Here is a 115,343-nt window from a genome sequence, read left to right as displayed (position 1 = left end):
TAGAAACAAATTCTCGCGGCATATGTGCAATCTTGTTTTTTTACGGCAAAAATTATTATTCACAAAATGGATAAAATCGATAATGAACATAAGCCCACCCACTTATCGCCTTGCAGCAGAATAATATTCCAACCCATCCATAGGGTACGCAATCAAACACCTAAAACCACGTGATAATAAAGAAAAATACAAACTTAACCACTTCCTTTTAGAAGCAAAATATCTTAGGTAGCTGAATGGAAGTTGAACATGAAGCACGGAATTACATTTAAAATATAACTGTGATCTAGGTATATTTTTTCAGCGCGAAATATGTGATCGGTATCCTTTCCTCCCAGTACTTGCAGGCGTATATAGACGGCGTTTACAATATTCCACCTACTCTTTCAGCTCGGTAACCCCTATGCCATACCTATGCCCTCTTTGCCACCAACCGCTTTCCCAACAGGATAAAACCTGGAAGTGCGCCAGTAACCACCAGTTTGATCAGGCCAAGGAAGGGTATGTAAACTTGATGCCGGCACATCACAAGGGATCAAAAAATCCGGGTGATAACAAAGAGATGATGCAGGCAAGACGCCTGTTCCTCGATGCCGGCCACTATGACCCAATGCGCCAGCTGGTCATTGACAAGTTAGAACAACACCTAGCAAAAGATGCCGAGCAGCTATTGGATATCGGTTGCGGCGAGGGATATTACACCTCCGGTTTTGCCACCGCACTGGCGGCTCACCCGGCATTAGAAGTACATGGCTTGGACATTTCAAAAGTGGCAGTTCGTTACGCGGCCAAACGCTACCCGACCTGTCATTTCTGTGTCGCTTCCAGCCACCGTCTGCCTTTCTCCGACCACTCTCTCGATGGCATGGTACGCATTTATGCGCCATGCAAAGACGAAGAGCTAAAGCGTACGATTAAAACTGGCGGCATTATTGTGACCGTTACGCCGGCAGCCCGTCACCTGTACCAATTAAAAGAGCTGATTTATGACGGTGTGCGGTTGCATGATATGGCAGCCGAAAATATCGATGGCTTTGAACTTATCGATCAAACCCAACTCCACTACGACATGACACTCAGCAGCGAAGAAGCTACAGCGCTGATGCAGATGACGCCATTTGCGTGGAAAACCAGTGACACAGTCTGGCTGCAACTGGCAGCAAGCGAGCAGTTCCGTTGCGAAGCCGATTTCGCGATTAGGGTTTATCAACGACAGGGGTAACGGCCAGTAGTATCCATTAAATCACCACAACCAAATAATAGTAGTTATCAATTGCAATTGATAACTACTATCAACTCATCTATCATCACAGCTTCTATACTTAATGATTTGTTTGTCGTGTATTTTTTACTCGGCTTTCCCCAACTCACTGTGATTTGATGCCCATGAAGAAATGGCTTTCCCTCGGCCTTGCTAGCTTAATGTTCGGCTGCACCTCCCATACCGATGTTACTGATATGAACGACAGCATGTCCCAGCCGCTGCCGACCATGTATGACTCGACAATCTACTCCCCACAAGGTCAGCCTATGACCCTTACCCAGCTCGCCGTTGCCCTCAAAGAGGCTGATATTGTGCTGGTTGGCGAATGGCATGGCCACCCTGGTGCGCACCTGATGCAGGCCCGCCTTTTTGCCGCCTTATACCAGCAGCATCCTGATATGGTCCTATCGATGGAGCAATTCACCCGGGATAAGCAGCATGTCGTCAATCAGTATTTGGCGGGGGAGATCGGCGAGAAAACCTTGATCAAAGATGGCAATGCCTGGCCTAACTACGGTAGCGACTACCGACCACTGGTTGAGTTTGCCAAAAGAAACCAGCTGGATGTGATCGCAGCCAACGCCCCGAGACCCATCGTTCGTTGCATCGGCCAGCAAGGCAAAGGTTATTTGGAGCGGCTACCAGCCACTGAACGCAGGTGGGTCGCCGAGCAACTCACACTGGGCGACGATGCCTACCATGATAAATTCAACGCGTCGATGCACCACGGCGATGAGGAGAAAACCAACCGCCAGTTTGCAGCCCAAACGGCGTGGGATGACACCATGGCTGAAAGTATGGTGGATTACCTAGCCCTTCACCCCAACAAGCAAATAATCCATATTGCCGGACGTTTCCATGTCGCAGAAGGATTGGGTACCGCTTCGCGGATAACCGCTCGCAATCCGGATTTGACCGTCATGATAGTGACACCGGTAACGGAAAAGGCCAACGTGGCTGAAGGTTCGCCTGATTTCACATTCAAGGTCATGCCACTCCCGACAGCCTATGTCGATGCAGACAAAATGCAGGCAGCAATGAAAGAGATTTACGGCAGGAACAAAGCATTGAAGTGCGAAGAATAACCGCGAGAAAAGTCGATAGCCGAGAAAAAAGCAGACCCCACCGGCGGCCAAGCTTGTGGGGTCATAGGGAGAGATACAGCTACTATCTCATAGCGCTTATTATCTCGTATCTGAGCTGACCCCTTACTGAACACCCATCCGCTAGGGCATAATTTGTAGCACAGTTTTTCATAGCATCATCAGCACAGAACAAGAAAACCTCTCGCCACAGGTTACAAAAATATTAATAAAGCATAATTGACCATTTATTCACCAATAGTCCAGCCAGTCAAAGAGAACAACCTCTCCAAGCAATCACTCTCACTACTTATTCATTTTGTTGCAGCATTATTGACCACCCCCGTGTTGCGCGGATGTTAATGCAGATGTGTCATTTTAATCCCTGATGCGATAAAACATTATGTTAAGACACAATTTGAACCGCGTGTGATAAACAGGGAATGTGAGAATGGATATGAAAAACAATAAACTACTAACAGCTATCTGGGTCGCTGCTTCGCTAAGCATGGTCTCTGCCTCTGCCGTGGCCGAGGTTGCCAAAGTGGCGGTCTCACAAATCGTTGAGCACCCGGCATTGGATGCGGCTCGCAATGGCTTACTCGATGGCTTAAAGCAAAAAGGTTACATCGAGGGCGAGAACCTCGAGTTCAGCTACCAAACCGCACAGGGCAACCCGGCAATTGCCGTACAGATTGCCAAGCAGTTCGTTGGCGAGCGCCCCGATGTACTGGTGGGCATTGCCACCCCTACAGCCCAGGCGCTGGCAGCTTCCACCCGCTCTATCCCCGTTGTTTTCACGGCGGTGACCGATCCAGTCGGTGCCAAACTGGTCAAGGATATGGATAAGCCAGCACGCAATGTCACCGGTTTATCCGATCTCTCGCCGGTTGCCCAGCACGTAGCACTGATGCAAGAGCTCCTGCCTGAAATGAACAGTATCGGCGTGGTCTTCAATCCGGGTGAAGCTAACGCTGTCGCCCTCGTTCAACTGCTCCGCGCCGCCGCCAAGGACAGAGGCCTCACCGTTGTTGAGGCGACCGCACTGAAAAGTGCCGATGTGCAATCCGCCGCCCAGATCGTCGCTTCCAAAGCCGACGTCATTTATGCCCCGACCGATAACACCGTGGCCAGTGCGATTGATGGGCTGGTCAATGCCGGTAACCAAGCCAATACCCCGATTGTCGGCGCCTCAACGACCTACATTGAGAACGGTGCCCTCGCGGCCCTTGGGTTCGACTACTACCAAGTCGGTGTCCAAACTGCGGATTATGTCGATGCCTTGCTCAAAGGTAAAAAAATCTCTGAGCTGCCAGTAAAAGTGGCAAAAGGCTCTGATCTTGCGCTCAACCAGAAAGCAGCCGATAAACTAGGCATCACCTTCCCTGCAGCGGTACTTGAGCGCGCAACGTCAATAGAGGAGTAAGAGGCGCAGATCATATGTTCCTAGATCCTGGTTCCTAGGTCCCTGCCTGCGGTTCTAGGTTCTAGGTTCTAGGTTCTAGGTTCTAGGTTCTGGGCAGGATGCCCATTAACAACATCATTCATAAAGACAAGGAGAATAAGGATGTCTTTCTTTGCCTTTCTCGGGACACTCGAGATCGGGTTGGTCTATGGGCTGGTTGCCCTCGGGGTCTACCTGACTTTTCGTATTCTGGATTTTCCCGATCTTTCCGTCGATGGCAGCTTTCCTATGGGGGCCGCCGTCGCGGCAACCGCCATTATTGCCGGTTTCAATCCTTGGGCAGCAACCTTACTGGCCATTGCTGCTGGCGGGCTTTGCGGGCTGGTAACTGCCTTCCTGGCGGTTCGCTGCGGGATCCTCCATCTCCTGGCCAGTATCCTGACCATGATTGCCGCCTTCTCAATCAATATCCGGATCATGGGCAGCCCCAATCTCTCCCTCTTAGGTGAAGAGACCTTGTTTACTCCGTTTGAAATGCTCGCCTTTGAATACGGGTTGGACGAAGGCATTATCCGGCTGACAATTGTACTGGCTCTGGTGGTCGCCAGCGCGTGGTTTATTACCCGCTTGCTTGCCAGCGACTTTGGTCTTGGCTTGCGCGCAACAGGAGTGAACAGTCGGATGGTCAATGCCCAAGGGGGCAATACCGCGCTGTATACCTACTTCGGTTTGGCCTTGTCCAACGGGTTTGTTGGCTTTTCCGGTGCCTTGTTTGCCCAAACCAATAGCTTTGCCGATGTCACTTCGGGGGTCGGCACCATTGTCGTCGGTCTGGCTGCGGTGATCCTCGGGCAAACTCTGCTCCCCGGTCGCAAAATATGGGTCGCGGTCATTGCGGTAATCCTCGGTTCCATTCTTTACCGTTTAGCGGTCGCCTTTGCCCTCAGCAGTGGGATGTTTGGCCTGCAAGCCTCAGATCTCAACCTGATCACCGCCCTACTGGTTGCCGTTGCCCTGATTGCCCCGCGCATGAAAGGACAACTGAGGCGCAACAAGAAGAAATCCGCAGTGACCACCAAGAAGCTAGCGTAGGACGTTGAGGTAAGCATGATTGAACTAAACGATATCCGTGTGACCTTCAACGAAGGCACCATTTTGGAAAACCAAGCGCTCAAAGGCGTATCACTCACGGTGCCGGAAAAGCAGTTTGTCACGGTGATTGGCTCGAACGGGGCTGGCAAGTCCACCCTGTTAGGGGCGGTCAGCGGCGAGACCCCGATGGTCGGGGGGCAGGTGCTGATTGACAACATCGACGTCACCGAGAAAAGTGTCCACCAGCGGGCCCTGTACGCCGCTCGGGTGTTCCAAGACCCGCTCGCGGGCACCTGTGGATCGCTTACCATCGAAGAAAATATGGCACTGGCCTATAAACGTGGTAGCCAACGCAGCTGGAAACGGGCTCTGTCGTCTAAGCGTCGCAAACTGTTTCAGGAGCGGATCAGTATTTTAGGTCTTGGCCTTGAAGATCGGTTGGGCGATAGCATCGGGCTACTATCAGGCGGGCAGCGTCAAGCCGTCAGCCTGGTAATGGCCACACTGGCAGAGAGCAAGCTGCTACTGCTCGATGAGCATACTGCCGCCTTGGATCCACGCATGGCCGCCTTTGTGCTGGCACTGACCAATAAAGTGGTTGAGGAATTCGACCTTACCGTCATGATGGTGACCCACTCGATGAAGGATGCACTGGCCTATGGTGAGCGCACCGTGATGCTGCATCAGGGAGAAGTGGTTCTTGATGTGGCAGGAGAGACTCGCAGTCATATGAGTGTAAAAGATCTGTTGGAGATGTTCAGCAAGGTCCGAGGGGAAGAATTAGCAGATGATAGCCTGCTATTAAACTAGCAAAAAAATTGCCATTCGCGACCAGCGGCAAATTAAAGTAAAATACACGTCGTGCCCAGCGTGTTCTGGGCCCTTTTTGATTTTTAGGAAAACGATGAAAAAAACATTTGCCTTAACTCACCCAAAAAAAGCGGTTCCGCGCGTTGTCGAAGCAGTCAAGCACGAGGTAAAGAAATACCTCAAGCGTGAACGTAACAAATCCCTTCCAGCTGGTGCTGATTACTGGGATTTCGACTGTAAGTTTGGTCATACCGAGCAGGAAGCAAAGGTTATCCACGTTAAAGAAATCAATAAGTGCATTGACGAAGCCGAAACACTGGCGCTAGAGTCATTCTACTTGGAAATCCTGGCCAAGCCGGGCATTCGCACTAAGCGCGAAGTTGAAGACGAAGAGTAATCACCCGTTTTCAAGACAAAGCCACCGCATACCGTGGCTTTGTCTACTTCAGCGGTTGTCAGATACAGCGCCCTCCCACTGCCCCCCGATACCTTCCCTGCTCTGACGCAGTTTCATCGCCTCGTTTAGCTCGAGTAAGCAATATCTTGCGCCTTACATACATACAGCGGTGTATGTAAAATAAACTCACTCCCTCAATCCAGAGCAAAACAATGAAACGTCGATCGCTAACCGCCAAGGCATGGCTCATCTTCCCCATCGGCTTGTTACTCCTTACTGGCTACCGTTTTTCCCAACTTGAAGATACCAACCAGTTCCCCCCCCAACCTTCCCTGCGGGTTAAGGTTCAAACGGAACAAATCGTTCCAGAGCGACTAACAGGCTGGTCATTTTCTGAGGGAACGGTACAAGCCTATCGCAAAGCCTTCCTTGATTTTGAAATGCCGGGCAAGGTCGTTACCATCGGTGAATTGGAAAATGGCACTCAACTTCGAGAAGGAGCACGCGTCTTCGGTCCGGACAAAACAATCGAGCGTGGTCAGTTATTGGCACAGATCGACAACCGTCAGAATTCAGCCTCGGTAAAGGCACTCGAAGCCCGCTTACAAGCCATGCGTGCCCAAAAGCAAGAAGCCCAAGCCCGCCTGCAGCAAGCAGAGAATGACCTGGCCCTTTCCAAACTAAACTTCGCCAGAATGGAAGAGGTGTATGAGCGTGGTGTCATTTCACAAGATGAATTCGAGCGCAATAAAACCGCCCGACTCAATGCCCAGTCTGCCGTAGCAATGCACATCAGCGGGCTGGAAGCCATCGAGTCCGAGATCCTGAGTGTTGCTGCCGATATCAACCGTGAAACAGTTAGCCTAGAGAAAACCAGTCTGTTCGCCCCCTTTAACGGCTATATCGCGGCGATGAATATCCGCGAGGATAACCACTACTACCCACCAGCAGGGATCACTTCAAACCGCGATCGCGAAGCCAGCAGTGCCATTGTGGTGGTTGATGACAGCCTATTGGAAATCCAGCTAGAGTTACCGGTTGAAGATGCCCGCCTGCTAACAGAAGGCCAGACAGTATACCTCGCAAGCGACAATGCCATTTTGTACCGCGCGGAAGAAAACCAGTTCACCGACAACAGTGTGGTCGAAGGGAAAATTTGGTCGGTGAGCCCAACGATCAACCTCCAGCGACGTTCGCAAAGCGTCAAAGTACGGGTGCATAACGAAGAACAGCGACTGATCGACGGTGAATTTGTCCGTGCCTGGATTGCAGCGACAGTGGTTGAGGATGCCGTGTCGCTACCGATCTATGCCATTTCATTTCGTGGTGGCAAGGCTTTTGCGTTTGTCGTCAATCACGATAACCAAGTCGAAGAACGCCAGCTATCCCTCGGTCTTCAGGGGCTACGTCGCATCCAGATTCTCAGCGGCCTAGATGCTGATGAGCAGGTTGTCACCCGAGGCCAGCACTTGCTGGTAAATGGAAGTCTTGTTGAGGTAGTAGGAGCAACCCAATGAGGCCTATCGCACGTAAACTGTTTGTTCAAACCCTGGTTGGCCGACTGCTATTAGGTATGGTGGTACTCGCAGGGTTGCTGTCGTACAACAACATGGTAAGAGAGAACTACCCCGATCTCGAAATCCCCCAAGCCATCGTGATGACCTTCTGGCCAGGCGCAGCACCAGAGCAAATCGAAAAAGAGATCACCAAGCACCTTGAGGATGAAATCCGCAGCTTAAAAGGACTGAAGTCATTCTCCAGTGGATCCTACAACTCCTACTCCATTGTCGCGGTCGAGTTTGATGCCGATATGCCGATGGCCGAATCGATGCAGCTACTACGGGCGGCGGTCGATAAAGCCGAAGCTGAGTTCCCCGCTGACGGCAGCATCGAAAAGCCCGATATCGAAGAGATGTCAGTCTCCAACATGCCAGTGATCAGCTGGGTACTGAGTGGTGATGTCGATGATATCTTGTTGTCAGACACCGCCAAACAATTGGAAACCCAGTTTGAAAACCTGCCATTGGTCAAAAAAGTCAACCTTAACGGTATGCGTGAAAAGAGCCTTCATGTACGCCTGAAAATGGATAGGTTGCGCGATCTGGGGATATCCCCTTTGCTGGTACGCGAGCGCTTGCAAAGTGCCAACCACGATATGGCCTGGGGGGAGTTCGAGTCCGACGAAAACACCTTTAACCTCTACTTGTCCGGCCGCTTCGTTACTGTCGAGCAGGTACGCCAACTGCCGATCACCCGCCTGAGTGATAACCGTCCCGTACGGCTGGGGGAAGTCGCCGAGGTCAGCCACCGCCTTGACCGTGAAGTCAGCCGAACTTTCTTTAGCATTAACAACCAAGCATTTGAACCGGGAATAACTCTCGATGTTCTCAAGCACCCCGGGGCCGATACCTTCGCGGTCATCGCGTCAACCCAGCATAAAGTCGACCAGCTCACCAGCCGCTCTGATTGGCCGCAAGGCTTGTCACTATCCCGGGTCAGTGACGATGGCGAGCTCATTGAACTGGCTTTCAACGACATATCCAGCTCTATGAAACAAGCGGTTATCATCGTATTTATAGTCTTGATGCTGCTACTGAGCTGGCGCGAGGCCCTGGTCGCAGGCATCGCCCTGCCGGTCACGCTGCTTGCGACCCTTGCGGTAATGGCTAGCTTTGGCTACTCCTTCAATTCGATGATCATGATCGGCATGGTACTGGCACTCGGCCTGATGGTTGATGTCTATATTCTGGTGATGGAAGGGATGCACGAAGGGCTTTACGTCAAGAAGCTTTCGTTTGCCGAAGCTGCGATCGAGACAGTTCGCCAGTTCATCCTGCCAGCTACAGCCGGGCAGCTTACCACCATCTTAGCCATGGTACCGATGATGATGGTCGGGGGCATCGACGGTAAGTTCATCCGTATTCTGCCCATTACCATTACCGTCACCCTGCTGATCAGCCTGCTCATTGCGTTCCTGATCTGTATTCCGCTGTCGCGCTATATACTGGAAAAGGCGGCTAATAACGATAAAGAGCTGCTCATCGATAAGCTTTCCAGCCGCTATCGTCACCAATTACGTCAGTGGCTTGCTACATACGTACTGAAGAACAAGCGCCGAGCCGCGATGTGGGTTGGCGCTACCCTGGTACTGTTTGTTGCCAGCATCCTGCTGGTGGGTCTAATGCCTTCAGAAATGTACCCTGAATCCGACGATCGCAAGATTGGCGTGTCGTTGGTACTTGCCCCCGACTCAACCCTTGAACAATCGCAACGTGCCGCTGATAAAGCCGGTGAATTCCTCCGCCAGCAACCTTGGATCGAAAAAGTCATTACCTATGTCGGGGCCAAAAGCCCAATGACAACCGCTTCGCTCAATGATGCCCTGCTACCCTCTCAAGAATGGAACCAAGTGGGTTTCAGCCTGACGCTCTACCCGAAAGATCAGCGCGATAAATTGTCATTCGAATACTTGGAAGAGATCCGATCGGGTATCCAGCATGCACTATATGATGAGCCGGGTATTGAAATTGCCTTGGTCCATATAGGCGGTAATCCCGATACCTCGGCACCGATCCAAATCGATTTGATTGGCTCGGATTACACCCAGCTAATTGCCAATGCTGCCGAAGTCAAAGCGGCACTGGCACAAGTACCGGGCAGCAGCGACATCAACGACAACCTTGGACCCGCCCGCCATGAGGTGCGCTTCAGCTTCAAACATGAAATGCTCAGCTTCCACCAGTTATCGGAGTCTGACGTTTCTCAACAGATCCGAGTAGCGATGGAGCAAGACGAAATCGGCCACTTCAAGATTGAAGGTATCGATGACGACGCCAAGATGCGCCTCAGCGTCTTGTGGCCAAGCCGAGGTGATAGCCTAGGCGGCCCACGTCATTTATCGGAAATGCAACTATTGCACATCATCAGTCAGGATGGCCGTGCCGTGCCATTGACCGATCTGGTGGATTACCAGATTGTCGAAACACCACGGGTTTTCGTCCACAAGGAAGGCCAGCGTGCCGTTACGGTATCGTCTCGTACCGAGGGTCGCACGGCCGGTGAGGTGATCACCATTTTGCAGCCGCAATTAGATCAACTACAAGCCCAGTGGCCAACCGGCTATTACTACCAGTTGGGTGGTGAAATGGCGAAAGCCGACGAAAGTTACAGTGCGATGGGGACAGCCTTTGTGCTGGCGATGTTCTCGATCTTTATCCTGCTGACATTGATGTTCAACTCGTTTGCCCAACCCGCCATTATCTTGCTGATTGTGCCGCTCGCCTTGATGGGGACCTTCTTCGGTTACTTCCTGTCAGGCACTGCGATGTCGTTCTCAGGCTTGATCGGGATTGTATCGCTGGCAGGGATCGCGGTGAATAACGGTATCGTCCTGGTTGATACCATGAATCGCCACCTCAGACGCGGCGAATCGGTTGCCCAGGCTGCCGCCTACGGAGCAGCCGAACGCCTGAGGCCGATCCTCAGTACCAGCTTGACCACCATCCTGAGCCTGTTGCCGTTGGCTTACAGTGATCCACAGTGGTACCCGCTCTGTATGGCGATTATCTATGGCTTGGTTGCGTCGACCATCATTGCCATTGTAATAATCCCCGCGCTGTATATCCTTTTGACCAAACCATTAGGTCGCCCAGTAACACAAAGTGCCTAATTGATTATCGGGGGTGCTTTGGCACTCCCGAATTTCGGATAAAGTAGATGGCGAGAAAAAGTAAAGAAGAAGCAGAACAGACCCGGCTATTGTTGCTTGATACCGCAATGAAAGTCTTCAGTCAAAAAGGCCTGAACAAGGCGACCCTCGCCGGTATCGCCGCCGAGGCAGGGCTCACCCGAGGGGCAATTTACTGGCATTTCAAAGACAAAGCCGATTTACTTGATGCATTATGGCAAGAGCAATCGGTCGCGGTTCAACAAGCGGCAGAAGCCGTTGCAGGTCAGACTGGCTCAGCATTACGAGAAGGACTACTCAATGTCGCCCGGGTACTCCTGACAGAAATGCGCGACACCCCTAAAATGACCATGATTGTTCAACTATCACTGCAAGGGTTTACCGATGAAGACCTGCGTCTGCGCAGTATCGAGAAGGGGCAAGAGGACAACGCAAAAGTAGAAGGAGCCATGTCGCAACTGCAGCAAGATGGCCTGTTGTTACCCCATCTCACCGCTGACATTGCTGCGGTTATCTACAGTGGCCTGCTGACAGGCATCTGTGAACAATGGACAATGTACGATCGCATTGCTAAAACCGATGAACAGATCGAGCAATATGTCCACTCCCTGTCGTTGGCACTGTTTATCCGATAATTATTTATCCGCAAGACAATCCCAATATTGCCGCCACATCGCTAAAACCAGCGCTCGAGCGATGATTTATCTAGTTGCTTAAATGCGCGATTTAGCACCTGCGCCAGCTCTTTATAGCGAGGGCGGCTTTTCAGCGGCTGCAGCGCATGCCCTTCACTGACAATCTTGTCATGGATTTCACGGTACCAACTTGCCAGCGACGGCGGTAGATCGGTCCGGCTTCGTTTACCCAGCCACCACAACCCCTGCAACGGCATACTCAAGGCAAATAGCGCCACCGTAATCGCCTGCGGCAAAGCATCGTAATTATCGAACGCCATCTGGCTCAGCACGCTCATGACAGCAACAGCAGGCATCACCCGCGTCGCAAACCGCGTGGCCTTGATATAACGCTGCTCAGGAAACAGGACAGCCAACTCTTTGCGCATTGGCCACGTAGCCATGTAATCCTGACCATAACGGAATGCTTGCCAAATCGAATGTTGTTGACTCATAAACCACCAAACTTCAAAAAAATTAGTAAAAATTCAAAACCAGCAATAACAAACTTGATTCAAATTAATTTTTTCTAAAAATACTTTTGTTATATTGCACCACAATCGCTATCCTATGCACGCCTACATTTATTGTTGCCTGTAATCATCGTTCTGGCAACTGAAGGCGCTCCCAAGGATGGCCCAGAATCTGGGTTTCACGATTCTTTTGATACGGATGTAGCACGATTTTGACCCTGATTAGACCGACTTGTTGAAAAGTCGTCTATCCTATGGGTAATTTTTATATCAGTTGAATATCAACTTTCAGACAGATTATAGGTAGTCACTCATGTCTAAGCTGGTTTTAGTTCTTAACTGCGGTAGTTCTTCTCTAAAGTTCGCTGTTGTTGACGCGGTATCAGGTGAAGAGCACCTGACAGGTCTTGCAGAATGTCTGCACCTTCCAGAAGCTCGTATCAAGTGGAAACTTGACGGTAAGCACGAAGCACAACTAGGCGAAGGCGCTGCTCACGAAGAAGCGCTAGCGTTCATGGTAGACACTATTCTTGCTTCTAAGCCAGAACTAGCAGAAAACCTACAAGCTATCGGTCACCGTGTTGTACACGGCGGCGAGAAGTTCACTAAGTCTGCACTTATCTGTGACGATGTACTTAAAGGTATCGAAGACTGTGCAACTCTTGCACCGCTTCACAACCCAGCTCACATCATCGGTATCAAGGCGGCTCAGAAGTCTTTCCCTGCACTTAAGAACGTAGCGGTATTTGACACAGCTTTCCACCAGACTATGCCTGAAGAAGCATACCTATATGCGCTTCCGTACAACCTATACAAAGAGCACGGTATCCGTCGCTACGGTATGCACGGTACTTCTCACCTATTTATCACTCGCGAAACAGCGAAGCTGCTAGGTAAGAAAGAAGAAGAGCTAAACATCATCAACTGCCACCTAGGTAACGGTGCGTCAGTTTGTGCTATCAAGAATGGTCAGTCTGTAGATACCTCTATGGGTCTAACGCCTCTTGAAGGTCTAGTAATGGGCACGCGTTGTGGTGATATCGACCCTGCGATCATCTTCCACCTGCACGACAACCTAGGTTACTCTGTTGAGAAGATCAACACGATGCTAACCAAAGAGTCTGGCCTACAGGGTCTGACTGAAGTGACTTCTGACTGTCGTTTCGTTGAAGACAACTACGGCGAGAAAGAAGAAGCAACTCGTGCAATGGACGTGTTCTGTCACCGTCTAGCTAAGTACGTTGCTGGCTACACGGCTTCTCTAGAAGGCCGTCTAGACGCAATCACTTTCACTGGTGGTATCGGTGAAAACTCTGCACCAATCCGTGAGATGGTTCTAAACCGCCTTGCAATCCTAGGTGTTGAAGTTGACAGTGAAGCTAACCTGAAAGCACGCTTCGGCGGCGAAGGCGTTATCACTACTGCAAACAGCCGTGTTCCTGCAATGGTTGTTTCAACTAACGAAGAACTCGTTATCGCTGAAGATACAGCTCGTCTAGCTGAAATCTAATCGGTCGATACTGATTGCTACGGCTGGCCTCGGCCGGCCGTTTTTTCATGACTTATGACCTTAAGTCATGCTTTTGTGTGGTGCTGTCCAATACCGGTTCACCCATCGTTATTGCACAGCACTGTCGTGTTTCAATAGTTGAGGAATCCATAGTGTCCCGTACTATTATGCTTGTTCCGGTTGGTGCCGGTGTTGGTCTTACTAGCGTAAGCCTTGGTGTGCTTCGTGCAATGGAGCGCAAAGGTGTTCGCGTTTCTTTCTTCAAGCCTATCGCCCAGCCTCGTCACGGCGGTGATCAGCCAGATCTAACAACTAACATCATCACTGCTAACAGTGATATGAAAGTGGCTGAACCTTTCTCAATGGCTAGTGCCCAAGAGCTTATCAGTAACGATAAGAGCGATGTTCTGCTAGAAGACATCGTAGCACGCTTCAAAGAATCAACAGCTGATGCTGAAGTCGCGCTAATCGAAGGTCTTGTTCCAACCCGTAAGCACCCGTTTGCTAACCAGATCAACTACGAGATTGCTAAAACTCTGGGTGCGGAAATCGTATTCGTTGTTGCTTCTGGTACTGATAACCCAGCTCAACTTAAAGAGCGTATCGAAGTAGCATGTTCTAACTTCGGTGGTATCAAGAACAAGCAAATCGCTGGTGTTATCGTTAACAAGCTAAACGCACCTGTTGACGCTGAAGGCCGTACTCGCCCAGACTTATCTGAAATCTTCGACGACGCTGAAGCCACTGTGCCTTCAAACGTTGAAGTTATGCAGGTATTTAACTCAAGCCCAATCCGTGTACTTGGCTGTGCACCTTGGAGCGCTGAGCTGATCGCGACTCGTTCAACTGACATCGCTAAGCACCTGAACGCTGAAATCATCAACGAAGGTGATATCGCGACTCGCCGTATCAAGAGCATCACTTTCTGTGCACGCTCTATCCCGCACATGGTTGAACACTTCCGTCCTGGCTCTCTGCTAGTCACTTCTGCAGACCGTCCAGACGTTATCGTTGCGGCATGTCTTGCTGCAATGAACGGCGTTGAAATCGGTGCCCTACTGCTTACTGGCGGCTACGAGCTACCTAAGCCAGTGATGGACCTATGTGAGCGCGCATTCGAAACAGGTCTACCTGTTATGACTGCACTGGGTAACACTTGGCAGACATCTCTGAACCTTCAGAGCTTCAGCCTAGAAGTTCCTGCAGACGATAAAGAGCGTGTTGAACTGGTTAACGAATACATGGCTAGCCACATTGATGGTCAGTGGATTGAATCGCTAACTGAAGGTTCAGCCAAAGAGCGTCGTCTAAGCCCACCGGCATTCCGTTACGAGCTAACTGAACTAGCACGTAAAGCGGCTAAGCGTGTTGTCCTGCCTGAAGGTGACGAACCACGTACCGTTAAAGCAGCAGCTATCTGTGCTGAGCGCGGTATTGCTGAATGTGTGCTTCTTGGTAACCCAGAAGAGATTAAGCGTGTTGCTGAGCAACAAGGCGTCACTCTAGGTGCTGGCGTCACCATCATCGATTCAGAAGCTGTTCGTGAAAACTACGTTGCTCGCTTGGTTGAGCTTCGTGGCGCGAAAGGCATGACGGATGTTGTTGCGCGTGAAAAACTTCAAGATTCTGTTTTCCTAGGCACAATGATGCTAGAAAACAATGAAGTTGACGGCCTAGTTTCTGGTGCTGTTCACACCACGGCGAACACTATCGTTCCTCCGTTCCAGATCATCAAGACTGCACCGGATGCGTCAATCGTATCTTCTGTATTCTTCATGCTACTGCCTGATCAGGTACTGGTATACGGTGACTGTGCAATCAACCCAGATCCAAACGCTGAGCAGCTAGCAGAAATCGCTATCCAGTCTGCAGACTCTGCAAAAGCCTTCGGCATCGAGCCTCGCGTTGCAATGATCTCATACTCTACCGGTACTTCTGGTAAGGGTGCAGACGTTGATAAAGTACGTGAAGCAACTCGCATTGCTCAAGAGAAGCGTCCTGATCTCGTGATCGATGGGCCTCTTCAGTACGATGCTGCGATCATGGAAAACGTTGCTGCTTCTAAAGCGCCTAACTCGCCTGTAGCGGGTAAAGCAACTGTATTCGTGTTCCCTGACCTAAACACAGGTAACACGACTTACAAAGCGGTACAGCGTTCAGCCGACCTCGTTTCTATCGGTCCAATGCTTCAGGGCATGCGTAAGCCAGTTAACGACCTTTCTCGTGGCGCACTAGTAGACGATATCGTATACACAGTGGCACTAACCGCGATTCAGGCGAAACAAGCTGAAGAAGCAAACTAGTAAGACTTTCTCGTTTGAGCGCTCTCTAGTTTGAATAAAGTTTCAATGCCCCGCACTGCGGGGCATTTTTTTATATAAAATCAATTGATTATTGGTTTCGCTGAATATTTATTCCATCCTTTTCATACAACTGACACCATATCTTGACCGGCCTCACAATTTTCACACAAAGCGTATGATTATTCGTTAACAGTATGTTTTTTCGGAATCTGTGTACCACTTTCGGTGTAGTTGATGGTTTATAAATCCAGCCAGTGAACTTAGTGCAGAAGTTCAAGTGGATTGTAACCCATATGAAACAAGGATAATGGAATAATGTTCTGGATACACCTGTTATTACTGCTAGCTGTCATATTAATCGGTATACGCCATGGCGGTATCGCTTTTGGTCTTCTCGGGGGCCTAGGTGTCTCTGTAATGACATTCGTTTTTGGTATTGCGCCGGGCTCTCCCCCTGTCGGCGTTATGCTTATCATCTTGGCGGTGGTTGCTGCCTCAGCAACCCTTGAAGCCACCGGTGGTTTGAAACTACTGGTTAAATTTGCTGAACGCCTGCTTCGCAAACATCCTGAACATATTGTTTTCTTGGGACCGATTTGTACTTATTCTCTGACAGTACTGGTTGGTACAGGTCACTCCGTGTACCCATTACTGCCTGTTATCTATGATGTTGCCTACAAAAAAGGCATCCGTCCTGAGCGCCCGATGGCAATGGCAAGTGTTGCCTCGCAAATGGGCATCACAGCCAGCCCGATTGCCGCAGCTGCTGCCGTTGTTATGGCAACAGCCATGGACAACAACCTAGATATCAATCTAGTCAATGTGTTGATGGTGACGATTCCAGCCACCTTCGGCGGCCTGCTTATTGGTTGTTTGTGGAGTTTGAAACGCGGTAAGGACTTGGATACAGATCCTGCTTTCCAAGCACGTATTCAAGATGAAGAGTTCCGTAATAGCTTGGTCGATCCCGAGCAGGAAGGCTCAGCAGAAGAAGAAGCTGAACATCAGCGTACGGCAAAGAAAGGCCTGACCGTGTTCCTGTTGGGTATTCTATCGGTGATTGGTATTGCTTTATTCAGCAAGCAGCTACTGCCTCAAGGCGTTGGTATGTCGGTGGCCATTCAGTTCCTGATGCTATCTGTCGGTGCGATTATCCTACTGACCACCAATATTTCACCTAAGCGTATCGTTAACAGCAATGTGTTCATTGCCGGTATGAGTGCCGTCATTACTATCTTCGGTATCGCTTGGTTCAGTGACACTATCATCGGTCACCACAAAGAATACCTCGTTGATCTGGTTAGCGGTATGGTCAATATCTATCCATGGTCATTCGCTTTTGCTATGTTCTTTGTGTCTGCTTTCCTGAAAAGTCAGGCTGCTGTATTGACCATTATGCTACCACTTGGTTTTGCCCTAGGTATTGACCCTGCAGTTCTGATTGGTGTGCTGCCTGCGTGTTACGCATACTTCTTCTTCCCGTTCTACCCAAGCGATCTGGCGGCTATCAGCTTCGACCGCTCAGGTACTACTGCTATCGGTAAATACGTTCTGAACCACAGCTTCATGATCCCAGGCTTCATTGGTGTCGGCTCAGCAACGATTATTGGTTACTTCATCTCGATGATGGTCAACTAATACCGCGACGGGTTACCGATAAAAAGTACCAAGCAAAAAAAGGCCGCTACATCCGTAGCGGCCAACATGTCAGACTCGAATCAACACAAGAATGAATACCAAACTGATTAATAAACTGATAGGCCAGAATATTATTCAACTTGGTATAACGACTAACTCAATACCAAGCTAGTAAAACGTAGAACACGGTACTCACTACTCACTTGTTACGTAAGTAGATAATCCAATAACCCATTCCCACGAACACACCGCCACCAATGATGTTACCCAGTGTCACCGGGATCAGGTTATTGACAACAAAATTACTCAAGGTCAAATCGGCAAAATCCGCCGGGTTCATCCCCGTCATTTGCCAGTACTCAGGGCTTGCAAGATACTTGATACCAATCGCCATCGGTACCTGGAACATATTGGCAATGCAGTGCTCAAAGCCCGATGACACAAACATCGCGACTGGCAGGACCATGACCAAGATTTTATCGGTCAGGGTACGGCCGCTGAAAGTCATCCACACCGCCACACACACCAGTACATTACACATCACACCGAGGGCAACGGCCTGGGTAAAGTCATGATGCAGCTTATGCTGGGCGATTTGCATCGCATTGATACCGACCGCACCGCCACCGGACATGTATTGTTTGGTCATCAACATGATAGCCACTAACATCAGGGCACCGATCAGGTTACCGATGTAGACAACCCCCCAGTTCAGCCACAGGCTCTTCCAGCTGATCTTACCGCTGGCACGGGCAACCAGCGTCAGCACCGAACTGGTAAACAACTCGCCACCGGTGATCACAACCAAGATCAAACCAAGGCTGAAGGCCAAACCACCGACAAAACGCGACATCCCCCATGCCATGTCACCGGTACCTGTCGTCACCGTGGTATAGAAGACAAACGCGATACCAATATGCATCCCAGCAGTGATCGCCAGCAGCAGCGACTTCATCGGATCTTTGGTGGCCTTGCTTACACCTACCTCGGCCGCTTTCTCCGCCATTTGTGGCGGTAATAACGAATCAAACTGATTCTGACACATATTGTTTGGCACCTGACACATCTTGAAACACACAAAATTAAGAAGGCGAGATAGTGACTTTTATCACACAAATATTCAAGCCATTGCCAAAACAATAATTCGAAATATACGAACGAATTGCTCGGTTATACCGAATCAACAGATACTGTAAACATTGAGCAACAAATCTATACGTCAAAGATTCGAATAGCGCTAACATGCCGTCACATTGCAACTACATTTATACCCATGCTTGTATAGGTGGAGAGCGAATAACCTTTCCTTGTGTTCCAATGACACAAAAATAAAACGCGAAGATCAAAAAAGGCGGCAATGCTGCCGCCTTTTCCTAAATCGATTAAACGTGTATCGACTACACCAATTCAACCTGGCAAATCACCTCATCATTAAAAGACAATACCTTTAAGCTATTACCCTCCAATAAGCCGTAGCTTGCCTGGTACTCGCCACGTGGAATTGTCACCGAACCCGGATTGTAGACATAAAGCGCTTCTTTCTTTGCGGCAACCGGTAGGTGGGTATGGCCTGAAACCACCACATCACCATCACGAAGGCGTGGGTGCTTGTCACCGTTGTAAAGGTGGCCATGGGTCAGGAACAGGCGGCGACCGTTTGGCAGCAGCACAAGGTTGTAGTCCGCCATCATCGGGAAATCCAGCAGCATCTGATCTACTTCGCTATCGCAATTGCCCCTGACCGCTGTGATCTTTTCTGCATACTGGTTGAGCTGCTCAGCCACTTCAATCGGCGCGTAACCGGCCGGCAACGCATTGCGTGGTCCGTGGTTTAGCACATCCCCCAGCAGAATTAGGTGCTCAGCACCCGTTTGTTCAAATTTGGCCAGGGTACGGCGAGTGCTGTCGGCACAACCGTGGATATCAGAAGCAAAAAACAATTTCATGTCAGGTGATCTTTCTTCGAAACAGGATGCTGTGATCCTACACCGAACCCCATGACAATACCATTACCCGAACGATGGCTACTCATCTCGCAGCATACCGTTGAGGACGATATTGTTATAGCTCACCATACCGATGATCTTACCGCTTTCGATGACCGGTGCCCGGCTAATACCAAAGCGTTCGAATAAGCGGGCACAGTAACGGACATCCATGGTTGCACTGACCGACAAGGCGGGCTTGGTCATGATCTCATAAATATTCGTCCGCTCCGGCGAACGATCCAACGCCAATACATTCTTGGCAATATCGTTCATCAAGACGATACCGTATTCATCGTCATCATTGCGCTTGTTAACGATCAGGGCCTTGATTTGCTTTCTCTTGGCAATACGAATAGCCTCGGCAACCGTGGTCACCCCCTCAACAATCGCGTAGGTGTTCATCATTACATCCCGAACCCGAACCACGGTGTCATTATTCATAGCTTCGCCTCAACGACTTTGGTTAGTGTTTCTACCTGATGGGCCACGCCCACCGCATCCTCAACATCAAGCTGTACCGCAATCCCCTGCCCCGACGACGAGTCAAAATCCCCGACATGCTCTATCGTTTCCAAAATGGTCCGGGCCAGATGCTCCTCGACAACAAACAAGATCACATCGCGTTGGACATCAAGCCCTAGGCCGAAAAACGTTTTCTTCTGGTACAGCCCTTCCCCACGGGCATTATTAATCACGGTCGCCCCGGTCGCACCGGCCTGGCGGGCAGCATCCAAGACGGCATCGGTTTTCGAATCTTCAATAAAGGCCAATATCAGCTTAAAGCGCATTTTCTTCTCTCCTCTTTGCCTGTCTTGCCGACAGCTGGGCATAGCCCATTACCGTGATCATCGGAAACAAACTGGCAAACGCAATTAGCCCGAACCCATCAAGCATCGGATTTCGGCCCGGTACGGTGGAAGCGAGCCCGAGGCCTAGGGCCGTCACAATCGGTACGGTTACCGTCGATGTTGTTACACCGCCGGAGTCATAGGCCAAGGGCACAATCATTTTCGGTGCAAAGTAGGTCTGCACCACAACCACACAGTAGCCCGCCAAGATGTAATAATGAAGTGGATCCCCGGCCACAATCCGGTAACTACCAAGGGCTATCCCCATCGCAACGCCCAACGCAACCGCAATACGCAACCCGTTGACACTAATCGTATCACCCGAGACTTGATTGGCTTTGAGCGCAACGGCAATAAGTGAAGGTTCGGCAATGGTGGTACTGAAACCGATGGCTGCTGCAAAGATGTAGACCCAATAATACTGGGTCCAGGGGATTTCTGCGGGGATCCCCTCTCCGCTGTCGAACAAGAAATCTAGGGCGGTCAACTGGGCCGCCATGGATTCCCCCAATGGGAACAGGGCTAGCTCGAGTCCTAACAGGAAAAATGACAACCCGACAATGACGTAGACAAACCCCAGCGCGACTCTGGGCCAATGAGTCACCGGACGACGCAGTACGGCCAGTTGAAAACCAAAAATAATCACCGCAATCGGCAGGACATCGCGTACTGTCATCAGCAGGGTGGCGAAAAAGTGGGGCACAATACCGTTCAGCTCAGTCATCCCTGCCTCCTAGTGCACCAGCATGCCATAGGCCATCACGAATATCATCGGGGTCAACGAGGCAAAGGCTATCAAGCCAAACCCGTCGACCATAGGATTGCGCCCCTTGATCGAGGACGCCAACCCGACCCCCAAAGCCGCAACCAAAGGCACGGTAATGGTAGACGTCGTCACGCCACCAGAATCGTAGGCAATGCCGACAATGGCCGCTGGCGCATACCACGTCATGATCATCACCAACAAATAACCACCAATAATCATCCATTGGATAGGCCATCCTTTAAGTATCCGTATCACCCCAAGCATAATCGCGATCCCTACCGATAGGGCGACGGTCAGGCGCAAGCCGGTCGCATAATCCACTTGGCTATTGGCATCAGGGGCGATCAACCCCCCTTCGGCGGCCACCTTGGCAGCTTCCGCCGCAACCGCGGTCAATGCCGGCTCGGCAATTGTCGTGCCGAAACCCAGGCAAAAGGCAAACAGCAACAACCACCACACACTGCCCTTGCTGGCAAAGGAGTGTGCCATCGACTCGCCGATGGGAAACAACCCCATTTCCAGCCCGAAGACAAACAGGGTCAAGCCGACAACCACAAACGCCAAGCCAACCAGTATCGGTCCTAGCTGTGGCAGAGGTTGCTGAAGGACAACCATTTGGAAGAAGCCAATAACCAAGATGATCGGCAGTAAATCACGCAGACTGGACAACAAGGATTTCAGCAGGACGAGCACAAATGACATTCCACCTCCAGGTTGTCGCACGGCCGTTGAATTAAGGATATACCTTCAAGGTACTCCTCATTAATAATTAGACACAACTTTTATGTACCAACACGAGAGCTAGCACACATAACCATATGTCATAAAGAAGATTGTTCGCGATAACAACCCTTTGCTTTGGCTATACTTATGCCCAGAATCATACCCAGATAGGTAAAGGCGTTGCCTCAGAGGAGAAGCATGAAGATATTAATGACCGGCGGGACAGGCTTTATCGGCTCGGCCTTAATCAATGCCCTGGATGAGCATGAGGTTACCGTATTGAGCCGCAATCCGGCCAAGGCCAGCCAAACCCTAGGCGGCAGGATCAATGCCGTTGCCTCCCTGGACCAGTTCGACAACCTTGATGGTTTTGATGCCGTGATTAACCTCGCTGGCGAGCCGATCATCAATAAACGCTGGAGCCAGCAGCAAAAAAAGAAAATTTGCCACAGCCGCTGGGATCTGACCACGCAATTGGTCGAGAAAATCCAAGCCGGCAGCCAGCCACCCCATACCTTTATCAGTGGGTCGGCAGTCGGGATCTATGGCAACCAGCAAGACACCGTAATCGACGAATCCTTTGCCGTCAGCAGGCAAGTTAACCACGATGACTTTGCCCACCATGTCTGTCAGCGCTGGGAGGAGATTGCCATGCAAGCTGGCAGCGAGAAAACCCGGGTTTGCCTGCTGCGAACGGGGATCGTACTGGGTAAACACGGCGGTGCGTTGGCCAAGATGCTGCCCCCCTACCAGCTGGGGCTTGGCGGGCCAATCGGCGACGGCTCCCAGTACACCCCCTGGATCCACCTGCAGGACATGGTGGCGGCGATTGTGTTTCTGCTCGAGACCCCATCGGCCGATGGCGCCTTCAACCTGACGGCTCCACAGCCCGTCACCAACAAGGTATTCAGCCAAACCTTAGCCAAGGCCCTGCGCCGGCCGCATGTCCTGTTCACCCCCGCTTTCGTGCTCAAATTGGCGCTTGGCGAAGCGTCCTCACTACTGCTGGAAGGACAGCGTGCCATTCCCCACAAGCTGGAGACACTAGGCTTTGCTTTCCGCTTCCAAAGTATTGATGTGGCACTGGAGGACATCGTTGCCGCTTAATCGTTCCACTTCTCGACTTAATCTACGTCGTCCGAAAACCGGTCCCCGTGATACCCACGGTATGGGGCCGGAGATGCATTCATCACGATCAACCTCGTACCGGTAACAGCAGGCTGTTAATCATCGAGCGGATGATCAACACCACCAATAGCAAAGATAATAAAGGAACGACCATCCACACCCCCGGGTGCCAGCTGACAGGCAGCTCAAAACCCCATTTCACCAGTGCTGCGACCACCGCCTCGGCCCCTGCTGCAGCCATCACACCGGCAAGCAAGGCCATAATACCGTATTCCCCCCATACAGTGGCCGATACCCTTTTGCGGCTGGCGCCCAAGGTTCGATACAAACGTATTTCATCGCGGCGCTGGGCCAAGCTCAAACGCAGCAGAGTCATCACCAGCAGCAAGCCGCTGACTACGCCCAAGCCTGCCAATACCGACAACGACAACGACACTTGCTGCATAATGCCCTGGATCCGGGTGGCCATTGTACGCAAATCGAGCAAGGTTACGGTTGGATAATCCCGCCCGAGCTGGTTAATGACCGCCTGCTGATCAGCCTCGATACGGAAGCTAACTAGCCAGGTGGTAGGCAACTCGGCCATCACATCTGGAGTAAAAATAAAATAGAAGTTGGGCCGCATGTTACGCCACTCGACATCACGGATACTGGTCACCTTGGCACTGAAAGGCTGGCTGTTGACGTTAAAGGCCAGCGCATCACCAACCGTGATCCCCAGTCGTTCGGCAATACCTGATTCAACCGAGACCCCACTTTCCTTGCTCCATTCGCCGGCGATTAATTCGTTGTGAACCGGCATGGCCTCACGCCAGGTAAAATTGAGCTCGCGGCGCAGTGACTCGTCACGCTCTTGGCTGCCTTGCTGGGCCCTTTCCAGCAAATCCTGCTCATTGACATGGGTTATCCGGCCACGGATCACCGGGTAACTATCGGAGCGCATCACCTGCTGCTGATCCAGAACATTCAAATATTGCTGTTGCTGCTCCGGGCTGATATTGAGGGCAAACACATTGGGCGCATCGGCGGGCAAGGTCTGCTGCCAGTCCGCCAACAAATCGGAGCGAAGCAACCAGATCACCGACAGCAACATTAGCGAGCTGGTCAAGGCCGCCAACTGGGCTCCCGTCGCCATCGGACTGCGATTTATTCGGCTTAGCGCTAAGGTAATGGCCGGTCCCCAGCGACCTCGTTTGAGGCCTCGCACAATAATGACACCCAACAAAGCCAACACAACCAAGATCAGTGCCAACCCCAGCAAGGTTAACCACATTAACCCATTACCACCCAACCAAAATAACCCAGCCACCAACGGCAACAGTGCCAGCACATAGCCCTTGTTACTGCTCTGCCAGTTTTCCTGGCGCTGGATCACCGAAATAGCAGGTGCATCGACCAGCCGCAACAGCGGAATCCCCATTCCGGGTATTGCGACCAACAAGGCAACCAACACACTCACGACCAACGGCGTAAAACCGATCCCCGGCAGGGGATCGGGCAAGACATCAACCAGCGGTACCCGCAGCAGGTATTCCAGCAACGCCCCGATGGTTATTCCAGCAACAAGAGCTAACGCAAATAGCATTGCCAACTGGCGCGCAAGCCACTGCCATAGCCACTTGCGGCTGGCACCGAGGCTTTTCATCATCGCCACCACCTCCGTTCGGGTAGAGGCGTAATGCATACAGGTCAGTACCAAGGTCGCCGTCGCCATCAATATCACGAGGATCAGGGTCAAGGAGAGATATTGGCGGGCTTTTTCAATGACATCACCGGTACGCCCCTGCGAGGTTTCGCTTAACCAGCGCTCCCCTGGCTCAAGCTCTATCTGCTGCTGCAACACCTTGAGCTGGCTATCCGCACCGGTGAAATAGGCCCGGTACTGCACCCGGCTCCCGGGCTGGATCGCACCAGTACTCTCCAAATCATCGGCGTGGATCAGCACGGCCGGCATCTGGCTAAACGGGTTAAACGACAGCTCAGGCTCTTGCACAATCGTCCCGCTGACCTTGAGCTCGGCATCACCGATAGCCAATACATCACCGGGTTTGACCTTCAATAAATCAAACAAGCGTTCAGCCAACCACAGCTCGCCGGGCTGGACCTGGTGGTGAGTGTCAGACGGGCTTTGCAATTCAAGCTCGCCCCGCAGCGGAAAGTCACTTTCAACACTTTTAACACTGACCAACTGCATCGCCTCATCACTGAAGGCCATGGTGCCAAAACGAACCTGCTGGGATACCGTCAGCCCGAGCTGCGCTGCCTTCTCCAAGATTGGTGCCTCAACAGGGTTGGCCGAGCGGAACACCAAATCAGCCGCAATCATGGATCGGCCCTGATCAACCATGATCTTCTCCACCCGAACGACCAATGCGGCCAAGGCAAACACACAGGCGATAATTAGGGTCAGGGCAACGGCCACCGGCCACAATTGGCCATGCCACAGCTCACGCCAGCTCCATTTGAGCAGCATCGAACGGTTCGTCGTTGACGTTTCAGATTGAAGTTCAGTGATTTCTGTCATGCCGCTACCAAGCTCCCACTTTCCAGCACCAAGGTCCGATCACAGCGTTGCGCCAGTTGCGGATCATGGGTCACCAGCACCAAGGTTGTACCGTGATCGCGGTTAAGGGCAAACAACAATTCAATAATGGTGGCGGCAGTATGTTGGTCGAGGTTACCGGTTGGCTCATCGGCAAACAGGACTCGAGGCCGGGTCATAAACGCCCTCGCCAGCGCAACCCGCTGCTGCTCACCACCGGATAACTGTGCCGGTAAATGCACTTCCCGCCCGGCCAACCCGACTTTCTCGAGAAGCTCACGCGCCCGCCCTTCATCGGCTTCTTCGCCTTTGATAATGGCGGGCAGCATCACGTTTTCAAGGGCCGATAGAGACGGGATTAACAAAAAGCTCTGGAACACAAAGCCAATACTGTCGCTGCGCAGTGCTGCACGCGCCTCATCATCCATCGCAGCCAATGACTTGCCCAATAGCTCGATGCTACCTTGGCTCGGGATATCAAGACCGGCCAACAAAGTCATCAGGGTGGACTTTCCGGCCCCAGACACACCAACCAAGGCAATTGCCTCGCCTTGCTCGACCTCGAGCGAAACATCCTGCAAAATGGTGAGTGACGATGATGCGGTCGTCACCTGCTTGGACACTGATACAGCTTTAATCACGGATGTAGACATGATGCGATTCCTTTCAATCATTTTTGTTCTTGCTTTCACTCAGCATGCCTTTGCGGCAACCTTAGTCGTTCTCGGTGACAGCCTCAGCGCCGGATACCAAATGCAGGCAGAGCAGAGTTGGCCAAGCCTGTTGGATACTGAGCTTGAAAAATATGGCCACGACGTCACCGTCATCAACGCCAGTATTTCCGGTGATACCACTGGCAATGGGATGGCTCGACTTCCCCGCCTGCTGGAACAGCACCACCCCGACTTTGTCTTGATTGAGCTGGGTGCCAACGACGGACTCAGAGGATTTCCTCCTACAACTATACGCAATAATCTCGGTGAGATGATCACTCAGATCGAGCAAGCAGGGGCATATCCGCTTCTTATGCAAATATTTGTACCGCCAAATTACGGCAAACGCTATAGCGATCAATTTGCAAAAGTGTATCAAGATATCAGCAGCCAACTGGACATCCCGCTGCTGCCTTTTTTCCTCGAGCACATTATTCTCAAGCAGGAGTGGATGATGGACGACGGCTTACATCCCAAACCCGACGCCCAACCCTGGATTGCCGAGTTCATGGCCAAAGAAATTGTCCCACACCTATAACAAGCACCACTCACCACAGATCCGTTTGACAAGGATACTCCCGACTATGCCTAGCAACACACTCCGTATTCTGATCACCGGCTGCAGCAGCGGCATTGGCTACCATTGCGCAAAATCACTTCACCAACAAGGCTATCAGGTGGTTGCCAGTTGTCGCCGGCAAAGCGATGTCGATAGATTAAAAGAGGAAGGCTTGCACTGTGTACTGATGGACATGGATGACGAAGCCTCCATTGAGCAAGGGTTTAGCGATATGCTTGCCATCACTGGCGGTACACTGGATGTATTATTCAATAACGCGGCCTACGGCCAACCCGGCGCCCTTGAAGATCTGCCAACCCACGCCCTGCGTCAACAGTTTGAAAGCAACCTGTTCGGATGGCACCACCTAACACGATTAGCAATTCCGGTAATGCTGGCCCAAGGTAGCGGTAAGATCGTCCAGAACAGTTCTGTTTTGGGCCTTGTCGCCATGAAATACCGAGGCGCCTACAATGCCAGCAAATTCGCCCTTGAGGGATATACCGATACCCTGCGCTTAGAGTTGGCCAATACACCAATTAAAGTCAGCTTGATTGAACCCGGTCCTATTGAGAGCCAATTCAGGGCCAATGCCAAGGCAAAGTTCGAGCAATATATCGACATGGCGGACTCCCGCCACCAGGCCCGTTACCAGAACACCCTTAACCGGCTTGGCACGTCATCACCATCGAGCAAATTCACCCTCGGCCCAGAGGCGGTACTCAAGCCGTTACTTACCATTATGTCGGCTGCAGAGCCGAAAGCCCGATACTATGTTACCCAACCGACATACATTTTCGGCTTCTTACGCCGTATTTTACCGACTCGGCTGCTGGATTCGATGTTAATAAAAAGTGATTAATACACTGAATCCCCCTACAGCCCAACGATGGCGCTGAATAATGAGGTTCAATAAACACACAATATACTTAGCGACTTACAACTAACTGAGATCAAAAAAGCACCACTGGGGAAATTCAAACCTTAGAAAACACTGAATAGCCCGGCGGAAGTAAGATTTCCGCCAATAAAAGCAAGAAATGTAATATTTGTGTCACACAGTGCGGTTAACATTATCATGTAAATTGAAGGTTACTCCCTACAGGCCTTCAACTTCCCTAGTAACCGTTCCGATACAGATAAAGAAGAAAGGTGTGACGATGACATTACGCCAAATAAATATCCTTTGTGTGTGTGTGACACTCGCATTGCTGTTAACGTTTCAATAAAAATGGAGAGCGAGGCTCTCCATTTTTATTTGATCCTGTTTCATTGGCCTCAGGCTCACGATCTCAAGCTCCACCCACGTTAATTGTGCCCCAGCCCGTTCCATCTCACGGCTCCACCTTGAAAATTCACGTCTTCCCCCCCATAACTAGTTCAACGAAGAAATTTATGGCCTACGCGCTTTTTCAGAAGTCCAGGGAGTGAAGATAAACCCATGTATGACCAACTAGCCATCGAACTGAATGAACAAAATCTTCAACAGGTGATCGAGCAATCGATGCAAACCCCTGTCGTGATCAGTTTTTGGGCTCCATCTATGCCTGAAACAGCCGAAGTTAATCAAATTTTGGAAAAGCTGGCAGCGTCTTACCAAGGCCAAGTCACCCTTGCTACCCTTAACTGCGAAGCGCAGCCAATGGTTGCAGGCCAGTTTGGTGTACGTAGCCTACCAACCGTCGCTGTGTTTAAAAATGGCCAGCCTGTTGATGGCGCTGCAGGCCCGCAAACCGAGCAAAGCCTTGCCGAGATACTAGCCAAGCATCTGCCAAGTAGGGAAGAGCTTGCCCTCAAGTCAGCCTTGGAACAAGTCGATAACCAGCAATACAACGAAGCCTTGCCGGTACTGCGTGAACTGGCAGCCAAGTTTGCTCAAAACAGTGTGATCAATTTGGCGATAGCCGAATGCCTGCTTGGCACCTCACAGTTTGATGAGGCAGAAACCTTGCTTGCTACCATCCCGATGCAAGATCAAGATGCCAAGTACAAGGGCCTGATGGCGAAACTGGAATTGCACCAGCAAGCCAGCGACTCTCCGGCGATCCGCCAGCTAGAAGAAGAACTGGCCGCTGAACCTGACAACCGAGATATCGCCTTTGAACTGGCAGTACAATATAGTCAGGTTGAACGCGCAGAAGAAGCCCTAGAATTGCTCATCAAGTTGCTTCGCAAAGACATAAACTTTGCCGATGGTGCAGCGAAGAAGAGCATGATGGATATCCTCGCCGCCCTTGGTCAAGGCAATGCGGTAGCCAGCAAATACCGCCGTCAGCTTTACTCCCTGCTTTACTAAGTCTGTAGGGACCGTTCGCAATAAATAATAACAAGGCAGGGAGCTCCCTGCCTTTTGGCATTTTCTTACCCGTTGCGGCATAAACCTTCAATAATTGGGCAGCTCGCCCCCTCGTCTCCCGGACACTGCTTAGTCAGCGTCTCCAAAGTCTGCTTCATCTCCAACAGCTCTTTGATTTTCTGGTCAATCTCGATCAGCTTTTGCTCGGCTTTGGCTTTGACGTCAGCACTGCGCCGCTGTGGATCACGGGAGAACGCCAATAACTCACGGCCTTCATCCAGGGTAAACCCCACCAAGCGCGAGCGCCGGATCAAATGCAGCTCATCGATATGTTTGGCGCTGTACTGACGATAACCATTGGTTGCCCTGCCCGGGGGGGAAATAATGCCTTTATCTTCGTAAAAGCGGATGGTCTTGGTGGTCAGTCCGGTTTGTTGGGCCACTTCACTGATATTCATACTCAACCTGACAGTTAATGGAAGGTTATGCGTATTAGTATTCGCGGTCTTAGAGCGAGTGACAAGCTGATTTTTACTTTTCTTGATAAAACTCAAAATGTATTGACCTTCCAGTTGATGGAAGCTTTAAGATTGGCTTAAGTGAATAAAACTGTATCACCAGTAAGGCTTCAATATGGTCGAGTTAACCCTGCCGCTGAGAAAGGTGCGTTGTATGAACTGCGCCAATAAAATCAAATCAGCCCTCACTGAACTACCGGGCATTGAGTCCGTTGATGTCAACACAGAGCATGCGATCTTACAGGGGACATTTGTCCCAGAAGCCGCAATTGCAATCATTACCGAGCTTGGATATGAAGCTGGTTATCAGTATCAGCTGCCGCTCGCTGGCCTGTCATGCTGCAAATGTGTCCGCAAGGTCAAGGATGCACTGGACAGCCATCCCGAGATCTTTTCTGCAGATGTCAGCAAAACTGAGCTTAGCGCAACCGGTAGCCTACCGGAGCCGCAATTAATCGAGTTAATAGAATCACTCGGCTTCAGCGTGCCGCAAGCCGAAGCAGAGCAGCCAGCCTCCCGCCACTATGAGCTGTCCTTGTCAGGACTGAGCTGCGGAAAGTGTGTCGCCAAAGTGGAGAACTTGCTTGAGCAGCACCCTGATGTAACAGAGTTTACGGTCAGTAAAACCCATGCCAGTATGCAGACAACACTGGATCAAGACGCGGCCATCACTTTGATAGAGTCAGCCGGTTTTGGCGCATCCCCTGTGGCAGAAAAGGCAAACGCTAGCGAATTGCTTGCGGATAATGCAGTGGCTGTTCAGGCGTCAGGCAAGGCCCCCGAGCGCAGCCATACCACGACTCGCAAACCACAAGATGGCGTGACCTCGCAGCAATTCATCCTATCGGGGATGACCTGTGCCAGCTGTGTCAGCTCGGTTGAGAAGGCCATTATCAGTGTCGACGGAGTCATATCCACCAGCGTCAACCTGGCCGAAAGAACGGCCTTGGTGAGCGGCCGTGCAGATAGCCACCGGATCATCCAGGCCATTGAGGATGCAGGCTACCAAGCTGAACTGTCTGAGGATGAACTAACGCGTCGCCAGCGCCAGCAAACCCAGAACGAACAGGTTTACCGCCAGCATATCAAGAATGCCTATATTGCGTTGGCTGTCGGTGGCCCGCTCATGGCGTGGGGGGTATTTGGCGGCAGCATGATGATAACCTCCCAAGCAGACCAATTAGGCTGGGGAGCCATTGGCCTTATCACCCTATTACTGCTTGCGACTGTCGGTAAGCACTTCTTTACCAATGCATGGAAAGCCTTCAAGCACCACCGTGCAACCATGGATACCCTGGTTGCCCTTGGCACCGGGGCTGCGTGGCTCTATTCGATGTTGGTTGTACTGGTACCTGACTGGTTGCCGATGCAGGCCCGCCATGTGTATTTCGAAGCCTCGGCAATGATTTTGGGGTTGATCACCTTAGGCCACGCCTTAGAAGCGCGTGCTCGCAGCCGGACCTCCAAAGCGCTTGAACAGCTAATGGATTTGCAGCCGCAGACCGCCATCATCGTAGACAATGGCGAAGAGCGGGAAGTGCCCCTTGCCGATGTCCATACCGGGATGGTCCTGCGTCTCCATCCCGGCGCCAAGGTGCCGGTCGATGGCACTATCCTTGAGGGACAAAGCTATATTGATGAGTCGATGCTGACCGGTGAACCAATCCCGGCCAACAAAAAAGCAGGCGACACCCTCCATGCAGGCACAATCAACCAGCACGGTAGCCTACTGTTTACGGCGGAAAGAATAGGCCGAGACACTATGCTGGCAAGGATCATTGACCTGGTCCGCCAAGCGCAGAGCAGCAAGCCTGCACTGGCACGGCTAGCCGACTCCATTTCCGCTATTTTCGTGCCTGCAGTCATGATCATCGCTATTGTCACGGCTATGCTCTGGTACTACTTCGGGCCTGACCCCTCATCTGTCTATATGCTGGTGACCGCGACGACCGTGCTGATCATCGCCTGCCCTTGTGCGCTGGGTCTTGCGACCCCGATGTCGGTCACAGTGGGCGTCGGCCGCGCCGCTGAATACGGGGTATTGATCCGTAATGCCGAAGCGCTGCAAATTGCAGCCGATATCGATACCGTGGTGCTGGATAAAACCGGCACCCTGACCGAAGGTAAGCCTGCGCTCGTTGACAGCGAGTGCTACAACGGCTTTAACAAGGGGCAACTGCTCACACTGGCAGCCAGTCTTGAGCAGGGCTCTGAGCATCCCCTCGCAACCGCTATCGTCAACGCCGCGAAGGCAGACGCGCTCAACCTTGAGCCACAGCAACACTTCCTGGCCCAACCAGGCTTTGGCATCAGCGGTGAAGTCTTGGGCCATAGCGTACAGCTGGGTAACCAAAAACTCATGGCCCTACACCAGATAGATCTCTTACCGGCACAACAAGCCGCGTTGCATGCCAGCGAGCAAGGTGCGACACCGATTTATGTGGCTGTCGACGGCCAACTGGCTGGCTTGCTCGCCGTTAGCGATCCGATCCGCCATGACTCGGTGGCTGCGATCAAAAGAATGAAGAGGATGGGCCTTGAGGTCATTATGCTCACCGGTGACATTCCAGCGACAGCCAATGCCATCGCCAAGCAGGCCGGTATCGAGCATGTCATAGCCGGAGTGCTGCCCGATGGCAAGGCCAGCGAAGTGGAAAAAATCCAGCAGCAAGGCAAACGAATTGCCATGGTCGGTGACGGCATCAATGATGCCCCAGCCTTGGCCCAAGCCGATATCGGTATCGCAATGGGCAGCGGTAGTGATGTCGCCATCGAGAGTGCCCAGCTCACTCTGGTGCGCCACTCTCTGCATGGTGTACCCGATGCATTGCAGCTCTCTAAAGCAACGCTCCGCAATATGAAGCAGAACCTGTTCGGTGCCTTTGTATACAACACGCTGGGCATTCCGGTGGCAGCAGGGATCCTATTCCCGTTCACAGGTGCCTTGCTCAGCCCGGTCGTAGCCGGAGCCGCGATGGCCTTGTCTTCCATTACGGTTGTCAGCAATGCCAACCGGTTACGGTTGTTCAAGCCTGATAGCAAATACAAACAAGCTACCCAGCCCCATTCACAACCAAAGACGGAGCGTTAACATGGTCGCTATTATCGGTATCCTCGCCATTGCCTTTATTGTCTGGTGGTTCTGGCTCCAGCCAAAAAAGTAGACATATATCCCCAAGTGCCTTGAAATTACTTGGAGATAGACCTATCCGGCCCTGTCATGAGCTGATATAACAAACAGATCACTGGTTATATCAGCTCACAGGATCACTATGCTGAAATCGCTCTTCACCCGCACAGCGTTACTACTGCCTTTCATCACTACCAGCGTTGTTGCCGAGCCGCTGGTTTGGCAGGCCGAAAATGCCAACCGACAATTTATCATCCTCGGCTCAATCCATGCCGGTAAAGATAACTTCTACCCTTTGCCAGCAGCATTTACTGACCATTGGGACAATGCCGATGCCCTCGTCGTTGAGGCCAACATCCTCAAACCTAGCTCGGCACAGCTCAACCCTGCAATCGCAACAACGGCCCAGATGTTGACAGACAGCGAAAGACAGTCGCTTGCAGCCACCGCTAAGCAAGCTGGCATATCGTCCTCACCACTGCTCACCTCGCCGCCTTGGCTGGCCGCTATCAGCCTGCAGATGAAGATGGCCGAGCAAGCCGGACTCAGTCCGGATAGAGGGATTGATATCACCTTGCTTAAACGCGCCCAGGCCAAGCAGATGCCTATCCTAGAGCTGGAAAGCATCGAGCAACAACTGCGCTTGATGGAGCAACTCGATGATCACGGTAAAGATCTTCTGATGACCACGATCAATGAGTGGGAAGAGATGACCAAGCAGTTATCTTGCCTGATCAGCGCCTGGCAGGCTGGTGACCAACAACAACTTGTGAGCTTATTTGAAGATAGCCAGTACACCGACCAAACCGACGCAGCCCTGATCAACGATCGCAACCACGACTGGGCGACACAGCTAACCGGCGATCCGGCGTATCAGCGCGGTAAGTTCTTGATTGTGGTCGGTGCCATGCACCTACTAGGGGAAGAGGGACTGCCAACACTACTCAAACAGCAAGGCTTTTCAATCAAACAGCTGAGCCAAAGCGAGCAGGTATCTTGCGGTTAGAAGCTATACCCAACAGCCAGAGGTGCGCGACCAAGCTGCATTATTCACCGATGAGGCTGTTTACCGATATGGGTACGCCAGAAATACAAAAAGCCCCAACTGCGCGTCCCGGTCTTTCTAACGGGGCTTTCAATAGTGGTCGGTGAAGAGGCCAAGACAAGGAAACAGGGAACCCCCGACCAAAATCGCAATATAATGCTCCGCCATACCCAACAGCCAGAGATGCGCGACCAAGCTGCATTATTCACCGATGAGGCTGTTTACCGATATGGGTACGCCAGAAATGAAAAAAGCCCCAACTGCGCGTCCCGGTCTTTCTAACGGGGCTTTCAATAGTGGTCGATGAAGAGGCCAAGACAAGGAAACAGGGAACCCCCGACCAAAATCGCAATATAATGCTCCACCATACCCAACAGCCAGAGATGCGCGACCAAGCTGCATTATTCACCGATGAGGCTGTTTACCGATATGGGTACGCCAGAAATGAAAAAAGCCCCGTCATTTCTGACGAGGCTTTCAATAGTGGTCGGTGAAGAGGGATTCGAACCCCCGACCCTCTGGTCCCAAACCAGATGCGCTACCAAGCTGCGCTATTCACCGACGATAAATAATGGCGGTATAAAATTGCCACTATTTTTAAATAGTGGTCGGTGAAGAGGGATTCGAACCCCCGACCCTCTGGTCCCAAACCAGATGCGCTACCAAGCTGCGCTATTCACCGACGATAAATAATGGCGATATAAAATTGCCACTATTTTTAAATAGTGGTCGGTGAAGAGGGATTCGAACCCCCGACCCTCTGGTCCCAAACCAGATGCGCTACCAAGCTGCGCTATTCACCGACAAGTACAAATAAAAAGTCTTGTAAACTCTCTACTTGAATCAGCTTCGTTGCTGAGGTGGGTTATATTACTCAGCAAAAGATTTTACGCAAGTAGAAAAACACATTTTTAAAAAAAACCACTATCAACTGCTCACAGAACTACCAACCCTGGCGAAAAAGTGATCGCAACCACAGCGACAAACACAAACTTAACACAACCTGTAAACCCTTGATCCAGATCATCACAGCATTTTTGCTACATTGTTTATCTTATGACCATTATTCCGCGTCCAAAGGAATGCACATGGATTTTTGGTTGGATCTCCTCTTTGGCAATGCCGTAGGCCTGTCGTCAATGATCGTTATCTTTGTCACGCTGGGATTAATGCTATTTTTTGGCGGTTACTTTGTTTACAAAGTACTGTCTGCACCCTCTCCTCACTAGAGCCATTTCGCAATGTCATCTGCTTGCGCCAGGGTCCAACTTGTCGGTTTTGGCCCTGGATTTATTTTCTCCTATCCGTCTTTCTCATCCATCACCTCACCTGTAACATATTGCAATCCATAGCAACTGAAGCCACTTGGGTATCGCAGTGGCTGGGTATATAATCGAGTTATATGTCTTCAACCCACGAACACCATGTCTGAAAACGATGAATTAGATCTCTTCCGAGAGATGATGGCTGATGTCGCTCCTATCAAGCAAGACAAAGTCGAAGTCGCCCATAAACACCAAGTCACCGAAGCCCACCTCGCAAGGCGTCTTGCGGCACAGACCTTGTCTGACAGCGACCCTGAATACCTTTCTTTAGACTACGCAAAAATGGTCAAGCCTGACGATATGTTGGAATTTAAGCGTGATGGTGTTCAAGAAGGCGTATTCCGCAAGCTTCGACTGGGTAAATACGATATCAATGCCCGACTGGATTTACACCGCAAGACCCTGAAAGAAGCGCGTGATGAAGTACTCAACTTTCTTCGCCAGTGCCAAAGAATGGATATCCGTACTGTGATGATTGTTCACGGTAAGGGAGAGAAGTCCAACCCACCGGCCCTGATGAAAAGTTATGTGGCCACCTGGCTTGAACAAATATCTGATGTGATGTGCTTCCACTCGGCCTTGCGCCAGCATGGTGGTAACGGTGCGGTCTATGTCATGCTGAAAAAAAGCGCTGAGCGCAAGCAGGAAAACCGTGAGCGTCACAGCAAGCGACAGAGTTAAACGCAAGATACACCTCGTCCAACGATAAAAAGGAGCCTAAGCTCCTTTTTATCGTTCTACTCCCCATCTGGATAAGTAGTTGATCAAGTATTGATGTAGATTGGTAAAATATATCGCTTCTACACTAGGCCTGAATAACAACTCGCATCGCCAGCAGGATCAGTACGACTCCTGATAATCTGTCGATAAGTTGCGCTTTGGTGCGAAGCTTTTCCAGCACCTTAGGGTTCGACAATACAAAGGCAATAAGGGTGTACCACAGGCCATCCACCAGCAGAGGTGTAGCGACAATAATCGCCCGGCTGCTCAATTCCGTCCCTACCGCGACAAATTGACTAAATAACGCGAGGAAGAACAGAGCCAACTTGGGATTGAGCAATGAAATCATCGCCCCATCGCGAGCGGCTTCAACCAAGCTTGTTGATTGGCCCGCAGCCAGTTTCGCAGCCACCCCGCCTTTTGAGCGCAAAGCATTTACCCCTAGGTAAGCTAAGTAGCCTGCCCCCGCATAAGTGATAACACTAAACAGCGTCGGTGACTGCTTAAGTACCACCGCTAGACCCAGCAAGGTCACCAGTGCATAAACGCCAACACCCGCAGCGTGTGCCCAGGACGTCACTACTCCATGCAGGCGACCTCCCGCCAAGCTGTGCTTGGCAACAACAGCCAAACTCGGGCCCGGTGACATTGCACCTAACATGCATACCATAAGTAACGAAAGCCAAATACTGAGTGTCATTATTGTTTTCCTGTCGGTTACTGTGTTTCCTTGATATCACACACTTTAACAACGACATGTCATGCGAGGAAATCAAAAGAAATCATCATCGTTATGATTTCAGGTAATAGTCATACACTAAGATAGATAACCACGCCCTAAGCGCTAAATCGAATACATCGAGCCTTTCATCACCATCAGTACTTGCTCGCGGAACCAGCGGTGGGCAGGGTCGCTATCATAACGGGGATGCCAAACCAGCCAATAACTATATTCAGGCTTGGGGATCGGCAGGGCTTTATAGGTAATATCAAACCAAGCCTGCATATTACGGGCTATGTGCTCGGGCAACACCATTAACATATCGGTGCGTACTAAGGTTTGAAAGGCTGCACTGAAGAAAGGTACAGAAAACTGAACATCTCGATGTAACCCCTGCGCTTTGAGTTCCCGCTCGACAAAACTATCTTTATCCCCACCCGCCGAAACCCGCATATGTGGGTAACCAGCAAGATATGCCAATGACAGCTCTGGTTCATTGGCCAGAGGATGTTGCCCACGCATCACGCATACCGGAAAATCCGATCCAATACGAGCTCCGCACAGCCCTTCAGGAACTTTCGGCAGCATGGTCGATACCAACTGGATATCCAAATCAGCTAAATTAGATAAGTACTCCGGTGACCACAAACGGTAGCTAATATTCACCTGCGGCGCCTGCTGCTGCACCCGTTCAACAATTTCAGGCAGGATATATTGGGCAACATAGTCAGAGGAGGCCAAGATCATCGGCCCAGTCCAGTGCTGAGGTGAGAATGCTGGTTCTTCAAGTAACCCTTGGCAGCTGGCAAGGATTTTGTCGACCTTGTCCTTCAGTTGTAGCGCCTTGGGAGTAGGCAACAAGCGGTTGCCTTCTCTTATCAGCAAAGGGTCACCGAACAACTCACGTAGCTGAGTCAGCTGGCGACTGACGGCTGACTGGGTCACGCACAGGCGCTCAGCCGTGCGGCTAACATGATATTCATCCAGCAGCACCTGCAAGGTTCGCAGTAAATTCAAGTTCAGACTCTGCATTGCCAGCCTTTCATTTTAGAGATATGAGTATTTGGTCCGATTACAGTTTTGCCAACGGGGCAAACTGTCCGCCCGTCAGTGCGAGCAAATCACTGGGAGCCAATTCGATTTCCAGTCCCCGCCGTCCGGCACTGACACAGATGGTTTCGTACTGCTGGGCCGAGGCATCAAGAAAGGTCGGTAGACGTTTTTTTTGCCCCAGCGGGCTGATCCCGCCGACAATGTATCCGGTCGTCTTTTCCGCTATCTGGGGATCGGCCATATCGGCCTTCTTGGCACCAGCCGCCTTCGCTGCCGCTTTCAAGTCGAGCAAACCCGCGACGGGCACAATCGCAACCGCCAGTTTTTTCGGGTCGCCGTTAAGTGCAAAAAGCAAGGTTTTGAATACCTGGTTCGGATCCTGACCCAAAACGTCTGCGGCTTCCAGACCAAAGTTGGTATTGGCCGGATCGTGCTTGTACTGATGGATGGTATGGGGGATTTTCTTTTTCTTGGCGAGGTTGATAGCAGGTGTCATAGCCGCTCCGGTTCCAATTCCATTTCCAACTAAAGGCAGTCACTATAGCCCAATGCCGTTGTTGCCAAAAGAAAAAGAAGCGTTGTTGTGCAGGCACAAAAAAGCCCTGCATCCGCAGGGCTTCACTTTTTCAGCTCAAACTAAGCCAAATTAACGGTAAACCATCTCCCCTTTTGGTGCGAATGCATTCACATCAATCGGGCTGTTTGTCTGCAGGAATTCCTTCAGCACTTCTGCATCCACAAAACCGGTGTTTACATAGCCTAAGTGATCGGTAAGCTTAGGATAACCATCACCACCCGCCGCATTGAAACTCGGCACCGTGAAGCGGTATGTTTCAGTCAGGCTCAGCGGTTTACCACCGATCGACACATTGCTGACCTTACCATTGGCAACCTTCATTGAAATACCGTAGAACTGGGCATAGGCGCCTGAGTCAACCGGCTTGGTGGCGACCACGTTAAGGTAGTCCATCACTTCGCTACCCAACATGTCGGTATAGGTAACAATGTTGCCGAACGGCTGAACAGTCAGCACATCCTTATAGGTGATGTCGCCAGCGGCAATCGAGTCACGCACACCGCCAGAGTTCATCACCGCAAAGTCCGCCTTGGCGCGCTGCATGTGAGAAGCCGCAATCAAACGTCCCAAGTTAGTCTGCTGAAAACGAACCACATTACGGTCGCCTTCAAGCTTACCGTTAGATTCGGCGATCTTGATATTGAGCTGATCCTGCCCACGCTCCTGGAATGGTTGTAGGAATGCTTTTACTTCAACGTCCTGGGCAATTTCATCCTGAATAAAGACACGCTTTTTAGACCCATCAGCCAACTTCACTTTCTTCTTGAGGTTAACTGGGATCAAATCATAGCTAACCATCTGTAGCTCGCCATTCTGGAACTCAAAATCAGCGCGGCCGACATATTTACCCCACTCGTGGGCCTGGACAATCCACGTCCCATTTTGCTGATCTGGCTGGCACTCAGCCCCCGGATTAAAGTTCTTGTTGTACATGTTAGGCCCTTCCATGCACACCGGCTCTTGGGAGTGACCACCAACAATCATATCCAGCTCGCCAGCTGGCAAGTAACGTGCAAGCGCAACATCACCCGGCGCGTTAATGCCGTTGTTCCCATTGGCGTAGTGGCCCATATGGGTTGCTGCAATGATCACATCCGGATTCTCGGTTTCCTTCAGCTCTGCGATCACCTTTTGCGCTTCTGCTTTAGGGTCGCGGAAATCAACGCCACCGATATATTCTGGGTTACCGATTTTTGCAGTATCTTCGGTGGTCAGGCCAACGACCGCGATCTTAATGCCTTGCTGCTCGAAGATCTGGTAAGGCTGGAACAGGCGCTCACCGGTTTCCTTGCCGTAAATGTTAGCAGACAGCATCGGGAATTCCGCCCACTCTTCCTGCTTGCGCAGTACTTCCAGTGGATTATCAAACTCGTGGTTGCCCAGTGCCATTGCATCGTAACCCAGCATATTCATGCCTTTGAAGTCCGGCTCGGCATCCTGTAAATCAGATTCTGGTACACCCGTGTTAATATCGCCCCCAGAAAGCAACAGCGTAGTACCGCCTTCAGCCGCCACTTCTGCTCGGATCTGATCCAGTAGCGTCTTACGTGCCGCCATACCGTACTCACCGTTGGCGTTATGCCAAAAACGACCATGGTGATCGTTGGTATGGAGAATAGTGATCTTGTACGTTTGATCAGCCTGCCAAGCTGGCGCTATTGTTTCAGATTGACTCGCACAGCCTGTCAGTGAGGCCAGAATAGCAGCCGTTAGCGCTGCCTTGGTGAAAAAGCGTTCCTTCATGGGGGGTCACCTTAATCTCGTTATATGATTGATTTGACAGCGTCAGTTTAAGTTATTTGCTGCACGCTGTTATGTGGTTTTCATCAATCTGTTGACCAGATCACTATACAAGCATCGCAATGTCATAACGCAAGGGTAACAAGCAAAAAAAAGCCTCACTGGCGTGAGGCTTCTGATACTATTTTGGGTTTTCCTAACCTAGCTGACCGCCTATCAAGCAATCGCTGGCTTACGCGCTGGATGCTTGAAGAAAACCGCAGCAACCGCGGCAAAAGCGAGGAAGAAACAGTAATAAGAGTGGCTCACCACTTCTAGCGGCGATAGGCCAAACACCGAGCCTAGCAACAGCGCCTGTGCGCCGTATGGCAAAACACCCTGCACCACACACGAAAAGATATCGAGCAAACTTGCCGAACGACGCGGCGTTACACCATTTTCTTCAGCCAACTCGCGCGCTACCCCGCCAGAGACGATAATCGCCACGGTATTGTTCGCAGTACAGCAGTTGGTTAGTCCCACCAGCCCGGCAATACCCAGTTCGCTGGCTCGCAAGTTCTGTGCTTTAGAGTGCTGCTTGCTAAAGACACGGATCACCTTACTGATCAGCTGGGTTAAGAAGGCCAAACCACCCTGGCGACGCATCAGCTCACCCATACCACCGATAAGCATCGACAATAGGAAGATTTCCTGCATATTGCCAAAACCAGCGTAGATATCTTGGCCATAAGCTGACAGGCCATAGCCAGAGGTCGCAAACAAACCAATTCCGCCCGCCAGCATAATACCGATACTCAGTACGACAAAGACGTTCAAGCCCGACACCGCCAATACCAAGATGGTGATGTACGGCAGCACTTTCAGCCACTCAACATCGGTTGTAGCGGGTACTTCCGTCGGCGTACTGCTGAACATAAACAGCAAGATCGCAGCGATAGCGGCTGGCAGTGCAATACGGATGTTCTCGCGGAACTTATCTTTCATCTGGCAACCCTGCGAACGGGTCGAGGCAATGGTGGTATCCGAAATAATCGAAAGGTTATCACCGAACATCGCACCGCTCAGCACCACACCGGCAGTCAGTGCCACATCCATACCTGCGGTTTGGGCAATACCCAACGCAACCGGTGCAACCGCAGCAATGGTCCCCATCGAGGTTCCCATCGCTGTCGCGATAAAGGCTGAAATCACAAAGATACCCGGCAGGATCATGCTCGCTGGCAGCATTGAAAGGCCAAGGTTTACCGTGGCATCGACACCGCCGGTCGCCTTCGCGACAGAAGCAAACGCTCCAGCCAAAAGGTAAATCATACACATAGCAATGATATCGCTATGACCTACCCCGCGCAGGAACTGTTCAATCGCCTTGTTGAGCTTTTCCTTGCTTAGCAAGATTGCCGCAATGACAGCAGGCAGCGCGGCTACCGGGGCTGGCAGTTGGTAAAAGGCAAAATCCACACCTTGCAAGGTCAGATACGTACCGACACCAATGAACAAGGCCAAGAAGATCCCCAAAGGGAGTAATGCCAACGCTGAAGGGGTTGGCTCAATAGAGTTGTGTTGTGTTGTGTTCGACATGATGACTACAGGACATCTATTTTAGAAATTGCGCTTAGACTAAGTGTTGTTAATGGCCGCGTCAACATCTAGACGTCTAAACATCTAAAAAAATCACTAATAGCAAAATAGTAAACCTATTAGGTATCAATGTAACAATGCGCATATTACCACCCGATAAACCGACAATTTATTGACGCATTAAAAGGTATATTCGCCAACCATAAGTCACAAAAAATCATCAATTTGGAAAATATCCGACCAAGGCTACTTTTCCGTGCAACAGGCAATAAATCGCTATAGAATTCGCCACGCAAACACCTTCCCACCCTCTGTTATTGAGATAAAGACAATGACGCTAACCTTGAAACAGAAACTCATCGGTGCCAGCCTTTTTGCTGTTGTGATTATGGCCACAGCATTGACTTGGCTTGCTGCCGACCAACTTTTTGACCAGACCCGTCAGGGCATTTACGCCCGTGCCGAGAGTATCGCCCATGCAGCCAATGAAGGAATTGGCGACTGGGTGCAAATCCGCCGTGATATTGCCCGTTCGTTCAATGATTACACCACAGAAGAAAACATGGTGCCGTATCTTCAGCTAGCCCGAAAAGCTGGCGGATTCGATGACATCTTTTTCGGTACACCGGCCGGAGAGATGTTCCGCTCCCACCCAGAGCGTAACCGTGCCGACTACGATCCCCGTACCCGCCCGTGGTATGGCGATGCAGTCAGTGCCAACCGCCAGATTGTGACCACCGCCTATCGTGACGCCATTACTGATGCGTTGCTGATCACCATTGCCGAACCGGTACGAAAAAACGGTCGCCTACAGGGCGTCGTCGGTGCCGATGTATTGATCGACCAGCTGGTAAGTGATGTGATCAACTTGGATGTCGGCAAAAATGCCTACGCCATGCTGATCAACAAACAAGACAACACCTTTCTTGCCCATCCTGACGAGTCTTTTATCCTCCAGCCAATCAATCGTTTCAGCAGCGAGCTCAACATGGCGCTTATTGACGATGCCGCCCGTAGCGGTAGCATTGAAATAGCGACAATCAAAGGTAAAGAGAAACTGTTCTACTTTGCACCGGTACCGGGTACCGACTGGGTACTGGGTCTGGAAATGGATCGTGAGACCGAAGAAGCCAGCCACACCTCTCTGCTTCGCCAGCTGATTATTGCCTCTATCGTGATCACCCTGATTGTCGTTGCGATTTCCGCCACTCTCGTCGGCTACCTGTTCCGCGACTTGGCACGAGTCTCTGAGGCACTGGCTGAGATTGCGACAGGTGAAGGTGACCTAACCCAGCGCCTAGAGCCGCGCAGCAATGATGAGGTGGGCCAGCTTGCCCATAACTTCAACCGCTTCGTCGGCAACATGCATGCGATGGTTATCAAGCTTAACGATGTATCCAACTCGCTGACCCAACAGGCGCACATTACCGCCTCGCAGGCGGAAGAACGCAGCACCCGTATCCAGCACCAGCAAGACGAAATCAATATGGTAGCGACAGCCATCAATGAAATGGCTGCAGCAACCCAGGAAATTGCCGGTAACGCCGACAACACGGCGCGTACTGCTGGTGAGACAGTGAATGTCTCTGATCACGGTGCGACCCAGGTGGGTCAGAGCCAGCACTCCATCACCAGCCTTGCCACCGAGGTCGATACGGCCACCGGTGTGATCGGCGAGCTGAATACCCATGCCCAGAGCATCAATACGATTCTATCGACTATTCAGGGTATTGCCGAGCAAACCAACCTGCTGGCACTGAATGCTGCCATTGAGGCCGCTCGCGCCGGTGAACAAGGACGGGGCTTTGCCGTCGTAGCGGATGAAGTACGGGTACTGAGTCAACGCACGCATGCGTCGACGCAGGAAATCCAGCAGATGATCGAAACCTTGCAGCAAACTACTGGCAAGGCGGTCGGGATCATGGAAGACAGCCGCAAGCTGGCAGAAACCAGTGTTGATGATGCCAACTCGGCATCGGCTAGCCTGTCGCAGATCAATAGCGCAGTGACCAATATCAATGATATGGCAACTCAAATTGCCTCGGCGGCAGAGGAGCAGTCATCAGTGACATCGGAAATCACCCGCAACACCGAAGGGATCCGCGATGTCTCCAACGAACTGGCGGTAGAAGCCAGCGAGGCTGCCAAGCAAGCCGCTGAGCTGTCGGAGCTGTCCTTCCAGCTCCAGCAGGAAATCAGCCGCTTCAAGCTCTAGGATCTAGACGCTGAAATAAAAAAGGCTTGCCATCTGGCAAGCCTTTTTCCATTTCAGGCCCCGACAATTCAGGACTAAATCAACTTGAAAACAATCGCTGAGACTGCCAACAGCCCCATCAACAAAATAAAGATTGTACTGAACCTGCCGCGATATGCTTTCAACGCATCCACCTTATAGACCGCCAGCATTGGCATCACAAACAAGATCATGGCAATGACAGGTCCAGACAACGCCTCCATCATGCCCAAGATACTTGGGTTCATGATCGCCGCAAACCAAATTGCGACAAACATAAAGGCAATCCCCAGCTTGTCTAGCTTGGCCGGAGCCATTTGGCTTTGCTTTTGCAACATACCGTTCAGACTCTCACGAGCCCCCATGAAATGCCCCAGGAAGGATGATGATATTGCGATAAAGGCAATCAACGGGCCAAGGGAAACAATAAAAGGACTATGGTGAACATTCGCTAGGTATGACAGAACAGAGACATTTTGCGCTTTCGCTTCTTGCAATTGCTCTGGGCTCAAGCTCAGAACACAAGAAAACACAAAGAAAAGGACAAACGAAATCAGCATCACCGAGGTACGCTTGAGGATTTGTTCTGATTTTGGCACCGCCTGCTGGCCATAATGGCGGCGTTGGGCATTCGCAAAACTGGAAATGGCTGCCGCATGGCTGAACGCAAAGACGGTCACGGGGATAGCTAGCCAGACCGTTATGGAAAAGCTGCCCCATTGCGGTATTGCTAACGAGGTTGGCATTTGCCAATTGGGGACCAAGTATAACGACAGGCCAGCCAATATTGCAGCTAATGGATATACAATCAGCTCAAAGGCTTTCAGCATCACTTTTTCACCGGCCATCATAATGGCAATCATGCCAAACACCAGCCCCCCAGACAGCAGCACCCGAGAAGGTTCGTCCGCTCCGAGTTGATTCACAATGAAACTGTTGACCGTATTCGTCAGTCCCACACCGTAGATCAACAAAATAGGGAAAATCGACAAGAAATACAGTATTGAAATTAGACGACCGGCACTTGTACCAAAATGCTCTTCAACCACATCGGTAAAATCCGCATTTGTTTTTGACGAGGACAGCACGAAACGCGCAAGCCCGCGATGGGCGAGAAACGTCATCGGGCCGGCAAGCAACGCCATGATCACCAACGACCAGAAACCGCCAGCTCCAATATTGATCGGTAAAAATAAAATACCAGCCCCCACTGCAGTACCGAATAAACTGAGCATCCAGCTCGTATCGTGTTTATTCCAATGGGAAACCTCCCCCTTGACATGGCTCAGAGGTATATCTTGAGATAATGACACGTAACACCCTACAGTTGCAAAATTTTACTCGGCGCAGAGTATACCTGTACAAAATAAAACACTCACAGCCAGACTGGCAAACATCTCACTCTATTTCGCGCCCACCATTAGCGACAAAGTCTTTCATTACCTCCACACACCCCCAATGACACTAAATAACGCAATGGATAAAGATTAATCCTCTGAATTTTAGCGATTTCATTTTTTTATCATAAGGTACAAACTGGGTGGTGACAGGCTGGTGAAGTGCAAGGCAAATTTAGTCTTATTCCCCGCAGGGCCAGCCCCGCGAAGTCAATAACAATAAAAAAAACGGCCCGGCAGAAAACCTGCCGGGCCGTTTCTAATCAGAACAAACAACCGCGTTATTTGATATCGATATCTTCGAAGCCTTTGACCAGATCATCAAGCTGCTTCAGCTGGCTCAGGAACGGTTCAAGCTTATCCAACGGGAACGCTGACGGACCATCACAACGCGCTTGATCCGGTGTCGGGTGCGCTTCCATGAACAAGCCTGCGATCTTCGTTGCCAGGCCAGAGCGGGCCAAGTCAACCGTCTGCTCACGACGACCACCAGAAGCGGCACCGCCTGGATCGCGGCACTGCAGGGCGTGCGTCACATCAAAGATAATCGGGCTACCGTTAGAGGCTTTCTTCATCACGTCAAAACCCAGCATATCAACAACCAGGTTGTCATAGCCGTGCAGTACACCGCGCTCACACAGGATAATATTTTCGTTGTCGCACTCAGCGAACTTCTCAACGATGTTACCGACTTGGCCTGGGCTCATAAACTGAGGTTTTTTCACATTGATCACAGCGCCGGTTTTAGCCATCACCTGAACCAAATCAGTCTGACGCGCCAAGAAGGCTGGAAGCTGGATCACATCAACCACATCGGCAACAGGCTGGGCCTGGTACTGCTCGTGGATATCCGTGATAATTTTCACGCCAAAGGTATCTTTCAGCTCTTGGAAAATCTTCAATCCTTCTTCCATACCCGGACCACGGTAGGAATGCACAGAAGAACGGTTTGCCTTGTCGAAAGAAGCCTTGAAGACATAAGGAATGCCTAGCTTGTCTGTCACTTCAACGTACTTTTCACAGATCTGCATCGCCAGATCACGTGATTCCAGTACGTTCATACCGCCGAATAGGACAAACGGCTTATCATTGGCAACATCAATATCACCAACGCGAACAACTTTCTGTTCCATCATCTTCTCTCTTAATTGTTGAACCTATGCCCGGCAAGGATCAATGCAGGGTCAACGGCTCTTTGTTGAGTTCTTTGACCTGAATTTTCAGCAGCTCTGCTGCTGGGTCTTCAGGGCATTGCTCGATAAAATATTCGTAATCCGACACCGCAGCGTGGCTGCATTCCAGTTGCTGGTAAATATAGCCGCGATCACGGATTTCGTGCGGATCCCCCGGACGGAAGGCACCGAGAGCCACATCACTGCAGCGCAACGCTTCGGCAAACAGCCCCTCGCGTAGCAGAGCACTTTTCATCACGGTTAACCAGCGAGCCAAAATATCGCCATTCTCGGCCGTGGCGAAGTATTCACTGCGCAGCTCGCTAAAGGGTCCCTTGTGCCCTTTCAGCCAAGCAGCCATCATATGCTTGCTCAGGTACTCACCATCAAACGGGTTAATGTACTGAGGCTCACTGCCATACCACTCGACCTTCAGGACAAACTGGGTAGGAAAACACACGGCACTTACCGGCAAGTCCAGACGATGCGCCAGGAAAAGGAACAGGGCACCTAGGGTGACCGGGATCCCTTTCTTACGCTCGAGCACCTTGTCGAGAAACACGTTGTCTGATGAAAAATACTGCTCGTGATCGCCAATAAAGCCCCACTCGCGGTAAAACAGTCGTAACAGGCCTTCAAGACGTAAATAACTGTCCGGCTCATCCATCAAGGCATGCTCCGCCTCTTGGGCAAGACGTGCCAGTTGGATACTGACCCAGCCTGCGGGGAAGTGCGGATCGACCGCTTCTGTCATCGCAACCGCACCATCCACCAGCGGCATCTGCTCCAGTTCTTGTTCGGTAAAGCGTAACATGGTTATCCTAGGAAAGAGGTTTTGGTCATTGCAATCTTGGCAGCGGCCATTAGCCAGCCCAGCGAGCCGAAAAAGGCAAAGGTCTTGAAGACCTTGTTAGAGCCCATTTTCAGGGTGAAGTAGCCAAGTGCAATATAAGCTAAGACACAACTGATCTTTTGCGTCATCCAGCCACCAGCTTCGGTAAACGGCACGAAACCAGTAATGAAAATCAACGTCACCCCAGTCAGCAACAACACCGTGTCCACGACATGCGGGGTGATTTTAAGGAACTTTTTCTCGTTCAGGGTGGAGTTGGCCATCATCAAGCAGTAACGCAAGATAAACAGTGTCACGCTCAAAGCGATAGCCAGCATATGTAGGTGTTTCACAGCGGTATACATAGTTATTATCTCTCTATCCTTGCCAGCAGCCCATGGTTACACGGTCCAGACCTGCATAGTCCTGCGCTGTCGATACCTGCAGGTATCCCAGCACCTCTAAAATTTCACGTACAGCCGCACCTTGCTCGTAGCCGTGCTCCATCAGCAACCAGCCACCGCTTTCCAGGTGTTGGCGGCCCTGCTCACTGATCACCTGGATATCGGCCAAGCCGTGATCTTCGGCCACCAAGGCACTCTTGGGCTCAAAGCGGACATCCCCCTGCTCAAGATGCGGGTCTTCCCCATCAATATATGGCGGGTTACTGACAATCACCGCGAAGCGTTCTTGTTCGGTCAGTGGGCTGTACCAGCTGCCTGAAAGGAAACGAGCATTGGCAATGTGCAGGTTAGCGCGGTTTTCCTCGGCCAGTGCTGCCGCTTCCGGACGCAGGTCGATACCAGTAACCACAATGTCACGCCGCTCTGAGGCCAGCGCCAAGGCAATGGCACCGGTTCCCGTCCCTAAGTCCAACACATCACAAGCGCCAGCTGGCAACTTCTCCAGTGCCAACTCGACTAACCTTTCGGTATCAGGACGCGGGATCAAGGTATGGGGTGCAACTTTCAAGGGCAACGACCAGAACTCACGCTCGCCGACAATATAGGCGACCGGCTCCCCGGTCAGGCGTCTGGCCATGACCGCCTCAAACGCAGCCAGTTGGGCGGCATCTAATTCTTTTTCAGGCCAGGTAAGCAAATAGCTGCGTGGCTTATCAAGCACATGGCACAGCAATACGGCGGCATCGATATGCGGGCTGTCAGAGCCCGCATCCATCAATGTCTTCATCGCCTGCTTGAGCTGGCCGTCTATCGACACGGTCATTAGTTTTGCTCAGCCATTGCTGCTAGCTGATCGGCCTGGTGCTCTTGCAGTACGGGCTGGATCAGGCTGTTCATGTCCCCTTCCATCACTTCGTTCAGACGGTAGATGGTCAGGTTGATACGGTGGTCAGATACACGACCCTGCGGGTAGTTGTAGGTACGGATACGGTCAGAACGGTCGCCCGAGCCCAGTAGGTTGCGGCGGGTGCTCGCTTCTTCAGCATGGCGCTTCTCTTCCTCGGCCTTGATAATACGGGCCGCCAGCACTGACATTGCCTTGGCTTTGTTCTTGTGCTGGGAACGCTCATCCTGACACTCGACAACAATACCGGTCGGCAAGTGAGTAATACGGATAGCAGAATCGGTGGTGTTAACGTGCTGACCACCGGCACCAGACGCACGGAAGGTATCGATTTTCAAATCGCCGGTATTGATTTCAGGGATTTCCGCTTCAGGGATTTCCGGCAGGATCGCAACCGTACAGGCTGAAGTATGGACACGGCCCTGAGATTCCGTCGCAGGCACACGCTGAACACGGTGACCACCTGATTCAAACTTCATCGTACCGTATACGGCTTCGCCACTGATTTTAGCGATCATTTCCTTATAACCACCTTGCTCAGAAGCGTTGGCACTCATCACTTCGATGCGCCAGCCGCGTGATTCAGCGAATTTGCTGTACATACGGAATAGATCACCGGCAAAGATACCAGCCTCATCACCACCAGCACCGGCACGGATTTCAACAAAGCAGTTACGTTCATCGTTTGGATCTTTAGGGATCAGCAGAACCTGAAGTTCGTCTTCAAGGCGGATGATTTCCGCTTTGGCTTCCTTGACCTCCTCTTGCGCCATCTCGCGCATTTCCGGATCGTCTTCGTTGGCCATCTCTTCAGCAGTTTCCAAATCTTCTTTGGCTTGCTGGTAAGCCTGGAAGCACTTGGTGACTTCCTCCAGCTGTGAATATTCACGGGAAAGCGCACGGAACTTGTCCTGATTACCAATGACCTCTGGATCACTGAGCAAATGCTGGACTTCTTCATAACGCTCAACCAGCGTTTCTAATTTCACTAAAATTGAAGGTTTCATATAGATTTCTACTGTATTCCATTAAAGGCAGGGAAGGTTCCCTGCCAGCATTAATTCTTGCCGGTATCTAAGCCGAGCGTTTCACGGATCACAGCCAGCTTTTCTGGCTCACCTTCTTTGGCCGCCTGCTGCATGGCACGGGTAGGCGCGTGGATAAGTTTGTTGGTCAGTTTGTTGCTGAGCTCCACCAGCACTTTCTGAGGATCGCTCCCATTGGCCAGAGCCTGCAAACTGCGCGTCAGCAGTTCTGATTTGAGCTCTTCAGCCTGACAACGGTACTGGCGAATACTGTCGACCGCTTCGAGTGAGCGGATCCAGCTCATGAACGCCGCGCTTTCCTCACTGACGATAGCTTCGGCCTGTATGGCCGCCACTTTACGCTGTTCACGGTTTTTCTCAACAATACTGTGCAGATCATCAACCGAGTACAGGTATGCGTCGCTAAGCTCACCCACTTCTTGCTCAATATCGCGGGGAACGGCAATATCCACCAATAACATAGGTTGATGGCGGCGAGCCTTGATGGCTTTCTCGACCATCCCCTTGCCGATGATCGGCAGCGGGCTGGCGGTTGAGCTGATCACAATATCAGCTCGGTGTAGATGCTCCGGGATCTCCGGCAGGCTGATCACCTCTGCGCCGAACTCGCGAGCAAGATTCTCTGCCCGCTCCTTGGTTCGGTTGGCAACGATCAAGCGGTTGCAGCCTTGCTCGACCAAATGCCGGGAAACAAGCTCAATGGTCTCGCCGGCGCCAACCAACAACACCGTAGCCTCTTCAAGGGACTCGAAAATCTGTTTAGCCAGAGTACAGGCAGCAAAAGCCACCGATACCGCGTTGCCGCCAATATCAGTTTCCGTACGAACCCGCTTTGCCACGGTGAACGTTTTGTGAAACAGCTTTTCCAACATCCCCTGAATAACTCGGTTATCACGGGAGTCAGAATAAGATTGTTTAACCTGACCGAGGATCTGCGGTTCACCCAAGACCAATGAATCAAGCCCGCAAGAGACCCGCATCAAATGGCGGACAGCCGCTTGCTCTTCATGAAAGTACAAGCTTGGCATCAGCTCTTCGGTGTTGATCTGGTGAAACTTACTCAGCCAGTCAATCATGAGCCCGGGGCCTTGCTGTGTCACATCGCAATACAACTCTGTACGGTTGCAGGTTGAGACGATCACCCCACTATGGATCTCTGGATGGTTTTCCAGTTGGGTCAAGGCCAGCTTCATCTTTTCAGGCGAAAACGCAACCCGTTCACGCAAGTCTACCGAGGCTGTTTTATGGTTTATTCCTAGTGCAAGCAATGTCATGGAGACGGTGTACCATTTCGCCGATGAAATATGATTTAAGGGCGGATTTTACTTGATGCCCCCGCTGAATTAAAGAACGCATATTGAATCTACGTGGCAATAATCCACATAAGTTAGCATTCAATTATTCAAAGATTAGGAAAAAAGAGTGACAGCCACAGACCTTTTCATGAGAGAAGGAGTTGGAAATATTAAGGTTTTACCGCTATTGTTTGCCAACAATACTCAATAAAAAAGTGATAACGATGATGTCATTATTGCGACCAGCCCGACATCCTTTTGCCCGCATTTCCCGAAAAGCCCCTTGGTTAACCCTCATCCTGTCGCTGCTGGCAGGCTGTGCGACCCAGCCACCGCAAACAAGCCAAACCGACTGGGAAAGCCATGAGCAAGATCTTCAGGCACTCTCCAGCTATCAGGCCAAAGGAAAGATCGGTTACAAAGGCAAGCAACGTTTCGGCGCCAATTTGGTTTGGGAAACCGCGCCCCAGCAAGATCATCTATTACTAACAAACTTCCTGGGTTCGACCCTGTTAAAGCTTGACGCGACCCCAAATCGCGTGACCTTGGTCGACAATTCAGGCAAAACCCATCAGGGCACCAATGCCAGTGAATTAGTTTCCACCCTGACGGGCATCAACTTACCGATCGAGCAAATGCGTGACTGGCTCATCGGCTTGCCGACCGCTGCCGATACCTACCAGCTCAATAATGAAAATAGGGTCAGCTACCTTGCCAAGCGTGTTGACGATAAACTGTGGCAGCTCGACTACAACGAGTACGACTATTCGGTCAGCCCAGCGCTACCCAAACGCATGGTCTTGAGCACCACCGGTGCCAGTATTACCCTGATTATCCACCAATGGTCCATCAACTAGAGAACGCTATGATCACCCGCACCACCCAATGGCCGGCACCGGCCAAACTGAATCTTTTTCTGTACATCACCGGCCGCCGTTCAGATGGCTACCATGAACTGCAAACCCTGTTTCAGTTTCTCGATCACAGCGATACCCTGACCATTACGGCCAACGACAGTGATCGCATTACCCTCTCGCCAGCCATCGATGGCGTAAAAACCGAGGACAACCTGATCTACCGCGCCGCAGATGCACTGCGCCAACGGACGGGGATCCAAGCCGGGGCCGACATCCATATCAACAAAATTCTGCCAATGGGCGGTGGCCTCGGTGGCGGATCATCCGATGCCGCCACCACTTTGGTCGCCCTTAACTACCTGTGGCAAACCAACCTGAGCACCGACGAGCTGGCCACATTGGGCTTGGCGCTGGGTGCCGATGTACCGGTATTTGTTCGTGGGATAAGTGCGTTTGCAGAGGGCGTCGGTGAGCAATTACAGCCAGCAGCGCCCGAAGAAAAGTGGTATCTGGTTGTCAAACCAGAGGTAAATATTGCTACGGTAGATATTTTCACCCATCCGGGGCTAAAAAGAGATAGCGAAAAACGGTCTTTAAATGCACTGTTAGCAGGGGTTTACGAAAACGATTGCGAAAAAATCGTCAGATCACTGCACCCCGAGGTTGATAAGGCGCTTTCGTGGCTGTTAGAATACGCGCCGTCGAGATTGACCGGCACTGGCGCTTGCGTGTTTGCTGAATTCAGCACACCAGAAGCGGCCAATGCAGCCCTGAATAAATTACCTGACTGGCTCCAAGGATTTGTCGCAAAAGGTGTCAACACATCTCCCCTTTTGACAGCCTTGTTCGCACATTCTACGGATTGTCAGTAACTACAACTTGGACGCAACCTGAGGTTTCCACCGTGCCTGATATGAAGCTGTTTGCTGGTAACGCGACACCAGAACTAGCCCAACGCATTGCTGACCGTCTTTACATTTCTCTAGGAGACGCAACAGTTAACCGTTTTTCCGACGGTGAAGTCTGTGTTCAGATTAATGAAAACGTTCGTGGTAGCGACGTATTTATCATTCAATCTACTTGTGCGCCAACCAATGACAACCTAATGGAACTGGTTGTTATGATCGATGCGCTACGCCGTGCTTCTGCAGGCCGTATCACCGCTGTAATCCCTTACTTCGGTTATGCTCGCCAAGACCGCCGCGTCCGTTCTGCCCGTGTGCCAATCACGGCTAAAGTCGTTGCCGACTTCCTGTCGAACGTAGGTGTTGACCGCGTTCTGACTGTTGACCTACACGCTGAGCAAATCCAGGGCTTCTTTGATGTTCCTGTAGATAACGTGTTCGGTAGCCCAGTACTACTAGAAGACATTCTGGCGAAGAACCTGGAAGATCCAGTTGTTGTTTCTCCAGATATCGGTGGTGTTGTCCGTGCCCGCGCTATCGCGAAGCTACTTGACGACACAGATATCGCTATCATCGACAAGCGTCGCCCACGTGCCAACGTGTCTCAGGTAATGCACCTGATCGGTGATGTTGAAGGTCGTGACTGTATTATCGTTGATGACATGATCGATACCGGTGGTACACTGTGTAAAGCAGCTGAAGCACTGAAAGATCGTGGTGCTAAGCGCGTATTCGCTTACGCAACACACCCGGTATTCTCTGGTAGCGCACCACAGAACATCCGTGAGTCTGTGATTGACGAAGTGATCGTAACTGACTCAATTCCTCTGACTCAGGAAATCATTGACACTGGCCGTGTATCGGTTCTGACGCTATCAGGCATGCTTGCTGAAGCTATCCGTCGCATCAGCAACGAAGAGTCAATCTCAGCGATGTTCCAGCACTAATTCTGGACTGCCAAAGAGATTCAACGCCCCGCCTTGTGCGGGGCGTTTTTCGTTAAGATATCAATTTTGCCTAATTTGATATAATATGGCGCGCGATTTTACAGCCCCTAAACTTGAGAGATCAGTGTGAGTAACAATATTCGCTTACTTGTTGGCCTAGCAAACCCCGGAGCCGAATATGCCAGGACCCGACACAATGCCGGCGCCTGGATCGTAGAAGAGCTGGCCCGTGTACACAATGTCAGCCTACGAGAAGAAGCCAAGTATTTTGGCCAAACCGCCCGGATCCAGACCAATGGGCAGGATCTTCGCTTGTTGATCCCGTCGACCTACATGAACCTCTCGGGTAAATCGGTTGCTGCTCTGGCGAAGTTCTTCCAGATCAAACCAGAAGAAATCTTGGTTGCCCACGATGAACTTGATCTCCCTCCGGGTGTGGCCAAGTTCAAGAAAGGTGGTGGTCACGGTGGTCATAACGGCCTGCGCGACATCATCAGCAAAATGGGTAACAACAAAGATTTCTACCGCCTGCGTGTGGGCATCGGCCACCCAGGTGATAAAAACAAGGTCGCGGGTTTTGTCCTTGGCAAGGCACCAGCCAAAGAGCAGGAAAATATTGATGCCGCCGTCGATGAAGCGGTACGCTGCATGGATATTTTGCTCAAAGATGGCTTAAACAAAGCCCAAAATCGACTACATTCATTCAAAGCTGTATAAGCCGGATACTGTAGTCACTACTGAATTTATTTTTCGGCAGCAGCTCTGCCGGACTGTTTTACCGAACAATTACCAAAAGGGTTACACACCATGGGTTTTAAATGCGGAATCGTCGGCCTGCCTAACGTAGGTAAGTCCACTCTTTTCAACGCCCTGACCAAAGCAGGGATCGAGGCAGCGAACTTCCCGTTCTGTACTATCGAACCAAACACAGGCGTTGTGCCAGTGCCGGATCTGCGTCTTGATGCCCTGGCAGCTATCGTTAACCCTGAGCGCATTCTGCCGACAACGATGGAATTCGTTGACATCGCAGGTCTGGTTGCAGGTGCATCAAAAGGTGAAGGCCTAGGAAACAAATTCCTGGCCAACATCCGCGAAACGGATGCCATCGGCCACGTTGTGCGTTGTTTCGAAAACGACAACATCATTCACGTCGCTGGTAAGATCAACCCGATCGACGATATCGAAGTGATCAACCTAGAACTTGCTCTGTCTGATCTTGATACCTGTGAGCGTGCAATCCAACGCCAGGCCAAACGTGCCAAAGGCGGTGACAAAGATGCCAAGTTCGAAATCGCTGTACTGGAAAAAATGCTGCCAACGCTAACCGAAGGCGGCATGGCACGTTCAATCGAGCTTAGCAAAGAAGAGTTCGCAGCGATCAGCTACCTGAACTTCCTAACGCTTAAGCCAACCATGTACATTGCCAACGTGAGTGAAGACGGCTTCGAAGATAACGAATACCTAGACATGGTGCGCGAACTTGCAGAGAAAGAAAATGCAGTGGTTGTGCCTGTCTGTGCTGCTATCGAATCCGAAATTGCAGAGCTTGACGATGCTGATCGCGAAGAGTTCCTGTCAGACATGGGGATCGAAGAGCCGGGCCTAAACCGCGTGATCCGTTCTGGTTACGAGCTACTGGACCTACAAACTTACTTCACCGCAGGTGTGAAGGAAGTGCGTGCATGGACTATCCCTGTCGGTGCCACCGCCCCTCAAGCAGCCGGTAAGATCCACACCGACTTCGAAAAAGGCTTTATCCGTGCAGAAGTGGTCGGTTATGACAACTTTATCGAGTTCAACGGCGAAAGCGGTGCGAAAGAAGCCGGTAAATGGCGCCTGGAAGGTAAAGACTACATCGTTAAAGACGGTGACGTTGTCCACTTCCGTTTCAATGTGTAATTAAGCCGACGCTTTTTTGCCTCACGGAAAGCCAGCCTCTGTGCTGGCTTTCTTTTATCTGCGCTCCGGCAATTGCTTCACTCGGTTTAATGTAATTACGTACCAATATTGTTTTCCACTAACAATGTTGTTTTATCGCTTTCAGACGCACTAAAACGCATAAAAGCAGTTGTTTAGCACGGCAAACATCCAGTTCGTCCAAATAACCAACGAACAAGCGAATTTTTTCAAGATATTCAAAAAAACTGTTGACGCTTTTGGCTGGTATGAGCATAATGCGCCCCGTTCCCGAGACGGCGGCCAGATAGGCGGACGGCTTGGAAAACAACAAAATGGCTACGTAGCTCAGCTGGTTAGAGCACATCACTCATAATGATGGGGTCACAGGTTCGAATCCCGTCGTAGCCACCATCTCTCTTCTCTGGAAGCGAGATACAATGTGCGGAAGTGGCGAAATTGGTAGACGCACCAGATTTAGGTTCTGGCGCCGCAAGGTGTGAGAGTTCAAGTCTCTCCTTCCGCACCATATTTTCTTAACAAGCTTTTTGCTTGGTTAGGATGAAAGTCTCTGAAAAGAGCAACTGCAGGTCTATCGCCAAGCGGTAAGGCAGCGGCTTTTGATGCCGCCATTCCCTGGTTCGAATCCAGGTAGACCTGCCAACTTTACAAGGTTGTGGATTACTAGTATAGTCGGCAACCCATGATGGCTACGTAGCTCAGCTGGTTAGAGCACATCACTCATAATGATGGGGTCACAGGTTCGAATCCCGTCGTAGCCACCATTTCTCTCCGTTAGGGTGAGACACAAAATATGCGGAAGTGGCGAAATTGGTAGACGCACCAGATTTAGGTTCTGGCGCCGCAAGGTGTGAGAGTTCAAGTCTCTCCTTCCGCACCATATTTTCTTAACAAGCTTTTTGCTTGGTTAGGAAAAACAAGTCTCTGAAAAGAGCAACTGCAGGTCTATCGCCAAGCGGTAAGGCAGCGGCTTTTGATGCCGCCATTCCCTGGTTCGAATCCAGGTAGACCTGCCAACTTTACAAGGTTGATGATTATCATGTATAGTCGGCAACCCATGATGGCTACGTAGCTCAGCTGGTTAGAGCACATCACTCATAATGATGGGGTCACAGGTTCGAATCCCGTCGTAGCCACCATTCTCTCCTTTAGGGTGAGAAACAACAATTTGTGCGGAAGTGGCGAAATTGGTAGACGCACCAGATTTAGGTTCTGGCGCCGCAAGGTGTGAGAGTTCAAGTCTCTCCTTCCGCACCATCATTCTTTGATTGAGCTTCGGCTTGATTAAGAACACCAGAGAAGCAGCTGGCAACAGCACAAAAATGCGGAAGTGGCGAAATTGGTAGACGCACCAGATTTAGGTTCTGGCGCCGCAAGGTGTGAGAGTTCAAGTCTCTCCTTCCGCACCATTCTCTCTGGTATCAAGTCTCTGAAAAGAGCAACTGCAGGTCTATCGCCAAGCGGTAAGGCAGCGGCTTTTGATGCCGCCATTCCCTGGTTCGAATCCAGGTAGACCTGCCACATTACACTCATTAGCAAATGCTGATGATACATGATGGCTACGTAGCTCAGCTGGTTAGAGCACATCACTCATAATGATGGGGTCACAGGTTCGAATCCCGTCGTAGCCACCATTCCTCGCCTATACGGTGAGACACAAAATATGCGGAAGTGGCGAAATTGGTAGACGCACCAGATTTAGGTTCTGGCGCCGCAAGGTGTGAGAGTTCAAGTCTCTCCTTCCGCACCATATTTTCTTAGCAAGTTTTTTGCTTGGTTGGGAAGATCAAGTCTCTGAAAAGAGCAACTGCAGGTCTATCGCCAAGCGGTAAGGCAGCGGCTTTTGATGCCGCCATTCCCTGGTTCGAATCCAGGTAGACCTGCCACATTACACTCATTAGCGAATGCTGATGACACATGTTGGCTACGTAGCTCAGCTGGTTAGAGCACATCACTCATAATGATGGGGTCACAGGTTCGAATCCCGTCGTAGCCACCATTCTCTCCTTTAGGGTGAGAAACAACAATTTGTGCGGAAGTGGCGAAATTGGTAGACGCACCAGATTTAGGTTCTGGCGCCGCAAGGTGTGAGAGTTCAAGTCTCTCCTTCCGCACCATCATTCTTTGATTGAGCTTCGGCTTGATTAAGAACACCAGAGAAGCAGCTGGCAACAGCACAAAAATGCGGAAGTGGCGAAATTGGTAGACGCACCAGATTTAGGTTCTGGCGCCGCAAGGTGTGAGAGTTCAAGTCTCTCCTTCCGCACCATTCTCTCTGGTATCAAGTCTCTGTAAAGAGCATCTGCAGGTCTATCGCCAAGCGGTAAGGCAGCGGCTTTTGATGCCGCCATTCCCTGGTTCGAATCCAGGTAGACCTGCCATTATTACACTTAACGAGTTTCTTCGGGACATTCGGTAAGTATGCGGAAGTGGCGAAATTGGTAGACGCACCAGATTTAGGTTCTGGCGCCGCAAGGTGTGAGAGTTCAAGTCTCTCCTTCCGCACCATATTTTCTTAACAAGCTTTTTGCTTGGTTAGGAAAAATAAGTCTCTGAAAAGAGCAACTGCAGGTCTATCGCCAAGCGGTAAGGCAGCGGCTTTTGATGCCGCCATTCCCTGGTTCGAATCCAGGTAGACCTGCCATAATTAGACTTAACGAGGTTCTTCGGAGCATTCGATAAGTATGCGGAAGTGGCGAAATTGGTAGACGCACCAGATTTAGGTTCTGGCGCCGCAAGGTGTGAGAGTTCAAGTCTCTCCTTCCGCACCATCATTCTTTGATTGAGCTTCGGCTTAATTGAGAATAACCAGAGAAGCAGCTGGCAACAGCACAAAATGCGGAAGTGGCGAAATTGGTAGACGCACCAGATTTAGGTTCTGGCGCCGCAAGGTGTGAGAGTTCAAGTCTCTCCTTCCGCACCATTCTCTCTGGTATCAAGTCTCTGTAAAGAGCATCTGCAGGTCTATCGCCAAGCGGTAAGGCAGCGGCTTTTGATGCCGCCATTCCCTGGTTCGAATCCAGGTAGACCTGCCATTATTACACTTAACGAGTTTCTTCGGAACATTCGGTAAGTATGCGGAAGTGGCGAAATTGGTAGACGCACCAGATTTAGGTTCTGGCGCCGCAAGGTGTGAGAGTTCAAGTCTCTCCTTCCGCACCATTATTTGAGTTGCCCATCATTGATGTTCAATTCAATGTAAAGTTAGAGAATAAGCTGTTTGATCAGCTACAATATATGCGGAAGTGGCGAAATTGGTAGACGCACCAGATTTAGGTTCTGGCGCCGCAAGGTGTGAGAGTTCAAGTCTCTCCTTCCGCACCATTCTCTCTAACATACTCAGCAGAGTACCTGCAGGGCTATCGCCAAGCGGTAAGGCAGCGGCTTTTGATGCCGCCATTCCCTGGTTCGAATCCAGGTAGCCCTGCCATCTTTTGCTTAACGTCTTTTGTTATTCATTGCTAAAATGGATATAGACGGTAAGTACGCGGAAGTGGCGAAATTGGTAGACGCACCAGATTTAGGTTCTGGCGCCGCAAGGTGTGAGAGTTCAAGTCTCTCCTTCCGCACCATCTTTAGAAACCCACCTTTTGGTGGGTTTTCTTATGTCTGGCATATGGTTATGTGAATACATGGCTATCTAGAAATGCTGACAGTAGATTTTACAACCAACTCAATGATCGTATCTCTCTGGTTGTTAAGCCGAATGTTTTGACAAACATTCGGCTTTTTTCTTTTTCAGGACTGATGCCGACGACCTCGCACCGAGCAATTACATCCCCATCGCATATTTCAGTACTTTTTGCTTAATCGGCCCGGCCTGCTCGGCCAACTTCAAACCGGCATTGCGTAAGAACTTCACCGGCAGTAGGTTGTTACTGAAGGTGGTATAGAAAAAGTCCATGCCGCTCTGCATCAACAGGTTATCCGGACGCCGGCGGCGCTCATAAGCTTTGAGTACCCGTACGTTAGACCAATCTTGGCCTGCTTTCTCGATTTCATGCAGCAAGACATCAACATCCTTGAAGCCAAGATTGACCCCCTGCCCCGCCAAAGGATTAATGGTATGGGCCGCATCGCCTAACAACACCACGCCAGACTTATAGTATCGCTGAGCATGGCGACGGGTTAGCGGGAATCGGCCATGGTTGAGCACCTTTATTTCACCCAGCTCTGGCGGGAAATGGGTAATGATCTGTGCTTCCAGTTGCGCTGGGGTCATCGCCGATAGCTGCTGGATCTTCGCTGGACTGTCGTACCATACCAATGAGCCCTGATGGCCCGGCAATGGCAAAAATGAACGCGGGCCATCAGGGGTAAACATCTGCCAGGTAATATCCTGCTGTGGCAAGGCGGTTTCGACATTGAGCAGCATACAGTGCTGGCGATAGTCCCATGCAGTGATCCCAATCCCCGCCTGCTGGCGAACACGAGACTGTGCGCCATCAGCTCCGACCAGCAAGGTGGCGTGCAATGGGTTACCCTGCTCGAGCGCAATCTCATAACCATTGTCGGTTTCGACTGCTGAGACCATACGGGCCGGACACTTTACCGTCAGGTTAGGGTAGAGTTCGAATTGCTGCCACAACGCCAGCTGGATCACCCGGTTTTCGACAATATAACCAAGGCGGTCAAGGTGCATGTGTTCGGCATTGAAACGGGTACGGCACTCTGGGTGCTCCCAGGTTTCCAATCGTTTATACGGGCAAAGACGCATCGCCGTCACCACCTCCCATGCTCCCAGCCGCTCCAACAATGAAACAGAATGCGGAGAAATAGCCGACACTCGCAGATCCATTGGCTGCGAGGGTTCAAACGGGGCTGGGGTGACCCCTTCCAACACTGCAACAGATAACCCCTGCTGGGCCAAACCTATTGCTGTTGCCGCCCCGACCATACCACCGCCAGCCACAACCACATCAAACTGTTCCATATTGGTTTCCATTTGTTATGCTCAAGAAAAGAGTACCGCGCCCACAGGCGCATTGCTGCCATTATTCTACCAAAATTCACAAGCGCATCAGTGATTAATACACGCTAACTGCCGCACAGAGACAAGGGTGATGACCGGATTTATCAAACGCTGGCTACTCAGGCTGCTAATGCTTGCACTTCTGTTACCGATCTTGTTGGTGTGGGCCGGGAAGTCTATCAACCCGCCAGTCTGGGGCTGGCAACTTCACCGGGAATGGTTTCCACCACCAGGCTATCCGCCACGTTCAGCCCACCTGTGGGTACCCATGGAGGCGATATCAACCAATGCCCAGCTCGCGGTAGTGGCGTCTGAAGATCAACACTTTCCCGACCATTACGGGTTTGATATCAATGCTATCCTCGCGATCCTCAAACAGACCGGCCGTGAGGGCCCCAGCCGGGGAGGTAGCACTATCACCCAGCAGACCGCCAAGAACCTGTTTCTGTTTCCGTCCCGTACCTTCCTGCGCAAAGGGGTCGAGCTCTACTTTGCGCTGTGGATGGAGTTACTCTGGGACAAATCACGGATTTTGGAGGTCTACCTCAACATCGTTGAGTTCGGCCCCGGCCTGTTCGGCGTAGAAGCAGCCAGCCAAACCTTTTTTGGTATTCCCGCTCGTCGCCTCAGCGCCCAGCAAGCCGCCCAGTTGGCAGCGGTATTGCCCAACCCCTACCGGATGCAACCTGCGCCCATGAGCCCCTATATTCAGCAGCGCAGCCAATGGATACGTCAACAAATGCGTCAATTGGGCCCTCAAACCCTCAATAAACTCAAACCGCTAGCGACAGAATGAAAAACCACAATATATTCGGGGTGGTGATGATCTAGTCAGGCACGCCTTAAAGCAGTACAATACGCGGCTTGCTACCGCAGGCGGCCTTGTTTTTGGCCGCTAAAGCGGAATGAAGCAATGTGAAATGCAATGAATAAACACTACGAGTGAAGAGTTAGACATGGCTAAGAAACTGCTTATCAAAACCTGGGGTTGCCAGATGAACGAATACGATTCATCAAAAATGGCCGATCTTCTTAATGCAGCCAATGGCTTCGAGTTAACGGAAGAACCAGAAGAAGCAGACGTTCTGCTGCTTAACACCTGCTCCATCCGTGAAAAAGCCCAGGAAAAAGTGTTCCACCAGCTTGGTCGCTGGAAAACCCTAAAAGACAAAAAACCTGAGCTAGTGATCGGCGTGGGTGGTTGTGTAGCAACCCAGGAAGGCGATTCAATCCGCAAGCGTGCACCGTATGTCGATGTCATTTTCGGCCCACAGACACTGCACCGCCTGCCTGAGATGATCAAACAATCGCAGAGCGACCATGCACCAGTCATGGATATTTCCTTCCCGGAAATCGAGAAGTTCGACCGCCTACCAGAGCCTCGTGCCGAAGGTCCATCGGCGTTCGTTTCGATTATGGAAGGCTGCTCTAAGTACTGCACCTACTGTGTGGTTCCTTACACCCGTGGTGAAGAAGTGAGCCGTCCGCTGGATGACGTGCTATTTGAAATCGCCCAGCTGGCAGAACAAGGCGTACGTGAAGTCAACCTACTTGGCCAGAACGTCAATGCTTACCGCGGTGCGACTCACGATGATGAGATCGCGACGTTCGCAGAATTGCTGCGCCTGGTTGCAGCTATCGATGGTATCGACCGTATTCGCTACACCACCAGCCACCCGATCGAGTTCACTGACGACATTGTCGAAGTGTACCTAGATACCCCTGAGGTGGTGAGCTTCCTGCATCTACCGGTGCAAAGTGGTTCAGACCGTATTCTGGCGAACATGAAGCGCCCGCACACGGCGATCGAGTACAAGTCGAAGATCCGCAAACTGCGCAAAGCACGTCCGGATATCACGATCAGCTCTGATTTCATCGTTGGTTTCCCGGGCGAATCAGATCAGGACTTCCAGGATACGATGAAACTGATCCGCGATGTGGACTTCGATATCAGCTTCAGCTTCATCTTCTCTGCCCGTCCGGGTACGCCAGCAGCCGATTACCCATGTGATCTGCCTGAAAAAGTGAAGAAAGAACGCTTGTATGAACTGCAGCAACAGATCAATACTCAGGCTATGCGCTATTCTCGTCAGATGCTAGGTACCGAGCAGCGTATCTTGATTGAAGGCCCATCAAAGAAGAACGTGATGGAATTGCGTGGCCGTACCGAGAACAACCGCGTAGTGAACTTTGAAGGTTCGCCAGAGCTGATCGGCCAGTTCGTTGACGTGAAAATCACTGACGTCTTCACCAACTCACTACGTGGTGAGCTGGTTCGCACCGAAGCGGAAATGGATCTACGTGTAGCCATGTCTCCAGCCGAAGTGATGGAAAAAACACGCAAAGAAGATGAATTGGGTGTTGGCGTATATACTCCATAGTAAGACGCCCGTCTGAACACAAGTCGGACGCGCCCTGAACCCTAGGCCACCCACACGGGTGGCCCTATTGAGAGGCAAATCTTGAGCAAAGTTATTACTATTGAATTCAATCTGGAACCCGCCAATAACCAGCGCCTTTCCAGCCTTTGTGGCCCTTTCGACGATAACATCAAACAACTTGAACGCCGTTTGGGTGTAGAAATAAACCACCGCAGCAGCAGCTTCAGCGTGGTCGGCCAACCCCACACAGCCGAAGCGACCGCCGATATCATCAAAACCCTGTATGTCGATACCGCCCCGGTACGCAACACCATTCCTGACATCGAACCTGATCAGGTTCACTTGGCGATCAAAGAATCCGGTGTCCTAGAGCAGTCGACCGAATCAAGCATTCCTTATGGCAAGGAAGTGGTGATCAAAACCAAAAAAGGGGTGATCAAACCACGTACGCCTAACCAGGCCCAATACATTGCCAACATGGTCCGCCATGACATTACCTTCGGTATTGGCCCGGCAGGTACCGGTAAGACATACCTGGCCGTCGCCGCGGCGGTTGATGCGCTAGAGCGTCAGGAAATCCGCCGTATTCTACTGACCCGCCCAGCGGTTGAAGCCGGTGAGAAACTGGGTTTCCTACCGGGTGATCTGAGCCAGAAAGTCGACCCATACCTACGCCCGCTCTATGACGCCCTGTTTGAAATGCTGGGTTTCGAGCGTGTTGAGAAGTTGATTGAACGTAACGTGATTGAAGTTGCGCCGCTCGCCTACATGCGTGGCCGTACCCTCAATGATGCCTTCATCATTCTTGATGAAAGCCAGAACACCACCGTCGAGCAAATGAAGATGTTCCTGACCCGTATCGGCTTCAACTCCCGAGCGGTGATCACCGGTGACGTAACCCAGATCGACTTGCCTCGCGGTGCCCGTTCAGGCCTGCGCCATGCGATTGAAGTCCTGTCCGATGTCGATGAGATCAGCTTCAACTTCTTCCAGGCCGACGATGTCGTCCGCCACCCAGTGGTTGCGCGAATTGTACAGGCTTACGAAGTATGGGAAAGCGCCGATCAGAAGCAGCGCAAGCTTGCCGAACAACGCCGACGTGAAGAGCAAGCCGTCATGCAAGCGGCAGCTGCCGCATCGGTTGCCGCACCAGCAGTAGAAACGGAAAAAACAAACTAATGGCGATTTATCTTGATCTCCAGGTAGCCACTGAAAACACAGACGGTATGCCTGGCGAAGCCCAATTCCAGCAGTGGCTAGATGCCACTGTCACTCCTTTTCAAGCCGATGCCGAAGTCACTATCCGATTGGTGGATGAGGAAGAGAGCCATAGCCTGAACCATGGCTACCGTGGCAAGGACAAACCCACCAATGTCCTCTCTTTTCCATTCGAGGCACCACCGGGTGTGGAGCTGGAACTGTTGGGCGATTTGATTATTTGCCGACAGGTCGTCGAAAAAGAAGCCATGGAGCAGGATAAACCTCTAAATGCCCATTGGGCGCACATGGTTGTACACGGCAGTCTTCATCTGCTAGGTTATGACCATATACAGGACGACGAAGCAGAAGAGATGGAAGGCTTGGAAACGGACATCATGCAGCAGATGGGCTATGCCGATCCGTATGCCGAAGAAAAGCAGTAAACTTTTCATGATATTGTTGTCAAACTGATACGGCACATAGAGGTGCCGTATACACCCGTGGCACAGCCACTTAACTGAGAGAAGTAATTCTTACAAACAATGAACGAAGATAACTCACAAAATTCTGAAGGTCCGAGTAGAAAGTCCTTCTTTGAACGAATTGGCCAGCTATTTCAAGGCGAGCCACAGAACCGCGAAGAGCTTGTCGAAGTCTTCCGTGATTCAGAAGAAAACGATTTGATCGACCACGACACCCGCGACATGCTCGAAGGGGTCATGGAAATTTCCGAGATGCGTGTCCGTGACATCATGATCCCGCGCTCTCAGATGGTTACAATCGAGCGTTCTCAGAAGGTAGAGGATCTAATTAATTTAATTGTTGATGCCCAGCACTCACGCTACCCGGTGATCAGTGACGATAAAGACCACGTCGAAGGGATCCTTCTGGCCAAAGATCTTTTGCGTTACCTACAACCAAACAGCGAACCGTTCGACATGGAAAAAGTACTGCGACCTGCGGTCGTTGTGCCGGAAAGCAAGCGTGTTGACCGCCTGCTCAAGGAGTTCCGTGAAGAACGTTACCACATGGCGATTGTGGTCGATGAGTTTGGTGGGGTATCCGGTGTTATCACCATTGAAGATATCCTTGAACAAATCGTTGGCGAAATCGAGGATGAATTCGACGACGAGGAAGAGCAGGATATTCGTCAGTTAAGCAAACACACATATGCGGTGAAGGCGCTGACAACCATTGAAGAGTTCAATGAAATGTTCCATACCCAATTTAGCGATGAGGAAGTCGACACCGTCGGCGGCCTGGTAATGACCAGCTTTGGTCACCTGCCAGCACGAGGCGAAATCGTTGAATTGACGGGCTACTCATTCAAGGTAACGTCAGCCGACAACCGCCGGGTTATTCAGTTGCAAGTGACCGTGCCTCACGAAGCACCTCAACCGACGACAACATCATAACGAATGACGAAAAATACCCTTAAGAAGTTGGGACAGCCATTGCTGGCTGTCCCAGCAGGTGCCTTGGCCACCTTATCCTTTGCTCCCTACCATCACTGGTACCTTGCTCCACTTTCCCTCTTTGTTTTCCTGTACCTGCTGCAGAACCAATCCGTCAAGCGCTCCGCGCTGATTGGCTTGCTCTGGGGCTTGGGCCTATTTGGCACAGGGATCAGCTGGGTACATGTCAGTATCGCCAATTTCGGCGGTATGCCTTGGTTGGCCGGTTGGGCGCTGATGGCATTGCTGATTGGCTACCTGGCCCTCTACCCCGCCGTATTCGGTGCCCTGTTCAACAAATTCAATCGTGGTCGTCCGTTCCATCAGCTGATGCTGAGCGGCCCGGTGATCTGGCTGTTGCTCGACTGGATCCGCGGCTGGCTGATGACCGGCTTCCCATGGCTGTGGTTGGGCTACGGCCAAATTGATAGCCCATATGCCGGGTTTGCCCCTATCTTGGGAGTCGAAGGGATCACCTTGGCACTGCTGCTCAGTTGCGGTGCCCTTGTCGCAGCCACTTACTACCGCAACTGGCGCCCGCTACTGGTACCGGTATGCATTTTGGCAATTGGCCTGTTTGCAGGCCAGAAACAGTGGGTCAAACCGGACATCGACAATACCCTTGATGTCGCGATGATCCAGGGTAACGTACCGCAGGAAATCAAATGGCTGCCAAGCCAGCGCTGGCCGACCCTGATGAAGTTCACCGATCTGACCCGGGAAAACTGGGGTGCCGATCTGATCATCTGGCCGGAAGCGGCGATCCCGGCGTTGGAAACCCAGGTCACCACCTTCCTGCAGAACCTCGATGCGGCAGCGCGCAATAACAACAGCACGGTGATCACCGGCGTACTGGATCAAAACGAGCAAGGGGAGTTTTACAACAACATCCTGACTCTCGGGGTCAATTCAGTCGGCCCATACCAGTACGAACAGGCAGAGCGCTATAGCAAGCACCACCTGCTACCGTTTGGTGAATTCGTGCCGTTTGGTGATATCCTGCGCCCAATCGCGCCGTTCTTCAACCTGCCGATGTCTTCGTTCAGCCGGGGGGATTACATCCAGCCGAATCTCGAGGCCAATGGCTACTCGCTGGCACCGGCATTGTGCTACGAAGTCGCATTCAGCGAACAGGTGCGTCGCAACGTCAATATCGATACCGAATTCTTGCTGACCCTGTCCAACGATACCTGGTTTGGTAAATCCATAGGCCCATTCCAGCATATGGAAATAGCCCAGATGCGCTCACTCGAACTCGGCAAGCCCCTGCTACGGGCAACCAACAGTGGCCTGACCGGTATTGTCGACCACAAGGGGAAGATCATTGAGCAAATCCCACAGTTCGAAACAGGAGTCCTCAGGGCTGAAGTGGTACCCACTATCGGTTTGACGCCGTACACCACTCTCGGAAGCTGGCCGCTGTACATCTACATCCTGTGGTCTGTCGCCCTGTCGTGGATCCTGATCCGCCGTCAGGGCGGTCGGTTCCGTGACGAGCAGCCGCAAGTGAATTACCACGACTAGCCGGCTAGCCGGCTAGCCAGCATAACGCTGAATCAACGCTGACAATTTCCCCAAAAGGCGAAGGTAACCCCTTCGCCTTTTCATTCACCTTGTTAATATGTTGGACAGATAACCAAGCGATCTGTATCGGAGTGTGCCACAGCGCGGTGTACTGACTGTACCTATCAAAAACTTGGAATAACAACACAATGTCTATTTTGGGAATGCCAATGAAATCAATCAACAAACTCTTTGCCACGCTATGCAGCGTCGCTATGCTCTGCGTGGCAACAAGCTCGATAGCAAAAGAAAGCCTTGAAACCCAAGCGGCCCTCACCCAGTTCCAGGCCGCTTCGCAAACCCAGCCCTTTTTCCACACCGCTTATGGCTATGCGGTTTTTCCTTCTATCGGTAAAGGCGGTTTCTGGCTCGGTGGTGCCTATGGCAGCGGCACAGTATTCAAAGATGGCGACATTACTGGCCAAGCCAAGTTATACCAAGTTTCTTTTGGTTTGCAGTTCGGCGGCCAATCCTACAGCGAAATTATTTTCTTCCAGGACAAGCGGGCCTATGAGCGCTTCATGGCCGGCAATTTCGAGCTAGATGCATCGGCCTCTGCGGTGGCCTTGACCGAGGGCGCCCAAGCCAATGCGGGGACATCAGGCTTCCGTGCCAGCGCCGGTGATAAATTTGTCGACGCTGACTATACCAACGGTGTGGCGGTATTCACTGCCGCCAAAGGTGGGATGATGGTGGAAGCAGCCATCGCTGGCCAAAAATTCAGTGTCGACCCAATCCAGCGTGCCTCTTACCCGTCAGCGGCCGTACCCACCCAGCTCCCAGAGCCTGCACCAACCACGGTAGTGGTAGAGACAGTAGAGCCTCTAGAGTAATACCAGACAGACTACTAGTCTGAGCCTATCAGAGTCACCGGCGACAATAAAAAACGGGCCCTTTCAGCCCGTTTTTGTTTGCTTGGTTTAGTCGGTGCAGCCTACGGCGACAGCGGCTTGCGGGTAAAGCGGTTATGACCGCATTTGAGGCAAGGCGAGATCTCTTTGACGTGGGTGATAACCTCGTCGTGGCCACACTTTTCACACACCAGATGGCCAAGGCCAACAATCTCACCGGCTTCATAGACGCCCTGGTGCTTGAGATCATCCATTACCTCGTGCCACTCAATCTGGGTTTTGTCCGTCACTTCGGCTAGTCCCTCCCAAATCGTCTCTTTTACTACCCGGTAAAATGGGCTGTCGCTGAACGGTGCCGGGCTCTCGTCAGCATTCTGGCCGAACTCCTGCACATCCCGTTTAAGGTATGCAGAAATCAATGCCAGTTCGTCTTTGGTCATGTCACTGGCCGCTTGACGGTACTTTTCCGTCACTTCTGCCCAGTGTTTTAGCTCATCAGGACTGTGCTTGAGGGTTTCCGTGACTTGCTCAAGTAGCCCCTCATAATCCGTTTTCTTTGTTGCCATAGGTCACCTCCTATCCGCTAATTCACCGGCATCCGTCTGCCTTCTGCGTCATTGGCACCATTATAGGCCAACAATTCGCCCCCGAAGTGGTTTCAGCTATTGTTGACACCTTTACCTTTAGTTATTCTATGTCGATTATATTGAATGTGTTTGTACTCAACTCACAAAATCCCGGATGTCATCGATGCAAGAACAATATCGTCCACAGGACATTGAACAGAAAGTTCAAGAACATTGGGACAACAAAAAGACCTTTGTTGTAAGTGAAGACCCTAATAAAGAAAAATTCTACTGTCTCTCCATGTTCCCGTACCCAAGTGGTCGACTTCACATGGGTCACGTGCGTAACTACACCATCGGTGATGTGATCTCTCGTTACCAGCGCCTACAAGGCAAGAACGTGATGCAGCCAATCGGTTGGGATGCATTCGGTCTACCGGCTGAAAATGCTGCGGTTAAAAACAAGACTGCGCCAGCGCCTTGGACATACGAGAACATCGAATACATGAAGAACCAGCTGAAGCTGCTGGGCTTTGGCTATGACTGGGACCGTGAATTCGCGACTTGTACGCCGGAGTACTACCGCTGGGAGCAGGAGTTCTTCACTAAACTTTACGAGAAGGGTTTGGTTTACAAGAAGACCTCTTCAGTAAACTGGTGTCCGAATGACCAAACTGTACTGGCTAACGAGCAGGTTGAAGACGGTTGCTGCTGGCGTTGTGATACGCCGGTAGAACAAAAGAAAATTCCTCAGTGGTTCATTAAGATCACTGAATACGCTCAAGAGCTGCTTGACGATCTAGACAACCTTGAAGGTTGGCCTGAAATGGTGAAAACCATGCAGCGTAACTGGATCGGCCGCTCTGAAGGTGTTGAGCTATCTTTCGCGGTTAACGGTGAAGATGCCCCTCTAGAAGTTTACACAACACGTCCTGATACACTAATGGGTGTTTCTTACGTGGGTATTGCTGCCGGTCACCCTCTTGCAGAGAAAGCCGCTCAGAATAACCCTGAGCTAGCGGCATTCGTTGAAGAGTGCCGTAACACCAAGGTTGCTGAAGCTGAACTGGCGACCATGGAAAAGAAAGGGATGGATACCGGCCTAACGGCTATCCACCCACTGAACGGCCGTGAAGTACCGGTATTTGTTGCTAACTTTGTCCTGATGGATTACGGCACAGGTGCGGTAATGGCGGTTCCAGCTCACGATCAGCGTGACTACGAATTCGCCACCAAGTACAAGTTAGACATCATTCCAGTGATCAAGCCTGAAGACGGCAGCGAGCTAGATGTCTCTGAAGCGGCTTACACAGAGAAAGGCGTTCTGTTTGATTCGGGCGAATTCGATGGCCTTGGCTTCCAAGCCGCGTTCGATGCCATTGCAGCGAAACTTGAAGCGGAAGGTAAAGGCAAGAAGACCGTAAACTTCCGTCTGCGTGACTGGGGTGTCTCTCGTCAGCGTTACTGGGGTGCACCAATCCCAATGGTAACCACCGAAGACGGTGAAGTTCACCCGGTTCCAGCTGATCAACTACCTGTCATCCTGCCGGAAGACGTGGTAATGGACGGCGTCACCAGCCCAATCAAAGCGGATAAAGAGTGGGCAAAAACCACCTTTAACGGCGAGCCAGCTCTACGTGAAACAGATACCTTCGATACGTTCATGGAATCGTCTTGGTACTACGCACGTTACTGTTCACCTCAGGCTGACGACATTCTAGACCCAGAAAAAGCGAACTACTGGCTACCCGTCGACCAGTACATTGGTGGTATCGAGCACGCTTGTATGCACCTATTGTACTCGCGCTTCTTCCACAAATTGCTACGTGACGCAGGTTACGTGACTTCTGACGAGCCGTTCAAGCAGCTGCTGTGTCAAGGTATGGTACTGGCCGATGCTTTCTACCACACCAACGACAAGGGCACCAAAGAGTGGATCGCACCAACTGACGTTGAAATCGAGCGTGACAGCAAAGGTCGCATCGAAAAAGCAACGGATGACAAAGGCCGCGATGTAACTCACTCAGGCATGATCAAAATGTCTAAGTCGAAGAACAACGGTATCGACCCGCAAGAGATGGTAGACAAATACGGTGCCGATACCGTTCGTCTATTCATGATGTTTGCATCACCTGCAGACATGACCCTTGAGTGGCAAGAGTCTGGTGTTGAAGGTGCCAACCGCTTCTTGAAACGCGTGTGGAAACTGGTTAACGAACATGCAAGCAATGGTGCAGCAGACGCTGTCGATGTTGCGGCATTATCTTCTGATCAGAAAGCCCTGCGCCGTGATGTGCACAAAACGATCGCTAAAGTGGGTGACGATATTGGCCGCCGCCAAACGTTCAACACCGCGATTGCGGCTATCATGGAACTGATGAACAAACTGGCTAAAGCCTCTCAAGAATCAGCACAAGACCGTGCCCTACTTGACGAAGCCCTGAAAGCTATCGTTCGTATGCTGTACCCAATGACACCGCATATCTGTTTCGAAATGTGGGAAACACTGGGCGAGAGCAACATCGATGACGCACAGTGGCCAGTTGCCGACGACAAAGCCATGGTTGAAGACGAAAAACTGATCATCGTACAGGTGAACGGTAAACTTCGCGCTAAACTAACGGTGGCGGCAGACTCGACCAAAGAGCAAGTCGAAGCCTTGGCGATGGCCGATGAAGGCGTGACCAAATTCACAAACGAAAAAACCATTCGTAAAGTGATTTATGTACCAGGCAAACTGCTGAACATCGTTGCAAACTAATTTCGCATCGAACTAAAGCAATTTCCTAGTGCCTAACCTGTGGCTCCAGTTTGGAGCCACAGTTTAATCCGGCTCACACACCCCAACTAGAACCATCCGCGTCAGCCGATCAGTTTTCACTTTTTTTCATGGAGCAGACTCGGTGAGAGCTTTCATTTCTCCAAAAAGCATTATCCGAACCTTCTTTGTTGTCCTCATGGCGTTGACAACTGCATCTTGCGGTTTTCACCTCCGTGGTAACTACATGTTGCCCGACGACATTGCCAAACTTTCCCTGACCAGTTTTGACCAATACGGTCAACTGCACCGTCAGGTAAAGTCACAATTCCAACTGCACGGTATCGAGTCCGTCGCGCCGTCAAGCAAAGTGCCGAACCTGCATTTAATCGGCGAATCGACCGGTGAGCGTACCCTGTCGCTGTACCAAAATGCCCGTGCCGCCGAGTACGAACTGACTTACACCGTCCGCTATAGTATTGTCGTGCCGCAAAAAGGCAGCCAGACCTTTACCACCCGCGTCAACCGTACCTTCCTTGATAACCCGCTAACGGCACTGGCAAAATCTGTCGAACGCAACATGATCGAGCAAGAAATGCGCGAACAGGCCGCCAAGCAGATCATGCGCCAGCTAGCCCGCCTGACAGCCGTCTTCAACCAGATGGAAGAAGCAGAGCTGCAAGCCCTGCTGGAGCAAAGCGCGAATGCCGACCGCAATGATGAGCAAGTTACAACCGAACTCGGCTTGGACATAAAAGCCAAAAGCGATCCTGCCAGCGACAATGCCAACCAGGCGACAATGCAAGATGTGCAGATTGAGCAGGTTGAAACGGCGCAATGAGGATTTTCCCGGAACAACTGGTGCAGCAGTTAAGTAAAGGGCTGCGCCAAGCCTATCTGTTATGCGGTAATGAACCGCTGCTCAAGCTCGAAGCCAGCGGCCACATCAAGCAGGCAGCCCAGCAAGCAGGCTTTGACGAGCGCCACAGCTTTACGGTCGACGCGCAACTGGACTGGAATACGGTTCTCGATTGCTGTCAGGCCATGAGCCTGTTTTCTGCCCGCCAGATCATTGAGCTCGAGCTACCTGAGAACGGCCTCAATGCCCAGCAGGTCAAGTCATTCCAGGAAGTCATTGACGCCCTGCATGAGGACATATTGCTCCTGCTCCAGGGGCCACGCCTCAACAAAAAACAGGAAAGTACCAAGTGGTTCAAGGCTCTGGACGCACAGGGACTGTATATTCCCTGCAATACCCCCGATGCCCGCCATCTGCCGAGGTTTATTCAGGGACGCTGCCAGCAGCTCGGGCTGAAACCGGATCATGAATCGGTACAGCTATTGGCCCAATGGCATGAGGGTAACCTGCTCGCCTTGGCCCAGAGCCTGCAAAAGCTGGTGCTGCTCTACCCCGACGGTGATCTGACCATCGTCCGCCTTGAGCAAGCACTGAGCCGCCATAACCACTACACCCCGTTCCAGCTGCTTGACGCCGTACTGGCAGGTCAGGCCAAGCGCAGCCAACGGGTATTGCGCCAATTGCAGGGCGAAGGTGTCGAGGCGGTGATCTTGCTACGTACCTTGCAACGTGAGCTGACCCAGCTGTATAAAATGCAGGAAATGGGCAGCAAGGGCACCTCGCTCAACAACATCTTCGAGAACTTCCGGATCTGGCAAAGTCGGCGGGAAGTCTACATCGGCGCACTGCACCGCTTACCGCTCCCCACTATCATCCGGCTGCTCCGACAGTTAGCTGAACTGGAGCTGCGGGTAAAAACCGACTTTGACGATCAGCCATGGGACGCCCTATCGGCCCTGTGTGCCGAGATGTGTGGCGTAACGACCGCTTTACCGGACAAGTTTTAGCCATCCGGCACAAGTTAGACGCAGGCGATGTAAAGTTACTGCCAACTTGTCATGGACAAGCTTGAGCATGGTATACTGCGCCGCTACATTGGGACCCGGTACACTCTCTGGGTCTACAGTAATGACACCCAACAAACAAAAGAGGATCCCCTTTTGCAGGTTCAAGAACTACACGATTTTATTGTTGATAAAGTAGACGACATCAAAGCACAGGACATCATTACCCTGGATGTTCGCGGTAAATCCAGCATCACTGATTTCATGGTGCTTTGCACCGGTACCTCAAACCGCCATGTCGCCTCGATTGCCGATCACGTTAACAAGGAATCGAAGCTAATTGATTACCCGCCATTTGGGATCAGCGGCGAAGAAGACGGTGAGTGGGTAATCGTTGATATGGGGAGTGTTATGCTGCACATCATGCAAGAAGATGCACGCAACCTTTATCAACTGGAGAAGCTTTGGGGCTAACCGACAATGAAGCTTCAACTTATTGCTGTCGGCACCAAGATGCCGAAATGGGTCGAGGAAGGCTACAAAGAGTATAGCCGCCGCTTCCCGAAAGACATGCCGCTCGAACTGGTTGAAATCACGGCTGGCAAGCGCGGTAAAAATGCCGATATCGCTCGCATTCTGCAAAAAGAAGGCGAGGCGATGCTGGCCGCAGTGCCAAAAGGCAACCGAATTATCACCTTGGATATCCCGGGCAAGCGCTGGGATACCGAGCAATTGGCCGATCAAATGGAAAGCTGGAAACTGGATGGCCGAGATGTGTCTATCCTGATCGGCGGTCCGGAAGGCTTGGCACCGGCTTGCAAGGCAGCGGCCGATCAAAGCTGGTCACTGTCCCCCCTGACACTACCCCATCCGTTGGTGCGTATTGTCATGGCCGAAAGCCTATACCGTGCGTGGAGCATCACCGCGAACCACCCGTACCATAGGGAATAATGGGCAATGAGACAAAAGCGAACGCAGATCCGCGACCACCGGGCTGAGTCGGCGTTATTCTTTCGCCGGGCTCTTGTCTCATTTATCGGCATCGTCGTGCTGGTCGGTATTCTGCTCACTAACCTTTATCACATCCAGATCCAAGAGCACGAAGACTATCAGACGCGCTCGAACGATAACCGGATCAAAATTGTACCTGTCGCCCCTAACCGCGGCCTGATCTATGACCGTAACGGCATTCTCCTCGCCGAGAACCGCCCGGTTTACTCGCTCGAGATCACCTCGGAAAAAGTACCTGACAGGCAAGATACCTTCGATCGCCTCAAAACCATGATGGGCGTCACTGACGAGCAGATCGAACGCTTCGAGCGCGAGCGCCGTCGCACACGACGTTTCAAGTCGGTTCCGATCCTCAACCAGCTCACCGAAGAGCAAGTCGCACTGTTTTCGGTCAACCAGCACCGTTTCCCTGGTGTCGAAGTCAAAGCCTACCTGAAACGGCATTACCCTTACGGTGAAGCCCTGACCCATGTATTGGGCTACGTGGCGAAAATCAACGACCGTGATCTCCAACGTCTTGAGCGCGATGAGAAAATAAACAACTACAAAGCCACCCGAGATATCGGCAAGCTGGGTGTAGAGCGTTATTACGAAGATATGCTGCACGGTACCTCTGGCTATCAAGAAGTCGAGGTCAACAGCCGTGGGCGGATCATCCGTACCCTAAAGTATGTCCCACCAATCCCAGGCAACGACATCAAACTCAATATCGACATCGAGCTCCAACTCTATGTCAAAGAACTACTGACTGAGCGCAAACTCGATCCAGATACCGGTGAAGAGCAGATCAAGTACAAGCGAGGCTCAGTTATTGTCATGGATCCACGTGACTCGTCAGTGCTGGCGATGGTTTCAAGCCCTAGCTACGATCCTAACCTGTTTGTCCATGGCATTTCCGGTCCCCAGTACCGCGCACTGCTGAACGATAAGAATCGTCCGCTGGTCAACCGGGTAACCCTTGGGATCTATCCACCAGCTTCGACTATTAAGCCAATGATCGCGGTTGCTGCCCTGAGCGAAGGGGTGATCACCACCCGTACTACCCGGAACGATCCGGGCTACTGGCGGATCCCTAACTCCAACAGCCGCCCATTCCGCGACTGGTTGCGCTGGGGCCACGGCAAGGTCAATATCTACAAGGCGATAGAGGAATCAGTCGATACCTTCTTCTACCAAGTGGCCTATGACATGGGCATTGACCGTCTGTCTGTCTGGATGAGCCGCTTCGGTTTCGGTGAATACACCGGTATCGACATCCATGAAGAGAGCAAAGCCAACATGCCAACCCGTGAATGGAAGCAGGCCCGTTTCCGCCAGCCTTGGTATCAGGGGGATACTATTCCGGTCGGGATCGGCCAGGGATACTGGACCGCGACACCGTTGCAGATTGCCAAAGCCACCACGGTGCTGGTCAATAACGGTCGAGTTCAAGCCCCGCACCTGCTCAAGGACATCATTGATGATGATGTCGAAAAGCCTGCGGTGTACGATGACTTCCCACCCATTGATAATGTCGAACCGGAAAATTGGCAAGTGGCCAAAGAAGGTATGTTCCGGGTACTTCATGGGGTGCGCGGTACGGCTCGTCGGGCATTTTACGGCTCTGAATACAAAGCCGGTGGTAAATCAGGTTCGGCTCAGGTCTTTGGCCTAGCCGAAGATCAGGAGTACAACGCCGAAGAGCTGGAAGAGCACTTGCGTGACCACGCGTTGTTTACGGCATTTGCACCGTTTGAAAGCCCAGAGGTCGTTGTGTCTATGGTATTGGAAAACGCTGGTGGCGGTTCTTCCAATGGTGGTCCAGTCGCTCGCCGGATTTTTGATCACATGCTGCTCAAGCCAGAAACCCCCGATCCACTGGTAGAAATAGTCGACAAGAAAATAGCCGAGGTATCCCAATGAGTATCATGGCCGCCACAGGCAACAAACGTAGCTTGAGTGACCGCTTACATCTGGACTTCCCGCTGTTGATGGGGATCCTCGCCCTAATGGGCTTTGCCCTGATGGTTATGTACAGTGCCAGCGGGCAGGAAGTCGCCATGATGGAACGCCAAGCAATGCGTATGGTGTTGTCATTGGGGATCATGTTCATCCTGGCCCAGATCTCTCCTCGTCACTATGAAGCCTGGGCCCCCTATTTATTCGGCATCGGCTTAGTTCTGCTGCTTGGCGTATTGTTCTTTGGTGAGTCATCCAAAGGTGCCCAGCGTTGGCTCAACCTGGGTTTTGTCCGCTTTCAGCCTTCGGAGCTCATCAAACTCGCGGTGCCACTGATGGTGGCACGCTTTATCGGCAACAACCCGCTACCACCAAGCTTGAAGAACATTACCATTGCCTTGGTGATGATTTTTGTTCCAACCATTTTGATTGCCAAGCAGCCCGACTTAGGCACCTCGATCCTGATCGCAGCATCTGGGGTCTTTGTCCTGTTCCTCTCCGGGATGAGCTGGAAAATCATCGGGGCGGCCGGTGTTCTGGTTGGGGCTTTCATCCCGGTGCTGTGGCTATTCCTGATGCGGGATTACCAGCGCACCCGGGTATTGACCCTGTTCAACCCTGAGTCTGATCCGCTTGGCGCCGGTTACCATATCATCCAGTCGAAAATTGCTATCGGCTCCGGCGGCCTTTCCGGTAAGGGATGGCTGCAAGGCACCCAGTCCCAACTTGAATTTCTGCCAGAACGACACACCGACTTCATCTTCGCGGTGATTGCTGAGGAGTGGGGACTGATAGGCGTCCTTTGCCTGCTGGCTATCTACCTGTTTATTATCGGCCGAGGTCTGCTGCTAGCCAGCCGGGCCCAGACTGCATTCGGCCGGATGATGGCCGGTAGTATCGTATTGAGCTTTTTTGTCTATATCTTCGTAAACATCGGGATGGTCAGCGGATTGCTGCCGGTTGTAGGGGTTCCCCTACCGCTGGTCAGCTACGGGGGAACCTCCATGGTCACCCTGATGGCTGGTTTCGGGATCCTGATGTCTATCCATACCCACAGAAAAATGTTGTCCAAGGCGACCTAAATGCGCATATCACCCTTATTCCTTGTTCTTATCCTTGCGGGATGTAGCTCGACGCCAAGCACCGAGCGCTACGATCTAGCCGACGATGTCGCGCCGGAATCGTCACCGACCCTGGATCATATTGAAGATGCCCAACCGCGCTATGAGCCCCTAAGCCTAGCCGGTAACAAGGACTACACCCTACGCGGCAAGCACTACCAAATTGTGCAGGGTGAGCAGCCATTCGTCGAACAAGGCAACGCCTCATGGTACGGCCAGAAATTCCATGGCCACAAGACCTCCAACGGTGAGATCTACGACATGTACTCGATGACGGCAGCGCATAAAACACTGCCGCTACCAAGCTATGTCAAGGTGACCAATACCAACAACGGCAAAAGCGCTATTGTAAGGGTCAATGACCGCGGCCCTTTCCACGACGGGAGAATTATCGACCTCAGTATGGCTGCAGCGGCACGGCTGGATGTGATCAAGCATGGCACCGCACCGGTCAAAGTCGAGTTGATCCGAGTGGCCAAGCCCGACAACCCGAACGAATGGCAAAGTGCCAATCCCAACTTGTATTTTGTCCAGCTAGCAGCCGTCACAGATGCTGGCAAGGCCGAGCAAATCGCCAAGCAGCTGGAGCAGGACTTCGACACTTCGGTTGATTTGAAAAAGGCGGACTCTGGAGAAATCTATCGCTTACGTCTCGGGCCTTACATCGACCGTGATGAAGCGATAAGCCTGCGTGATAAAGCCAAAACAGGACGATACCCACAAGCCTTTATCATCACATCCAAACGCGAGTTGGAACCAAAATCCTAACTCACAGTCATAATAAAATACCAGAGCGAACCACTGCTCTGGTATTTTTTTGACTTTCGCTTTTTTGACTCTAGTTATACCAAGCGGTTTCGTCGTCCCGGCGATTGTTCAGCTTGGTATCATGTCAAAATTTGCCAAGATTCGCCTTGCCGCACAACATATCCGAGTCCAGCACTGGTCTCATATTGACAATCTGATATAGTGTGTGAAGTTATTTACATTAGACAAATTAAGTTACAACCAACATGAAAAAATCTGCTGCACTTTTTCGCTCTGTTGCTATTTCAGCAACCTTGCTGGCTTCAGCATCAGCAGCGGCTGCCCCAGCTGTAGTACCTGAAGCCCCTCAGATTGCTGCCAAGGGCTATGTCCTTATGGACTATCATTCCGGTAAGATCCTGGCAGGCAATAAAGAATACGATCAAATCCCACCAGCCAGCTTGACCAAAATGATGACCAGTTATGTTATCGGTCAGGAAGTTAACCGTGGCAATATCACCATGGATGACACCGTGGTGATCAGCAAGAATGCCTGGGCCAAGAACTTCCCGGGGTCTTCTAAAATGTTCATCGAAGTCGGCAGTGAAGTCAAAGTTGCTGACCTTAACCGTGGCATCATTGTCCAATCGGGTAACGATGCCTGTGTGGCAATGGCTGAACATGTAGCGGGCTCAGAAGACTCTTTCGTCGACCTGATGAATGCCTGGGCCAAGACTCTAGGCATGGATTCTACCCATTTTGCCAATGTTCACGGTCTGGATAACCCAGATCTCTACACCACGCCATATGATATGGCGTTGCTGGCTCAGGGACTTATCCGCGATGTTCCCGATGAGTTTGCTATCTACAAAGAGAAATCTTTCACTTATAACGGCATCACCCAGTACAACCGTAACAGCTTACTGTGGGACAAAAGCCTTAACGTTGATGGCCTGAAAACCGGCCACACCAACAATGCCGGTTACAGTATGGTCAGTACCGCGACCGAAGGCCAAATGCGCCTGGTTGCCGTTGTTATGGGCACCAGCAACCCTAATGCCCGTAAGGCAGAAAGCAAAAAGCTACTGAACTACGGCTTCCGCTTCTTCGAAACCGTGTCTCCGCATAAAGCGAACGAAACATTCGTGACTGAAAAAGTATGGATGGGTGACAAAGCTGAAGTATCACTGGGTGTCAGCGAGGATACTTTCGTGACCCTGCCACGCGGTCAAACCAAGGATCTCACGGCAAGCTTCGTACTGGAAAAAGAGCTAAAAGCCCCGATCCAGCAAGGCGATGTCGTTGGTAAGCTCTACTACCGTGTCGGCGACGAAGATATTGCCGAATACCCACTGCTGGCGTTGGATAACATCAACGAAGGCAGCATGTTCAGCCGTCTGATTGATTACATTATGCTGCTGTTCAAAGGCTGGTTGAGCTAAGCTTGGTATAACTTACCGATAAATAAAGAGAAGAGGCAACCTAAGGTTGCCTCTTTTTTTTCCTGCGAATACCGAAGGCACCAGATGGCTTGTGAAAAAGCCACATACCCATTAATATGCTCGGCTAACATCGCAAAATGAATGCAAAATACTCGGAGTTCAGCATGCAGCAGCAAGAGCAGCCAAAACTAAAAGATCTTCTAGAGTTTCCTTGTAAGTTCACTTACAAGGTAATGGGTTACAACAAACCTGAGCTCCCAGATCTGGTTGTTGGCGTTATCCAGCGTCACGCACCGGGTGACTATACCCCGAACGTTAAGCCAAGTGGCAAAGGAACCTACAGTGCCGTGTCTGTTTCAATCACAGCAACCTCGATTGAGCAGGTAGAAACCCTGTACAAAGAGTTGGGTGAAATCGACATTGTCCGCGTTGTATTGTAAGCACACCCCTATTCCCCTACAAAATTGGCGGCTGTAAATTCAGCCGCCAAGTTTTATAATACCCATTGGTATTGAGCCCCATACAGGGGTATCATTTTTTCAGGCTTCGCCAAACGACTAAATGGGTGTGACATTGCAAGATAAGATTATAATTCGCAACCTCGGCCGCCAAGATTATCAACCTATCTGGCAGGCGATGCATCAATTCACCGACGAACGTAGCCCGGAAACCACGGACGAAGTCTGGCTGGTTGAACACAATCCTGTGTTTACCCAAGGCCAGGCAGGCAAAGCCGAGCACCTGCTCAACACGGGAGATATCCCGGTGGTGCAAAGCGACCGCGGAGGTCAGGTCACCTTTCATGGGCCGGGCCAGCTGGTTGCCTATATCCTTATCGACTTACGTCGAAAAAAAATGGGTGTGCGCGATCTTGTCACGCATATCGAAAATACCATCATCAAGACCCTTTCCCGTTTCGGGATTGAGTCCAATGCCCGCCCTGATGCGCCAGGTGTCTATGTCTCCGGTCAGAAGATATGTTCACTCGGATTACGGATCAGACGTGGTTGCTCTTTTCACGGTCTGGCACTCAATATCAATATGGATCTGGCACCTTTCCTACGCATCAACCCATGCGGTTATGCCGGGATGGAAATGACGCAAACCGCGTTGTTGAATGGGCCTTCTGAACTAACGGAAATTCAGCCTGTACTCGTAGAAGAGTTAGTCAACCTGCTCGATTACCAGAGCATTGAGTGGAAAACGGAAAGCAATTCATGAGTAAACCAATCAAAATTGAAAAAGGTGTCAAATACCGTGATGCCGACAAAATGGCCCTCATCCCTACTCGCAATGTCGAGGTAGAGGAAGCGCCGAAAGAAGTGCTGCGTAAGCCTGAATGGATGAAGATCAAACTTCCGTCAGACAGTAAGCGTATCCAAGATATCAAATCTGCGATGCGTAAAAACAAGCTGCACTCAGTCTGTGAAGAAGCCTCTTGCCCGAACCTAGCCGAGTGTTTCAATCACGGCACGGCAACCTTTATGATCCTAGGTGCCATTTGTACCCGTCGCTGCCCATTCTGCGATGTTGCCCATGGTCGCCCGTTGCCACCAAACGCCGAAGAACCACAGCACCTGGCTAAGACCATCGCAGACATGAAACTTCGCTATGTCGTAGTCACCTCAGTAGACCGTGATGATCTTCGAGATGGCGGTGCCCAGCATTTTGCCGATTGTACTCGTGAAATCCGTGCCCTGAATCCAGAAATCAAGATCGAGACGCTAGTCCCAGATTTCCGTGGCCGCATGGATCGTGCGCTGGATATCCTGCGTGACAGTCCGCCAGATGTATTCAACCACAACCTGGAAACAGCACCACGTCTGTACCGTAAGGCACGACCAGGCGCTAACTACCAGTGGTCGTTGGATCTGCTGAAGAAATTCAAGGAAATGCACCCTGAAGTACCTACCAAATCTGGCGTGATGATGGGTCTGGGTGAAACGAAAGAAGAGATCATCCAAGTACTGAAAGATCTGCGTGCCCATGGCGTGACCATGCTGACACTGGGCCAGTACCTGGCACCAAGCCGCCACCACCTGCCGGTTGAGCGCTATGTGCCACCTTCAGAGTTCGATGAGCTGAAAGAGATCGCCCTTGAGCTTGGCTTTACCCATGCCGCTTGTGGCCCGTTTGTACGCTCTTCTTACCATGCCGATATGCAGGCAAAAGGCGAAGAAGTGAAATAAGCTAAGGCTTTGCAAGATATAAAAAAAACGCTGCTGAGCAATCAGCAGCGTTTTTTTATTGGCTATACCGAATGGCTTAACCGTTATTGGCGCGATCAATCGCAGCGGCCATAACAGGTGCCAGGCTCTGAAGCGCTTGCTCGGTGACCGGCTTGCCGTCAGTATCGGTAATATTGATAGACGTGCGGTTGCCCAAATCACCTAGCTGTAGGTTATACGCCCGGCTATTCAGCTCAATTGGCTGGGTACCGAGATCTGCCCAAAAATCGTCATCCGGAGACTTGAACTGTACCTCAACCACACCTTGCGAACGGTTACGGCCTTCCACGGTGAAGCCCAGTTGACCCAAGACTTCAGGTAGGCGCTCCCAGAACACATTGTACGGCGCACGAGCAATGATCACCGGTAGACCACTGCGATCCTGCCCCATTGAAATCGGGATCTGCTTCACCAGCTCCTGAGCACGCAAACGCGCTTGCTCGCGATCTTGCTCATCGTAACGGGACGTCACTAAGTTGGTCATCAAAATACTGTAGCGCTCTTTGTTCTCAACGCTTACCGTTTGCTCAACACCAGCTTCACGCCAGTCAATCAGCGTGATTCGGTAACTATGACGTCCAGCATCTGACGATTTTTCGATACGGTAACGGCTACCGATCTCGGTATCTTCGTCTTCGTTGTTCCAGTTAAGCCAATCAGTTTCAATGGCATTGGCACTCTGGCTTCTCAGTCCGATATTCTGCTCGGTGATCAGCTTTTGAGTTACCGCCCAAACATCAGACAGATCTTCCTGCTTGACCAGCACCAAGGTCACACCGTCATCGTCTCGCAGCGCTCGTGCACCGGGAATCAATGACAGCACTTGCTGTGGCGGGCGGATATCCACCCCAGACCCAATCGCTCCCTGATACTCGCCAGCCGGAATCGCATAGTCACTGACCTGCGAAGACTGAGCGTCACTTGGCAACGTCCAGCTCTCCAGCGGTTGGGTATCAAGGTAGTTAAAATCCTGGTTAGCTTGACGGCGGCGCTCCGCGCCATCAGAGCAGCCAGCCAGTGTAACAACTGCAACGGCAGCCGCCACCAGCTTATACTTATAATTCATTACGCTTCTGCGCTCCTACGCTCTAGCAAATTACAGCAGTACGTTCGCATCCTTGAGTGCTTCGGCTACTACTGGTTGGGCAGATTCGCTCAGCTTAGTCAACGGTAGGCGAAGAGTGCCGTACGAGACGAGGCCAAGCTGGTGTGCCGCCCATTTTACCGGGATAGGGTTAGATTCAACAAACAATTGCTTATGAAGTGGCATCAAGCGTTGATTGATCTCATCCGCCGCTTCAAATTGGCCGGACAGGGCCAACTTGAACATTTGCGCCATATCTGCTGCTGCAATATTGGCAGTTACAGAGATCACGCCGTGGCCACCCTCGGCAACAAAATCCAACCCAGTGGCATCATCACCGCTTAGTTGGATAAACTCATCGCCACAAAGTTCCCGGGTTTTCTTTACACGAGAAAGATCTGCTGTCGCATCCTTGATACCGACGATGTTATCAATCTTCGCCAGTCGGGCCACCGTCTCCGGCAGCAGGTCAACAGCAGTTCGTCCCGGTACATTGTATAGGATCTGAGGCAACTCTGTCGCCTCGGCAATCGCTTTGAAATGCTGGTACAAACCTTCCTGCGTTGGCTTGTTGTAGTAAGGTGTTACCGTCAAGCAGCCCGCGACACCGGTACCAGAAAAGAGTTTACTAAAGGTGATGGCTTCATGAGTCGCATTGGCCCCAGTGCCAGCAATGACCGGAATACGGCCCTGTGCATATTCCAGGGTCTTCAATACCACCTTCACATGCTCATCAACGGTCAACGTGGCTGACTCGCCGGTGGTACCCACAGCAACGATTGCATCGGTGCCTGCGGCAATGTGGTATTCTACAAGTGACGCCAAACTGGCGTAATCGACTTCACCGGCTTCATCTAGTGGTGTAATTAGCGCTACCATGCTTCCTGAAAACATGTCCATCTCCCCTGAATAAATATATCCCTGGCTTCGTCATGAATTTATGCTGGTTAAGCGAATAATCAAGCGGCCAAGAAAAACCATACTACGTTTCAGTTACAGTAAACTCAAGACAGAAGTATGTAAATCAGTGAAGGTTAACTCTCTGCCAACAGCTCACTTTTACATCTACTTTTTCGCTTCCAGCAAATCCAAAACAACGCCGCAACCAAGCAACCGTTTTCCCATCTATCATAGATAAAGGAGATATTCCTTGGCGGGTCATAGGTCTGTGCTAACATGCAGAAGATATTCAAAATGTGATGGATAAATATGGAACATTATCTCGTCGTTACTGCGGTAGGCACCGACCGCCCAGGGATTTCAGATGAACTTACCCGGCTCATTACCCTTTGCAACTGCAACATTGTGGACAGCCGTCTGGCACTGTTTGGCCAAGAATTCACTCTGATTATGCTGCTTTCTGGCTCGGCCAATGCCATCTCGCGAGTGGAATCAACCTTACCGCTAAAAGCCAGCGAGCATGACCTGTTAACGGTAATGAAGCGCACGACCAAGCACGAATACCGCCACTATGCCCATACTGCTGACTTCCACATTGAGGCCAACGACAGTCCCGGCCTGATTGAGCAATTTACCGGCTTCTTCGCCTCACGCACGATCGATATCGCCTCGCTGAGCGCCCACACCCAGGAAAGTACCCACTCCGGGTCGCCCAATAGATTTCAGCTGCAAATCGGGACAAATTTACCTGAAAGCTGTAACCTAACGGCCTTACAAGAAGAATTTGAAGCACTTTGCCAAGATCTGGTGGTCAGCGGCAACGTGACTTTTGTCGGCCATAATCAATAAGGAATCCACCATGAAGACTTTGACCGCCGGTACACCTGCGCCAGCCTTCACACTACAAAACCAAAATGACGAGCCGGTAAGCCTGGCTGATTTCAAAGGCAAAAAAGTCCTCGCCTACTTCTACCCCAAAGCCATGACCCCGGGGTGCACCGTTCAGGCGTGCGGTCTGCGTGACAGTAAGGCTGAGCTCGATGCCCTCAATGTTGAAGTCCTGGGGATCAGTATCGATGCGGTCAAGCGGCTACCGAAATTTATCGAACGTGATGGCCTGAACTTCACCCTGTTGTCAGACGACGATCATGCAGTAGCCGATCAATTCGGCGTCTGGGGCGAAAAAAAGTTCATGGGCAAAGTTTATGATGGCCTGCACCGTATCAGCTTTCTAATTGATGAAAACGGTGTGATTGAGCATGTCTTCAATAAGTTCAAGACCAAGAATCACCATGAGGTAGTGCTTGCCTACCTTAACGAGAAGAGCGAATAGCGACTTTCGTACCGACGGTATAGATACCATCGATAACAAAAAGGCCGCGAATGCGGCCTTTTTGTTATTATCGCTTTTAACAGCGTCGGTTACTCTTCTTGATGCTCTTCGAGCGGAGGCTCTGTGGCTGGCAAGGCATTCCATACCGCCTTGACCAGAGTCGCCAACGGGATGGCAAAGAAGACGCCCCAAAAGCCCCACATGCCGCCGAACACCAATACAGCAACAATGATCGCCACCGGGTGAAGGTTGACCGCCTCCGAAAACAGGATCGGTACCAATACATTGCCGTCTAGGGCTTGAATAATGCCGTAAGCAACCAGCAACCACCAAAACTCAGGGCTGATCCCCCACTGGAATAACCCCACCATGGCAACCGGCAGGGTGACCGCCGCCGCACCGATATACGGGATCAATACCGAGAAGCCGACCAATACCCCGAGCAGCACGGCATAACGCAGATCCATCACTGCAAAAGTGACATAGCTGACAATACCGACAATGAAGATTTCGGTGACCTTGCCGCGAATATAGTTGGAGATCTGCTGGTTCATTTCCGCCCCCACCTTGCTGGTCAGGCGACGGTTCTTTGGTAATAACCCACTGAGCATCTCCAGCATCTCTTCCTTGTCTTTGAGCAGGAAGAACACCAACAGAGGGACCAAGATCAGGTAAACGGCCAAGGTCGCTAAGCTCACCAAGGAGGCCAGTGAACCTTTCACCACACTTTCCCCCATGCCCAACACTTTCTCACGCAAGGTGACCATGAAGGTAGAAACTTGATGCGGCTGCACAAAGTCCGGGTAGCGCTCAGGCAAACTGGAGACATACTCCTGCAGGCCATTGAACATATTCGGCACATCGGCAATCAAATTGCCGACCTGATGCCAAATGGTCGGTACTAGGCCAAAGACCGCCATGACCATCAAACCGGCAAAAATAAGTAATACCCCCATCACAGCCAGCGTCCTAGGCAACCCAAGGCGGGTCAGTTGCATCACTGGCCACTCCAGCAGGTATGCGAGAACAATGGCAACCAGCAATGGTGCAATCAGGTTTCCGAAGAAATAAATGGTCAGGAAGCCACCCAGCAGAATAGCTACCAAGCTCACGGCGTGGGGGTCGGAAAAGCGTCGCTTATACCAGCGATTCAGCATGTCCAGCATAAAATGTTTACTGCCTTTTGGTCACAATGATTTCAAGTACCAGTTGGTTGTCCAACCGTACATCAATAAAAAAGCCATGGTTTGAGAGGTAGCGGGGGATATCCTGCCTTGCCCCAGTGTCAGTGATATGAATTTCAAGCGTGTCGCCAACATCCAGCGCATGCACTGCCCTTTTGGCGATAAGCAGAGCCATTGGGCAGCGTTCCGTCGTCAAATTAAGCAATGCAGGTTCCATTCCGGTATACTGACAATTATCATCCATCGGGTTATTGTAAAGGTTATTAGAGTGACAAAAAAGAAACCTGTCAAAGGTTTCACTGTCAGACCTTAGTGAAATACAGCATTATTCAGGACTGATTTAGCCTCGCAGTAGTGCGAATGCAGGAATACGCAACAGAAGGCGGTATTAATTATTACTATGTTTCGATTTGCTAAGGCACCAGCCTATCTTCTCATCAGTGCGTTACTCGGCACTAGCCTTGCAGCTCCGGCCAATGACTTAAGCAGCCTCCCCGATATCGGGACGGCAGCGGCATCGACGCTCAGCATTGAAAAGGAAATGGAGTACGGTGACGCCTACATGCGGATAATCAGGGCCAGCATGCCGGTGATCAGCGATCCGCTGCTGTCTGAATATATCAATGATCTCGGCCACCGTCTGGTTGCCAATGCCAACGACGTCCGCACCCCGTTCAGCTTTTTCATGATCCAAAATCGAGATATCAACGCTTTCGCCTTCTTCGGTGGCCATGTTGCCATCCATTCGGGACTCTTTCTCCATGCCAACACCGAAAGTGAACTAGCCTCAGTCGTTGCCCACGAAATCGCCCACGTGACCCAGCGTCATCTGGCACGAAGCATGGAAGACCAAGCCAGGAAATCACCGGCCACCCTCGCCGCCCTTATCGGCTCGATGATGCTGGCGATAGCCTCGCCGGAAGCGGGGATCGCTGCCATTCATGCCACCACCGCCGCATCGGCCCAAGGCCAGATCAACTATACCCGTAGCAACGAAAAAGAAGCCGACCGCATCGGTATCGCCACCTTGTCCAAGTCCGGTTTTGATGTACAGGCGATGCCACGTTTCTTCGGCCGCCTCGCCGATCAATACCGCTATGTCAGCACGCCACCACCGATGCTGCTGACTCACCCCTTGCCAGAGTCGCGGATCACCGACAGCCGCAGTCGGGCCAACCAGTACCCTGCCCAACGGGTGGATACCTCCCAGCGCTACCAGTTAGCACGGGCACGTATTGTTGCCCGCTACGCCGGTATCGACAGCAACGCCGCACTGGATTGGTTCGAACGCCAAGCGAAAAGAGGTAATGCCGTAACCCTTGATGCCGTTAACTATGGCAAGGCGCTGGTGTACATCGATTCAGAGCGATACGATAAAGCCCACGCCTTACTCGATCCGCTGCTGGCCAAAGAGCCCAACAACCGCTTCTATATTGATTCGGCGACCGATCTCGACCTGCACCAAAAGCAATACGACCGCGCCATTGCGCGCCTTGAAAGCGCGCAAAAAGCCAACCCGAACAATAAGGTATTGCGCCTGAACCTTGCCAACGCCCTGCAAGAGGCCAATCGTAACAACGAAAGCATCCCGCTTCTGACCCGTTATACCTACGATAACCCAGACGATCCGAACGGCTGGCACTTACTGGCCCAAGCCCAGGCAGCTAATGGCCGCCGGGACGCTGAGCTGGCTGCTCGGGCTGAACTGATGGCCTTGCGCGGTGCGTGGGAGAAAGCGATCCAAATGTATATCCAGGCAAGCCAGATCGTCGAGGTCAACTCGCTGGATCAAGCTCGTTACGATGCCCGTATCGATCAACTTCGCCTTGCCAGACAACGCGTTGCCAATCTCTGATCGGGCTGACAAAGAACCACAGTGATAGCATTCCTTCTTGATGACAGGTGTTCTACAATGGAGCAACATCATCAAAACAATAAGTAACCGGCGTGGACGCCACGCCGGCTAACTTTCAGAAGGAAGTAACATGTCAGTCACCATCTACCACAACCCTCGTTGCTCGAAAAGCCGCCAGACCCTCGCTCTACTGGAAGAAAACGGGATCAGCCCAACCATCGTCAAATACCTTGACGACACCCCGTCTGCCGAGCAGCTACAAACCCTGCTAAACCAGCTAGGCTATGCCTCAGCCCGTGACATGATGCGGACCAAGGAAGCACTATACAAAGAGCTGGAACTGGGTGACGCAGATGTTAGCGAACAGCAACTGATCGACGCGATGGCTGCCAACCCGAAGCTCATCGAGCGCCCAATCGTCGTCAACGGTAAACGTGCAGCAATGGGCCGTCCACCCGAGCAAGTACTAGAGATCTTGTGATCAGGTTGTCTGCCCATGCATAGCATTCTCGTTCTGTATTACAGCCGCCACGGCTCGACCCGCCAACTCGCTCGGCAAATTGCCCGTGGTATCGAACAGGTTGCCGGCTGCGAGGCGGAATTGCGCACGGTCGCTGATATTAACGCTGACGGCCAGCTTCAACCCGACGCGTCAGGCGATCCACAGGTCACCAAAACAGATCTTCAGCAATGCGCTGGACTGGCACTGGGCAGCCCAGTGCGGTTTGGCAATATGGCCGCCCCGCTCAAGCATTTTATCGACTCGACCAGTGCCGAGTGGCTCAGTGGTAGTCTGATCGGCAAACCGGCCTGTGTCTTCACGGCTTCATCATCCATGCATGGTGGCCAGGAAACCACCTTGCAATCGATGATGCTGCCGCTGCTACACCATGGAATGCTGATTGTCGGGTTACCGTATTCCGAACCGGCGCTGCATACCACCAGCACCGGAGGGACCCCTTACGGCCCTTCCCACCTCAACCATGAACAATGCCGTCAACTCAGCCCCGAAGAGGGTGAATTGGCACAAGCCTGCGGCAAACGGTTGGCAGAGGTTGCCTGCAAATTACAAGGATAGAGCCATGACTGTTATGCAGAAAAAAACGCGCTTGTTGCGCTACTTCGCCGTGTCGGCCAATCTCGGCCTCTTGGCCTGGGTCATACTGTGGCAAGCGAGCCTGTCACCGCACCCGCATATTAACCCCATGGCAATGGCTGCGGTCTGGGCCCTACCGTTACTGCTTCCGCTCAAAGGCATTTTGGCTGGAAAACCGTATACCCACGCATGGGCCAACTTCATCCTGATGTTTTACTTTCTCCACGCCCTGACCATCCTGTGGGTCGACGATGGAGAGCGCTGGCTGGCATTGGTCGAGCTGGCACTGACAACCAGTGCCTTCATCGCCAATATTCTGTTTGCCCGCCACCGTGGCAGGGAACTAGGACTGAAGCTGAAAAAACTGTCTCAGGTCGAGAAGGAAGAAAAAGCCCAACACGAAGGGCGGTAATGCCTGCTATGGATACGCACAAAAACGGTGGCCCAAGCCACCGTTTTTTATTGTTCAGCCTGTATCTGTAAGTAACTACTTACAACGCTGCTGACGACGAATTAGACCAGCTGAACACTGCAGCCTGCTTCGCTGGTTTGGTTTCAACCTTAATGTCGCTGTTAAGCTGCTCTGTGTCCGAAACATCAACATCCGATGGTTGACCAAGCACAGGCTCGCCCGTCGCAGACACATCCGTTGCTCGAATCATGCCTTCTGGCTGTGGTGCCGGCTCATATTGCTCAACCACCGGCGTGGTCACGGCTGACAAGCGGCTATCTTGGCTTAGTTCACGCTGGAACACGTCCTCGGTGCTAAGCAATTGAACCGTAAACTCAACCCGGTCACCTTGAATCCGATAGGCGTTAACGGCAGCAACCGATGTCAGATCGGTGAGCATACGTTCAAGGGTAAAGAAGTCTTGCGACGATTGAATATTCTCAACCACCACGGCCAACTGGCTGCTGGTGTCTCCGCCGAGTGGCACCGCATATTTGGCCCCAAGAATATCTGCCACGCTATCAACCATCAGAGCAACCGACGTCAGTGTCTCGCCACCATTGCGGCCTTCGGATGGTGCAACCTGATTGCGGCCTAGCTGTTCGACATTGCCTGAATAAAGTTGCCAAGTCAGGGCTATTTGCCCATTGTCCTGCTGACGGGCACGCACCACCAATACCGCCTGTGGCTGGTAGCGCTGGCTAGCGGCGGCGATAGGCTGAACAAAGCCCCCCCAGATATCCGGCGTGCTGACAGCGGTTACATCTTCAAAATCACCAATTGGCATCAACACCGGAACACCACGGCGTTCACCCTCGCTCTTGATGCGACGGGCTAACTCGCTATTGGTCTGATCCCAGATAATATTACGACTGCGGTTAGCATCTTCCACCAGCCATACCAGCACACTCGGGCGCTGCTCGCTCCAGAAGGTTGAGTTGGCCTGGGTCAACAAGGTGTGGATGCGGGTACGGTCAAACGTCAGTACTAGAGTACGCTGACCTTCACGGTTGGCATAGCTGAACTGGCTGACATATTGGTTACTGCTTCCCAGCGCCTTGGCAACGATTTCGTTTTCAACGATGTTGCTCTGCCCCGATACCTTAATCAGTACCTGCTCCAGAGCCTGCTTTCTGGCTGCTTGCTCGGATTGGCGATCCGTATCAGGCAGGGCAACCTGTGCCTGATAAAGGTTGGTCACCGTGGCTGCCTTCAGCGGCAAGGCCAATAGTGCCAAGAAAAGTAATGCAATACGCAACATAAAGTACTCGTTATCACTAAAGTTAATACCCGATCATAAATTGAACATATCTCGCGGGGCAACAGCTTCCCACACAAAAAAGTCATTCAATTGTATTTTTCTGTTCCCAACTTTTTATAAGTCTTTGCCAATAGACAACATTCAACGTCAATGTTCTGCAAATTTTAATCTTATACATCACAAAATAATGCTGAGATCCCTTTTTCGACGATTTAGCCGATAACCTGTAGGTAAACGGTTGCCTCTGTGCTAACATTCCGCGATTTTTTTTACAGCTAGGGTGGAATTCAAACATGATGCAGATATTACAGGGTGCTCAAATGCTTTTCGTCGCATTTGGCGCATTGGTTCTGGTACCGCTTCTTACCGGACTGGATCCCAACGTTGCCCTCTTCGGTGCCGGTATCGGTACTCTCCTCTTTCAAGTCATCACCAAACGTTCCGTCCCTATCTTCCTCGCCTCCTCTTTTGCTTTTATTGCCCCTATCATGTACGGCGTACAAACCTGGGGGATCCCTGCGACCATGGGCGGCCTAATGATGGCCGGTGTGATCTACGTCTGCATGGGAGCGATTATCAAGGTCCGCGGTGTAGCAATCATCCACAAGCTGCTACCGCCTGTTGTTGTCGGCCCGGTGATCATGGTTATCGGCCTTGGCTTAGCACCAGCCGCTGTGAATATGGCGCTGGGTAAAACGGGTGACGGCGCGGTACAGCTCGTTAATGGCGATGCCGCCCTGTGGATTTCTGCCATCTCACTGTTGGTTACCATTGCCTTCAGCGTATTTGCCAAGGGCTTTTTCAAACTAGTACCGATTATGGCGGGTATCGTTACCGGTTATCTGGTCAGTCTTGGCTTTGGCGTTGTTGACTTCACCGCGGTTCAACAGGCGGCTTGGTTAGCACTTCCTAACTTCACCTTCCCTGAATTCAATATCAATGCGGTGCTGTTCATGATCCCGGTGGCCATTGCACCAGCCGTTGAGCACGTTGGCGATATGTTGGCCATTTCAAATGTGACGGGCAAAGACTACCTGAAAAAACCAGGTCTGCACCGTACCATGGCGGGTGACGGGGTAGCGACAATCGCTGCGTCTATGTTCGGCGCGCCACCAAATACCACTTACTCTGAAGTCACCGGTGCCGTAATGCTAACCAAAGCATTCAACCCGGTGATCATGACCTACGCTGCCGTCACCGCTCTGGTACTGGCCTTTGTCGGTAAGCTAGGCGCAATGCTGCAAACCATTCCGGTGCCGGTCATGGGCGGCATCATGATCCTGCTGTTCGGCTCCATTGCCACTGTCGGCCTCAATACCTTGATCAAAAATCAGGTTGACCTGCACAAGGCACGCAACCTAGTGATAGTCGCGGTAACACTGGTATTTGGTATCGGTGGCATGGCTTTTGGTATCGGAGAGTTCAGTCTACAGGGTGTCAGCCTGTGTGGTATCGTGGCTATTTTGCTAAATCTGATCTTGCCTGATGATTTGGGCGAGAGCCATGTGGTCGATAATGCCCAGATGGAAGAAGCATCCGACAAGTAATCGATTGAGAACTACAGGTATAAAAAAGCCGGATTATTATCCGGCTTTTTGTTTTCTACTTACTTTCTAAAAGTACAGTACGGTGCTTATTTAGTACCGAAGATCTTGTCACCCGCATCACCTAGGCCCGGTACGATGTAGCCTTTGTCGTTCAGCTTCTCATCGATTGCCGCCGTATAAAGCTCGACATCTGGGTGGGCTTTTTCAAGAGCTGCAATACCCTCAGGTGCCGCAACCAGTACCAATACCTTGAATTGCTTACAGCCTTGCTCTTTGAGAAGGTCAAGGGTCGCAATCATTGAGCCGCCAGTTGCCAGCATCGGGTCAACAACCAGTGCAATACGCTCATCGATGTTAGATGCTAGCTTGTTGAAATAAGGAACTGGCTCAAGCGTTTCTTCGTCACGGTAAATACCCACCACGCTGATACGTGCACTTGGCATATGCTCAAGCACGCCGTCCATCATACCAAGACCTGCACGCAGGATTGGCACGACTGTTACTTTTTTGCCTTTTAGCTGGTCAATTTCAACTGGACCATTCCAGCCGTCAATGGTAACTTTTTCTGTTTCGAAGTCTGAAGTCGCTTCATATGTCAACAAGCTGCCTACTTCCGTCGCTAGCTCACGGAATCGCTTAGTGCTGATGTCACCTTCGCGCATAAGACCAATCTTATGTTTTACTAGTGGGTGTTTAACCTCAACGACTTTCATCTCTGACTCCTAGGCAAATTAAATTCAAAAAATCGCACCATTATACACTAGACCATTTGTGCTCTGGTAGGGGTGCAACGGTTATTTGCTCAGGAAATACTCAGTGATAAATATTGACGCAAACGTTTTCCTTTCCGCCCTGACTGCTGTTATCATACCCCCGCTTTTTTTACTTTAATACGTTGAGGAAACTCCTGTGAGCGGCAATAACTCTTCTCTTAGCTACAAAGATGCTGGTGTTGATATCGATGCAGGTAATGCATTAGTTGATCGTATTAAAGGGGTGGTAAAACGCACCCACCGTCCTGAGGTCATGGGCGGTATTGGCGGTTTCGGCGCACTATGTAGCCTGCCGACCAAGTACAAAGAGCCAGTACTGGTATCTGGTACAGACGGTGTGGGTACAAAACTGCGCCTGGCGATGGATCTGAAAAAACACGACACTATTGGTATCGATTTGGTTGCCATGTGTGTCAACGATTTGATCGTACAAGGTGGCGAGCCACTGTTCTTCCTTGACTACTATGCAACAGGCAAGCTAGATGTAGATACCGCTGCCGATGTTGTTGCTGGTATCGGTGAAGGTTGTATCCAGTCAGGTTGTGCACTGATCGGTGGTGAAACGGCAGAAATGCCGGGCATGTACCACGGCGAAGATTACGACGTTGCCGGCTTCTGTGTTGGCGTTGTTGAAAAAGCTGACATCATTGATGGCAGCAAGGTTGCTGAAGGTGATGCCCTGATTGCTGTAGCGTCAAGCGGCCCACACTCAAATGGCTTCTCGCTGATCCGTAAAATCCTTGAGGTTTCAAATGCTGACCTTAACCAGGATCTAGAAGGCAAAGCACTTTCTGACCACCTGCTTGAACCAACCAAAATCTACGTGAAATCAACCCTTAAGATGATGGAAAGCTGTGATGTTCACGCTATCTCCCACATCACTGGCGGTGGTTTCTGGGAAAACATCCCGCGCGTTCTGCCACAGGGCACGAAAGCGGTTGTTGACGGTAACAGCTGGCAGTGGCCAACTGTATTTAACTGGCTACAAGAAGCCGGAAACGTTGATACCTACGAGATGTACCGTACCTTCAACTGTGGTGTCGGTCTGGTGATTGCCCTGCCAAAAGCACAAGCAGAGCAAGCGATCAGTATCCTCAATGCCGAAGGCGAAAGCGCATGGCTGCTGGGCCACATTGCTAACGCAAACGAAGGCGAAGAGCAGGTGGAGATCCTGTAAACCATGAAGAATATCGTTGTTCTCATCTCAGGCAACGGCTCTAATCTTCAAGCAATGATTGATGCCTGCGAGTCAGGCATCATCAAGGACGCCCGCATCAGCGCGGTTTTGTCTAACAAGGCTGACGCTTACGGATTAGAGCGTGCCCGCCAAGCCGGTCTTGATGCCCTGCACCTTTCTGCGGCTGACTATGCTGACCGAGCGGCGTTTGATCAGGCCATGGCTGAGCGAATCGATAGCTACCAACCGGATCTGGTGATCCTGGCCGGCTTCATGCGGATCCTCAGTGGTGAATTCGTTCGCCATTATGAAGGGCGGATGATCAATGTTCACCCCTCTTTGCTGCCAAAATATCCCGGGCTCAATACCCACCAGCGGGCTATCGACGCCGGTGATGACGAACACGGAACCAGTGTCCATTTCGTTACCGAACAGCTCGATGGCGGCCCGGTGATCCTCCAAGCCAAGGTACCAATCTTTGCTGGCGATAGTGCCGATGAAGTACTGGCCCGAGTACAGGAGCAAGAGCATCGTATCTACCCTATGGTCGCTAACTGGTGTCTGCAAAGCCGCGCCGTTATGACTGACGGTCACGCCGTTTTTGACGGCCATGCATTGCCAGTCACGGGATATGCAACCGACGAGTAAGCCCCCCCGGCAGCTCACGCTAGAAACAGGCATAAAAAAACGCGACCTCAGGTCGCGTTTCTTCTTTTCAGCCCCCGCTTTAGGCAAGAGAGGGGGCCTTTGCTTTGTCACCTTTGCGCCGGACATCCCCAAACCAATTGAGCAACTGTGGTAGCAGCAAGACATTAACCAGCAAGGCCATGGAGATCACTATCACTGTTACAGCCCCCATGCCTGAGTTGAAGCGGAAGTTTGAGAACAGTAACATCGAAAATCCCGCACACAGAACCAGCGTGGTTACTGTAATTGGCATCAGGACCTTCTCGTACGCATACACCAACGACTCATAACGTCCTTCACCGGCATGGCGCTTGTTGACATAACGGCTGGCAATATGCACGCAAAAATCCACAATAATACCGAAGGTCATTGAAGAAACCATGGATATTCCCATATTCACTTCGCTATCTATCAGCCCCCACACACCAAATCCTGCGGCGGCGGGAAGCACTGTTGGCACCAACAAAATAAAACTAAGCTTCCACGACCGCAGCGCTATCCCCACCAAAAAAGATATAATGATCAGTGACAAGCCGCTAGCTGCCAGCATCGATGTCATATTCGCCTCACCAACATGAGCAAACATCAGTGGACCACTGGCGATATTTACTGCATATTGCGGATAATTGTCGCTAAACCACTGTCGGCTACGCAGCTCCAGCGCAACGATCACTGTGCTGCCAACATTGTTGAATGTTCCTATGACCCGGGTCGCCGACTTATCCATATTCACCTGGTTGGTAAGATCCAAACCAAACGGCAAAGACAGCTCGTAGAGCAGCAAATACTGCGCTGCGAGTTCTCGGTCAGTCGGCAACTGATAGAACCCCTGATCATCATTATGAATATTCATATTGAGACGTTTATAAGTATCACTCAGGCTGTAAACATGATTCGTCTCCGGCTGCTGCCTTAGCCAAAGCGTAAAGTCTTCCAGCATAGTCAAAAATTCAGGGGCATTGATCCCTTCCGGCTCACCATGAATGATTGAGTACTCGATGGTGGTCAGGCCTGCTATTTTTTCCTCAAAATAGTCCGTCGTTTGCCTAAACTCGGTATGGGGTGAGAAGTAACGGACCAAATCGTTATTCACCTCGTTATTGGGCAAAGCCATCACCATAAAACCAAATGCGGTGGCCGAAACCCAGAACAACGTTTTGCCCCGCCGCATGATTGCCGGAACAACGCGTTTAACATCAAAACTGCGGATACGGTGCCGCTGGATATTGCACAGCAAATAAAGGCTAGGCAGCATAAATATTGCCACCAAACAGGCTAGCACCATCCCTATCGCCACAATATTGCCAAAGTTACGAATAGGAGGAGAGTCGGAAAAGTTAAGCGTCAGAAAGCCCACTGCCGTAGTAATACTTGTAATCACCAGCGGCATGAGATTACTTTTTATAGCATATACCATCGCCTCCTTTTTCTGCGCTCCGGCAAAATAGCGACTGTGAAACGAGCTGAGAATATGAATACAGTCAGCCACCGACAAGGTTAGGATCAACGTTGTGGTATTGGCGGTGGCGGAGTTAATTGAAATCCCTAACCAGCCAGTCACCCCCTGAACCATCAATAATGTGCAAGCCAATACTAGCATTACCAGCCCAGCCTCCTTCAGGCTGCGCAATATGTACGCCAGCATGAAGAAAATAACCAGCAACATTGCAGGTACCAAGGTGGCCATATCCATCAAGGCGCTTTCGTTGAAGCTGTGGTTCAATATCGCCATCCCCGTCAGCCCGACCTTCAGGTTGGGATAGAGCTGCTGATATTTTTCCTTCATCTCTCTGGCATGATCGGCAACCTTGGCATAAGCATATGATTGTTCGGAAAGAGGGATGGAGAGCGTAACGTTGATACTGGTGACATCCGGTGCATCACTGACCAACCGGGACATCAATGCGGGCTCAGCCTGAGCAATCTCTTTGACTCGCTGCGGCGAAAAAGTGGGCTCGCCCGGCAGATACAAGTCTGTCACGATCAGATCATCGTACTCGGCGTAACTGTACTGGTAGTTAGTGATGGAATCGACCCGAGTTGAATAGGGGATCTGCCACGCTTCATCCGTCATCTGGGCAATGATATCCAGTCCCTGCTCAGTAAAAATATTACCGCTACGATCTGTCAGCACCAGCATGACATTGTCCGACTTGCTGTAGGTCTCTTCCATCAAGTCGATCGCAGCAAGCAGTTCACTTCCCTTGTTGAACCAAATCCGGTAGTCACCCTCAAAATAGCTATCTTTCAAACCAGCCCCCAGCACCAGTGTCAGGGCTACCAGCCACCACAGGGTCCGCTTGGGCATATTTAGAGAGCTTATTAAGAGGTTTAGGAGGATACGCATACGGTACCCTCCCGGCCTGCGATTTGAATCAATGAAGACTTGATCGATAGCAGCTCCTTGTTTTTCGGGATAGGGGCAAACAGCACGCCGATACGCCTGCCGGCAATCCGCTCAGGGATCTGCGCCAGCGACTGAATGGTAACCGGTACCGCCCCGCATTCTTTGACCTGGGTGATCAGTGACTGTGTCGAGCGATCGCCAGGGCTAGAGCAAATTATCCAGACCTCCTGCAGACGATACTTGCTGCACTTTTGCTCGATCTCTTCAAACAGTCCTTGCTTGGTCCAAAGGCATAAGGTCTTTTTGTAACTGTTAAGATCATGTGCTTCATTGGGATAGGATTCGGCAAATACCAGTCCTGGAATATGAACACCATTAACATGATCCAATAGAAACTCATTATTCCCATCAAGCATTAACTCTGCGAAATATTGTGTTTTGGTTCTTTGTGACACATAATTTACTAAAATATTTTCTTCTTTTTCTTTATGGGTTGGATGCCGTCCATCTTTCATGTAGGCAGGGTTTATTATATGTGATTCCGTCAAGCTTGAAGAATTTTCACAACCCGCTAAATACTTCCTTTCATCTTCGCTGAGCCCCACTCCCGTACTGACAAAACGATCGGACTCTGTAACATCACCGATTGATATACAATGCTTCAAGCCACTAAGATTCTGAAATCTTTTTCCTATGACAATTCTGTAATCCATTTACCTACCTGAAATTATAAATAGTATTTGATACCTAGTTGGATATAACCTTCTTGCTTTAGATATAACAAGTCTGAACTTTTTTTCCTAATATCGAAATACCAAACGTCAACTTCTGCACTGAGCTTATTAGTAAATCTATGCTGGGAATTAATATAGATTGTACGATCATTGTTATCTATATCGTTTATTAATGAAAACATCACATTAGAACTGCTTTCATTATTAGAATCTAACCGCAAGCCAATCATAACGTGCTGTTTATATGGAAGAGCAACGCCTTGGCGGTTATTTGAATATAAGCCTTCAAGAAAAACACTAGCATCATAGTCGGTATCTGCAAGACCATAAAATCCATGCTCAATACCTGATACGATAGCAAACTCGTTATCCTGCGTCTCCGGCAAGCTATATATCATTTCTGCTTTTATTAAAGTGCTATCAAGCGTTATCTGAGAATCTAAAGCAAATTTATTGGTTTTGATATATCTGGTGGTCAGTGCTGTCCCGCTGGGGTTAATGAGAAATAGAGGGTTACGCTCTGTGCCATAAAAATAACTGATCCCATAGTCAACACTTTCGACAAAACCACTGAGTCTAATCGCTGCATCTTGCGACCACTGTTCGCCACCACGTTCATATTCTGGATCACCTGTAATGGGTAAATTATTCCACGGGCGGCTATTTTTCTCTGCCGACACCTGCTCTCTGAAGTAGGGGAGCCAATATAGCTCCAGACTATGATCTCCCAAATAGCGCCGGTACCCAACCATAGGTTGACCCCGTTTATGCTCGCGTGAAATATCTGCCACCAAGTTAACCTGATTGACGATATCCGTAAGATGATAACTTTCCGTCACTCCCCAAAAAACCGTCCCTATCCCGGCAAAGAATTCACTTGATGCCAACCGGTAGTGCAGAAGCAGCTGCTGAAAATCAAAATAATTCAGGGCGTCGTCCTCGGCGACAGAAACAATAGGCTCAAAAGTTAGGTCAACATGATCCCATTGCCAGCTCCACTCCCCTTTTATTTCGGCTGAAAAATAGTTCTTATCTTGAGCTGGCATACTCGGCGGTTCAAAAAAGTGTCGGTTGAAAAGCTCTACCGATACACTCGCCCAACTACGACAAGCAAAGCCTAGTAGCATCAAAAATAGCATGGCTGCTTTTTTCATTGAACAAAACTACCTTCTTAATACTGCAGGCTGAAAATCTTGCTCAGAAAGCTGACTGGTAAAAGTATACTCTTGCCATTGCATCACCGTGACTTTGCTATTCTGCTTGTTGCTCATGGTCAAGGTATGGGGCCGCCAATAGGTATCTAGATATAGCTGATAATCATCAAACACAAGTGTTTTAAGTAATTGTTTTTTCTTATCAAAAAAATCAATTTGGCTAAAAATCAGCTTATCTTGGTCGACCCAGACAACCTGCTTGCTATAACCTGAATTGCTATAGATCGGCACACGCTGGATCACCCAGTGCGCAGTACCATTGAGGCTCTCCTCACCTATATATTCATAGCTATACTTATCAACCTCTTGTGATGAAAGATCCTCATAGGCAAACTCACTGCCAACAAAAGGACCCGATTTGTTACGTGACGAAATCCGCTTAGTCCGTTTCAGCGACGGAAGGTATAACCATTGCTCATCGGAATCCAATATATGAGACCATGTTAGAAGCTTGGTGTTTTCAATATCTCTTGGTGACTTGAATACAATAATTGACTTATCACCATCACCATTAACTTCGAATGTATTAATATCTAGATTTCGCCGACTTTCTTTTCCCGCTGCATTGGTAAGGATCATTTCAGCCTGAGCAATCGTCCCTTTAAAGCCTAAATCCTGCTCCTTAACTTTCCTTGCGATATCATATCCTTTTTCAGCAAGGGACGCTGCATTTACAGAAAAGCCAAATACGAATAAAAAAAAGTATAAGACTCTTAATCCATTTTTCATTTTACCACCTGTCAGTTAATTAACTGACATAAGCGTCAGTTAATTTTGTTGCAAATATCTTTTACCTTTAAATAAAGCTCATCATCATGATATTTACGGCTTAATGGCCGCCAATTTAAGTTATCGAATGCAGCAGAGATTAATGTCGTTATTTTATTATCGGGGATAGTAGGGCATATTTTTGACTCTCTAATTTGTGCCAAAGAATCTAAATATGTTACACCGAAAGAAAATGCCCAGATAGAATAAAAGACATCATCTACCGTTCTGTTTTCACCCAACTGCAACTCTTTTTTATTTACTGCTTCTCTGATCACACCATAGACACTATCAACCAATGCTGAGTAATACTGCGAGTGTTCTTCGACCGTTTTATCTGCCGCTTTAGCATGGCAGTCTGCGGACTGAACAAATCGCAGTAACTCCAACTGACCGTGATGTCTATTGGTAATCATGCGGTTAACAAACACCATTGCAATGAGTTGCTCTCGTAGCGACAGTGCTGCATGTTTTAGCTCAGAGATACACTCCATTTGCTGGGCAAGAATACGGTTACTAACCGTCATCAATACATCCTCCCTACCGGAAAAATGCTGGTAAACCGTCCCTTTGGAGTATTCAGTAATTTGTGCCAACCTTTCCATTCGTACGGCATTCATTCCTTCACTGCGAATCAACTCTGCTGCGCTGTGAATAATTAAGTCATGCCGTATTGCCAACTCACGTTGTTTTCTTGTTTTCACTCGTTCACCACTTGATATGCACATAGTTTAACCTCCGATTCTAATTATATTCAAGCCGTCATCCTTTGACGAAGCGTCAAAATATGATAACACGTCAACTTTACCGACAAGTATCACCTTTAACCTCAACAACTTGACGGCAATAAACATTATTTTGCGATCCACTTCATGGGGAAATATCCAAAAAAAACCTCGCATACGCGAGGTTTTAACGATAATCGGCCCAATCCGTTAAGGCGTACCCTTGGCGTCAGGATGAGGCTCACCGTGACGACGGTAAATCACCTCACCCTGCTCGAAGACACAAAGCTCTCCAACCAACATCCGCGTCCAATCTTCATTATTCGTCAACGGCTGGGTAGCAATCACCGTCACCACATCATTCGGGGTTGTTTCCTGCTGAAAATCAATCGTCATATCTTCATCGATCAACGACGCTTTACCAAACGGGGCCCGCCGGGTGATCCAATACAGTTTATTGGTACAGTAGTTAGCCACCAAGTTGCCATCCGACAACAACATATTGTAAACCCCCAGCGTACGCAGTTGGTCACAGCATTCTGCCATCACATCAAACAGCGCATCCATGTTTTCTGGGCGTTCTGGAAAGCGAGCCTCTAACTGATTGAGCAACCAGCAAAAAGCGATTTCGCTGTCGGTATCACCCACCGCCTTGAATCGGCCGGTATCCAGTTTTTCATACCCGGTCAGCTGCCCGTTGTGGGCAAACGTCCAGTATTGTCCCCACAACTCCCGGGTAAACGGGTGGGTATTTTCAAGACTGACGCCTCCGCGGTTGGCCTGTCGAATATGACTGATCACCGCACAGCTCTTGATCGGGTACTCCTGTACCAGCTCAGCGATACGCGAATGGCAGCTAGGATTCGGATCCTTGAAGGTCCTAAACCCCTTGCCCTCGTAAAAGGTGATCCCCCAGCCATCTCGATGCGGGCCGGTATTGCCCCCCCGCTGCATCAGGCCGGTAAAACTAAAGCATATATCTGTCGGCACATTGGCGCTCATGCCAAGTAATTCACACATAGTCCTTTATGCCCTTCCTCTGTGTTCCAGCAAAAATTACTGGGTTATTTCGCCATTTCTTTTTCAATCAACATAATCAAAATATGAATAATCTTGATATGTACTTCCTGAATACGATCAGCATAGCCAAAATGTGGCACGCGAATTTCCACATCCGCAAGGCCCGCCATCTTGCCACCGTCTTTACCGGTCAGGGCAATGACTTTCATCCCCTTCGCCTTGGCAGCCTCGATAGCCTTCAAGATATTACCAGAATTGCCTGATGTCGATAGGCCGAACAGTACATCACCTGTTGCACCAACCGCTTCAAGGTAGCGGGAAAACACCGACTCATAACCAAAATCATTGCTGACGCAAGACAGGTGGCTAGGATCGGAAATCGCAATCCCCGGGTAACCCGGACGGTTTTCACGGTAGCGACCAGTCAGCTCTTCAGCAAAATGCATCGCATCACAGTGAGAGCCACCATTACCACAAGACAATACCTTGCCGCCTTGTTTGAACGACTCGGCCAGAAGTTTGGCAGCAGCTTCAATATCAGCAATATTCTTATCATCACTTAAGAAACGATTGAGGACTTCTGCCGCTTCCGTCAACTCGGCGCGGATGTTGTCTTGATACATAGGACCTTCTCTGACTTATCAAAATAATTATCAACTAGCAGTGTACAAAGAAACGCTTGGAAGTGTCGACTCCTTCGAATGAACATTGTGAGTGTTTACTGCCAAATGCTCACGTAATGACTCGGCACAGCTATAGCAGGCAACATTATCCAGCGAGAAAAGACCAGCCACTGCCAGCTTCTTCTCGATATGCGTAGCCACACCGAGTAAGTAAACCGGGTAGTCACGGATCCGGTCGATGGCATTTTCCAACGCGAGGATAGCCGTAATATCAACCGTCGTCACTCCGCTAAAGTCCAAGACCACCGCCCGAGTATCCGGTGCGGTATAGTCAATCACCGACAGGGCTTTTTCACTGGCGGCAAAGAACAACGGGCCATTGATGTCATACACCACGACATCGCCACCGAAGTTCTGATGCAGATGCCCACCCGTCACTTTGTCGACCGTCGTCAGCGAAGCAATACGCTGGATGAACAGCACACCAGCCAGCAGCAAGCCGACGACGACGGCCACCACCATGTCGAATACGACGGTTAAAGTAAAGCAGGCCAACAACACCGCGACATCCCGCCGAGGAGCCACTCTCAAGGTGTGCACAAAGTGCGGTGCTTCGGACATATTCCACGCTACCATAATAAGCAGCCCCGCCAGCGCGCTCATTGGCACATAGGACAGCATCGGGGCCAAGGCTATCATCGCCGCCAACACAAATAGGGCATGGACAATCGCCGATAATGGCGAGAAAGCCCCCGCCCTGATATTGGTTGCCGTACGAGCAATGGCGGCCGTCGCCGGGATCCCGCCGAAGAAAGGTACCACCATATTCGCCAGCCCCTGGCCGACTAATTCGGCATTGGGGTTATGCTTGGTTCCGGTCATGCCATCGGCAACAACAGCACACAGCAATGATTCAATACAGCCCAGCATGGCAATGGTAAATGCCGCCGGCAAAAGCTCAATCACCAGTGCCCAGGAAAAATGGCTATCCTGCCATGGCAAAACGAACTGTGGCAGTACCTGAGGGATCCCCTGCCCGATCAAATCGCCAATCTGATAATGGAATTTCTCACCCAGCAAACCAACATGGGCTGCACTGCTGTCGTTGACCAACAGCGCCACCACGGTACCGGCTAACAGCGCTACCACATGGGCTGGTACTTTGGTTTTCCGTTTGGCCCATAGAATAAAGGCCGCAATAGTCACGACACCCACCAAGGCATCAGCCATATTCAGGGTCGGCATTGCACTGGCATACGCCACCACTTTCTCGGGAAAATGAATAGGGTTAGTCGCGACACTCAGGCCGAGCAAATCTTTGAGCTGCAAGAAGGCTATCGTCAAACCGATCCCCGCGGTAAAACCCGTGGTGACCGGATACGGCACGTAGGCCACCAGTTGGCCCAAGCGCAGGACTCCCATCAGCAGCAAGATCACCCCGGACATCATGGTCGCTAGCATCAAGCCGGACAGCCCGTATTGCTGGGTGATTGGCAAAAGGATCACCACAAAAGCCGCTGTCGGGCCGGTGATATTAAAACGGGAGCCACCCAATAGCGCAGCCAGTAAACCAGCAACAATAACGGTGTAAAGACCATGCTGGGGCGGGACCCCAACAGCAATCGCCAACGCCATCCCCAACGGGATAGCAACAACACCGACGGTGACGCCGGAAACAATATCAGCGCGCAACGACGAAAGAGAAAAGCCTTCGCGCCACGCCTGTCTAAACGCATCAAATAGCAACACGGTAACCCCCTTACAAGCCAAACGGAAACGACAAGAGCCAAACACGATTGTTACCGTTTGGTGAAGATAAATTGAAGAGTAGTAAGTAGCTGTCATCCCGAGAGTGGGATCCGGCGGGCAACTGTCAGTCGGAGTTCGGGAAAGGCAACAATCCAGAAAGGCCACCTTGCGTGGCCTTGTTCACATCGTGAAAATTCGCGAAAAACCGGCTTCGACACCGTATTTTTAGCGACTCGTGAACAATACCACGGGATCTTAATTGTATGAGGAATTAACGCAAGCGCTTTTTTCCTTCCCGCTGATCTCGATCAATCCCTTATTTTACAACAAGTGACAAGACATCTTTACGTAACCGCCCGCTATCAGAATGGAAAATTATTTTACATTTCATTAAAAACAACATTACACTTAACGCAAGTGGTTAGACCTCTTACCTTGCATAAATTGTACCTAAAATATAATAAAACAACGCCCAAATAAGGAGATTGAACATGGTTACACTTGTGTACCTACTGGGGCTGGTTGGTATAACCGGTGTGCTCGCTTACCACCGGGCAAACCTTCGTACCTTCACCCTTGCCATTGCTGCTGCGCTGGCTGTGGGCACCCTGCTCGATATCACTGGCCAGTTTAGCTGGTTAGCTTTTTTGATCATCGCTATACCGCTAAATATAACGTCTCTGCGCCGCTCGTTAGTGAGCCGACGCGCACTGGAAGCGTTCAAGAAAGTCATGCCTGAAATGTCACGGACGGAAAAAGAAGCCATTGACGCTGGTACCGTCTGGTGGGAAGCCGACTTGTTCCGTGGCGCACCCGACTGGAATAAGCTACACGATATTCCGGCACCGCGCCTGAGCCCCGAAGAGAAAGCGTTCCTCGATGGCCCGGTCAATGAAGTCTGCCGCATGGTCAACGACTTCCAGGTCACCCACGAACTGGCAGACCTACCGCCGGAAGTGTGGCAATACCTCAAAGAGCACAAGTTCTTTGCCATGATCATCAAGAAGAAATATGGCGGTCTTGAGTTTTCCGCTTACGCTCAATCTCTGGTGCTACAAAAACTAACCGGTGTGTCAGCCGTACTTTCCTCGACCGTCGGGGTGCCGAATTCACTCGGTCCCGGTGAGCTGCTGCAGCATTACGGTACCAAAGATCAGAAAGACCATTACCTGCCTCGACTTGCCGAAGGCAAGGAGATCCCTTGTTTTGCCCTGACCAGCCCAGAAGCGGGTTCCGATGCCGGCTCTATCCCGGACTTCGGGATCGTCAAGAAAGGCTACTGGCAGGGAGAAGAGGTGCTCGGGATGGAGCTGACCTGGAACAAGCGCTATATCACCTTGGCGCCGATTGCCACCGTACTTGGCCTGGCTTTCAAGCTGTTTGACCCGGACCACCTATTAGGTGATGAGGAAGAGCTGGGGATCACCTGTGCCCTGATCCCAACCGACATTGATGGTGTCGTCATCGGCCGCCGTCATTTTCCGCTCAATGTCCCATTCCAAAATGGTCCAACCCAGGGTGACAAAGTCTTTGTCCCTATCGAATTTATTATTGGCGGTCAGGAAATGGCAGGCCAAGGTTGGCGTATGCTGGTTGAATGCCTATCGGTCGGCCGTGGGATCACCTTGCCATCCAACTCAACAGGCGGTCTGAAGTCTGCGGCGATGGCGACCGGTGCCTATGCCCGTATCCGTCGCCAGTTCAAACTGCCTATCGGCAAGATGGAAGGGATCGAGGAGCCATTGGCCCGTATTACCGGCAATGCCTATGTGATGGATGCAGCCAGTAACCTGACTGTGACCGGTATCGATCTGGGCGAGAAGCCATCTGTCATCTCAGCGATAGTGAAATACCATTGTACCCACCGTGGCCAACGCAGTGTTATCGACGCAATGGACATTGTCGGTGGTAAAGGGATCTGTATGGGACCAAGCAACTTCTTGGCCCGAGGCTATCAAGGGGCACCAATCGCGGTAACCGTTGAAGGTGCGAATATCCTGACCCGCTCAATGATCATCTTTGGCCAAGGGGCGATCCGCTGCCACCCTTATGTGCTTAACGAAATCAACGCCGCCTATGACGAAGATGCCGATAAAGCACTGAGAGAGTTTGACCAATCGCTGTTCGGCCATGTTGGCTTTGTGATCAGCAATATGGTGCGTTCATTCTGGTTCGGCCTGACCGATGGCCGTGGCTCTTCTGCGCCGAGAAAAGATCCCACCGCTCGCTACTACCAGCAGCTTAACCGTTACAGTGCCAACTTGGCCCTACTTGCTGATATATCAATGGCTGTTCTGGGCGGTTCACTCAAGCGAAAAGAGCGCCTGTCTGCCCGGTTGGGGGATGTGCTGAGTCAGCTCTACCTTGCCTCAGCGACACTCAAACGTTACACGGACGAAGGTGCCAAGGCTGAAGACCTACCCCTGGTTCACTGGGGACTGCAAGATGCACTCTACCAGACCCAGGAAGCCTTGGACGAGTTCTTGCGTAACTTCCCGAGCCGTCCTATCGCGGCAGTACTCCGTGCCATGGTGTTCCCGCTAGGCCTTGGACGCATACGTCCATCGGATAAGCTGGATCACAAAGTCGCTAGGATCATCCAGACACCGAGTGAAACCCGCAACCGTATTGGCCGAAACCAATACCTTGAGGCGACGCCAAACAATGCGGTCGGTATGATAGAAGAAACGCTGAAAGATATCCTTGCCGCCGAGCCAATCTACGATCGCGTCTGTAAAGCAGCAGGAAAGCGCATGCCGTTCATGCAGCTAAACAAAGTGGCAGAGAAAGGGCTTGAGCTTAATGTGATAAACCCTGAAGAAGCCGAGCTACTGTGCCGGGCAGAAGAAGGGCGACTGCGAACTATCAATGTCGATGACTTCGACTCGCAAGAGCTGGCGGCCAAGCCCTACCAACCGACACCAAAGGAAATAGCCGCGTAAATTAACCGCAACACAAAACAACAAAGGGAAGCCGGCAGGCTTCCCTTTTGCTATCTCACGACGGTCTCTCGACTCGCTTTTTACGCATTTCCAATCGGATGCTAGGCATATGGCATTAATAATCGAAGTTAGCGGCCCGGCACACTGATCTCGGAACTTTCCATCGCTTTCTTCACTTTACGTTTGCGCCACAGCACCGCTGCCACGACCACCAGCACAATCACCAACACATTCGCCAAGGCAATAATTTTCATGGCCTTAGTACGGGCGGCTTGCCGCTCTGCTTCTAGTCTCGCGAACTCAGCCTGGCGCGCCTTGGCTTCTTGCTGCTCGTGGAAGGTCGCAAGATTTCGGTCTAGCTGTAACTCAGCTTGAATCGCAAAGTGGCTTTCAGGGATTTGAAAAATAAGCTCGCGATTGCTGAAATTATCGGTGGCATAAATCCAGCCAGACCATGTATAGCGTCCCGGCAATTCACCATTGGGTAGCCACACCGTCAAGGTTTCCTCATCCGGCAGGGCTGCCTGCTGGCTGATGGTGGTTTCCCCCTCAAAACTCACTTGCTCGATATGGCCAGCCAGCGATCCTGCTTTCAAAGTGCCCTCTTCGCCGGTGACCACGATCTGGTGGGCTTCTGACTGCCCACGTCCCTGAATGAAACTGGCGTTGATAGGCGGTGGGTAGACCAGTACTTCCTGTTCAACCGTACGAAGAAAAATACCATTACCAGAGCTAATCTTCACCGTGTACTTACCCGGCTGAAGCTCCACTGGCAGGGCAACAGTAAACTCCCCATCACCAGCAACCTCATCGAACCCATAACCATCATCGGCAAAGGTCCCCATCGGTATAGGCATCGGCAACGCTTCTTTCGGAAGATCATCGGGGTTTTCGATATATTCGTAAAACACCACTGACAGATTAACGCGATCAAGAAAATCACGTAAAGCCAGAGGCTGATCCGCTTGGGTCAAACGAGCGGTAAATTTGATGGTTTCCGACTGATAGAGCCTAGCGGGCAGGTTATCGACATCGAGTTTCAAATCAGACAGGACGGTGATTTGGTTTTCCGGACTGACCTTTCCTACCGCCTGCCACGGGCCAGGCATGGGGTTTTCAATAGAAATAATGTCCATCCCCGCCTCTTCATACCAAGAGACATTGCCAGGATGGCGCCAGGCATAATATTTGTGGCCGTCTGGGCGCACCAAAACCACAGAGTTACTTTTCTGATCGCGCTTGACCATAAAAGAGACCTGCTGCACCGTCGGGTCAACCCGGAAGCGATTATCGAGCCAAGTCATTACCGTGCTGTCATCAGCCCACGATAATAGAGGCCATAACAACAGCTGCGGCCAAACTAGCATTAGCAACCATAATCGCTTCATCATACTCTTACTGACGCCACATCACGTCACCCTTCTTATCGATAATATCCAAACGCGCTTCATGCGCTTGTATTTCATCGGCAGAAGCCCGGATAACCTTTAGTGCTTTTCGCCCATAAGCTAACCGACGGATCGCATTTTCTGCACCAGCATCACTGTTTTCACTGCCGCTCAAAGCCAATGACGTCTGGCCACCGGTCATCATTAGATAGACATCAGCCAGAATCTCGGCATCGAGCAATGCCCCGTGGAGCGTTCGGTGTGAATTATCGATACCGTAACGGGAACAGAGGACATCAAGGTTATTACGTTTACCCGGAAATAGCCGCTTGGCCATCTCAAGGGTATCGGTCACCTTACAAAAATCTTCGGTCTTCCCAATCGAAGGATCGAGTTTTCTAAACTCGTAATCCATAAAGCCGGTATCGAAGGGTGCGTTGTGAGCGACCAGCTCCGCTCCACGGATGAAATCCATGAACTCCTGGTGGATTTCACCGTAAGTCGGCTTATCAACCAAGAACTCATCGGTGATACCGTGGACGTCAATCGCCTCGGCATCGATTTCGCGATCAGGCTTGATATACACATGGAAGGTATTACCCGTCAATTTACGGTTAATAATTTCCACGGCACCGATCTCGACGATGCAGTGCCCTTCATAGTGAGGGCCGGTCATATTCATACCAGTTGTTTCAGTATCGAATACGATTATGCGTTCATTTGTGGCTTTCATAGATACGATTGTGTCAGACTCAAGTTTTAACTAAGACGAATACTACCAAATATGACGAAGCAGGTAGAAATTTTCACGGACGGTTCTTGTCTCGGCAACCCGGGGCCGGGCGGCTATGGTACCGTGTTGCGCTATAAACAGCATGAAAAAGAACTCAACGAAGGCTTTTTCATGACAACCAACAACCGCATGGAACTGCTGGCTGCGATTGTCGGGTTGGCGAGCCTGAAAGAACCCTGCCAGGTCGATCTCACCACCGATAGCCAATATGTCCGTCAGGGGATCACCCAGTGGATCCATAACTGGAAAAAGCGCGGTTGGAAAACCGCCGATAAAAAGCCCGTCAAAAATGCCGACTTATGGCAGCGACTCGACAACGAAACCCAGCGTCATCAAGTTAGCTGGCACTGGGTGAAAGGCCATGCCGGCCACCCGGAAAACGAGCGCTGCGACGAATTGGCTCGTACCGCTGCAGAATCGCCAACTAAAGACGATACGGGCTATCAAGCCAGCTAGGCAGGCGACTTTAGCATTTTTGCTTACGGGACACTTTGGTGCGGCAGTTTACCCCCAGCGGCGCCAGCTGCCGCCTTAGCTTCCAGGTCGGCTTAATCGGTTTTAGCGGAACAGTGCGCTTTCTCGCCACAATTAAGTACATACTCCCCACCGACGATAAGCTGTCCGACACCATTCCTTCGACCCAAGCCGAGCATGCTTGGTGACGGGTAGCAGGCAATATCGCAAAGTTTTCGTGAAACACCACTTCGTAGTTAAGCACTCCAAGCCAGTCTTTCACCCGCATAGGCATGAACATACGGCCTTTCCACGGAAAGCGTTTGCGGTTCCATGGCAACAGCCCCCGTAGCCCCAAAGCGCTCACCGGGTTGTTGCCACTAATTAGAATATAACCATCATCAACAATCACCCGGTCAACCTCGCGCAGTAACCGGTGGGGATCACTGCAGTAGTCCAACTGGTGGGTAATAACACAGGCATCAAATGCCTTCTCGGCAAAGGGCAAAGCAAAGGGATCGGCAACAACGTTATGCAGAGGGTTGAACTTATCAATGCAAATCTGATGCTGGATGTTACAATGGCCACTGGCCAATTCGCAGCTTAGCCCACCCAGCTTTAGCATATGGTAGCCAAATAGTTTGGGCCACCATTCATCAAGCTGGGCCTGCAGTAGCTCTGCTGCCCACTCACCGTTGACGACTTGTGACCAGGTGTGTGGTGGTTCGATATGTTTTAATATGCGGGCTGGCTTCATAGAAATCCAAACTAAGTCGATGCTCAATAGCAAAAAAAGCCGGAGAAACAAAGATGCTGACCATTAAAAGCATACCTGCATTCAATGACAATTACATCTGGCTGATTCACAGTCCGGATAACCATTGTGTCGTGGTGGATCCCGGCGATGCCACCCCGGTCTTGGAGTTCCTCGAAAAGGAAGAGCTTGAGCTAGACGCCATCCTGATCACTCACCACCACAATGACCATATTGGCGGGATCAGCGAACTCAAGCGCCGCTACCCGAATATCCATATTGTCGCCCCTTCCGCCGAGCCTATTCCGGGCGTATCGCAGTCGGTCGATGATGGCGATCAGGTTGAAATATTTGGTGAGCGCTTCATGGTCCTTGGCGTACCGGGTCATACTGCTGGCCATGTTGCCTATGTCGGTGACGGCAAACTATTCTGCGGCGATACCTTGTTTTCGGCCGGTTGCGGCCGTCTATTCGAAGGCACCGCTGGGCAAATGTATGCCTCGCTGCAAAAGCTCAGTGCCTTACCCGATGAAACCGAAGTCTACTGTGCCCATGAATATACCAGCAGCAATCTGGCCTTTGCCCTTGTTGCCGAGCAAGACAACCCACACCTTCAGCGTTACCGCGAAGAGGTCGGCCGAATGAGAGCACAAGGGATCAGCACTATTCCTAGCACTTTGAAACAAGAAAAATTGATCAATCCCTTCCTGCGTTGCGACCAGCCAAGCATTAAAAAATCCGTTATAAATAAAGCAGTTAACGATAGCGACGTAGAGACCTTTGCGGCACTACGTCGTTGGAAAGACGAATTTTGACCTGAGTCACTTGTAACTAAGGTGGTTGGACAAGTATTATCTCCAACTATTTTGGCTATAGGCTGGACACATGAAAACCCGATTTTTTTTGGCGAGTGCGCTACTTCTGGCTGGTTGCCAAATTACAAAAACGACAAATACAGTAGAAGAAGAACAAACAAACACAACAAATAATAACCCTGCGGCCCACGTTGCTCCGACAGCAACCACTAAAACACCAACACCTGAGCCGCAGGTCGTTATTCCAAAGAAAATTCCAACGCCTCAGGAACAGCAGGATGTGTGGCAGCGCATCAGCATGCAATTGAAGGCTGATATCCCCAATGACCAACGGGTTATTCACTACCGTGACTGGTACCTCCGTCACCCAAGCCACCTCAATACCGTCGCCCAGCGAGCCGAACCTTTCCTCTATATGATCACCGAGGAAATCGAGAAGCGCGACCTACCGCTTGAGCTCGCTTTGCTACCGATCGTTGAAAGCTCTTTCGACCAATTTGCCTATTCACATGGCCGTGCAGCTGGCCTTTGGCAGATCACAGCCCCCACAGGCCGCAGTTTCGGCCTTGAGCAGAACTGGTGGTATGACGGTCGCCGCGACGTCGTGGAATCTACCCGCGCAGCACTGGATCTACTTGAATACCTTAACCGCAAGTTTGATGGTAACTGGCTTCACGCCCTTGCAGCCTACAACACCGGTGAAGGCCGAGTATTCCGTGCAATTCGCAATAACAAAGCGGCTGGCAAACCGACCGATTTCTGGTCGCTGGACCTACCGCGAGAAACCAGTGACTACGTGCCTAAGCTACTCGCGGTTTCTGACGTGATCCAAAACCGCGACAAATACGGCATCAGTATTCCGGCTATCGACAATGAACCGGCGGTAAAACTTGTTAAGCCTAAGACCCAGATGGATTTGGCGATGGCCGCCAAATTTGCCAATGTTTCTCTGGATGAACTTCAGCGCCTGAACCCGGGCTACAACCGCTGGGCAACCGCACCTGAAGGTCCGAGCCACCTGCTGCTACCGATCAGTAAAGTCGACAAGTTCAACAACGCCTTTGACGAAAATGGCCGCCGTGGCATGAAAGTGATCCGCTATGAGGTCAAGCCGGGCGATACCCTGAGTGTGCTTGCCCGCAAGCACAAAACAACGACCAAGCAGATCCAGCGTGCCAATAATATGAGTGGCACCAGTATCCGTGTCGGCCGCCATATTCTGATCCCTGTTGCAATGCAAGACGGCGAAACTGTTGCTACCCGTATGGCCAACAACACCCAGCAAAGCCATGGCAGCGGCTACCGCACAACGTATACAGTCCAGTCCGGCGATAGCTTATGGACCATTGCACGCAAACAAAAAGTCTCGATCGACGAGATCACCAAATGGAACGGGATCAGCAAAAATTCTCCCCTCCGCGTTGGCCAGAAACTGACTCTATGGAAGTCAAGTGAGACTGGTGGCGTGATCCGTACGGTTTACTATAAGGTTCGCTCTGGAGATAACCTAAGTACCATCGCCCAACGCTACAAGGTGAAAGTCGCCGATGTCGTGAAGTGGAACCAGATCAGTAGCCAGAAGTACCTCAAGCCGGGACAGCAATTAAAACTTTATGTTGATGTTACCAAGGTAAGTGTATGACGCCTTCCAAAAATCCGTTTATTGCGGTTCTCGATACCTTCCGCTCACCAATTGACTGCTTTGCAGCCGTTCACGAACGCCCCAAATGGGCGTTCTTACCGTACTTGATGATCATCATCGGCCCGTTCTTCTTTTGGGGAGGATACTTCAACCATGTCGATATGAACTGGTTGCAGCAAACGCTGATGATGCAACTGCCCAATGTGGATCAGCAAGTACAAGAAGCTTGGCTAACCAAAGAAGTCTTGTTGGCTGGTGAGGTATTCAGTGATTTCTTCGGCCGGACAGCCGCTATTTTTGTCTTGGCTCTTTGGCTTAACCTGTCTACCAAGAGCAGCAAATACAAGCACAGTTTCGGCAAGTGGCTTGCTGCGGCGTGCTTTATCATGTTGCCAGCGGTTATTGGTGATTTCGCCAGCTATCTCAATGCGGTATTCAACACCAGTAATTTCTTGCCTAATGCGGCTGACCTAAACAGCCTCAATGGCTTCCTGAAGCTACCGTTGAATCATCCTTGGTCTGCCTTTGCGACCACTGCACCACTTCTGGCACCGTGGTATATAGCCCTGAGCTATGCCGCCGTCGCCGCATGGACAGACTATGACAGAGCCAAATGTATCATCGTCGCGGCCTTACCTTGGCTGCTGACACTGATCGTCTGGCCAATTATGATTATTGCAGCCTAAAATTGGCAATGATCGGATTATGATCGGAGGCATCGGTTGTCGGTGCCTCTGCGCTTACCAGTTCTAACCCGCGGTAATAGACGTGATCGAGCGGCTTACCAAACACCTTCACCCGTTGATCACGACGCAATACGGCATCTGCCAAGCCAAGACTACGGGCAAAATCATCCACCACATCCAACCTCGCCTGACGCCAAGTATTGAAATCACCCGCTAAAATGACCGGGCCAATATGCTTGTCCAGTACCCGTTTTAAGGTGCGGAACTGCTCTTTGTACTCTTCCAGCCCCAGAGCAAAGTTCACCCCGTGCAGGTTGACTACCGCCAGCGTCTGACCGTTGGAAAGGTTGAATTCGGATAGCAGAGCTGATTTTGGCAAACGCAGCCAAGGCTCCATCGCCAGGTAGGCACAGGTTGTCTTGGCATTGACCGAAGACAGGTTCATCACCCCAGCAGGCGTGTTAAGGAATTTGAAGGCATTGGCCATTCTTACCTTCCACGGAGTATCATCTAAATACTCTTTCAGCTCCGTGGTCAGGCTAGCCTCTTGCAGTAGAACCAACCCGCTGTCCTGGCTGAACCTCTCTAGCTCTGTGCGCCAGTTTTCTTTCTGCTGCTTGTAGATATTCCAGACTGAAACTGAAAAATTACCGTCCTGATCCAGTGGTAGTGCAACATCGCTTTTTATACAGTTGAACGAGAACTGCGGTGCCAACACATTGGCACTGACTTCAGGCACTTCAGACACATCAAACGACAAGCCCGTGCTGATCCCCAGCGCTCCTGCGACAACCCCCAATCCAGCAACAACCTTGGTATAACGCGACATCAAACCTACCTAACCAACATGACGTAAAACAAGCTACCACAGTAAGGAAAGCGGCCTATTGGCCGCTTTCCTTATTAGTAATGACTACCGTTGTCATAATACGCTGACGGTGTCAGCGCAGAGAATATCACCGCAACATCCTGTTCTGGCTCCTCAAGTTCAGTGCGTACAGCCTCGGTGATCAACTGGGCGACTTGATCCTGAACCTCTTGGCCACGATCAAACCACAGCACTTCCACAAACGGGTAGGCATCAGATACTTCACCATCAAAAATAAAGGTGGTTGAAATATGCTCGAGGGTAAAATCCTCGCGAGGACAAACCATTAGTGGCTCCAAAACATCAACCAACTTGGTCGACAACGCCTTTACATGATCAAATTCAACAGCTCGAAAACGCAGATGCGGCATAGTGACTCCGATTTTACTCAAACTGAAAAAGCCACAAGATACCACCTAACACATCTTTTTCGCAGCTATTTTTGTTAATTTAGAGTCAAAACCACCCAGTAACTCTACCTATTTCGGTGTTTCATATTTTAAAGCGAGGTATATTTTGCTACCATGCACCCCATATAAAACACCGTTCAATTAAGTGTAGATAGCAATCGTATGTTCAAGAAATTACTTCCCATTTTAGCGCTTAGCCTCATCGCTACTTCACAAGCTAATGCAGCAAGCGGCAACACTGACCAACGCATCAGAGAGTTGGAATACCAAATCCGTTTACTGACGCAAAGGGTGGATAGCCTGGAAAGTGAATTGGAGCGAAAACACGACAACGATCGCCATGACCAAATGTACCAATGCCAGATGAGTGTCTTTGGTCAAAGATACAAAGGCCGCTCATCAAGTCGCGGCAAGGCGATCACTAAGGTGGTCAATCAGTGCAGCAGTGATCATGATGATATGTTTTGCCGCCCCGAAGCCGTTAGCTGCAAGACTTATTGATGATACCGCGCCCTCAAGAGAGTTTTTTTTGAATAAATAACAGACGTAAAAAAGCCCCAGTCTTTAGTCAGGGACGCCTAGTCTGAGGCTATTACGCAGTAACAAAAACTTAAATATGGCATATACGAAAAAGCCCCAGTCTTTCGACTGAGGCTTCGTATGTGGCAGGGGTAGAGAGATTCGAACTCCCAACACGCGGATTTGGAATCCGCTGCTCTGCCAATTGGAGCTATACCCCTGTAGTTATTTTAAAG

At 51.0% G+C, this 115,343-nt stretch carries 103 protein-coding genes and 30 tRNA genes; 86 read left to right on the top strand and 47 right to left on the bottom strand.

Annotated features, from left to right (window positions below):
• Positions 1-403: 403 nt before the first annotated feature.
• From rlmA to C9I99_RS18980, 9 genes are all read left to right on the top strand, one after another.
• Positions 404-1,222 carry a 23S rRNA (guanine(745)-N(1))-methyltransferase gene (rlmA, locus tag C9I99_RS19020; RefSeq protein WP_107350413.1) on the top strand — a complete coding sequence of 273 codons (819 nt, stop codon included), beginning with the start codon at positions 404-406 and terminating at the stop codon, positions 1,220-1,222.
• A gap of 164 nt (positions 1,223-1,386) precedes the next feature.
• Positions 1,387-2,349, top strand: coding sequence for a ChaN family lipoprotein (locus C9I99_RS19015; RefSeq protein ID WP_107350412.1), 963 nt, complete (start codon positions 1,387-1,389; stop codon positions 2,347-2,349).
• 454 nt (positions 2,350-2,803) lie between these two features.
• On the top strand, positions 2,804-3,772 hold the full coding sequence (locus tag C9I99_RS19010; RefSeq protein ID WP_107350489.1) for an ABC transporter substrate-binding protein: 969 nt from the start codon (positions 2,804-2,806) through the stop codon (positions 3,770-3,772).
• Positions 3,773-3,913: 141 nt separating this feature from the next.
• A complete protein-coding gene (locus C9I99_RS19005; protein ID WP_107350411.1) occupies positions 3,914-4,843 on the top strand; it encodes an ABC transporter permease in 930 nt (309 codons plus the stop codon).
• A gap of 15 nt (positions 4,844-4,858) precedes the next feature.
• Positions 4,859-5,653, top strand: a complete 795-nt coding sequence (locus C9I99_RS19000) for an ABC transporter ATP-binding protein (protein ID WP_107350410.1) — start codon at positions 4,859-4,861, stop codon at positions 5,651-5,653.
• A gap of 94 nt (positions 5,654-5,747) precedes the next feature.
• Positions 5,748-6,050 (top strand): DUF6172 family protein, encoded by a 303-nt coding sequence (locus C9I99_RS18995; protein ID WP_107350409.1) that lies wholly within the window; start codon positions 5,748-5,750, stop codon positions 6,048-6,050.
• A 212-nt stretch (positions 6,051-6,262) separates the two neighbouring features.
• Positions 6,263-7,567 (top strand): efflux RND transporter periplasmic adaptor subunit, encoded by a 1,305-nt coding sequence (locus tag C9I99_RS18990; protein ID WP_107350408.1) that lies wholly within the window; start codon positions 6,263-6,265, stop codon positions 7,565-7,567.
• The gene (locus C9I99_RS18985) at positions 7,564-10,719 is read left to right on the top strand and encodes an efflux RND transporter permease subunit (protein WP_107350407.1); all 3,156 of its coding nucleotides are present in this window, start codon (positions 7,564-7,566) and stop codon (positions 10,717-10,719) included. The genes C9I99_RS18990 and C9I99_RS18985 overlap by 4 nt, the downstream gene beginning before the upstream one ends.
• 47 nt (positions 10,720-10,766) lie before the next feature.
• A complete protein-coding gene (locus C9I99_RS18980; protein ID WP_107350406.1) occupies positions 10,767-11,372 on the top strand; it encodes a TetR family transcriptional regulator in 606 nt (201 codons plus the stop codon).
• Between the two features lie 41 nt (positions 11,373-11,413).
• Here the strand turns inward: C9I99_RS18980 and yfbV are convergent, their stop codons facing one another.
• A complete protein-coding gene (gene yfbV / locus C9I99_RS18975) occupies positions 11,414-11,866 on the bottom strand; it encodes a terminus macrodomain insulation protein YfbV (protein WP_107350405.1) in 453 nt (150 codons plus the stop codon).
• Positions 11,867-12,197: 331 nt separating this feature from the next.
• Here yfbV and C9I99_RS18970 point away from each other — a divergent pair, with 331 nt between their 5' ends.
• The 3 genes from C9I99_RS18970 (at position 12,198) to C9I99_RS18960 (ending at position 17,335) form a co-directional block, all read left to right on the top strand.
• Positions 12,198-13,394, top strand: coding sequence for an acetate kinase (locus C9I99_RS18970; RefSeq protein WP_107350404.1), 1,197 nt, complete (start codon positions 12,198-12,200; stop codon positions 13,392-13,394).
• Between the two features lie 167 nt (positions 13,395-13,561).
• Positions 13,562-15,697 carry a phosphate acetyltransferase gene (gene pta, locus C9I99_RS18965; protein ID WP_166645488.1) on the top strand — a complete coding sequence of 712 codons (2,136 nt, stop codon included), beginning with the start codon at positions 13,562-13,564 and terminating at the stop codon, positions 15,695-15,697.
• A 315-nt stretch (positions 15,698-16,012) separates the two neighbouring features.
• Positions 16,013-17,335 carry an anaerobic C4-dicarboxylate transporter gene (locus C9I99_RS18960; RefSeq protein ID WP_107350402.1) on the top strand — a complete coding sequence of 441 codons (1,323 nt, stop codon included), beginning with the start codon at positions 16,013-16,015 and terminating at the stop codon, positions 17,333-17,335.
• A 199-nt stretch (positions 17,336-17,534) separates the two neighbouring features.
• Here the strand turns inward: C9I99_RS18960 and focA are convergent, their stop codons facing one another.
• From focA to C9I99_RS18930, 6 genes are all read right to left on the bottom strand, one after another.
• On the bottom strand, positions 17,535-18,380 hold the full coding sequence (gene focA / locus C9I99_RS18955) for a formate transporter FocA (RefSeq protein WP_107350401.1): 846 nt from the start codon (positions 18,378-18,380) through the stop codon (positions 17,535-17,537).
• A gap of 352 nt (positions 18,381-18,732) precedes the next feature.
• Positions 18,733-19,281, bottom strand: a complete 549-nt coding sequence (gene yfcE, locus C9I99_RS18950; RefSeq protein ID WP_107350400.1) for a phosphodiesterase — start codon at positions 19,279-19,281, stop codon at positions 18,733-18,735.
• A gap of 78 nt (positions 19,282-19,359) precedes the next feature.
• Positions 19,360-19,764: a CBS domain-containing protein gene (locus C9I99_RS18945; RefSeq protein ID WP_107350399.1), complete on the bottom strand. Its 405-nt coding sequence runs from the start codon at positions 19,762-19,764 to the stop codon at positions 19,360-19,362.
• Complete coding sequence (locus C9I99_RS18940) at positions 19,761-20,111, bottom strand: P-II family nitrogen regulator (RefSeq protein WP_107350398.1); 351 nt, start codon at positions 20,109-20,111, stop codon at positions 19,761-19,763. The genes C9I99_RS18945 and C9I99_RS18940 overlap by 4 nt, the downstream gene beginning before the upstream one ends.
• Positions 20,101-20,895 (bottom strand): DUF1538 domain-containing protein, encoded by a 795-nt coding sequence (locus tag C9I99_RS18935; protein WP_107350397.1) that lies wholly within the window; start codon positions 20,893-20,895, stop codon positions 20,101-20,103. The genes C9I99_RS18940 and C9I99_RS18935 overlap by 11 nt, the downstream gene beginning before the upstream one ends.
• 9 nt (positions 20,896-20,904) lie before the next feature.
• Complete coding sequence (locus tag C9I99_RS18930; protein WP_107350396.1) at positions 20,905-21,639, bottom strand: DUF1538 domain-containing protein; 735 nt, start codon at positions 21,637-21,639, stop codon at positions 20,905-20,907.
• Between the two features lie 219 nt (positions 21,640-21,858).
• On the opposite strand from C9I99_RS18930, the gene C9I99_RS18925 reads away from it, so the two are divergent.
• Positions 21,859-22,767, top strand: coding sequence for a TIGR01777 family oxidoreductase (locus tag C9I99_RS18925; protein ID WP_107350395.1), 909 nt, complete (start codon positions 21,859-21,861; stop codon positions 22,765-22,767).
• 88 nt (positions 22,768-22,855) lie between these two features.
• On the opposite strand, the gene C9I99_RS18920 is transcribed toward C9I99_RS18925, so the two are convergent.
• Both C9I99_RS18920 and C9I99_RS18915 read right to left on the bottom strand, forming a co-directional pair.
• Positions 22,856-25,312 carry an ABC transporter permease gene (locus C9I99_RS18920; protein ID WP_107350394.1) on the bottom strand — a complete coding sequence of 819 codons (2,457 nt, stop codon included), beginning with the start codon at positions 25,310-25,312 and terminating at the stop codon, positions 22,856-22,858.
• A complete protein-coding gene (locus C9I99_RS18915; protein ID WP_107350393.1) occupies positions 25,309-25,983 on the bottom strand; it encodes an ABC transporter ATP-binding protein in 675 nt (224 codons plus the stop codon). Before C9I99_RS18915 ends, C9I99_RS18920 begins: the two co-directional genes overlap by 4 nt.
• Here C9I99_RS18915 and tesA point away from each other — a divergent pair.
• The 3 genes from tesA to C9I99_RS18900 all read left to right on the top strand — a co-directional run bounded on the left by tesA (position 25,982) and on the right by C9I99_RS18900 (position 28,898).
• Positions 25,982-26,581, top strand: a complete 600-nt coding sequence (tesA, locus tag C9I99_RS18910; RefSeq protein ID WP_107350392.1) for a multifunctional acyl-CoA thioesterase I/protease I/lysophospholipase L1 — start codon at positions 25,982-25,984, stop codon at positions 26,579-26,581. The two genes, C9I99_RS18915 and tesA, sit on opposite strands and share 2 nt — an antisense overlap.
• Before the next feature lie 46 nt (positions 26,582-26,627).
• Complete coding sequence (locus tag C9I99_RS18905) at positions 26,628-27,464, top strand: SDR family oxidoreductase (protein ID WP_107350391.1); 837 nt, start codon at positions 26,628-26,630, stop codon at positions 27,462-27,464.
• A gap of 579 nt (positions 27,465-28,043) precedes the next feature.
• Positions 28,044-28,898 (top strand): co-chaperone YbbN, encoded by an 855-nt coding sequence (locus C9I99_RS18900; RefSeq protein ID WP_107350390.1) that lies wholly within the window; start codon positions 28,044-28,046, stop codon positions 28,896-28,898.
• 65 nt (positions 28,899-28,963) lie between these two features.
• Here the strand turns inward: C9I99_RS18900 and cueR are convergent, their stop codons facing one another.
• Positions 28,964-29,356, bottom strand: a complete 393-nt coding sequence (gene cueR / locus C9I99_RS18895) for a Cu(I)-responsive transcriptional regulator (RefSeq protein ID WP_107350389.1) — start codon at positions 29,354-29,356, stop codon at positions 28,964-28,966.
• Positions 29,357-29,570: 214 nt separating this feature from the next.
• Between cueR and C9I99_RS18890 the strand changes: the two genes are divergently transcribed.
• Positions 29,571-32,507, top strand: coding sequence for a copper-translocating P-type ATPase (locus C9I99_RS18890; protein ID WP_243734671.1), 2,937 nt, complete (start codon positions 29,571-29,573; stop codon positions 32,505-32,507).
• 181 nt (positions 32,508-32,688) lie between these two features.
• Positions 32,689-33,552, top strand: coding sequence for a TraB/GumN family protein (locus tag C9I99_RS18885; RefSeq protein ID WP_107350387.1), 864 nt, complete (start codon positions 32,689-32,691; stop codon positions 33,550-33,552).
• Between the two features lie 523 nt (positions 33,553-34,075).
• Here C9I99_RS18885 and C9I99_RS18875 read toward each other — a convergent pair.
• The 3 genes from C9I99_RS18875 to C9I99_RS18865 all read right to left on the bottom strand — a co-directional run bounded on the left by C9I99_RS18875 (position 34,076) and on the right by C9I99_RS18865 (position 34,394).
• Positions 34,076-34,152, bottom strand: a tRNA-Pro gene (locus tag C9I99_RS18875).
• Between the two features lie 44 nt (positions 34,153-34,196).
• Positions 34,197-34,273 (bottom strand) — tRNA-Pro (locus C9I99_RS18870).
• 44 nt (positions 34,274-34,317) lie between these two features.
• Positions 34,318-34,394, bottom strand: a tRNA-Pro gene (locus C9I99_RS18865).
• A gap of 285 nt (positions 34,395-34,679) precedes the next feature.
• Between C9I99_RS18865 and C9I99_RS18860 the strand changes: the two genes are divergently transcribed.
• Together C9I99_RS18860 and smrA are read left to right on the top strand one after the other, a co-directional pair.
• The gene (locus C9I99_RS18860) at positions 34,680-34,820 is read left to right on the top strand and encodes a DUF3149 domain-containing protein (RefSeq protein WP_107350385.1); all 141 of its coding nucleotides are present in this window, start codon (positions 34,680-34,682) and stop codon (positions 34,818-34,820) included.
• Positions 34,821-35,015: 195 nt separating this feature from the next.
• Positions 35,016-35,597: a DNA endonuclease SmrA gene (gene smrA / locus C9I99_RS18855; RefSeq protein WP_107350384.1), complete on the top strand. Its 582-nt coding sequence runs from the start codon at positions 35,016-35,018 to the stop codon at positions 35,595-35,597.
• A gap of 124 nt (positions 35,598-35,721) precedes the next feature.
• Here the strand turns inward: smrA and C9I99_RS18850 are convergent, their stop codons facing one another.
• From C9I99_RS18850 to C9I99_RS18830, 5 genes are all read right to left on the bottom strand, one after another.
• Positions 35,722-36,336 carry a LysE family translocator gene (locus C9I99_RS18850; RefSeq protein WP_107350383.1) on the bottom strand — a complete coding sequence of 205 codons (615 nt, stop codon included), beginning with the start codon at positions 36,334-36,336 and terminating at the stop codon, positions 35,722-35,724.
• A 144-nt stretch (positions 36,337-36,480) separates the two neighbouring features.
• A complete protein-coding gene (locus tag C9I99_RS18845; protein ID WP_107350382.1) occupies positions 36,481-37,389 on the bottom strand; it encodes a LysR family transcriptional regulator in 909 nt (302 codons plus the stop codon).
• Positions 37,390-37,429: 40 nt separating this feature from the next.
• Positions 37,430-37,906 carry a Cys-tRNA(Pro) deacylase gene (gene ybaK, locus C9I99_RS18840; protein WP_107350381.1) on the bottom strand — a complete coding sequence of 159 codons (477 nt, stop codon included), beginning with the start codon at positions 37,904-37,906 and terminating at the stop codon, positions 37,430-37,432.
• A gap of 150 nt (positions 37,907-38,056) precedes the next feature.
• On the bottom strand, positions 38,057-39,730 hold the full coding sequence (ushA, locus tag C9I99_RS18835) for a bifunctional UDP-sugar hydrolase/5'-nucleotidase UshA (RefSeq protein ID WP_107350380.1): 1,674 nt from the start codon (positions 39,728-39,730) through the stop codon (positions 38,057-38,059).
• Between the two features lie 213 nt (positions 39,731-39,943).
• Entirely contained in the window at positions 39,944-41,305 is a 1,362-nt protein-coding gene (locus C9I99_RS18830; RefSeq protein WP_107350379.1) for a Na+/H+ antiporter NhaC family protein, read from the bottom strand.
• Positions 41,306-41,636: 331 nt separating this feature from the next.
• Between C9I99_RS18830 and C9I99_RS18825 the strand changes: the two genes are divergently transcribed.
• Positions 41,637-43,520 (top strand): methyl-accepting chemotaxis protein, encoded by a 1,884-nt coding sequence (locus tag C9I99_RS18825; RefSeq protein ID WP_107350378.1) that lies wholly within the window; start codon positions 41,637-41,639, stop codon positions 43,518-43,520.
• 74 nt (positions 43,521-43,594) lie between these two features.
• On the opposite strand, the gene C9I99_RS18820 is transcribed toward C9I99_RS18825, so the two are convergent.
• The 7 genes from C9I99_RS18820 to hemA form a co-directional block, all read right to left on the bottom strand.
• Positions 43,595-44,851 carry an SLC5/6 family protein gene (locus C9I99_RS18820; protein WP_107350377.1) on the bottom strand — a complete coding sequence of 419 codons (1,257 nt, stop codon included), beginning with the start codon at positions 44,849-44,851 and terminating at the stop codon, positions 43,595-43,597.
• A gap of 365 nt (positions 44,852-45,216) precedes the next feature.
• On the bottom strand, positions 45,217-46,071 hold the full coding sequence (gene kdsA / locus C9I99_RS18815; RefSeq protein ID WP_107350376.1) for a 3-deoxy-8-phosphooctulonate synthase: 855 nt from the start codon (positions 46,069-46,071) through the stop codon (positions 45,217-45,219).
• Between the two features lie 37 nt (positions 46,072-46,108).
• Positions 46,109-46,921: a SirB1 family protein gene (locus tag C9I99_RS18810; RefSeq protein ID WP_107350375.1), complete on the bottom strand. Its 813-nt coding sequence runs from the start codon at positions 46,919-46,921 to the stop codon at positions 46,109-46,111.
• 2 nt (positions 46,922-46,923) lie between these two features.
• Positions 46,924-47,304 carry a SirB2 family protein gene (locus C9I99_RS18805; protein WP_107350374.1) on the bottom strand — a complete coding sequence of 127 codons (381 nt, stop codon included), beginning with the start codon at positions 47,302-47,304 and terminating at the stop codon, positions 46,924-46,926.
• Between the two features lie 13 nt (positions 47,305-47,317).
• The gene (gene prmC, locus C9I99_RS18800) at positions 47,318-48,166 is read right to left on the bottom strand and encodes a peptide chain release factor N(5)-glutamine methyltransferase (protein WP_107350373.1); all 849 of its coding nucleotides are present in this window, start codon (positions 48,164-48,166) and stop codon (positions 47,318-47,320) included.
• On the bottom strand, positions 48,166-49,254 hold the full coding sequence (gene prfA / locus C9I99_RS18795; RefSeq protein WP_107350372.1) for a peptide chain release factor 1: 1,089 nt from the start codon (positions 49,252-49,254) through the stop codon (positions 48,166-48,168). The genes prmC and prfA overlap by 1 nt, the downstream gene beginning before the upstream one ends.
• Positions 49,255-49,304: 50 nt before the next feature.
• Positions 49,305-50,567, bottom strand: a complete 1,263-nt coding sequence (gene hemA / locus C9I99_RS18790; protein ID WP_107350371.1) for a glutamyl-tRNA reductase — start codon at positions 50,565-50,567, stop codon at positions 49,305-49,307.
• Positions 50,568-50,812: 245 nt separating this feature from the next.
• Here hemA and lolB point away from each other — a divergent pair, with 245 nt between their 5' ends.
• The 31 genes from lolB to C9I99_RS18635 all read left to right on the top strand — a co-directional run bounded on the left by lolB (position 50,813) and on the right by C9I99_RS18635 (position 58,786).
• Positions 50,813-51,445 (top strand): lipoprotein insertase outer membrane protein LolB, encoded by a 633-nt coding sequence (lolB, locus tag C9I99_RS18785; RefSeq protein ID WP_243734670.1) that lies wholly within the window; start codon positions 50,813-50,815, stop codon positions 51,443-51,445.
• 8 nt (positions 51,446-51,453) lie between these two features.
• Positions 51,454-52,317 (top strand): 4-(cytidine 5'-diphospho)-2-C-methyl-D-erythritol kinase, encoded by an 864-nt coding sequence (gene ispE, locus C9I99_RS18780; protein WP_107350370.1) that lies wholly within the window; start codon positions 51,454-51,456, stop codon positions 52,315-52,317.
• A 32-nt stretch (positions 52,318-52,349) separates the two neighbouring features.
• A complete protein-coding gene (locus C9I99_RS18775; protein ID WP_133638264.1) occupies positions 52,350-53,297 on the top strand; it encodes a ribose-phosphate pyrophosphokinase in 948 nt (315 codons plus the stop codon).
• A 126-nt stretch (positions 53,298-53,423) separates the two neighbouring features.
• Positions 53,424-54,014 carry an aminoacyl-tRNA hydrolase gene (pth, locus tag C9I99_RS18770; RefSeq protein WP_107350369.1) on the top strand — a complete coding sequence of 197 codons (591 nt, stop codon included), beginning with the start codon at positions 53,424-53,426 and terminating at the stop codon, positions 54,012-54,014.
• A gap of 90 nt (positions 54,015-54,104) precedes the next feature.
• Positions 54,105-55,196, top strand: a complete 1,092-nt coding sequence (gene ychF / locus C9I99_RS18765; RefSeq protein WP_107350368.1) for a redox-regulated ATPase YchF — start codon at positions 54,105-54,107, stop codon at positions 55,194-55,196.
• A 334-nt stretch (positions 55,197-55,530) separates the two neighbouring features.
• Positions 55,531-55,607: transfer RNA gene (locus C9I99_RS18760), tRNA-Met, on the top strand.
• Between the two features lie 30 nt (positions 55,608-55,637).
• Positions 55,638-55,722, top strand: a tRNA-Leu gene (locus C9I99_RS18755).
• A gap of 59 nt (positions 55,723-55,781) precedes the next feature.
• Positions 55,782-55,856 (top strand) — tRNA-Gln (locus C9I99_RS18750).
• A 45-nt stretch (positions 55,857-55,901) separates the two neighbouring features.
• Positions 55,902-55,978: transfer RNA gene (locus tag C9I99_RS18745), tRNA-Met, on the top strand.
• A gap of 31 nt (positions 55,979-56,009) precedes the next feature.
• Positions 56,010-56,094, top strand: a tRNA-Leu gene (locus C9I99_RS18740).
• Between the two features lie 61 nt (positions 56,095-56,155).
• Positions 56,156-56,230, top strand: a tRNA-Gln gene (locus tag C9I99_RS18735).
• 46 nt (positions 56,231-56,276) lie between these two features.
• Positions 56,277-56,353, top strand: a tRNA-Met gene (locus C9I99_RS18730).
• A 33-nt stretch (positions 56,354-56,386) separates the two neighbouring features.
• A tRNA-Leu gene (locus tag C9I99_RS18725) sits at positions 56,387-56,471 on the top strand.
• Positions 56,472-56,538: 67 nt separating this feature from the next.
• Positions 56,539-56,623 (top strand) — tRNA-Leu (locus C9I99_RS18720).
• Between the two features lie 37 nt (positions 56,624-56,660).
• Positions 56,661-56,735 (top strand) — tRNA-Gln (locus tag C9I99_RS18715).
• A gap of 36 nt (positions 56,736-56,771) precedes the next feature.
• Positions 56,772-56,848, top strand: a tRNA-Met gene (locus C9I99_RS18710).
• Between the two features lie 31 nt (positions 56,849-56,879).
• A tRNA-Leu gene (locus tag C9I99_RS18705) sits at positions 56,880-56,964 on the top strand.
• A gap of 61 nt (positions 56,965-57,025) precedes the next feature.
• Positions 57,026-57,100: transfer RNA gene (locus C9I99_RS18700), tRNA-Gln, on the top strand.
• A 36-nt stretch (positions 57,101-57,136) separates the two neighbouring features.
• Positions 57,137-57,213 (top strand) — tRNA-Met (locus C9I99_RS18695).
• Positions 57,214-57,246: 33 nt separating this feature from the next.
• Positions 57,247-57,331 (top strand) — tRNA-Leu (locus tag C9I99_RS18690).
• Positions 57,332-57,398: 67 nt separating this feature from the next.
• Positions 57,399-57,483 (top strand) — tRNA-Leu (locus C9I99_RS18685).
• 37 nt (positions 57,484-57,520) lie between these two features.
• Positions 57,521-57,595 (top strand) — tRNA-Gln (locus C9I99_RS18680).
• A 42-nt stretch (positions 57,596-57,637) separates the two neighbouring features.
• Positions 57,638-57,722, top strand: a tRNA-Leu gene (locus C9I99_RS18675).
• A 61-nt stretch (positions 57,723-57,783) separates the two neighbouring features.
• Positions 57,784-57,858, top strand: a tRNA-Gln gene (locus C9I99_RS18670).
• A gap of 42 nt (positions 57,859-57,900) precedes the next feature.
• Positions 57,901-57,985, top strand: a tRNA-Leu gene (locus C9I99_RS18665).
• A 67-nt stretch (positions 57,986-58,052) separates the two neighbouring features.
• Positions 58,053-58,137 (top strand) — tRNA-Leu (locus tag C9I99_RS18660).
• A 37-nt stretch (positions 58,138-58,174) separates the two neighbouring features.
• A tRNA-Gln gene (locus tag C9I99_RS18655) sits at positions 58,175-58,249 on the top strand.
• A 42-nt stretch (positions 58,250-58,291) separates the two neighbouring features.
• A tRNA-Leu gene (locus C9I99_RS18650) sits at positions 58,292-58,376 on the top strand.
• A gap of 77 nt (positions 58,377-58,453) precedes the next feature.
• Positions 58,454-58,538, top strand: a tRNA-Leu gene (locus C9I99_RS18645).
• 31 nt (positions 58,539-58,569) lie between these two features.
• A tRNA-Gln gene (locus C9I99_RS18640) sits at positions 58,570-58,644 on the top strand.
• A 57-nt stretch (positions 58,645-58,701) separates the two neighbouring features.
• Positions 58,702-58,786: transfer RNA gene (locus tag C9I99_RS18635), tRNA-Leu, on the top strand.
• Positions 58,787-58,986: 200 nt separating this feature from the next.
• Here C9I99_RS18635 and C9I99_RS18630 read toward each other — a convergent pair.
• Complete coding sequence (locus C9I99_RS18630; RefSeq protein WP_107350367.1) at positions 58,987-60,147, bottom strand: 2-octaprenyl-3-methyl-6-methoxy-1,4-benzoquinol hydroxylase; 1,161 nt, start codon at positions 60,145-60,147, stop codon at positions 58,987-58,989.
• A 130-nt stretch (positions 60,148-60,277) separates the two neighbouring features.
• On the opposite strand from C9I99_RS18630, the gene mtgA reads away from it, so the two are divergent.
• From mtgA to C9I99_RS18590, 7 genes are all read left to right on the top strand, one after another.
• The gene (gene mtgA / locus C9I99_RS18625; RefSeq protein ID WP_107350366.1) at positions 60,278-60,982 is read left to right on the top strand and encodes a monofunctional biosynthetic peptidoglycan transglycosylase; all 705 of its coding nucleotides are present in this window, start codon (positions 60,278-60,280) and stop codon (positions 60,980-60,982) included.
• Between the two features lie 160 nt (positions 60,983-61,142).
• On the top strand, positions 61,143-62,567 hold the full coding sequence (gene miaB / locus C9I99_RS18620; RefSeq protein ID WP_107350365.1) for a tRNA (N6-isopentenyl adenosine(37)-C2)-methylthiotransferase MiaB: 1,425 nt from the start codon (positions 61,143-61,145) through the stop codon (positions 62,565-62,567).
• An 81-nt stretch (positions 62,568-62,648) separates the two neighbouring features.
• Positions 62,649-63,746 carry a PhoH family protein gene (locus C9I99_RS18615; protein WP_166645521.1) on the top strand — a complete coding sequence of 366 codons (1,098 nt, stop codon included), beginning with the start codon at positions 62,649-62,651 and terminating at the stop codon, positions 63,744-63,746.
• Positions 63,746-64,210 (top strand): rRNA maturation RNase YbeY, encoded by a 465-nt coding sequence (ybeY, locus tag C9I99_RS18610; RefSeq protein ID WP_107350363.1) that lies wholly within the window; start codon positions 63,746-63,748, stop codon positions 64,208-64,210. Before C9I99_RS18615 ends, ybeY begins: the two co-directional genes overlap by 1 nt.
• A 99-nt stretch (positions 64,211-64,309) precedes the next feature.
• Positions 64,310-65,182, top strand: coding sequence for a CNNM family magnesium/cobalt transport protein CorC (gene corC / locus C9I99_RS18605; RefSeq protein ID WP_107350362.1), 873 nt, complete (start codon positions 64,310-64,312; stop codon positions 65,180-65,182).
• Between the two features lie 3 nt (positions 65,183-65,185).
• Positions 65,186-66,745, top strand: a complete 1,560-nt coding sequence (gene lnt, locus C9I99_RS18600; RefSeq protein ID WP_107350361.1) for an apolipoprotein N-acyltransferase — start codon at positions 65,186-65,188, stop codon at positions 66,743-66,745.
• A gap of 209 nt (positions 66,746-66,954) precedes the next feature.
• Positions 66,955-67,617 carry a lipid-binding SYLF domain-containing protein gene (locus C9I99_RS18590; RefSeq protein WP_107350359.1) on the top strand — a complete coding sequence of 221 codons (663 nt, stop codon included), beginning with the start codon at positions 66,955-66,957 and terminating at the stop codon, positions 67,615-67,617.
• Between the two features lie 101 nt (positions 67,618-67,718).
• Here C9I99_RS18590 and C9I99_RS18585 read toward each other — a convergent pair whose 3' ends face one another.
• A complete protein-coding gene (locus C9I99_RS18585; RefSeq protein WP_107350358.1) occupies positions 67,719-68,201 on the bottom strand; it encodes a zinc ribbon-containing protein in 483 nt (160 codons plus the stop codon).
• 184 nt (positions 68,202-68,385) lie between these two features.
• Here C9I99_RS18585 and leuS point away from each other — a divergent pair, with 184 nt between their 5' ends.
• The 12 genes from leuS to lipA all read left to right on the top strand — a co-directional run bounded on the left by leuS (position 68,386) and on the right by lipA (position 81,270).
• Positions 68,386-70,962 carry a leucine--tRNA ligase gene (gene leuS / locus C9I99_RS18580; protein WP_107350357.1) on the top strand — a complete coding sequence of 859 codons (2,577 nt, stop codon included), beginning with the start codon at positions 68,386-68,388 and terminating at the stop codon, positions 70,960-70,962.
• Between the two features lie 196 nt (positions 70,963-71,158).
• On the top strand, positions 71,159-71,800 hold the full coding sequence (locus tag C9I99_RS18575) for an LPS-assembly lipoprotein LptE (RefSeq protein ID WP_208113467.1): 642 nt from the start codon (positions 71,159-71,161) through the stop codon (positions 71,798-71,800).
• Positions 71,797-72,825 carry a DNA polymerase III subunit delta gene (gene holA, locus C9I99_RS18570; protein ID WP_107350355.1) on the top strand — a complete coding sequence of 343 codons (1,029 nt, stop codon included), beginning with the start codon at positions 71,797-71,799 and terminating at the stop codon, positions 72,823-72,825. Before C9I99_RS18575 ends, holA begins: the two co-directional genes overlap by 4 nt.
• A 153-nt stretch (positions 72,826-72,978) precedes the next feature.
• Positions 72,979-73,296, top strand: coding sequence for a ribosome silencing factor (gene rsfS / locus C9I99_RS18565; RefSeq protein WP_107350486.1), 318 nt, complete (start codon positions 72,979-72,981; stop codon positions 73,294-73,296).
• 6 nt (positions 73,297-73,302) lie between these two features.
• On the top strand, positions 73,303-73,773 hold the full coding sequence (rlmH, locus tag C9I99_RS18560) for a 23S rRNA (pseudouridine(1915)-N(3))-methyltransferase RlmH (protein ID WP_107350354.1): 471 nt from the start codon (positions 73,303-73,305) through the stop codon (positions 73,771-73,773).
• Positions 73,774-73,779: 6 nt separating this feature from the next.
• Positions 73,780-75,735: a penicillin-binding protein 2 gene (gene mrdA, locus C9I99_RS18555; protein ID WP_107350353.1), complete on the top strand. Its 1,956-nt coding sequence runs from the start codon at positions 73,780-73,782 to the stop codon at positions 75,733-75,735.
• Entirely contained in the window at positions 75,732-76,853 is a 1,122-nt protein-coding gene (gene mrdB / locus C9I99_RS18550) for a peptidoglycan glycosyltransferase MrdB (RefSeq protein WP_107350352.1), read from the top strand. Before mrdA ends, mrdB begins: the two co-directional genes overlap by 4 nt.
• Positions 76,854-77,660 carry a septal ring lytic transglycosylase RlpA family protein gene (locus C9I99_RS18545; RefSeq protein ID WP_107350351.1) on the top strand — a complete coding sequence of 269 codons (807 nt, stop codon included), beginning with the start codon at positions 76,854-76,856 and terminating at the stop codon, positions 77,658-77,660.
• A gap of 245 nt (positions 77,661-77,905) precedes the next feature.
• Entirely contained in the window at positions 77,906-79,081 is a 1,176-nt protein-coding gene (locus C9I99_RS18540; protein WP_107350350.1) for a serine hydrolase, read from the top strand.
• A gap of 164 nt (positions 79,082-79,245) precedes the next feature.
• Positions 79,246-79,521: a DUF493 family protein YbeD gene (gene ybeD / locus C9I99_RS18535; protein ID WP_107350349.1), complete on the top strand. Its 276-nt coding sequence runs from the start codon at positions 79,246-79,248 to the stop codon at positions 79,519-79,521.
• A 121-nt stretch (positions 79,522-79,642) separates the two neighbouring features.
• Positions 79,643-80,302, top strand: coding sequence for a lipoyl(octanoyl) transferase LipB (lipB, locus tag C9I99_RS18530; RefSeq protein WP_425320613.1), 660 nt, complete (start codon positions 79,643-79,645; stop codon positions 80,300-80,302).
• Entirely contained in the window at positions 80,299-81,270 is a 972-nt protein-coding gene (gene lipA, locus C9I99_RS18525) for a lipoyl synthase (protein WP_107350348.1), read from the top strand. Before lipB ends, lipA begins: the two co-directional genes overlap by 4 nt.
• A gap of 76 nt (positions 81,271-81,346) precedes the next feature.
• Here the strand turns inward: lipA and bamC are convergent, their stop codons facing one another.
• Entirely contained in the window at positions 81,347-82,375 is a 1,029-nt protein-coding gene (bamC, locus tag C9I99_RS18520; protein WP_107350347.1) for an outer membrane protein assembly factor BamC, read from the bottom strand.
• Positions 82,376-82,405: 30 nt separating this feature from the next.
• Positions 82,406-83,287 (bottom strand): 4-hydroxy-tetrahydrodipicolinate synthase, encoded by an 882-nt coding sequence (dapA, locus tag C9I99_RS18515; RefSeq protein ID WP_107350346.1) that lies wholly within the window; start codon positions 83,285-83,287, stop codon positions 82,406-82,408.
• Between the two features lie 315 nt (positions 83,288-83,602).
• Here dapA and C9I99_RS18510 point away from each other — a divergent pair, with 315 nt between their 5' ends.
• Positions 83,603-84,142 carry a glycine cleavage system transcriptional repressor gene (locus C9I99_RS18510; protein WP_107350345.1) on the top strand — a complete coding sequence of 180 codons (540 nt, stop codon included), beginning with the start codon at positions 83,603-83,605 and terminating at the stop codon, positions 84,140-84,142.
• A gap of 10 nt (positions 84,143-84,152) precedes the next feature.
• Positions 84,153-84,626, top strand: a complete 474-nt coding sequence (gene bcp, locus C9I99_RS18505) for a thioredoxin-dependent thiol peroxidase (RefSeq protein WP_107350344.1) — start codon at positions 84,153-84,155, stop codon at positions 84,624-84,626.
• Positions 84,627-84,715: 89 nt separating this feature from the next.
• Here bcp and C9I99_RS18500 read toward each other — a convergent pair whose 3' ends face one another.
• Together C9I99_RS18500 and C9I99_RS18495 are read right to left on the bottom strand one after the other, a co-directional pair.
• The gene (locus C9I99_RS18500) at positions 84,716-85,792 is read right to left on the bottom strand and encodes an AI-2E family transporter (protein WP_107350343.1); all 1,077 of its coding nucleotides are present in this window, start codon (positions 85,790-85,792) and stop codon (positions 84,716-84,718) included.
• 7 nt (positions 85,793-85,799) lie between these two features.
• On the bottom strand, positions 85,800-86,027 hold the full coding sequence (locus tag C9I99_RS18495) for a sulfurtransferase TusA family protein (protein WP_107350342.1): 228 nt from the start codon (positions 86,025-86,027) through the stop codon (positions 85,800-85,802).
• A 183-nt stretch (positions 86,028-86,210) separates the two neighbouring features.
• Here C9I99_RS18495 and bepA point away from each other — a divergent pair, with 183 nt between their 5' ends.
• From bepA to C9I99_RS18475, 4 genes are all read left to right on the top strand, one after another.
• The gene (gene bepA, locus C9I99_RS18490; RefSeq protein WP_107350341.1) at positions 86,211-87,665 is read left to right on the top strand and encodes a beta-barrel assembly-enhancing protease; all 1,455 of its coding nucleotides are present in this window, start codon (positions 86,211-86,213) and stop codon (positions 87,663-87,665) included.
• 130 nt (positions 87,666-87,795) lie between these two features.
• Entirely contained in the window at positions 87,796-88,146 is a 351-nt protein-coding gene (gene arsC / locus C9I99_RS18485; RefSeq protein ID WP_107350340.1) for an arsenate reductase (glutaredoxin), read from the top strand.
• Between the two features lie 15 nt (positions 88,147-88,161).
• Positions 88,162-88,743 (top strand): NAD(P)H:quinone oxidoreductase, encoded by a 582-nt coding sequence (wrbA, locus tag C9I99_RS18480; RefSeq protein WP_107350339.1) that lies wholly within the window; start codon positions 88,162-88,164, stop codon positions 88,741-88,743.
• A gap of 4 nt (positions 88,744-88,747) precedes the next feature.
• Positions 88,748-89,173, top strand: a complete 426-nt coding sequence (locus tag C9I99_RS18475) for a DUF2069 domain-containing protein (RefSeq protein WP_107350338.1) — start codon at positions 88,748-88,750, stop codon at positions 89,171-89,173.
• Positions 89,174-89,252: 79 nt separating this feature from the next.
• Here the strand turns inward: C9I99_RS18475 and C9I99_RS18470 are convergent, their stop codons facing one another.
• On the bottom strand, positions 89,253-90,473 hold the full coding sequence (locus tag C9I99_RS18470; RefSeq protein ID WP_107350337.1) for a DUF2066 domain-containing protein: 1,221 nt from the start codon (positions 90,471-90,473) through the stop codon (positions 89,253-89,255).
• A 293-nt stretch (positions 90,474-90,766) separates the two neighbouring features.
• Between C9I99_RS18470 and C9I99_RS18465 the strand changes: the two genes are divergently transcribed.
• Complete coding sequence (locus C9I99_RS18465) at positions 90,767-92,020, top strand: uracil-xanthine permease family protein (protein WP_107350336.1); 1,254 nt, start codon at positions 90,767-90,769, stop codon at positions 92,018-92,020.
• An 86-nt stretch (positions 92,021-92,106) separates the two neighbouring features.
• Here the strand turns inward: C9I99_RS18465 and upp are convergent, their stop codons facing one another.
• Complete coding sequence (gene upp / locus C9I99_RS18460) at positions 92,107-92,733, bottom strand: uracil phosphoribosyltransferase (protein ID WP_107350335.1); 627 nt, start codon at positions 92,731-92,733, stop codon at positions 92,107-92,109.
• A gap of 196 nt (positions 92,734-92,929) precedes the next feature.
• On the opposite strand from upp, the gene purM reads away from it, so the two are divergent.
• Together purM and purN are read left to right on the top strand one after the other, a co-directional pair.
• Positions 92,930-93,970 (top strand): phosphoribosylformylglycinamidine cyclo-ligase, encoded by a 1,041-nt coding sequence (gene purM, locus C9I99_RS18455; RefSeq protein ID WP_107350334.1) that lies wholly within the window; start codon positions 92,930-92,932, stop codon positions 93,968-93,970.
• Positions 93,971-93,973: 3 nt separating this feature from the next.
• Positions 93,974-94,618: a phosphoribosylglycinamide formyltransferase gene (gene purN, locus C9I99_RS18450; RefSeq protein WP_107350333.1), complete on the top strand. Its 645-nt coding sequence runs from the start codon at positions 93,974-93,976 to the stop codon at positions 94,616-94,618.
• A gap of 79 nt (positions 94,619-94,697) precedes the next feature.
• On the opposite strand, the gene C9I99_RS18445 is transcribed toward purN, so the two are convergent.
• From C9I99_RS18445 to dauA, 8 genes are all read right to left on the bottom strand, one after another.
• The gene (locus C9I99_RS18445; RefSeq protein ID WP_166645522.1) at positions 94,698-96,965 is read right to left on the bottom strand and encodes an efflux RND transporter permease subunit; all 2,268 of its coding nucleotides are present in this window, start codon (positions 96,963-96,965) and stop codon (positions 94,698-94,700) included.
• A 23-nt stretch (positions 96,966-96,988) separates the two neighbouring features.
• Positions 96,989-97,717 carry an AfsA-related hotdog domain-containing protein gene (locus tag C9I99_RS18440; protein WP_133638294.1) on the bottom strand — a complete coding sequence of 243 codons (729 nt, stop codon included), beginning with the start codon at positions 97,715-97,717 and terminating at the stop codon, positions 96,989-96,991.
• Between the two features lie 14 nt (positions 97,718-97,731).
• Entirely contained in the window at positions 97,732-98,892 is a 1,161-nt protein-coding gene (locus C9I99_RS18435; protein ID WP_107350330.1) for a hypothetical protein, read from the bottom strand.
• A 9-nt stretch (positions 98,893-98,901) separates the two neighbouring features.
• The gene (locus tag C9I99_RS18430) at positions 98,902-99,681 is read right to left on the bottom strand and encodes an outer membrane lipoprotein-sorting protein (protein ID WP_107350329.1); all 780 of its coding nucleotides are present in this window, start codon (positions 99,679-99,681) and stop codon (positions 98,902-98,904) included.
• A 35-nt stretch (positions 99,682-99,716) separates the two neighbouring features.
• Positions 99,717-100,424: a TetR/AcrR family transcriptional regulator gene (locus C9I99_RS18425; protein ID WP_166645523.1), complete on the bottom strand. Its 708-nt coding sequence runs from the start codon at positions 100,422-100,424 to the stop codon at positions 99,717-99,719.
• Between the two features lie 231 nt (positions 100,425-100,655).
• A complete protein-coding gene (locus tag C9I99_RS18420) occupies positions 100,656-101,465 on the bottom strand; it encodes a class II glutamine amidotransferase (protein ID WP_107350327.1) in 810 nt (269 codons plus the stop codon).
• Between the two features lie 44 nt (positions 101,466-101,509).
• A complete protein-coding gene (gene lpcA, locus C9I99_RS18415; protein WP_107350326.1) occupies positions 101,510-102,088 on the bottom strand; it encodes a D-sedoheptulose 7-phosphate isomerase in 579 nt (192 codons plus the stop codon).
• A gap of 30 nt (positions 102,089-102,118) precedes the next feature.
• Positions 102,119-103,837, bottom strand: coding sequence for a C4-dicarboxylic acid transporter DauA (gene dauA / locus C9I99_RS18410; protein ID WP_107350325.1), 1,719 nt, complete (start codon positions 103,835-103,837; stop codon positions 102,119-102,121).
• A gap of 491 nt (positions 103,838-104,328) precedes the next feature.
• Between dauA and fadE the strand changes: the two genes are divergently transcribed.
• Positions 104,329-106,779, top strand: a complete 2,451-nt coding sequence (gene fadE / locus C9I99_RS18405) for an acyl-CoA dehydrogenase FadE (protein ID WP_107350324.1) — start codon at positions 104,329-104,331, stop codon at positions 106,777-106,779.
• A 128-nt stretch (positions 106,780-106,907) separates the two neighbouring features.
• Here fadE and C9I99_RS18400 read toward each other — a convergent pair whose 3' ends face one another.
• Positions 106,908-108,170 (bottom strand): TIGR03503 family protein, encoded by a 1,263-nt coding sequence (locus C9I99_RS18400; RefSeq protein WP_107350323.1) that lies wholly within the window; start codon positions 108,168-108,170, stop codon positions 106,908-106,910.
• A gap of 4 nt (positions 108,171-108,174) precedes the next feature.
• Positions 108,175-108,900 carry a DNA polymerase III subunit epsilon gene (gene dnaQ, locus C9I99_RS18395; protein WP_107350322.1) on the bottom strand — a complete coding sequence of 242 codons (726 nt, stop codon included), beginning with the start codon at positions 108,898-108,900 and terminating at the stop codon, positions 108,175-108,177.
• 51 nt (positions 108,901-108,951) lie between these two features.
• On the opposite strand from dnaQ, the gene rnhA reads away from it, so the two are divergent.
• The gene (gene rnhA, locus C9I99_RS18390; protein WP_107350321.1) at positions 108,952-109,416 is read left to right on the top strand and encodes a ribonuclease HI; all 465 of its coding nucleotides are present in this window, start codon (positions 108,952-108,954) and stop codon (positions 109,414-109,416) included.
• 10 nt (positions 109,417-109,426) lie between these two features.
• On the opposite strand, the gene C9I99_RS18385 is transcribed toward rnhA, so the two are convergent.
• A complete protein-coding gene (locus tag C9I99_RS18385; RefSeq protein WP_107350320.1) occupies positions 109,427-110,170 on the bottom strand; it encodes a methyltransferase domain-containing protein in 744 nt (247 codons plus the stop codon).
• A gap of 53 nt (positions 110,171-110,223) precedes the next feature.
• On the opposite strand from C9I99_RS18385, the gene gloB reads away from it, so the two are divergent.
• From gloB to C9I99_RS18370, 3 genes are all read left to right on the top strand, one after another.
• The gene (gene gloB / locus C9I99_RS18380; RefSeq protein ID WP_107350319.1) at positions 110,224-110,982 is read left to right on the top strand and encodes a hydroxyacylglutathione hydrolase; all 759 of its coding nucleotides are present in this window, start codon (positions 110,224-110,226) and stop codon (positions 110,980-110,982) included.
• Positions 110,983-111,052: 70 nt separating this feature from the next.
• Positions 111,053-112,624, top strand: a complete 1,572-nt coding sequence (locus C9I99_RS18375) for a LysM peptidoglycan-binding domain-containing protein (protein WP_107350318.1) — start codon at positions 111,053-111,055, stop codon at positions 112,622-112,624.
• Positions 112,621-113,310, top strand: coding sequence for a Yip1 family protein (locus C9I99_RS18370; protein WP_107350317.1), 690 nt, complete (start codon positions 112,621-112,623; stop codon positions 113,308-113,310). Before C9I99_RS18375 ends, C9I99_RS18370 begins: the two co-directional genes overlap by 4 nt.
• On the opposite strand, the gene C9I99_RS18365 is transcribed toward C9I99_RS18370, so the two are convergent.
• Both C9I99_RS18365 and C9I99_RS18360 read right to left on the bottom strand, forming a co-directional pair.
• A complete protein-coding gene (locus tag C9I99_RS18365) occupies positions 113,297-114,139 on the bottom strand; it encodes an endonuclease/exonuclease/phosphatase family protein (RefSeq protein WP_107350316.1) in 843 nt (280 codons plus the stop codon). The genes C9I99_RS18370 and C9I99_RS18365 overlap by 14 nt on opposite strands.
• Positions 114,140-114,213: 74 nt before the next feature.
• Complete coding sequence (locus C9I99_RS18360; RefSeq protein WP_107350315.1) at positions 114,214-114,549, bottom strand: DUF1904 domain-containing protein; 336 nt, start codon at positions 114,547-114,549, stop codon at positions 114,214-114,216.
• A gap of 201 nt (positions 114,550-114,750) precedes the next feature.
• Between C9I99_RS18360 and C9I99_RS18355 the strand changes: the two genes are divergently transcribed.
• Complete coding sequence (locus tag C9I99_RS18355; protein ID WP_107350314.1) at positions 114,751-115,089, top strand: hypothetical protein; 339 nt, start codon at positions 114,751-114,753, stop codon at positions 115,087-115,089.
• A gap of 162 nt (positions 115,090-115,251) precedes the next feature.
• Here C9I99_RS18355 and C9I99_RS18350 read toward each other — a convergent pair.
• Positions 115,252-115,328, bottom strand: a tRNA-Trp gene (locus C9I99_RS18350).
• Positions 115,329-115,343: the final 15 nt, after the last annotated feature.

This window comes from Photobacterium lutimaris, from assembly GCF_003025555.1.
GTDB classification, from domain to species: Bacteria; Pseudomonadota; Gammaproteobacteria; order Enterobacterales; family Vibrionaceae; genus Photobacterium; species Photobacterium lutimaris.
Note: the sequence above shows the minus strand (reverse complement) of the source record. Positions and strands in the feature narration are given on the sequence as shown.

Excerpts from the sequence above, each read along its gene's own strand:
- C9I99_RS18465 (WP_107350336.1), top strand. The coding sequence starts at position 90,767 with ATGATGCAGATATTACAGGGTGCTCAAATGCTTTTCGTCGCATTTGGC.
- C9I99_RS18355 (WP_107350314.1), top strand. The coding sequence starts at position 114,751 with ATGTTCAAGAAATTACTTCCCATTTTAGCGCTTAGCCTCATCGCTACT.
- rnhA (WP_107350321.1), top strand. The coding sequence starts at position 108,952 with ATGACGAAGCAGGTAGAAATTTTCACGGACGGTTCTTGTCTCGGCAAC.
- C9I99_RS18630 (WP_107350367.1), bottom strand. The coding sequence starts at position 60,147 with ATGGAACAGTTTGATGTGGTTGTGGCTGGCGGTGGTATGGTCGGGGCG.
- bepA (WP_107350341.1), top strand. The coding sequence starts at position 86,211 with ATGTTTCGATTTGCTAAGGCACCAGCCTATCTTCTCATCAGTGCGTTA.
- cueR (WP_107350389.1), bottom strand. The coding sequence starts at position 29,356 with ATGAATATCAGTGAAGTGGCCCAACAAACCGGACTGACCACCAAGACC.
- C9I99_RS18940 (WP_107350398.1), bottom strand. The coding sequence starts at position 20,111 with ATGCGCTTTAAGCTGATATTGGCCTTTATTGAAGATTCGAAAACCGAT.
- lipA (WP_107350348.1), top strand. The coding sequence starts at position 80,299 with ATGAGTAAACCAATCAAAATTGAAAAAGGTGTCAAATACCGTGATGCC.
- hemA (WP_107350371.1), bottom strand. The coding sequence starts at position 50,567 with ATGACATTGCTTGCACTAGGAATAAACCATAAAACAGCCTCGGTAGAC.
- C9I99_RS19005 (WP_107350411.1), top strand. The coding sequence starts at position 3,914 with ATGTCTTTCTTTGCCTTTCTCGGGACACTCGAGATCGGGTTGGTCTAT.
- rlmH (WP_107350354.1), top strand. The coding sequence starts at position 73,303 with ATGAAGCTTCAACTTATTGCTGTCGGCACCAAGATGCCGAAATGGGTC.
- arsC (WP_107350340.1), top strand. The coding sequence starts at position 87,796 with ATGTCAGTCACCATCTACCACAACCCTCGTTGCTCGAAAAGCCGCCAG.
- C9I99_RS18500 (WP_107350343.1), bottom strand. The coding sequence starts at position 85,792 with ATGCTGGACATGCTGAATCGCTGGTATAAGCGACGCTTTTCCGACCCC.
- C9I99_RS18995 (WP_107350409.1), top strand. The coding sequence starts at position 5,748 with ATGAAAAAAACATTTGCCTTAACTCACCCAAAAAAAGCGGTTCCGCGC.
- bcp (WP_107350344.1), top strand. The coding sequence starts at position 84,153 with ATGAAGACTTTGACCGCCGGTACACCTGCGCCAGCCTTCACACTACAA.
- lolB (WP_243734670.1), top strand. The coding sequence starts at position 50,813 with ATGATGTCATTATTGCGACCAGCCCGACATCCTTTTGCCCGCATTTCC.
- C9I99_RS18935 (WP_107350397.1), bottom strand. The coding sequence starts at position 20,895 with ATGACTGAGCTGAACGGTATTGTGCCCCACTTTTTCGCCACCCTGCTG.
- C9I99_RS18825 (WP_107350378.1), top strand. The coding sequence starts at position 41,637 with ATGACGCTAACCTTGAAACAGAAACTCATCGGTGCCAGCCTTTTTGCT.
- kdsA (WP_107350376.1), bottom strand. The coding sequence starts at position 46,071 with ATGATGGAACAGAAAGTTGTTCGCGTTGGTGATATTGATGTTGCCAAT.
- C9I99_RS18985 (WP_107350407.1), top strand. The coding sequence starts at position 7,564 with ATGAGGCCTATCGCACGTAAACTGTTTGTTCAAACCCTGGTTGGCCGA.
- prmC (WP_107350373.1), bottom strand. The coding sequence starts at position 48,166 with ATGACCGTGTCGATAGACGGCCAGCTCAAGCAGGCGATGAAGACATTG.
- C9I99_RS18510 (WP_107350345.1), top strand. The coding sequence starts at position 83,603 with ATGGAACATTATCTCGTCGTTACTGCGGTAGGCACCGACCGCCCAGGG.
- dnaQ (WP_107350322.1), bottom strand. The coding sequence starts at position 108,900 with ATGAAAGCCACAAATGAACGCATAATCGTATTCGATACTGAAACAACT.
- C9I99_RS18430 (WP_107350329.1), bottom strand. The coding sequence starts at position 99,681 with ATGAAAAATGGATTAAGAGTCTTATACTTTTTTTTATTCGTATTTGGC.
- ybeY (WP_107350363.1), top strand. The coding sequence starts at position 63,746 with ATGGCGATTTATCTTGATCTCCAGGTAGCCACTGAAAACACAGACGGT.
- C9I99_RS18970 (WP_107350404.1), top strand. The coding sequence starts at position 12,198 with ATGTCTAAGCTGGTTTTAGTTCTTAACTGCGGTAGTTCTTCTCTAAAG.
- dapA (WP_107350346.1), bottom strand. The coding sequence starts at position 83,287 with ATGTTTTCAGGAAGCATGGTAGCGCTAATTACACCACTAGATGAAGCC.
- C9I99_RS18945 (WP_107350399.1), bottom strand. The coding sequence starts at position 19,764 with ATGAATAATGACACCGTGGTTCGGGTTCGGGATGTAATGATGAACACC.
- lnt (WP_107350361.1), top strand. The coding sequence starts at position 65,186 with ATGACGAAAAATACCCTTAAGAAGTTGGGACAGCCATTGCTGGCTGTC.
- mrdB (WP_107350352.1), top strand. The coding sequence starts at position 75,732 with ATGAGTATCATGGCCGCCACAGGCAACAAACGTAGCTTGAGTGACCGC.
- upp (WP_107350335.1), bottom strand. The coding sequence starts at position 92,733 with ATGAAAGTCGTTGAGGTTAAACACCCACTAGTAAAACATAAGATTGGT.
- C9I99_RS18590 (WP_107350359.1), top strand. The coding sequence starts at position 66,955 with ATGAAATCAATCAACAAACTCTTTGCCACGCTATGCAGCGTCGCTATG.
- C9I99_RS18980 (WP_107350406.1), top strand. The coding sequence starts at position 10,767 with ATGGCGAGAAAAAGTAAAGAAGAAGCAGAACAGACCCGGCTATTGTTG.
- yfbV (WP_107350405.1), bottom strand. The coding sequence starts at position 11,866 with ATGAGTCAACAACATTCGATTTGGCAAGCATTCCGTTATGGTCAGGAT.
- C9I99_RS18495 (WP_107350342.1), bottom strand. The coding sequence starts at position 86,027 with ATGGAACCTGCATTGCTTAATTTGACGACGGAACGCTGCCCAATGGCT.
- C9I99_RS18930 (WP_107350396.1), bottom strand. The coding sequence starts at position 21,639 with ATGTCATTTGTGCTCGTCCTGCTGAAATCCTTGTTGTCCAGTCTGCGT.
- gloB (WP_107350319.1), top strand. The coding sequence starts at position 110,224 with ATGCTGACCATTAAAAGCATACCTGCATTCAATGACAATTACATCTGG.
- C9I99_RS18885 (WP_107350387.1), top strand. The coding sequence starts at position 32,689 with ATGCTGAAATCGCTCTTCACCCGCACAGCGTTACTACTGCCTTTCATC.
- C9I99_RS18845 (WP_107350382.1), bottom strand. The coding sequence starts at position 37,389 with ATGCAGAGTCTGAACTTGAATTTACTGCGAACCTTGCAGGTGCTGCTG.
- mrdA (WP_107350353.1), top strand. The coding sequence starts at position 73,780 with ATGAGACAAAAGCGAACGCAGATCCGCGACCACCGGGCTGAGTCGGCG.
- C9I99_RS18900 (WP_107350390.1), top strand. The coding sequence starts at position 28,044 with ATGTATGACCAACTAGCCATCGAACTGAATGAACAAAATCTTCAACAG.
- C9I99_RS19010 (WP_107350489.1), top strand. The coding sequence starts at position 2,804 with ATGAAAAACAATAAACTACTAACAGCTATCTGGGTCGCTGCTTCGCTA.
- leuS (WP_107350357.1), top strand. The coding sequence starts at position 68,386 with ATGCAAGAACAATATCGTCCACAGGACATTGAACAGAAAGTTCAAGAA.
- C9I99_RS18805 (WP_107350374.1), bottom strand. The coding sequence starts at position 47,304 with ATGTATACCGCTGTGAAACACCTACATATGCTGGCTATCGCTTTGAGC.
- C9I99_RS18850 (WP_107350383.1), bottom strand. The coding sequence starts at position 36,336 with ATGACACTCAGTATTTGGCTTTCGTTACTTATGGTATGCATGTTAGGT.
- prfA (WP_107350372.1), bottom strand. The coding sequence starts at position 49,254 with ATGAAACCTTCAATTTTAGTGAAATTAGAAACGCTGGTTGAGCGTTAT.
- tesA (WP_107350392.1), top strand. The coding sequence starts at position 25,982 with ATGATGCGATTCCTTTCAATCATTTTTGTTCTTGCTTTCACTCAGCAT.
- C9I99_RS18810 (WP_107350375.1), bottom strand. The coding sequence starts at position 46,921 with ATGTTACGCTTTACCGAACAAGAACTGGAGCAGATGCCGCTGGTGGAT.
- ybeD (WP_107350349.1), top strand. The coding sequence starts at position 79,246 with ATGCAGCAGCAAGAGCAGCCAAAACTAAAAGATCTTCTAGAGTTTCCT.
- lpcA (WP_107350326.1), bottom strand. The coding sequence starts at position 102,088 with ATGTATCAAGACAACATCCGCGCCGAGTTGACGGAAGCGGCAGAAGTC.
- C9I99_RS18545 (WP_107350351.1), top strand. The coding sequence starts at position 76,854 with ATGCGCATATCACCCTTATTCCTTGTTCTTATCCTTGCGGGATGTAGC.
- miaB (WP_107350365.1), top strand. The coding sequence starts at position 61,143 with ATGGCTAAGAAACTGCTTATCAAAACCTGGGGTTGCCAGATGAACGAA.
- C9I99_RS18915 (WP_107350393.1), bottom strand. The coding sequence starts at position 25,983 with ATGTCTACATCCGTGATTAAAGCTGTATCAGTGTCCAAGCAGGTGACG.
- ybaK (WP_107350381.1), bottom strand. The coding sequence starts at position 37,906 with ATGACACCTGCTATCAACCTCGCCAAGAAAAAGAAAATCCCCCATACC.
- C9I99_RS18400 (WP_107350323.1), bottom strand. The coding sequence starts at position 108,170 with ATGATGAAGCGATTATGGTTGCTAATGCTAGTTTGGCCGCAGCTGTTG.
- focA (WP_107350401.1), bottom strand. The coding sequence starts at position 18,380 with ATGTGTCAGAATCAGTTTGATTCGTTATTACCGCCACAAATGGCGGAG.
- mtgA (WP_107350366.1), top strand. The coding sequence starts at position 60,278 with ATGACCGGATTTATCAAACGCTGGCTACTCAGGCTGCTAATGCTTGCA.
- C9I99_RS18420 (WP_107350327.1), bottom strand. The coding sequence starts at position 101,465 with ATGTGTGAATTACTTGGCATGAGCGCCAATGTGCCGACAGATATATGC.
- corC (WP_107350362.1), top strand. The coding sequence starts at position 64,310 with ATGAACGAAGATAACTCACAAAATTCTGAAGGTCCGAGTAGAAAGTCC.
- ispE (WP_107350370.1), top strand. The coding sequence starts at position 51,454 with ATGATCACCCGCACCACCCAATGGCCGGCACCGGCCAAACTGAATCTT.
- rlmA (WP_107350413.1), top strand. The coding sequence starts at position 404 with ATGCCATACCTATGCCCTCTTTGCCACCAACCGCTTTCCCAACAGGAT.
- purN (WP_107350333.1), top strand. The coding sequence starts at position 93,974 with ATGAAGAATATCGTTGTTCTCATCTCAGGCAACGGCTCTAATCTTCAA.
- C9I99_RS18575 (WP_208113467.1), top strand. The coding sequence starts at position 71,159 with ATGGCGTTGACAACTGCATCTTGCGGTTTTCACCTCCGTGGTAACTAC.
- wrbA (WP_107350339.1), top strand. The coding sequence starts at position 88,162 with ATGCATAGCATTCTCGTTCTGTATTACAGCCGCCACGGCTCGACCCGC.
- C9I99_RS18370 (WP_107350317.1), top strand. The coding sequence starts at position 112,621 with ATGACGCCTTCCAAAAATCCGTTTATTGCGGTTCTCGATACCTTCCGC.
- C9I99_RS18385 (WP_107350320.1), bottom strand. The coding sequence starts at position 110,170 with ATGAAGCCAGCCCGCATATTAAAACATATCGAACCACCACACACCTGG.
- C9I99_RS19000 (WP_107350410.1), top strand. The coding sequence starts at position 4,859 with ATGATTGAACTAAACGATATCCGTGTGACCTTCAACGAAGGCACCATT.
- C9I99_RS18375 (WP_107350318.1), top strand. The coding sequence starts at position 111,053 with ATGAAAACCCGATTTTTTTTGGCGAGTGCGCTACTTCTGGCTGGTTGC.
- C9I99_RS18920 (WP_107350394.1), bottom strand. The coding sequence starts at position 25,312 with ATGACAGAAATCACTGAACTTCAATCTGAAACGTCAACGACGAACCGT.
- bamC (WP_107350347.1), bottom strand. The coding sequence starts at position 82,375 with ATGAATTATAAGTATAAGCTGGTGGCGGCTGCCGTTGCAGTTGTTACA.
- C9I99_RS18830 (WP_107350379.1), bottom strand. The coding sequence starts at position 41,305 with ATGTCGAACACAACACAACACAACTCTATTGAGCCAACCCCTTCAGCG.
- C9I99_RS18905 (WP_107350391.1), top strand. The coding sequence starts at position 26,628 with ATGCCTAGCAACACACTCCGTATTCTGATCACCGGCTGCAGCAGCGGC.
- C9I99_RS18365 (WP_107350316.1), bottom strand. The coding sequence starts at position 114,139 with ATGTCGCGTTATACCAAGGTTGTTGCTGGATTGGGGGTTGTCGCAGGA.
- C9I99_RS18925 (WP_107350395.1), top strand. The coding sequence starts at position 21,859 with ATGAAGATATTAATGACCGGCGGGACAGGCTTTATCGGCTCGGCCTTA.
- ychF (WP_107350368.1), top strand. The coding sequence starts at position 54,105 with ATGGGTTTTAAATGCGGAATCGTCGGCCTGCCTAACGTAGGTAAGTCC.
- C9I99_RS18585 (WP_107350358.1), bottom strand. The coding sequence starts at position 68,201 with ATGGCAACAAAGAAAACGGATTATGAGGGGCTACTTGAGCAAGTCACG.
- holA (WP_107350355.1), top strand. The coding sequence starts at position 71,797 with ATGAGGATTTTCCCGGAACAACTGGTGCAGCAGTTAAGTAAAGGGCTG.
- C9I99_RS18990 (WP_107350408.1), top strand. The coding sequence starts at position 6,263 with ATGAAACGTCGATCGCTAACCGCCAAGGCATGGCTCATCTTCCCCATC.
- fadE (WP_107350324.1), top strand. The coding sequence starts at position 104,329 with ATGGTTACACTTGTGTACCTACTGGGGCTGGTTGGTATAACCGGTGTG.
- C9I99_RS18540 (WP_107350350.1), top strand. The coding sequence starts at position 77,906 with ATGAAAAAATCTGCTGCACTTTTTCGCTCTGTTGCTATTTCAGCAACC.
- C9I99_RS18470 (WP_107350337.1), bottom strand. The coding sequence starts at position 90,473 with ATGTTGCGTATTGCATTACTTTTCTTGGCACTATTGGCCTTGCCGCTG.
- pta (WP_166645488.1), top strand. The coding sequence starts at position 13,562 with ATGCTTGTTCCGGTTGGTGCCGGTGTTGGTCTTACTAGCGTAAGCCTT.
- yfcE (WP_107350400.1), bottom strand. The coding sequence starts at position 19,281 with ATGAAATTGTTTTTTGCTTCTGATATCCACGGTTGTGCCGACAGCACT.
- C9I99_RS18440 (WP_133638294.1), bottom strand. The coding sequence starts at position 97,717 with ATGGATTACAGAATTGTCATAGGAAAAAGATTTCAGAATCTTAGTGGC.
- C9I99_RS19015 (WP_107350412.1), top strand. The coding sequence starts at position 1,387 with ATGAAGAAATGGCTTTCCCTCGGCCTTGCTAGCTTAATGTTCGGCTGC.
- C9I99_RS18435 (WP_107350330.1), bottom strand. The coding sequence starts at position 98,892 with ATGAAAAAAGCAGCCATGCTATTTTTGATGCTACTAGGCTTTGCTTGT.
- ushA (WP_107350380.1), bottom strand. The coding sequence starts at position 39,730 with ATGAAGGAACGCTTTTTCACCAAGGCAGCGCTAACGGCTGCTATTCTG.
- C9I99_RS18860 (WP_107350385.1), top strand. The coding sequence starts at position 34,680 with ATGGATTTTTGGTTGGATCTCCTCTTTGGCAATGCCGTAGGCCTGTCG.
- C9I99_RS18890 (WP_243734671.1), top strand. The coding sequence starts at position 29,571 with ATGAACTGCGCCAATAAAATCAAATCAGCCCTCACTGAACTACCGGGC.
- C9I99_RS18960 (WP_107350402.1), top strand. The coding sequence starts at position 16,013 with ATGTTCTGGATACACCTGTTATTACTGCTAGCTGTCATATTAATCGGT.
- lipB (WP_425320613.1), top strand. The coding sequence starts at position 79,643 with ATGGGTGTGACATTGCAAGATAAGATTATAATTCGCAACCTCGGCCGC.
- C9I99_RS18445 (WP_166645522.1), bottom strand. The coding sequence starts at position 96,965 with ATGCCCAAGCGGACCCTGTGGTGGCTGGTAGCCCTGACACTGGTGCTG.
- smrA (WP_107350384.1), top strand. The coding sequence starts at position 35,016 with ATGTCTGAAAACGATGAATTAGATCTCTTCCGAGAGATGATGGCTGAT.
- C9I99_RS18360 (WP_107350315.1), bottom strand. The coding sequence starts at position 114,549 with ATGCCGCATCTGCGTTTTCGAGCTGTTGAATTTGATCATGTAAAGGCG.
- C9I99_RS18475 (WP_107350338.1), top strand. The coding sequence starts at position 88,748 with ATGACTGTTATGCAGAAAAAAACGCGCTTGTTGCGCTACTTCGCCGTG.